We start from the raw sequence: 115,343 nt of genomic DNA on the forward strand, positions 1-115,343 counted from the left end.
CCACGTCACGACCTCCGCGCCACCGTGCACCGTGCTGCCGTGGCGCAGCAGCTGGGCGATCGACAGCGGACCGTCTTGCATCGTGCTCAACATGAATCGCTCCTCAATTCCGGTGTTCGCGGTCCATTGTGACCTGCCCCACAGAATTGGGTGCGACCGAGGTCCGCCCGGCACGCATCGCGACGGCCGGCCCTCGGCGCGCCACCTGGACTCCGATACCGCGCTGGCATACCTGTAGGCGATGGACTTCATCCAGGAGCGGTTCATCGACCCGGCCAGCAGCGTGCTGTACACGTACGTCCTGATCTACCTGCTGGTCGGCGCCGGGCTGTATTTCACGATCCGCACCCGCGGAGTCCAGTTCCGCAAGTTCGGGGCCATGATCCGGCAACTGGGGGCCGCACGCGGCGACGCCGAGGGCGGGATCTCGTCGTTCCAGGCGTTCTGCGTCGGCCTGGCGTCCCGGGTCGGGACGGGCAACATCGCCGGGGTGGCGATCGCCCTGACCCTCGGCGGTCCGGGCTCGATCTTCTGGGTGTGGTGTGTCGCGCTGGTCGGGATGGCCACCGCGATGGTCGAGGCAACCCTGGCGCAGATGTTCAAGGTGCGCGGACCGGACGGTGCGTTCCGCGGCGGGCCCGCCTACTACATCCAGCGTGGGCTCGGCTCCCACGCGGGCGGAGTGCTGTTCGCGGTGCTGCTCGTCGGAACCTTCGGGATCGCGTTCAACATGGTGCAGGCCAACACGATCGCCGACGTGCTGGCACAGGCGCACACCGTCGACCAGAAGTGGACCGCAGTCGTGCTGATGATCCTCGCGGCACCGGTCCTGTTCGGTGGCATCCGGCGCGTCGCCCGGGTCGCGGAGGTGGTTCTGCCGATCATGGCCGCTGCCTACGCCCTGCTGGCGATGGTGATCATCGTCATGAACATCACCCGCGTCCCCGAGGTCGTCGGCATGATCGTCGGCGGCGCTTTCGGTATCGGCGAGGCGGCCGCGGGCATCGCCGGCGGTGTCACGGCGGCGCTGCTCAACGGCGTCAAACGCGGGCTGTTCTCGAACGAGGCCGGCATGGGCAGCGCCCCGAACACGGCCGCGACCGCGACCGTGTCGCACCCGGTGAAACAGGGGTTCGTCCAGTCGCTCGGGGTGTTCGTCGACACGATGGTGGTGTGCACGGCGACGGCGATGATCATCCTGATGGCGGGTCCGGACGTGTACGACCCCGGTGCCACCTCCTCGGCGGTCGGTGCGTCGTTGACGCAGGCCGCCGTCGAGCACGAGCTGGGCTCGTGGTCGGTGTGGCTGATGACGGTGCTGGTGTTCGTGTTCGCGTTCTCCTCGGTGCTCGGCAACTACTCGTATGCCGAGGTGAACATGACGTTCCTCGGCGCTCGGCCGGGCGCCCTGACGGTGTTCCGTGTCGTTGTCCTCGCGTCGGTCGGGATCGGTTCCGTGCTGGCCCTGTCCGCGGTGTGGGCTCTCGCGGACGTCGCGATGGCACTGATGGCGATCACCAACCTGGTGGCGATCGTGCTGCTCGGCCGCTGGGCGTTCGGAGCGCTACGCGACTACGAGCGGCAGCGGCAGGCCGGGCGCGACCCCGTGTTCACGGACCGGGACAACCCCGACCTCCCGGGCGAGCTCGCGGACTCGGTGTGGCACCGTCCCGGGTCGGTCGCGGCCGCCGGCCGAGACCGACCCGCGGGGTGACGCCGGTCAGGGGCTCTCGTGCGCCGTCGTCGGCACCGCTCTCGCGTTCGCGGAGACGAGCGTGCGCGGGCTGAAGCTGCCCTGATCCTGCGGCCGCCGAACGTGACGAGATCCAACCAAACCCGGTCCAATCCTCGATTGCGTTGGCATAGAGACGATTCCGAGCCGTCGAACCCAAGACCCACTCACCGATCGTTGCGCACCTCGCACACGGATGGTGTTCACCGCGTGCCTCGACCGCCTGAGTTGCCCTGGCGGAGCGGCTCACCGAGAGGATCGCCGTAAAGGCCCGCGACAGGATCCGCCGGGGCGGCCAGATGGGTCGGAGCACGCACCCGATTGGCAATGGGTGCGCGCCCCGACCCTGGCTCGTACGCATTCTCTCAGCCGGTCACCGCTGCCGGCGAACAACAGTGGCGACCGACCGAGAGAATCCGTGTCTACCGGCCGTGTTACGCGGCCGAGGCTGCGCCCGCGAGCGCCAGCAGGCCGACGGCTGCGCCGATGCCGGCGACGACTCCCCCGATTCCGCCGATCCACCCGGCTGCGCTGCCCATCGTCTCGAGGTCTGCGGCTGACGATCCCATTGTGTAACTCCTTGGATTTGTTGGTGATTCACTGCTCTGCATGCGGTTGTGGAGGTGAAGCTGTCGACTCCTGGCAGGCTCCTTCCGTTGGGCCCAAATCGCCGGTCTGCTCGGCGAAGGCGGGCGGGCGTGGCGGCGGGTGGCGCTCGCGCCCTTCCGCCACGTCGCGGACAGGTCGTCGAATCCGGGTCAGGTGAGTGCCTCGAGCTCGGTGACCTGCTCGGCCTTCCGCGGAAGCGCGAGCGCGGCAGCGGCTGCGATTGCCGCGGCACCGGCAGCGATCAGGAATCCGATCGTCATGCCCTCGTCCGTGTAGAACGCCGCCCCCTCGACAACGGTGGCGATGCGAGAGTTGAGCACCGAGAACGCGATGACGGGCAGTACAGCCGGCAGGACGTTCTGCGCGACCGAGGTGACCGCGCCTGTGGTGGCCTGCAACGCCTGCGGAACCGCGGCGAGCAGCAGGTTGGGTGCGGACGCGTAGCCGATTCCGCCCCCGAGGCCGACCAGGGCGGAGAAGATGATCACCTGTGGCTTGGACTCGTGGCTGAACGCAGTCAGCGCACAGGCAACGGCCATGATGACCAGACCGGTGATCATCAGTGCGCGAGGTCCGATTCGAGCGACCAGGGCGCCAACCAGAAATCCTCCCGCGACCGTGGCGGCACCGAGGGGTGCCTGGAAGATGGCGAAACCTTCCGCGCTCACGCCGAACCCGTAGCCGAGTCCGAGGATTGCCGGTGTCATGCACATGAACGGCAGCAGGATCGTGAACACCGCACTGACCGCGTAGCAGAGGCCACTGACCAGCGAGGTCATGGCGACCGGCCGGTTGGCAACGATCCGGAGGTCGATCAACGGTTCACGGATGACACGAGCCGACACCACCCAGGCTGCGAACAGCGCGGTCCCACCGATCAGGTAAGCAAGGGTGCTCGGTGCGGTCCAGCCCCAGTCGGGTCCGAAGCTCACGCCGATCAGCACTCCGGCGATGCCGGCTCCGAGGAGGACCGCGCCGACGAGGTCGATCTTCGACCGCAGCCTGACCGGCGACTCGTCGGTCGTCATGAAGATCAGCGGCCCGAGAACGCCGAGGCAGATCAGGGTGAACCAGAACACGCTGCGGAACCCGAAGTTGTCGATCAGCCACCCGGTGAGGAACGGTGCCGGGATCGCAACCAGGCCCATGCCGCTGATCGCGATGCTCACCGACATCGCGACGGTTCGCGGGGGAAACACGTCACGGATGAGCGTGTAGACCAGGAACAGGCACGGCCCGAGCATGCCGGTCAGGGCGCGGCCGACGACGAGGACGCCGAAGCTGGGTGCGACGGCCGATGTCAACGCGCCGACAGCGGACAGTGCGACGCACACCATCAGCAGCCTTCTCTTGCCGTGGGTGTCCGCGAGCTTGCCGACGAGCGGAGAGGCCACGGCCCCGAGCAGAAGGAACGCGGTGAGCAGCCACGCGCCCTGGGTGGTCTGATAGTGCGCCGAGATCTGGGGTAGGGCGATCGAGATCATCATGTAGCTGATCGAGAGAAGCTCGAGCAGTAGTGCCATGGAGATCAGGGAGCAGGTCACCTGAAGCGTCCACACCCTGCCGGGAGGGTCGTCCTGGTGATCCGGTGCGGGGACAGTCGAGTCGAAAGTGATCTGAGATGTGTCCATACGAGGTCCTTCCGGGAAGGAGTCAGACCAGCTGCCTGCCTGGATCCAGGGGCATGCTCAGGGAGTGTGACGATCGTGGCGAGAGCCAGGAGAGTGTTCGCGGCCAACGGATTCGGTGCCGGAATCGACGGGAACGCTAGGTCGGACGGGTCCACGACGGACGCCCTGCTCCCGTTGAGTGGGACACTATTCGACGAGCCGGCGATCGGCGATGCCGACACTCGGACATCTCCGACATTCTCTCTCGATCAACTGCAGGACAAGACATTCCGACCCGAGCCCGTGCGGGCGAGGGCGGCGAGCGGACGGCTCCGGTCGACGAACCCATCCGTGTGGAGACATGACTCGACGGGCGGATGCGCGGCATACGCCGCGCATCCGCCCGTGCCGTGAGGACTCAGTGACGGATGTGCCGTGCTTCGACGCCGGCGATGAAGCTGTCGAGTGCCATGACGAAGGTGTGCGGACCCAGGCCTTGGTGCAGGTCCGACAAGAACCTCACCGCCCGTCCGTGTTCGTCCTTGGAGAGCCGACGTTCGACATCGCTGCCCATCTGGCGTCGCCATTCGCCGAGGCCGATACCGGATTTGAGTTCGTCCCCGGGGTTGTCGATTGCGAGCGCCGCCATGCCGAGAGTCAGCCCGGCGACCCCGAAAATCGTTGCATAACAAACGTTTCGATCGAGACCGGCCTGTTCGTACCGTTCGAGCATCGTCTCCAACTGCTCGAGGGAGGCCATGTCCACGCGACGGCGCGGGGTGGACCACACGACGATCAACCAGGGGTGTCGCACGAACGCGTCCCAGTCGCCGAGCGCCATCATCTTCGTCAACTCCTGCCAGGAGTACTTCGGATCGTTCGGCAAGGGATGACGGCCGGTGATGGTGTCCACCATGGCGACGATGAGATCGTCGCGGTCGGCGACGTGCTTGTAGGACGACATGGTGCCCACCCCGAGCGCGGCGGCCACTCGCCTCATCGTGACGGCCTCCAGGCCCTCATCGTCGGCAATGGCAATGCCCGCCTGCGCAATTCGGTCTCGAGACAATGGTTTCTTCATGGGCTGAGTGCAACTTTCTCGCGCGGTGGTGACAGACCCAGAATAGTGGGGTACAGTGTACCCCACTGACAGTGATCAGCGGCACATCACGCCCCATGTAGTGCCCTGGGCCACATTCGTTGTGGCTGCCGCCTCGGGACGCGCGCCCCGACCGGCGGACATCGCCCTGCCCGGGTTTCGCTCACTGTTCCTGGTACTCCACAACTTTCACCGAACGCCGTCACACACTTCACACCAGAACGAGGTGCCTCACCATGAAGCTCGTCATCCTCAGCGCCGGTTCGATCGCCAGTGGCGTGGCCAGGATCCTGGCCCCCACCGGGTGCTACGACGAACTTGTCATCGCCGACATCGACATCGACAAGGCCAGTGCTGTCGCCGAGGAGTTGGGCGGAAAGGCACAGCGGTTCGACGCGTCCGACCCGGCCAGCATCAAGGCCGTGATCACCGGCGCCGACGTCGTGTTCAACGCGGTCGGCCCGTTCTTCAAGTTCGGCATGCCCATCATCCGTGCCGCCATCGAATGTGGTGTCAACTACGTCGACGTCTGCGACGAGTTCGACGTCGCGGAACAGATCGTCCGAGAAGCAGGACTCGACGAGGCCGCGAAGGCCGCCGGCGTGGCAGTCGTGTTCGGCATGGGCTTCGCGCCGGGTGTCACGAGCCTGCTCGGTCGATGGGCGGCAGACCAACTGGACACGGCCCGCAGCATCGACGTGATGATGGCGATCCCGTACATGGTCAACATGGGCGCGACGATCAACGAGCACATGCTGCACTCGATGTCCGGCAACGTCCGGCAGTTCCTGGACGGGGAGGTGCGGTCCGTTCCCGCCTGGGCCGATCCGAAACCCTTCACCCTCCAGGAACCCTTCGGTGTCCGTCACGCCGGATACATGGGGCATCCCGAGGGGATCACGCTCGGCCGCTACGTCCCCGGGCTCCGCAACGCCACCGTCCGTTTCACCTGGTTCGAAGAAGCCGGCAACGACCTGTGGAAGTCGTTCGAGACGCTCGGGCTGACGAATCCCGAGAAGCTCGACGGGCTGCCGATGTCGCCCCGCGAGTTCCTCGCCCGGTACATGGCCACCGAAGCAGGAGAACGTGCGCTCGCCGTGAACCCGGAGGCCCTCCCGGGCACCGCGATGCAGATCGTCGCCGAGGGCGAACTCGACGGCGAGCCGACCCAGGTCATCTTCGAGGCCCACGTGATCTACAGCGAGGACGGCAACGGCGAGGACCCGACCCCCCGGGCGGCGGCGGCCGCGGTACGCGAGATGCTCCAAGGACGAATCACGGCCCGCGGAGTCTTCTCCCCGGAAGCCTGCATCGATCCCGAACCCTTCGTGCTCGGCGTCCTCGAGTCGGCGGGGGTCACGCTGACCAAGCGCGTCGTGACCCTGACCGACGTCCTCTGAGCCGAATCCCCCCAGAGCCGTTGGTGGGCATCACGACCGGTCGACGCCCACCGGCAACCCCCACCCTTGACACACCTCACGAAAGGTCCATCGCGGTGACAACCACCCCCGATGTCCTCGCCCCGGCCACGCTCGGGCCCATCACACTGCGCAACCGCATCATCAAGTCCGCGACGTTCGAAGGCAAGACACCGGACGCGCTGGTCACCGACGAGCTGATCGAGTTCCACCGCAGGCCCGCAGCCGGTGGCGTCGGAATGTCCACCGTCGCCTACTGCGCAGTCGCGCCGGAGGGACGCACCGAGCACGGACAGCTGTGGATGCGGCCGGAGGTGCTGCCCGGTCTGCGTCGACTCACCGATGCGATCCACGCCGAGGGTGCTGCTGCGTCCGCGCAACTCGGACACGCCGGGCCCGTCGCAAACCAGAAGTCGACGGGATTCCCGGCGTTGGCGCCGTCACGCTCGTTCAATCCGTTGAGCATGAAGATGATCCGATCGGCCTCGGCCGACGACATCGCCCGGATCACGGCGGCACACGGCACCGCCGCGAAGCTCGCCGTGGAGGCCGGATTCGACGCCGTGGAGATCCACTTCGGGCACAACTACTTCGCGAGCTCGTTCCTGAGCCCGAAGCTCAACAGGCGCACGGACCAGTTCGGGGGTTCGCTGGCGAACCGCGCGCGGGTGGTGCTCGACACCGCACGCACCGTCCGCAAGGCCGTCGGCGACAAGGTCGCAATCCTCGCCAAACTCAACATGGACGACGGCGTCCCCGGCGGGTTCTGGATCGACGAGGCGATCCAGGTGGCACAGTGGCTCGAGGCCGACAGCGGTCTCGACGCGCTCGAGCTGACGATGGGCAGTTCGCTGCTCAACCCGATGTACCTGTTCAAGGGCGACGCGCCGGTCCGCGAGTTCGCCGCGGCAATGCCCCAGCCGGTCCGCCTCGGTGTCCAGCTGGTCGGCAAGCAGATGCTGCACGCCTACCCGTATCAGGATCTGTTCATGCTCGAGCAGGCCCGTCAGATCCGGGCGGCGGTGAAGATGCCGCTGGTACTGCTCGGCGGCGTCACCGACAAGGCCGGCATGGACACCGCGATGGCGGAGGGATTCGAATTCGTCGCGATGGCCCGGGCGCTGCTCCGCGAACCCGACCTGATCAACCGGATCGCCGAGGACGAGCGCACGAAGTCGCTGTGCATCCACTGCAACAAGTGCATGCCGACGATCTTCTCCGGGGCCCGCTGCGTCCTGGTGGAACGCGCCTACTCGTAAGGGTGCCTGGAACACCGACAGCCCGTCACCCGCACCGGCGTCGTGCCACGGGATTCCAGACCGTAGGCGGGGCCGCACGAACGACGCGTGGGCGCCCGTCTCAACCCGATTGCCCGAAAAGAGGAGTCTTCGTATGCAAGTGGAACGCGAGTTCGATGTCATCGTGGTCGGGGCCGGTCCCCTCGGGGCGGCCACCGCCAGGCACCTGACCGAAGCCGGTGCGGACGTCCTCGTCCTCGGTCCCGACGAACCCACTCGGTTCGACAACCACGAGGGTGTCTGGGCCGGCCACTACGACCAGGGCCGCATGGGGCACGTACTCGAGGTTCCGCTCGTGGCCTCGCTGCTCGCCAACCGCTCGATACGCCGCTTCCCCACGCTGCACGAGGTCACCGGAATCGACTTCGCCCGTCCCACCCATTCGCTGGCGGTCATGCCCGAGGTGATCACCGATCCCGCTCAGGCCGAGTGGTTCGACCGGGATCGGTTGGCAGGCAACGCCGAGGACCTCGGGGTGCGAGCCCAGCGGCTGGACGCGGAGGGCCTGCGCGAACACTACCCGCACCTGAGCTTCGAACCCGGCCATGTCGGGGTGGTGCAGCCCGAGGCGTACATCATCAATCCACGAGAGTTGTTGCGGGCGTTGCTCACCGTGGCCACGCGGGGCGGGGCAACCCTCGTACGCGACGAGGTCACCGAGATCCGGGACGAGCCCGGTGGCCATCGGGTCACCGCACGCTCCGGCCGGTCCTGGCACACTCGGTCCGTCGTCGTCGCGACGGGTGCGGCCACCAATGCCAGCGGACTGCTGTCGCGCCCACTCGCGATGGACACACTCGGCGCCACCGTCGTGCTCGTCGAGGCCCCGGCACCCGACACGGTCGACTTCCCGGCCACGATGTATCTCAAGATCCGCGACGGCCACACCCTGTTCGGTGGAGTGGTCATGCCTCCGGTTCGCTATCCCGACGGACGCTGGTACTTCAAATGCGCGGGCAACAGCCTGCTGGACCATCCCCTGGACACCGCGGACGACATCGCTCGATGGGTGCGAACCGGCGGCAGCCAGAAGGACATCGACGAGGCCCTCGCCGTTCTGTCGGACCTGCTACCCGGACAAGAATTCGGTGCGGCCCACACGCGGCCCTGTCTGGTCTCGGCCAACCACACCGGCCATCCGTACATCGACCGGGTCGGCGACAACCTCGTCGTCGCGGTCGACGGGGATCGCGGCGTCATGGCTGCCGACGAGATCGGGCGCCTGGCCGCCGAACTCGCTGCGACCGGACGGTGGTCCGACAGCATCCCGCACGACCTCGTGCAGGCACGATGGGAAACACCGGTCGGCGCGGTCTGACCCCGAACAGGACCGCCGAATCCGCGACATCCCATCGCTGGTGTCCGCGACATGGAGCCGATTCGATGCGGTGCTCGGCACCGAAGTCTCTCCGGCCGGCGTGCGGGACAGTCCGCCGCCACAGCCTGACACCGGATCAGGCGCGCAGGTCATCCCTTTCGAGATCCTGGTGGGGGGTCCGGAAGGGGTGACCTGCGTTTTGCTGTTCACCAGCAGGTCACTGCGTCGAGCCCCCGCGACGCGAGTTCCCGAACAGGTGGAGCGCGCCCTCGCTCGTGGCCGCGTAGAAGATCGGCAGACACACGAACACGGCCAACGCGATCGCCGGGTACACCAGCGCACCGACCACACCGGCGGAGAGGTAGCCGACGATGCCGATGATCGAACGCCAGCGGTCTGCCGCGAACGTCCCGGGATCGATGTCCGCCTCGACGAGCCGGTCACGGCCTCGGTGAACCGTGGTGTAGAGCAGTAGCCAGGCCGCGCACATCGCGGCCGCGATACCCGCGTACAGGGCAACCGCGGTGCGGGCATCGGCGCTGTTCACGCCGTCGATGAGGGCGTGGGACAGTACCGCCGTGGGGAACGGGATCAACGCCGTGGTGAACAGCAGAGTGAGGTTGGCGAAATGCAACCCACGGTCGACATGCCGTATCCGGGTGAAGGCGGTGTGGTGGTTGAGCCAGATCACCGCCGTGTAGAGGAACGAGGCGAAGAACCCGGCATACGCCGGCCACTGCCGCGCCAGTTCGGACAGCAGCTGACCTTCGCGATGATCGGGGACCTTCAGGTCGAACACGAGGAGTGTCACGGCGACGGCGAAGACGCCGTCGCTGAAGGCTTCCACCCGACCGGTTTCCGACAGATTCACGGGGTGATCGTACGAGCTGATTGCGTGGCCCTCGTGTGTGTGGGCGCGATGGCCGACGATGTGCGCGACTTGCGGCTGCGCTGATCACGACCGCCCGTAGGCCCGCCGCGCGTTGCCGGACCCGATCAGCCCGGCGATCCGGTCGGCGTCGCCGAGAGACCAGGAGCCGTCCTCGATTCCGGCGTCGAGGACCTCGGCGAGGGCGCGGCGGAACCATGCGGCAGCGATCTGGAACAGTTCGGGAATCCCGTACCCGTCGGTGGAGAACAGCACCGAACCGAACGGAGCCAGTTCGAGCAACTCGGCCAGGACCCGGCCGCCGCGACCTCCGACGTTCTGCACCGCGAGTCCGACGTCGACGAAGACGTGGTCGAACACCTGCGCCAGGTACCCCGCGTGCCGATGGAACGGATACGTGTGCAGCAGCATGACCGGCACGTCGAGTCCCGTCGTCGCCCGCAGCAGCGGGGTGAGCAGCAGCGGATCGCACCGCGTCAGCTCGGCGTCGACGTCGCCGTATCCGGTGTGGAACTGGATCGGCAGACCCAGGTCGACGGCAGTCCAGACCAGGAAGCGCGTCAGCGTCTCGTCGGCGAGGCGCCGCGGCGCCCCACGCTCGATCGCGGCCGCCCACCGTCCCGCCGCGGCCGTGACCTCGGCCGCGGCCGGACGCTCGGGTGCGAGGGCGAGGCCGACCCGGTAGGCCGCGATCGACTTGAACGCGACCGCGTCGGTGGCGGCGCGCGCGAGACGGTCGCGGCAGGTGGCGGCGAACTCGGCGGCGGCCGACCCCGTGATTTCCTGCTCGGCCACCGATTCGAGCCGGACGACCTCGCGGGCGGAGGCGTCCGCGAATCCGGCCAGTTCGTCCGGCGAGGTCAGGGTTTCGGCCGAATATCCTGTGTCGACGAAGAATTCGACGATTCCGGTGTCGCGCAGCAGTCGTCGAGCCACCTCCCGCGGCCCCAGTGCGGCGCGGCGGGCCAGGTAGTCGTCCGGTGCCGCACCGGACCGGGAGGTCGAGCAGCGGCGCACACAGCCGGCGGACCGCGACACCGACACGGGTGTCGAACAGGGTGCCGTGCCACGGTCCGGGCGCGTCGGCCTCGCAGAGCAGCGACTCGAACCCGGCGCGGTCGAGGCCGTCCCGCACGACACCGTGACAGTGATGGTCGACCAGATCGATGCCGGCCACCGTCTCCGCGAGCCGAGGGACCATCCCCGCATTCTGCGCCCCGAAGCGGGCGGTGTCAGGCGTACTGCTTGGCGAGCGGGGACGGGAACCGGGGCAGCACCCTGGTGCCACCCAGCCACTCGGACAACGCGGCCGCCTCCGCGTCGAGGGCACGCCGGGCGTCGGCACCGGGGTCCTCGAGCAGGTGCACCACGACCTGCCCGTCCTCGTCCTGCCACCAGCCGCCGACGATGCGCCCGTCCCACCACGCGGTGGGGCCGGCGTTGCCGTTGCTGTCGAACAGCAGTTCCTTGTGCGGACCGAGGAACCAGCCCCGCTCCCGCCATCCCATCGTCGTCGGGTCCAGGGCCGGCAACAGCGCGGCCCATGGCGCCACCGGGTCCACGGTGTCCTGGTCGTCGGCGAGGAGGTATCCGGTGGCCCCGTCCAGGTCCACCTCCACGACGTCCAACGCGGACAGCGCCCGCCGCACGGTCGTCAGCGTCGAACCCATCCACCACGTGATGTCCGCCTCGGTGCCCGGTCCGAATGCGCGCAGCCATTCGGCGACGAGCCAGGCCGCTCCCTCGTCGGCCTTCACCTGCTCGATCGGGGCACCCAGCCAGTTCTCCGTTGTGGCCCACCGATTCCGGGACGCACGCCACGGTCCGTCGTTGGTGGCGCGGACGATGCGACCGGACGCGGACAGGACGGTGAGGACCCTGGGGCCGATCGACACCGGTCCGCCCCAGCTCTTGCCCTCACCGTGGGTGACGGCCCCGGCGAGCAGCGGGAGGGCGTCACGCAGCTCGGTGAACGACGCGGGCTCGCCGCCCGCGAGGGTGTCGACGACCGCGTCGCCGGCGGCACGGAGCCAGGCCTCGCCGTCGGTGAACAGACCCGCCTTCTCCACGTCGCGGATCAGCCGACGACGCTCGGTGTCGGCCACCCGGTTGCTCGCGCCGGCCTGGACGAACGGCAGGGCCTCGCGGGGGAACACGAACAGGGTGCGCCGCATCGCCAGGTGCTTGACCAGCGACCGCTCGTCGTACAGGTCCCGGTCCAGGTCGGCAACGGTCATGCCGTCGACCCGCGCCCGGGCCGACAGGTAGATCGTCGCCGGGTCGGTTCCGTGCAGGCACACCAGGCTGCGTGCCGCGTCGGTCACTGTTGTGGCGCGGGCATCCACCGCGAGGCGGTGGCGGCGGGCCAGTCGGGCGCGGCGTTCGGCGTCGTCCACCGGCCGTGAGCGAGAGGAGGGCACCCGCCCATTGTGCCGGGCCACGCTTCCTGCCGCGGACTCGGCGGCCGAACTCGGGATTCGGGCGGTGGCCGCCGCGCACCGTGGGACCGGCGGGAGTGGGTGCGTCGGCGTTGTCGGGCGGGGTGGGTCAGGTGCGCAGCGTTCTGCTGTCACCCCGGAATTCGGCGACGAGCCGGCCGCCGCACCTCACCGTCACGTCATAGATCCCGTTGCGCCCGAACCGAGCCCGCTCGACGGCCTCGGCGATCAGCACGTCGCCGAGATTCGTGGGTCGCAGGTAACGGATGTCGGCACGGGCACCGACCGCGGACTCGTCGTATCCGTTGCACGCCAGCGCGAACGCGGTGTCGGCGAGGGTGAACACGAGGCCGCCGTGGGTGATCCCGTGCCCGTTCACCATCCACTCGCGTACCTCCATCGCGGCGACCGCACGCCCCGGCGCGAGGTCGCGGATCTCGATGCCCATCGCCCGCGACGCGGTGTCGGCCTCGAACATCTCCCGCGCGATCCGGCACTCGGACGCCGCCGTCGCGCTGTCGCGGGCGCCCTGGTCGCTCCGTGCGAACGTCACGAGCAGCTCCCGACGGACTGCTCCTCCTGCGTGAACATCGTGACGCCACCGGTGGCGAAGTTGCGCACGTCCCTCCCCGCCGCCGTCATCTCCGTCGACGCCAGCCCCGCACTCATGGTGGCCGCGTCGGGAAACTCGAGCCGGGCCACCATGTGGTACCGGGGCTCGCCGCCGCCGAGGGCCGCGCACCGGCCCCACGTGAGCCGGGACAGGCCGGGGACGGCCCGCGCCAACGGGAGGTGCACGTCGCGGTAGTACGCCTCGAACGCGTCCGGGTCCTCGGGCCGGCCGTAACAGACCACGACCACGGCGGTCATCGCGCCGCTCCCGTCTCGGCGTCGCCCTTGGCGACGAGGGTGAGCACGTCGTACGTCGCGACCGCGGCACCGTTCTGGTTCGTCACGACGGCGTCCCAGCGGACCTCCCCGTAGTCGGCGCTGCTGCGCGGGGTGATCTGCTTGGCGGTGAGCGTGACGGTGAGGCTGTCGTCGGCCTTGACCGGGGTGAGGAACCGCAGGCCGTCGACGCCGAAGTTCGCGAGCACCGGACCCGGGTTCGGTTCGACGAACAGTCCGGCCGCGAGCGAGACGACCAGGTAGCCGTGCGCGACGATGCCACCGAACAGCGGGTTGGCGGCGGCCGCCTCGGGGTCGGTGTGGGCGTAGAAGGTGTCGCCGGTGAACTCGGCGAAGTGGTCGATGTCGGCGCGGGTGACCTGTCGCGGACCGCCGACGACGGTGTCACCGATCCGCAGTTGCGCGAGGTTCTTCCGGAATGGGTGGACGCCGTCGTCGAAGCGCTGCGCACCGGCGACCCACCGGTTGCCGATCGCGGTGAGGACGTCGGGGGTGCCCTGGATCGCGGTCCGCTGCATGTGGTGCAGGACGCCGCGGATGCCGCCGAGCTCCTCGCCGCCGCCGGCCCGGCCGGGACCGCCGTGCACGAGCACCGGGAGCGGGGATCCGTGTCCGGTCGACTCCTTCGCGTCCTCCCGGTCGAGGACGAGGATCCGGCCGTGGAACGGGGCGACACCGAGCACGATCTTCCGGGCGAGACCCGGGTCGCGGGTGACCAGCGAGGCGACCAGGCTGCCCTTGCCGCGGGCGACGAGCTCGATCACCTCGTCGGTGGAGTCGTAGCCGATCACGGTGCTGACCGGACCGAACGCCTCGATCTCGTGGGGCTCGACGGCGTCCTTGTCGTCGCAGCGCAGCAGGATCGGCGGCAGGAAGGCGCCGGTCCGACGGTCCGCGCCGACCACCTCGAAGTCGTCCGGGTCGCCGACCACGATGCGGGCCGACTTCTGCAGGCCGCGCAGGGACTTGAGGACCTCGTCACGCTGTTCGAGGCTCGCGAGAGCACCCATCGTGACGCCCTCGGCGGCGGGATCACCGACGACGACCCGGCCCAGCCGCTCCCCCACCGCGGCGACGACGTCGTCGACGAGCGCGGTGGGCACGAAGGCGCGCCGGATCGCGGTGCACTTCTGGCCCGCCTTCACGGTCATCTCGGCGACGAGTTGCTTGACGTAGAGGTCGAATTCGTCGGTGCCGGGCACCGCGTCGACGCCGAGGATCGAGGCGTTGAGCGAGTCGGCCTCGGCGGTGAAGTGCACGCCCGCACCGACGACGTTCGGGTGCGCGCGGAGGGTGGCGGCGGTGTCCGCGGATCCGGTGAACGCCACCGAGTCCTGGCCGCCGAGGTGGTCGAGCAGCCCGCGGGCGCTACCGCACAGCAGCTGCACCGAACCCTCGGGCAGCAGACCCGACTCGATGATCCGGCGGAACACCAGTTCGGTGAGGTACGCGGTCTGGCTGGCCGGCTTCACGATGCTCGGGACACCGGCGATGAACGCCGGCGCCAGCTTCTCCAGGAAGCCCCACACCGGGAAGTTGAACGCGTTGATCTGGACGGCGACGCCACGCCGCGACGTGTACAGGTGCTGACCGAGGAAGGTGCCCTTCTTCCCCAGCACCTCCGGTTCGCCGTCGAGGTGGACGGTGTCGTTGGGCAGCTCGCGCCGGGCCTTGCTCGCGTAGCTGAGCAGAGTGCCGATGCCGCCGTCGATGTCGACGGCCGAGTCCCGGGTCGTGGCGCCGGTCGCGGTCGACAGCGCGTAGAACTCGGCCTTGCCGGCCATCAGCGTCAACGCCACCGCCTTCAGCGCCAGGGCCCGTTCGTGGAAGGTGAGCTCGGCGAGCGCGGGCCCCCCGACCTCGCGGGCGTGGGTGACCATCTCGGCGAGATCGAGCCCGGTCGAGGAGATCCGGGCGACCTCGTGGCCGTCCGTCGCCGAGAGCAGCGGGGTGCCCTGATCGGGCGCGCTGTACCAGCGTCCGGCGACGTAGCTTTCCAACAACTTGCTCACGACGACTCCAATTCACCGTACGTTCGGTCGGTAATTAGCATCGTCACGTCACCGGGAGGATGTCAAGGGTCGGCGGCCCTCAGCCCTCCCGGCGGAGTCCGTCGAAGGTCAGCTCGACCACCGCGTCCGCGAGCTCGCGAACCGACTCGCCGGAACGCGGGCGGTACCACTCGATCAGCGAGTTGACCATGCCGAACACCAGCCGGCTCGTCAGCGCGGGGTCGATGCCGGGCCGCAGGTCACCCTCCTTCGCGGCCTCCACCACGAGCATGCTGACGAAGTCGTCGAACTCGCGCCTGCGCGCCAACGCGGCCCGCTCGACCTTGGTGTTCCCGCGGACCCGGAGCAGGAGGGTGACGTACGGGAGCTCGGCGACCAGCACCTCGACGCTGCGCCGCACCAGGTACTCGAGCCGTTCGAGGTAGGGACCACTGGTCGCCCCGGCCTCCGTGGTGACCGCGAACAGCGCGTTCAGGGCACGGGCGAGGGCCAGGTCCAGCAGCTCCTCCTTGCCCGAGACATGGTGGTAGATGGACGACTTGGTGATCCCGAGCTTCTGCGCGAGCGCTTCCATGCTGGTGCCGTCGTAACCCCGCTCGTTGAACACCTTCACCGCAACGGCGAGGAGGGAGTCGAGGTCGTATCCGGGCCGGCCCGGCTGCCCGGTCCGCCGCGGTGCACGTGCTGTCGTCATGCCACACATCCTCCCAGCCCCGGCCCGCGGTGTCCCCGATCCCACACCCATCCTTGCCAACCGACCGAAGGTTCGGTAATTATTGAGGCAATTCAGGTGCCGCCGCTTCCGGGGCGGCGACCATGACGGCCGGTGGAGTGTGCGCACGCGCTGGGCGCGCCGGCGGGGACGGCCGCACACTGGTACCGAGACGAGGAACGAAGCGACCATGAGCACGATCCGCATCGACGACCGCGACGACCGGATGATCGTCACCCTCGATCGGCAGGCGCAACGCAACGCGATCAACGCGGCGATGATCGCCGAACTGCACGAGGTGTGCACGGTGCTCGAGCGCACGCCGAAGCCGCTGCTGCTGACCGGCGCGGGTGACCACTTCGCCGGCGGAGCCGACATCGCGGAACTGCGCGACCGCGGACGCGACGAGGCCTTCGCCGGCATCAACCGCACGCTCTTCGACCGGATCGGCCGGCTGCCGATGCCCACCGTCGCCGCGGTCAGCGGCTACGCGCTCGGTGGCGGAGCCGAACTGTCCTACGCGTGCGACATCCGGATCGCGACCGAGACCGCGGTCTTCGGCAACCCGGAACCCGGCCTGGGGATCATGGCCGCGGCCGGCGCCAGCTATCGACTGCCCGAACTCGTCGGGAAGTCCGTCGCGAAACAGGTGTTGCTCGCCGGACGGAACCTCGACGCCGAGGCCGCGCTGCGGACCGGTCTCGTCATGGACGTGGTGCCCGCCGGGGCACACGTCGACGCCGCCCACACGGTGATCGACCGCATCGGCCGTTCCTCGCCGCTCGCCCTGCGCCTGACCAAGGTGATCGTCGACGCACCGGGCACACACCCGTTCGCGGACGACATCGCCCAGGCGGTGCTGTTCGAGAGCAGCGACAAGCACGCCCGGATGACCGCGTTCCTCGACAGAACATGACACACACGAGACGACGGAGACACCCATGACCCAGCCAGATCCCTCCCGGACCGTCCCCGACGCGGCCGTGCCCGCACGTGTCGGGGTCGTCGGCGGCGGCCGCATGGGCGCCGGGATCGCCCAGGTCTTCGCGACCCTCGGCTCCGCCGTCACCATCGCCGAGACCGGGGACCGGCAGGCGGCCCTGACCCGGGTGTCCGACGGCCTCGCGCGCGCCCACGAACGCGGCAGTCTGGGCGGCGCCGACCCGGCGGCCGTTCTCGGCCGGGTGTCGACGGTCGCCGCCCCGGACGAGCTGCCTGCCGCGCTGGACCTCGTCGTCGAGGCCGTCCCCGAGTTCGTGGACCTCAAGCTCGCCGTCCTGACCTCGGTGGAGAAGACCGTCGACGCCGGCACCGTGATCGCGAGCAACACCAGCTCGATCTCGATTGCCGAACTCGGTGCGGCACTGAACGATCCGACCCGACTGATCGGCATGCACTTCTTCAACCCGGTACCCGCGTCCGCACTCGTCGAGATCGTCCGGGCGCCGGCCACCGCCGCCGCGGTGCTCGACCGGGTGCGCGGCTGGGTGGCGGGCCTCGGCAAGACCGAGGTGCTCGTCAACGACTCCCCCGGTTTCGCGACCAGCCGGCTCGGCGTGTGCCTGGGGCTCGAGGCGATCCGGATGCTCGAGGAGGGTGTCGCCGACGCCGAGTCCATCGATCGCGCCATGGAGCTGGGCTACCGGCACCCGATGGGCCCGCTGCGTTCCACGGACCTGGTCGGACTCGACGTCCGGCTGGCGATCGCCGAACACCTCGAGCGCACACTCGGGCCGCGATTCGCGCCGCCCGCTCTGCTCCGCGAGAAGGTCGCCCGCGGCGAACTCGGCCGCAAGACCGGCCGCGGGTTCTTCGACTGGACATAGGAGGACGGACACGTGAACAGCACCGACACAACCGATTCCACCGTCACCGTGACCGTGGACGCGGGGTTGGCGACGATCACCCTGCACCGCGTCGGCGCCTCGAACGCGCTCGACGTCGCCACCAAGACCGCACTCCGCGGCGCCGTCCTGGCGGTCGCCGCCGACGACGCGGTGCGCGCGGTGCTCCTCGCGGCCGACGGCCGGCACTTCTGCGTCGGCCAGGACCTCGACGAGCACGTCGCCGGGCTCGACGCCGACCCGGCGCACGCGATGGACACCGTTCGCCTGCACTACAACCCGCTGATCGAGGCGCTGGCCGCGGTCCGGGTGCCGGTGGTGGTCGCGATCAACGGGGCGTGCGTCGGCGCCGGTCTCGGCCTCGCGCTGGCCGGCGACATCCGGGTCGCCGGTGAGAGCGCGACGTTCGCCACCGCGTTCGCCGGCATCGCTCTGGCCGCCGACTCGGGACTGAGCCACACCCTGGTGCGGGCACTGGGCGCGAGCCGCGCCGCCGGGCTGCTGATGCTCGGTGACCGGTTCACCGCGGCGCAGGCACTCGACTGGGGCCTCGTCCACCGGGTCGTGCCCGACGCCGATCTCGCCGAGGCGGCCCGCACCGTGGCGCGTCGCCTCGCGGACGGCCCGACTGCCGCCTACACCCAGGTCAAGGCGCTGGTGTCGGCGTCGGCACCGGGGCTCACGGACGCGCTGGAGCGCGAGCAGCGGGCGCAGGAGGCCCTGGGCGCGACCGCCGATCACCGGAACGCGGTCGACGCGTTCCTCGCCAAGCGCCGGCCGGTGTTCCAGGGCCACTGACCCGTCCCGACGCCCGCCCTTGTGCGGGGCGTCACACCGATGCATACTAATACCGACCGAATATTCGGTAATTGAGGCAGGACAGATGACCGCATCACCCACCGTCGCCGAGCCGGAGCGCTCCTTCGAGGCGGCGATCGCCGCCGACCAGCGGATCGAGCCACGCGACTGGATGCCCGACGGCTACCGCAGGACCCTGATCCGGCAGATCGCCCAGCACGCGCACTCCGAGATCATCGGCATGCAGCCCGAGGGGAACTGGCTGACCCGCTCCCCGTCGCTGCGCCGCAAGGCCATCCTGATGGCGAAGGTGCAGGACGAGGCCGGTCACGGCCTGTACCTGTACTCGGCCACCGAGACGCTCGGCGCCGACCGCGCCGAGCTCACCGGCATGCTCATCGAGGGCAGGCAGAAGTACTCGTCGATCTTCAACTACCCCACCCTCACCTACGCCGACGTCGGCGTCATCGGCTGGCTCGTCGACGGCGCCGCGATCTGCAATCAGGTGCCGCTGTGCCGCAGCTCCTACGGTCCCTACGCGCGGGCGATGATCCGGGTCTGCAAGGAGGAGTCGTTCCACCAGCGGCAGGGATTCGAGCTGCTCGCGACGATGATGCGCGGCACCGCCGAACAGCGGAAGATGGTGCAGGAGGCCGTGAACCGCTGGTGGTGGCCCGCTCTGATGATGTTCGGGCCCCCGGACGACCGGTCCCCCAACTCGGCGCAGTCGATGGCCTGGCGGATCAAGAGGCACACGAATGACGAACTGCGGCAACGGTTCGTCGACATGTCCGTCCCGCAGGCCGAGGCGCTCGGCGTCACGTTCCCGGACCCCGACCTGACGTGGAACGCCGAGCGCGGATCCTACGACTTCGGCGATCCCGACTGGAGCGAGTTCATGCAGGTCATCGGCGGCAACGGCGCCTGCAACGTGGAGCGCATCGCGAACCGCCGGGCCGCCCACGAGAACGGAGCCTGGGTGCGCGAGGCCGCGACGGCCTTCGCCCGCAGGGAGAGCACGAAGGAGAACGCGTGATGAGCGCAGACGAGACCCGCGCCGGCAAGATCCGGGCGGAGTGGCCGCTCTACGAGGTGTTCCTGCGCGGCAAGCGCGGCCTCAACCACGTACACGTCGGGTCGCTGCACGCCGCGGACGGCGAGATGGCCCTGCGACACGCCCGCGACGTGTACACGCGCCGCAACGAGGGCGTGAGCATCTGGGTGGTGCCCTCCGCCTCGATCATCGCGTCCAGCCCGTCGGAGAAGGACCCGTTCTTCGCGCCGAGCGGCGACAAGGTGTACCGCCACCCCACGTTCTACGAGATCCCCGACAACGTTCCCCACATGTGAGGCACCGACGATGATCGACCACGACAACGCCTACGAGGGCCTCGTCGACGAGGACAGCCACGGCCAGTGGGCCTTCGGCACGAGCTTCGACGACCCGCTGGCCGGCGTCGACACCACCGTGCCCGAGGACGTCGACCTCGCGGCGCTGGCCGCGTACTGCCTGATGCTCGGCGACGACTCCCTCGTCAGCGCGCAGCGGCTCACCGAATGGTGCACGCGGGCACCGGAACTCGAGGAGGAGGTCGCGCTCGCCAACATCGGTCTCGACCTGCTGGGACAGGCCCGGCTGTTGCTGGCCCGCGCGGCCGCCGCCGACCCGGCGGTCGTGCCGCACATCTCGGACACCTCGCCGATTCCGGCCGAGGACGCGCTCGCGTTCTTCCGGGACCAGGACGGCTTCCGCAACGTGCGCCTCGCCGAACTCGACAACGGCGACTTCGCGCGCACCGTGGTCCGGCTGCTGGTGTTCGCGACCTGGCGACTGGCGATCTTCGACCGACTGCGCACCTCCCGCGACCCGGTGCTGGCCGCGGTCGCGGTCAAGGGGGTCAAGGAACTCACGTACCACCGCGACTACGCCGCGCGCTGGGTGGTGACCCTCGGCTACGGCACACCGGAGTCGCGGGCCCGCACCGAGGCCGCGCTCACCCAGGTGTGGCCGTTCGTCGACGAGCTGTTCGCACCGACGGCCGAGGAACTGACCCTCGCCGCGTCCGGGGTCGCGGTGGACCCGCGGGACGTTCGAGGCGAGTTCGACGCGGTCCTGCAGCAGGTGCTGCACGCGGCGGAGCTGACCGCGCCGACGGGCCGCACCGTCGGCACCGTCGGCGGCCGAGCCGGGCGCCAGGGCCTGCACACCGAGGCGCTGGGCCTGCTGCTCGCCGAGATGCAGTCCGTGGCGCGGGCCCACCCGGAAGGAGTGTGGTGACGTGTCCACCATCGACGTCGACACGGGCACGGTGACCCGCGCACGCCGCCTCGCGGAGTCCGTCCCCGACCCCGAGATGCCGATGCTCACGCTCGCGGACCTCGGGGTGCTCCGCGAGGTCACCGCGACCGGCGAAGCGGTGGTCGTGACCCTGACCCCGACCTACTCCGGCTGCCCCGCGATGGCGACCATGCGCGACGACGTCGAGCATCGTCTCCGCGACGCCGGATTCACGAACGTCGACGTGCGAACCACGCTGTCACCGCCGTGGAGCTCGGACTGGATCACCGCGGACGGTCTGCGCAAGCTGCGCGAGCACGGCTACTCGACCCCGGGGCCGGCGCCGCGTCGCACCGCGGGGCCGATCCCGCTGACCCTGACCGCGCGGCCCCGGGCGATCACCTGCCCGGTGTGCCGCTCGACGAACACCCGACTCGACGCCGAGTTCGGAGCGACGCTGTGCAAGGCCCTGTACCGGTGCCTGGACTGCCTCGAACCCTTCGATCACGTGAAGGAAATCTGATCATGACCTCCGCCGTCACCGCCCGCTCCCGGACCGCCGCACGCAGCAGGGCGTTCCACACCCTGACCGTCGCGGACGTCGAGACCCTGTGTGACGACGCCGTCGCCGTCACCTTCGAGGTGCCCGACGACCTCACCGACGAGTTCGACTTCGGCCCCGGCCAGTCGCTGACACTGCGGCGCACGGTCGACGGCGTCGAACACCGGCGGACCTACTCGATCTGCGCGCCGGCGGGCGACGCACCGCGGGTCGGGGTGCGGCTGGTCTCGGACGGCCTGTTCTCCACGTGGCTGGTGCGTCAGGTGCGCCGCGGGGACCGGATCGACGTGCAGGGTCCGAGCGGCACCTTCGTCGCCGACCCGGCGGCCGGCGGCCGCCATGTGCTCGTCGCCGCCGGCTCCGGCATCACCCCGGTGCTCTCCATCGCCTCCTCGATGCTCGCGAACCCGGACGCGGAAGTCGTTCTGCTCTACGGCAACCGGCGGACCCGGTCGGTGATGTTCGCCGAGGAGATCGCGGACCTCAAGGACCGGTACGGGGCGCGGTTCGAGGTGCTGCACGTGCTCTCCCGCGAGCCTCGCGAGGTGGAACTCTTCAGCGGTCGCCTCGACGCGCAGCGCCTGCGGACGATCTTCGAGTCGGTGCTGCCGTACCGGGAGGTCGATCACTTCTGGCTGTGCGGCCCGTACGGGATGGTCACCGACGCCGAGACCGTGCTCGGCGATCTCGGCGTCGACAGGAGCCGGATCCACCACGAACTGTTCTTCGTCGACGACGTCCCGCCGCCGTTGGAGACGCACCGCGAACCGGGGATCGCAGGCCCGAGCAGCGAGGTCACCGTGATCCTGGACGGCCGATCCACCACCGCGACGCTCCCCCGCGACGAGACGATCCTCGACGCCGCCGAGAAGTACCGCTCCGACCTGCCGTTCGCGTGCAAGGGCGGAGTGTGCGGAACCTGCCGCGCGCAGGTCACGTGCGGCGACGTCGACATGCGCCGCAACTACGCGCTCGAGGACGACGAGGTCGCCGCCGGATTCGTGCTCACCTGCCAGACGTATCCGGTCGGTGACGCCGTCACCGTCGACTTCGATGCCTGACCATCCTCACGAGCCCTCGGGAGACCACATGACCGCGACCGCCACACCGAAGCAGGACATCGAATTCGCCAGTCGGGACCGGATTTCCGCGCTGCAGCTGGAGCGCCTGCGCTGGTCCCTCACCCACGCCTTCGAGAACGTCCCGCACTACCGGCAGGCGTTCGACGCGGCCGGGGTGCACCCGACCGACCTGAAGGACCTGTCGGATCTGGCGAAGTTCCCGTTCACGGCGAAGGCGGACCTGCGGGCGAACTACCCGTTCGGGATGTTCGCCGTTCCGCAGGAGCGGGTGTCGCGGATCCACGCCTCGTCCGGCACCACCGGGCGACCGACCGTCGTCGGGTACACCGCACGCGACCTCGACAACTGGGCCGATCTGGTGGCTCGCAGCCTGCGTGCCGGTGGCGTCAAGCCCACCGACAAGGTGCACGTCGCCTACGGCTACGGGTTGTTCACCGGCGGGCTCGGGGCACACTACGGCGCGGAACGGCTGGGCTGCACCGTGATCCCGATGTCCGGCGGCATGACCGAACGGCAGGTCCAGCTGATCCAGGACTTCCGGCCTGACGCGATCATGGTCACGCCGTCGTACATGCTCACGCTCGTGGACGCGATGGTCGCCCGCGGCATCGACCCGGCGAGCACGTCGCTGCGCACCGGCGTCTTCGGCGCCGAACCGTGGACCGAGGAGATGCGGTCCGAGCTCGAGCGGCGACTGGACATGGACGCCGTCGACATCTACGGGCTGTCCGAGGTGATGGGCCCCGGCGTCGCGATGGAGTGCGTCGAAACCAAGGACGGCCTGCACATCTGGGAAGACCACTTCTATCCGGAGGTCATCGACCCGGTCACCGGTGAGGTGCTGCCCGACGGCGAGGAGGGCGAGCTCGTCTTCACCTCGCTGACCAAGGAGGCGATGCCGGTCGTCCGCTACCGGACCCGGGACCTGACCCGCCTGCTGCCCGGCACCGCCCGCACGATGCGCCGGATGCAGAAGGTCACCGGCCGCACCGACGACATGATCATCCTTCGCGGGGTCAACCTGTTCCCCACCCAGATCGAGGAGCTGATCCTCACGATCCCGGCGCTGGCGCCCCAGTTCCAGTGCGTCCTCGATCGGCCCGACCGGATGGACCGGCTCACGGTCCGGGTCGAAGCCCGCCCGGACGCCGACGCCGACTCCCGGGGCCGTGCCGCGGCCGATCTGACGAAGGCCGTGAAGAACCGGATCGGCGTCAGCGTCGTCGTGGACGTGACCGATCCCGCCGCACTGGAACGCTCGATCGGCAAGGCGCGCAGGCTGATCGACAACCGCGGCTGATCGCCCGGCCCGCGGCGTGTCATCCGGCTCGTCACGAACGACGGACCTGCCGCGTTCGGATTCCGCAGCACTGGGACGGCGTCGCCCGGTCGATCCCGGGACAGCCGGTGCCCGGCACACCACGGGTGTCTCACCCGGCCCGGGCAACCGCACAGCGAGTGCGCGACCGGCATGATGCGATCGCGCACTCGCGCCGTCGGCGTGTTAGCGTCGTGGCGATCGTGACCTGTCGGCAGGAGGTGAGACCCGTGAACGCAGTATCCGCACTGGGTGCTCCCCTGCAATCCACGATCGCGCGACTGAACTAGTCGCCACCGGGAGCGCCCACCAGGCAATCCGCGAAAGGCGACTCCCATGGACACAACACCTTCTTCAAGTCTGCCTGTCACCTCGACGACGGTCTCCGACCAGGATCAGCCCCAGGTCGACGCCACAAAGCGGGTGCGCGCCGCGGATGAGCGAGCGCTGGTTCTCGGTGGCGGCGGATCGACAGGCAATGCGTGGCTGATCGGCGTCATCGCCGGCCTGTTCGACGCCGGGCTGGACGTGACCACAGCCGACCTGACCGTCGGGACGTCCGCCGGTTCCACGGCAGCGGCCCAGCTGGCCGGCGCGACGCCGACCGAACTGCTTGCCGCCATCCTCGCCGCGGCGCCCCCACAACGGACCGGTCCGGTCGGATCCGACGCCGGACGGGCTCCGATCACGGCGGCTGCGGACCACATGGAGAGAACGAGCACGATCATCGCCGCCGCCGAGGATGCGGCGGACATGCGCCGCAGAATCGGCGCGGCGGCACTCGACACGGATGCGGCGTCGGACGGCTCCCGGCACACGCGGTGGCGCGCGACCGTCGCCGCGCGGCTGCCCAGTCAGCACTGGCCGCGACGAGCGGTGCTCGTCACGGCGGTCGATGCCCGGACGGGTGAACCGGTCGTGTTCGACCGTCACACCGGAGTCGACCTGGTGGACGCCGTCGCCGCCAGCTGTTCCAGTGGCGTCGCCTACAGGATCGGGGACAACCGATACATCGACGGCGGCTACCGACGCAACGAGAATGCCGATCTGGCAGCCGGATACGGGCGGGTGCTGGTGCTGTCACCGTTCGCCGGCAGATCGCGGCATCCGCTGGACTGGGGCATGCAGCTCGCGGCGCAGGTCGACGAGCTACGAGCCCGCGGCAGCAGAGTCGAAACGATCTTCCCGGACAGCGACTCCGAGCACATGTTCGGCGCCAATGCGATGGATCTGTCGCTGCGTCCACCTGCTGCTCGAGCCGGTTACAACCAGGGCAGAGTTCTCGCCGAGCCGCTCACCGAATTCTGGCGCTGACGCCCACGGAACCGGTCGACTCGACAGTCCCCGGCCTGCATCGCATCAGTCGAGACCCGTCACCGCCGCGCGCACCCGCAGGTCCCGGGCCAGGTGGTCGCGCTGTTCGACGACCAGCCGGCGCAGCGCCGCCGGCGCATCGCCCTGCGCGGCGAGCCAGTCGTCGACGGCGTCCAGGGAGTCGGACGCCGGGAAGAGGCCGACGACGATTCGTCTCGCGATCTCGATGCTGCGCCGCGCCCAGACCTCGGCGATCGAGGCGAAGTAGGCGTCGTCGTGGCGAGCGAGGAGGTCGCGGCGCTCGCCGGCCCGGAAGCCCCCGATCGTCGCGTCGAGGTGGTCGTTGGTCAGGGTCGTGTCGGTCAGCGCGGACACCCATGCGGCCGCCTTCACGTCGGGGTCCGGCCGGGCGGTCAGGGCGCGCAGGTGGGCGGTGCGGCCGGACGCGGTGCCGTCGCCGGCCAGTTCGGCGTCCAGGTCCCCGGCGTCGGCGTGTCCGGTGGCGGCGAGCGCCGTCCACAGCAACCAGCGCAGGTCGGGGTCGAGCGTCAGTCCGTCCGGTGCGGCCGTGTCACCGTCGAGGATTCCCCGGACGTCGGCGGCGAACCGGTCGTCGACGGTGGCGGCCGCGGCGACCGCGCGGACCCACACCAACTGCGCCCCGGATCCCGGTTCGGCGGACCACAGTGCCGCCCAGCAGGATTCGAGCCACTCCCCGCGCCAGAGGTCCCGGTCCCCGTCGGGCAGGTAGTGCCCGACCGCGAACGCGGCATTGGTGGTCGCCGCGGTGAGCAGGGCGATGTTCGACTCGGCCGGCGCGAACGCACGCACGACACCGAGATAGCGACGCGGGTCGAGCTCACCGTCGCGGGTTGCGTTCCACAGCGCCGACCAGATCAGGCCGCGGGCCAGCGGATCCACCACCCGATCCAACGACCGTTCCACCGTGGCCAGCGATTCGGCGTCGAGCCGCACCTTCGCGTAGGTCAGGTCGCCGTCGTTGAGCAGCCGCAGCGGCGCGTCCGGCAGCGCGACCGGGGTGTGCGCCTCGACCAGGTCGACCTCCACACGGTCCCGCCGGACCAGGTCACCGTTCTCGTCGAAGTCGTAGAGACCGACCGCCAGCCGGTGCGGACGCGGATCGGTCTGCACGATCACCACCCCGTCGGGTCCGGGCTCGACCGACAGCGTGGACACCCCGGTGGTCTGCAGCCACGCCCGCGCCCACCCGTCCAGGTCACGCCCGGACGATGCGGAGAGTTCGGCCAGCAGATCCGCGAGAGTGGTGTTGCCGTAGGCGTGTTCGCGGAAGTAGCGGCGCGCGCCCGCGAAGAACGCGTCCCGCCCGACGTACGCGACGAGCTGTTTGAGCACGCTGGCGCCCTTGGCGTAGGTGATGCCGTCGAAGTTCAGCTTCGCCGTCTCGAGGTCGACGATGTCCGCGACGATCGGGTGCGTGGTGGGCAACTGATCCTGCGAATACGCCCACGCCTTACGCCGATTCGCGAACGCCACCCACGCGTCGGACCACTCGGTGGCCTCGGCGCTCGCGAGCGCACCCATGTAGTCGGCGAAGGACTCCTTGAGCCACAGGTCGTCCCACCACACCATCGTCACCAGGTCGCCGAACCACATGTGCGCCATCTCGTGCAGGATCGTGTTGGCGCGCCCCTCGTACTGCGCGGCGGTCGCGGCACCGCGGAACACGTAGGCCTCCGTGAACGTCACGCAGCCGGGGTTCTCCATCGCGCCCAGGTTGTATTCGGGCACGAACACCTGGTCGTACTTGCCCCACGGGTACGGATGGTCGAAGTGCTCGGCGAAGAAGTCCAGTCCCTGCCGGGTGACCTCGAGGATCGTGTCGGCGTCCAGGTACGGCGCGAGCGACGCCCGGCACAGCACTCCGAGCGGGACCGTGAGATCGTCTCTGCTCCATTCGGATTCCACACGGTGGTACGGCCCGGCGACGATCGCGGTGATGTAGGTGGAGATCGGGAGGGTGGGCGAGAACTCCACCCTCCGCCGGTCTCCGTTCTCCACCCGGGCCGCGACGGGCCGGTTCGAGACCACTTCCCAGCCGGTCGGTGCGGTCACCGCGAACGTGAACGGCGCCTTCATGTCCGGCTGCTCGAAGCACGCGAACACCCTCCGGGCGTCGGCCGGCTCGTACTGGGTGTACAGGTAGGTCTGCCCGTCGACGGGGTCGACGAAGCGGTGCAGCCCCTCCCCCGAGCGACTGTAGGCACCGGTGGCACGGACGACGACGGTGTTCGACCCGGCCAACCCCTGCAGTGTGATCCGCGCGCCGTCGTACTCGACGTCGACCGCGGTTCCGTTGACGGTGACCGACTCGACCGACGCACCCACGAAGTCGAGCCACGTCTCCCCGGCCGTGGCGTCGAACTCCATGGCCGTGGTGGTCGCGAAGCCCGGGTTCGCGGGGTTCGGCGCATCGCCGAGGTCCAGCTCGACACGGTAGGCGCGGACGGTGACCGCCGCGGCACGGGCGGCGGTCTCGGCACGGGTCAGGTTTGCGGTGCTCACCGCGTCGATCCTGCCAGTGCCGACGCGCCGGACAGCTCCGGACAACTCCACAGACCGCGGGAAACCACCGTCCACCCGGGTTTCACCCGCGAAGGGCGAGCCGTCGAGGATCCCCGTCGCGGTGAGGCAACAGTCACAGCCGAGCCATATACCCCCATGGGTATTATTGCGGGGACCACCCGATCGAGAGGACCCACCATGTGCCAGCCCACTCCCTGTACCCGCTGCGGCAAGACCACCTGGGCCGGGTGCGGCAACCACGTCGACGACGTCATGCGTCACGTCCCCGTCGCCCAGCGCTGCACCTGCGAGCGCCCCGCCGCGGGCGGGTTCCTGCGGTCGCTGCTGCGCCGCTGACCCACGGCGTTCCCCCCTTTCGGGGGAGGCCCGGTGCGTCCGTGTCGTCGTAGCATCGACGAAGGGGCGAGCGACCGAGGAAGAGGTGCGTCATGGACCACGCTGTCAGGACCGACACCGACGCCGAGGCCGGCATCGGCACCATCGTCCTGAACCGTCCGAAGCAGCGAAACCCGCTGTCCACCAGCGTGATGCAGGAGGTCACGGCGGCACTGCGCGAGCTGTCCGCGGACACCGCGGTACGCGCGGTCGTGATCGCCGCCGACGGCCCGGTGTTCTCCGCCGGACACGACCTGTCCGAGATGGTCGACCGCACCCTCGACGAGGAACGGGCGATCTTCGACGTGTGCGTCGAGATGATGGAGACCGTCCAGCAGATCCCGCAGCCGGTGATCGCGGCCGTCCAGGGTCCCGCGATCGCGGCCGGCTGCCAGCTCGCGGCGTCGTGCGACCTGGTGGTCGCGTCGGAGAACGCCGTGTTCGGGACACCCGGCGTGCGGATCGGGCTGTTCTGCTCGACACCGATGGTGGCGTTGAGTCGCTCGGTGGGGCGCAAGCGGGCGATGCAGATGCTGCTGACCGGCGAGACGATCGACGCGCACACCGCCGCCGACTGGGGCCTGGTGAACCTCGTCGTCGCAGCGGACGACCTCGACGCGCAGGTGCGCGCCCTGATCGCGAAGATCGTCGGAGCGAGCCCCCTGACGCTGCAGATCGGCAAGCAGGCGTTCTACCGGCAGATCGACCTCCCGCAGGACGGCGCGTACACCGCGATGGCCGAGACGATGGCCACCAACGCGGTCACCTGCGACGCACAGGAGGGCATGGCGGCGTTCCTGGAGAAACGGACACCGGTGTGGCGCGGCAAGTGACCGGGCCGCGCGACCGCGACACGCGGGAACGTCGGTACCGCGATTCACGGCTACGGCAGTTCTAGCCTGTGGTTCTGGCCCCCGGTAACCGGAGAGAGAGGCTCACCATGGCACTGCCCACCCTGACCCCCGAACAGCGCGCAGCGGCCCTCGAGAAGGCGGCCGCGTCCCGCAAGGCCCGTTCTGCGCTCCGCGAGGAGCTGAAATCCGGCAAAGTGAGCCTCGTGGACGTCCTCGACAAGGCGGACACGGACGAGCTCGTCGGCAAGACCAAGGTGCTGTACCTGCTCGAGTCGCTGCCGAAGGTCGGCAAGGTCAAGGCCCGCGAGCTGGCCGAATCGGTCGGCATCGCCGAGACCCGCCGCGTTTCCGGGCTCGGCGCCCGGCAGCGCGCGGACCTGCTGGCCAAACTGGCCTGATCGGACCACGCGTCGGGCCCGGCATCCACCCGGATGCCGGGCCCGCGTGCACTCGAGGCACGTTTCGGCGGACCGCACATTGCGGCCCCCACCGTGTCGCTAGTATGCCCGATCATGTGGGTGAACAACTCTGGCCGGAAAGTCCGATTCCGGAAGCCGGGCAAACGATTTGGGACCGCGACGGCAGTCGGGCTCGCGGCCGTCGGCCTGCTCGCCGGATGCGGCTCGTCGGCCTCGGATTCGGACTCACCCGACAAGGGTTATCTGCGCGAGGTCGCCGTCGCGGCCGTTCCCTTCGACAGCGATGCGGTGGCAGTGAGCGTGGGTCACAGCATGTGCGACGCCATCGAACGCGCGGTCCAGAGCGGACGGAGCGTGGCCGACGCGAAGACGATCGCCAAGCACCAGTCCGGCAGCTCGGGCACCTACAGCGAGTATCAGACCACGACGATCGTGGTCGCCGCGGTGGCGTCCTACTGCCCGGAGTACACGAGCGCCAAGTGAGCTCCGGCGTCGTCGCCCGGTACGGGTCACCCGGGTCGTGCCGACAAGGTCACGTGGCACCGGCCGAGTCGATCGGTCTACCGTCCGGCGCAGGTGCCCATCGCATCACCGCGTCTCGGCGACGGCCGCGCGCACGCCCGGCGCGACCTCCTCGCCGAAGATCCGCAGCGTGGTCGGATCGTCCGACGCCAGGATGTAGGTGCCGAATCCGAGCTCGAGGGTCATCTCGGTGAGTCGCTCGACCCACCGCCGTGGCGGCCCGGACAGCAGGCCGTTGCCGGCGTCGTCGAATCGGCCGCCGATGTTGAGCAGGCGACGGATGTCGGCGGGGCGGCGCCCGGCCTCCTCGGCCGCGGCGTCGAGAATCTCGTTGGCGCGCACGATGCCGCGCATGTCGGAGAGGTACGCCAGCGACGGCAGCCACCCGTCGGCCTTCCGCCCGATCAGCCGCAGCATCCGCGGCTTGTACGCCCCGATCCAGATGCCGATGTCGTGGGCGGGAGCCGGACCGCGTTTGGCACCGGAGACGCGGTAGTACGCGCCGTCGACCTGCAGCCGCTCCCGGGTGCCGGTGTCCCAGATCCCGCGGATGACATCGATCGCCTCACCGAGCGCGTCGACGGACTGTCCCGGACTGAGCCGGCGACCACCCATCGCCGCGATGGCGTCCCAGAATCCGCCTGCCCCGATGCCCAGTTCGAACCGTCCGCCGGATAACAGGTCGAGGCTCGCGGCGGCCCGCGCGATCACCGCCGGTGGCCGCAGCGGCAGGTTGAGCACGTTCGCCGACAGGTGGACACGCTCGGTCCTGGCCGCCGCGTAGCTCAGCAACGTCCAGGTGTCGAGGAATGCGGGCTGGTACGGGTGGTCCTGGAACGTCACCAGGTCCAGTCCGGCGGCCTCGGACGCCTCCGCGAGTGCGACCGCCCGCTGCGGATCGGCGCTGCTGGGCGTGACGAACGAGCCGAATGTCAGGCGGTGACCGTGGTCGGGCATGTCGCGGACCCCCGTCCGTCGTGACACTCAGCGGGCCGCGGTGCGGGTGCGCCCTCGCGGCACCCGCACCGCCCTTCCGCTCCCACGGTAGTCGGGGTCAGCGGTCCGCGTCGGTGTAGCGGATGACACCGCGGATGTTGCGTCCCTCCAGCATGTCCCGGTAGCCGTCGTTGATCTGCTCGAGCCGGTACTGCCGGGTGACCATGTCGTCGAGGTTGAGTTTGCCGGCCTTGTACAGGGACAGCAGGAGGGGGATGTCGTAGTGCGGGTTGGACCCGCCGAAGATGCTGCCCTGCAGATTCTTCTGCAGCAGGGTCAGCATCGACAGGTTCAGCGTGACCTTGTTCTCGACCAGGCTCCCCATCGCGGTCAGCACCACGGTGCCGGCCTTCGACGTGATCCCCATCCACAGGTCGACGTCCTCGCCGTGCACCTCGCCGACGGTGACGATCGTCTTCTTCGCCATTCCGGCGGCCGTGATCTCGGCGATCGGGCCTGCCGCCTCCTCGACGCTGGCGAAGGTGTGGGTGGCGCCGAACTTCAACGCCTGTTCGCGCTTCCACTCGACCGGGTCGATCGCGAAGATGAAGCGGGCACCGGAGTTGGCGGCGCCCTGCAAGGCCGAGATGCCCACCCCGCCGAGTCCGACGATCGCGACGTCCTCACCGGGCCGGATCTGCGCGGTGTGCGTGGCCGAGCCGTAACCGGTGGTCACACCGCAACCGACGAGGCACGCGACCTCGAACGGGATCGACGGGTCGATCTTGACCACCGAACTCTGGTGCACCACCAGGTACGGCGAGAACGTGCCGAGCAGGGTCATCGGGTAGACGTTCTGTCCCCGTGCCTGGACGCGGAAGGAGCCGTCGCTGACCGAGGCGCCTCCCAGCAGGTACATGCCGAGGTCGCAGAGGTTGCGCAGACCGGCCTGACAGGACGGGCACTTGCCGCAGGACGGGATGAACGAGAGCACCACGTGGTCGCCGACCGCGACATCCTCGACGCCCTCACCGACCTCGGTGACGATGCCGGCGCCCTCGTGACCGCCCAGGACCGGAAACCCGGCCATCGGAATGCCGCCGGTGACCAGATGGTGGTCGGAGTGGCACATGCCCGACGCTTCCATCTGTACCTTGACCTCGCCCTTGCGCGGGTCGCCGATCTCGATCTCCTCGATCGACCACGGCTGATTGAAATCCCAGATCAACGCGCCCTTGGTCTTCATTGCGCACCTGCTCTCGTCGTCGACAGTCGGGAAGGCCAGACTAGACATGCATTCGGACGAGTGTCCGGTGTTTGCCGAGGCCGGGAGTCATGTGGCGCACGGCGGGTCGCGCGAATCGCGGCACCCGGGGCGGCCCGCCCGGTGGGCGCCGCGGTCCTCACGGCCGGTGCGGCAGGTCGGCTATCCCGCGGCCTTCGCCGCCGCCGTCGGCGTCGGGGTGGGGGCCACGGTCGTCGTGGGCGTGCTCTGACCCGACACGTCCTTCGGCGGTGCCGACGCGGCCTCCACGTCCTTCGTGGTCGCCGCCCCCGCGGTCGTCGCGGTGGCGGACTCCGGGCTCGTCGGGGACGTGCCGATCCCGTCGGTCGCGGTCGCGCTGCCCGCCGTCGTGGTCGCGGGGGCGGTCGTCTTCTCGACGTCGTCCGTCGCGGAATCGGTTGTCGCCGACGTGGTCGCGGTCGCGGAGGTCGTGGTGGATTCGGTCGTCGTGGTCGTCGTGGTCGTCGTGGTCGTGGTCGTGGTGGCCGGCGCGGGCGTGGTCGCGCTCGGCTTCGCGGGGGTCACGACCGGCTTGCCCTCCTGCGCCTGCTGCGCCAGCTGGGTCAGCCACTGCGCGGCGTATTCCGCCGAGGTGAGGGGCTTGCCGTCGCCGGGGCTGGTGTCGCGCCAGTAGTCGAAGTGGTGCCCGGTGTCCGGGCCGAGGGTCAGCTGGTACGGGTCGCTCATCACGACCGGAATGGTGTTCTGGTTGGTGACGATCAGCCCGATGATCTCGTTGAACACCTTCTTCGGCAGGTACGCCAGCGGCGACATCTCGTCCGCCGAAATGGACTGTGCCGGAAGAGGCGTCGTGACGGCCTGGCCCGGCTTGTACGCCGGATCCGACACTGTCAGCAGCACGTCGAGGAACGTCTGGTCGCTCTGCATCCAGTCCGGCTGCGACCGGATCAGCCGGAAGGCCTCGTATCCGACGCGGCCGAGGACCACCGCGACGTCCTGACCGGCGGCCGGGGTGAATCCGTCGCGCTGGAGCGCATCGACGTTCAGCTGGCGGCCGACGTTGATCGCGAGCTGCAGCAGCGAGATGTTCTTCGGCGCCGAGCAGGTCAGGTCGCCGTCCGAGCAGAACGACGCGACCCTGCCGGCGAGTGCACCGAAGTCGGCTCCCCCGGTGCCGGTCACCGCGCCCGCCCCGGGGGTGGCCGTGGTGCCGGTCTGGTACGGGCGGTCGAACCCGTCCGGGTTGCTGAACGGGTCCGTGGCGCCCGGGAACGGGCCCTGGCCGGCGGCGCGGCCCGCGTCCGCGAAGATCACGACCCCGACGACGTTCGCCGGGTCCACGATCCCGTAGCCGTTGCCACCGTCCTGGTGCCCGATGTCCATCGCGACACGGCGGGCGACGTCGGCACCCTCGCTGTACCCGACGACGGAGAACCGGGTGTTCGGGCACGACTGCCGGATCTGCCGCATCACGGATTCGGTGTTGGCGACGCCGGTGTCGACCGCGGTCTCGTAGCTGTCCATGTTCGCGGGGTAGGCGATGTACACGGCGGCGTAGGCGTTGGGGTCGAGCGGGGTGTTGACGGCGTTGGGCGCGTTGACGACCTGGTCGATCCAGGGGCTGCTGTAGTCCCCGGACAGCGCGGCGGGCAGCGCGTTGCCGTTCGCGTCGACGAGCATCTTCGTGGTTCCGGCGACCGGGGTGTCGCTCCGGCCCGCGATGGAGACGGTGACCATGTCGTGGCACTCGGTGACCGACGAGGTGAGCTGGGTGTCGATCGGGGACGGTGGGGGCACGAACGCGAACCACGCGGTCGTGGCGGCCGCGACGCCCAGCGCCGCCGGTGCCGCCATCGCCGAGGCGATGCGGTGTCGTGCGACGAATCCCCGAAGTCCCATGACCGCTCCCCAATCGCTGGCTGTCGGACGACGCGCGGACGGCCCCCCGTGCCGTGCGTTGACGTCACGTCATGGGAGGTGTCGCGACGTTGCGATCCAGCGTTACACGGCGGGCGCGTCGACGCCGGGCGAGACAAGCGGATTCCGCATCGTTCCCACACCCTCGATCCAGCTGACGAGCGTGTCGCCGGGGCTGAGGAACTGCTGCGGGGTACGGGCCATGCCCACCCCGTCGGGGGTGCCGGTGAAGACGACGTCGCCGGGCAGCAGCGGGCACACCGACGACAGGTGGGCGATCAGAGCGGGGATCGGGAAGATCATCGCGGACGTGCGGCCCCGCTGCAGCACGTCGCCGCCGGCGAGGGAGCAGCCGATCTCGAGATCGTCGCGGTTCGGCAGTTCGTCGACGGTCACCAGTTCCGGACCCATCGGCGCGAACCCGCGGTACGACTTGGCGAGGGAGAACTGCGGCGCGGCTCCCTGGAGCTGCAGGGTGCGCTCGGAAATGTCCTGGCCGACGGTCACACCGGCGACGTGATCCCACGCCCGGTCCGCGACGACGCGGTCGCAGCGCGTGCCGATGACGACGACCAGTTCGACCTCCCAGTCCACCGTCGCCGTCGGCAGGACGATCGGCTGCTCGGGCCCGCTGATCGCGGTCGGGAACTTGGTGAACACGGCGGGGACCGGCGGCACCGCGATGCGGGACTCGGCGGCGTGGTCGGCGTAGTTGAGGCCGATTGCGAACACCTGCCGGGGACGCGGGACGGGCGCACCCCACACCGTCCGTGCGGTCACCTCGATCCGGGGACGTCCCGCGGAGTCGAGCGCGGCGGCCCATTCGGTGAACGCCGCCCACTCGTCGTAGACGGCCTGGGCGTCCGGCCCGAAGCGGCCGCCGCTCGCGGTCTCGACGTCGATGTGGCCTCCGTCGACGGCCAGTGCCAGTCGTCCGTCGATGTTCGCGACCCGCATGACGTGTCTCCTGGTGGCTCGGGGATCGGTATGCGCCGCCTGGCGCCGACCCATCGTGCACCCGAAACTGTCGACAAAGCAAGAAATTGTCGATATTTCTTGAGAATGGCGAGCAGACGGTAGGGTCGAGGGATGGGAACCGCCACTCCGACGACCCGTGCCGGCGCCGTGTACGAGCAGATCCGCGACGAGATCCTGCGCGGCGCGTTGCAGCCCGGGCAGCGGCTGCGGTTCGCCGATCTCACCGGGCGGTACGCGGTGAGCCAGTCGGTGGTGCGGGAGGCGCTGACCCGGCTGGCCGAACAGGGCCTGGCCGTCGCCCTGCCGCAGCAGGGTTTTCGCGTGGTGACACTGTCGCTGAGGGATCTCGACGACCTCACCGAGACCCGCCGCGAGATCGAGTCACTGACGTTCCGTCTCGCGGTCCGGCGCGGCGACGTGCACTGGGAGTCGGCAGTCGTGGCCGCTCACCACGTGCTGGCGTCGACCGCGGCGACCACCGCGGACGGGGCCGCGAACGCGGACTGGTTCGACACCCACGAACGATTCCACCAGGCCCTGCTCGCCGGGTGCGGCAACGACCGCCTCCTCGACGTCGCCCTGTCGCTCCGCGACGCCGCCGCCCTGTACCGGCACTGGTCCGGGCACCATGATCCCGCTCGCGACGTCGCCGCCGAGCACCGCGCGATCCTCGACGCCGCCCTCGCCCGCGATGCGGATCTCGCCGCACGCCTGCTGAGCGACCACATCGATCGAACCTCGGCCGCCCTGCGACCGGTCGCGGACGGTCACCCCTGATCCGGGCGGCCGTACCTGTTTCATCAAACCGAATTCCGGTGCGGTGACGCTTGATCGATCCGACACGCGAGGACGGACGCCGTCACGGTGTCCATTGCTGTCCGCCGCACGAAACCAGGCCCGACCGTCACCCGCTCCCGGTGACCGACTGGCCGCCGAGCACGGCGACCGGCATCGGGGTCGGCCACTCGCGCGGCCATTGGACTAACCGCGCAGCGCTCGGATCACGGCCGCGGTCGTGTCGGCGATCACCTGGTTGTTCCGCGGCGCATCCTCCCGGTTCGACAGGCTGTCGGTGAGAACTGCGAGCACAAGCGGCCTGCCGGCCGGATCCCACACCACCCCGACGTCGTTGACGGTTCCGAACCGCCCCGCGCCGGTCTTGTCGGCAGCCGTCCAGCCCGTCGGCAGGCCCGCGCGGATTCGCTTGTCGGAGGTGGTGCTGGCGCGCAGCCAGTCGACCAGCTGTGCTCGCTCGGCTGGTGCCAGCGCATCCCCGATGAGAAGCGCGCGGTATCCGTCCGCCAGTTCGCGCGTCGTCGAGGTGTCCCGGGGATCGCCGCGGAGCGCGGCATTGAGCTCGGGCTCCCAGCGATCGAGCCGCGTACTGTCGTCCCCGATGTCGCGCGCCAGCGCCGTGACTGCGGCCGGACCTCCGATCCGCTCGAGGAGTTGGTTGCCCGCGGTGTTGTCGCTGCGGGTCAGTGCGGCTTCGGCGAGTTGGCGGACGGTCATCGAGGTGCCGACTGCCGCCGAGGTCACGGGCGAATCCTCCACCAGATCAACGGGTTCGATCGCGATCGACTCCTCGAGGGAGGCGGTTCCCGCAGCGGTTCGGCGCAGCACCTCTGCGGTCGCGTAGGTCTTGAAGGTCGAGCACATGGCGAAGGGTTCGTCGGCCCGGTGATGGAATGTCTTGCCGCTGCTCGGATCGATCGCGGTGACGCCGATTCACGTTCCGTGACGCACTTCGAGCCCGGCGATGTCCGCAGCGAGTGAGTCGGATCGCATTGCTGTGGCAGGTGTTTCGAGTGCAGCTGGGTCCGCGGTTGCGGCGCAGCCCCCCACCAGCGCGGGCAGGGCGAGCCCCAGCAGACAGATGCGACGGAGGGACAGCGTGCGGGTCCGACGGTTTCGGTTTCCGGTCATGGCACACACCATGGGACTCGGATCCGCCGGACGCAAAGAGCATCCCGGCCCGGAGCCGAGTCGCTTCCGCTATCGCCGCTGGTCGACGACTGGTTGTGTGCGATGGAACTGGCCTCGCCCCGGTGGCAGCGGGGCGCTCGCTGGTTAGATGACCCCATGGATCTGCTCCGGCACCTACGCTTCTTTGTCGCAGTGGCTGAGGAAGGACATTTCGGGAACGCCTCCACACGACTCGGGATGACGCAACCACCGTTGTCACAGGGCATGCGGCGACTGGAGCAGAGGCTGGGGACCGAACTGGTACACCGCACTGCGCGCGGCGTCTCTCTCACCGACGCTGGACGCCAATTGCTTCCGCGCGCAAGGCTTCTCGTTGCCGACGCCACCCGATTCGAGGACGAGGCGCGGCGCATCGCGGGCGGCGACGACGCGGCGGTGCGGTGGGGAGTGCCGCACGCGGTTCGCGACGAACTCGTGGTCCAGTGCATCGGTGCGCTCCGCAACGCCGGCCGAGCCCGGGTGGTCACCACGACCTCGAGCACAGCTGAACTGGTGGACGGTGTCCGCACCGGCGCCCTCGACCTCGCCGTGGTCGAACATCCCGCCGTGCTCACCGGTCTGGACTGCGGACCGGTGCTCAAGCTCCGACGGTGGGTCGTGGTGCCGGAGGACCATCCGGCCGCGACAGCGGGGAAGGTCCAGGCCCGAATACTGCAGGGTCTTGCCCTGTCCACCACACCGCGATCGGACAACCCGCCGGCCCACGACCTGTTCGTCGACCTGTGGCGCGCTCGCGGTCTCGATCCCGACGTCGTCGTCTCGACCTGCCCGAGAGACCTCCTCGCGCAGGTCGCCGCCGGTACGTGCTTCGGGGTGACCACTGCGCCGCCGACACCGATGCCGGGCGTGGCCTGGCTCGACATGCTGCGCGACGATCTCGCGCTGCGCCTGCGGATCACATGGCGATCGGGTACCGACGTCGGAACGAGCGCCCATGCGCTCGATCGGGTACTGATCAGGACGGGCCGATGAACTTACCCACCGTTCAGCGGATCCACGATGTCTTCGCCGACGCCGGATGCACCGGCCGGCTGCACGCCAGGCGCGTCTGCGGCCCCGATCCGGGCCCCGAAATCTGCGTCGGCGCAGACGATCTCGTCGTGACGGCATCGGTGTACAAACTTCCCCTGCTGGTTGCACTGTGCCGACGCTTCGACAGCGGGACACTCGCACCGACGACGTCCGTGCGCGTCAACCCGGCGGACTGCACTCCCGGACCCACCGGCGTGTCGCTTTTTCGGGACCCAGTGGTGATGAGCTGGCGAGACCTGGCCCTGTCGATGATGACCGTCTCCGACAACGCCGCCGCCGACCTCATCCTCGGCCAGGTGGGACTCGCCGGCGTCGATCAGGCGCTCACCGAGCTCGGGCTGGTGCACACCCGGGTCGTCGGCGGCACCGCGGACGTGCACCGCGCCCTCCTCGTCGACGCCCGTGCCCACACGACCGCCGAGGCCTTCGCGGCGCTGGCCGACAACGACGAGGCATGGACGGTATCGGCCTACGACCCCGCGTACACGAGTGCCACCACGCCCCGCGACATGACGTCGCTCCTCGACGCGATCTGGACCGGCCGCGCCGTGTCACCGGCGCAGACCGAGTTCATCACCGAGGTGATGACGGCCCAGGTCTGGCCACACCGGATCAGGTCCGGGTTCCCGTACACCGGTGTGACGGTCGCCGGGAAAACCGGAACAATCGGCGCGATCCGGAATGAAGTCGCCGTCGTGAGCTTCCCTGGCGAGATCCCGATCGCCGTGGCGGTGTTCACGCAAGCTGCCCGCGCCGATCCGGTTCTCCCGGTCGTGGATCACGCCATCGGGCGGGCCGCGCAGATCGCGGTGACCGAACTCCGGTCCGGCCGTCTCGACTGATCGGCGCCGTGGATCGCCCTCCGGTGCGGCCGCACGTGATGGTCCGGCAGTTCGAGACGGCATCATGGCCGCCGGTGATGCGGGCGACTGCACTCAGCCACACCCAGCGTGCCCGACCTCACCGCCCGAATACACTCCGGGGAGGCGTCTCCGCACCGGCACTGCGGCCACCTGAGGTTGGCCACGTTGTTGTTCGTGAACGTCCCCGTCGAGGTGGACGACAGGAGCAGAAGCAGGAGTGGCTGCCGTGAATGGCCGCCGGAAGGGCCGTCGGCTGCTTCGGGCTGACCGAGCCGGATTTCGGCTCCAACCCGGCCGGCATGCGCACCAGCGCCCGGCGCGACGGCGACGACTGGATCCTCAACTGCACCAAGATGTGGATCACCAACGGTTCGATCGCCGACGCGGCAGTGGTGTGGGCCCAGACCGACGGCGGCATACGCGGTTTCGTCGTCCCGGCCGACACCCCCGGTTTCTCCGCGCCCGAGATCGAACGGAAGATGTCGCTGCGCGCGTCGGTCACCTCGGAGCTGGTGCTCGACGACGTCCGCCTTCCGGCCTCGGCAGTGCTGCCGAACGCGAAGGGGCTGCGTGGCCCGCTCACCGCCCTGTCCGAGGCGCGATTCGGAATCGCGTTCGGTGCGATCGGCGCCGCCCGGGACTGCCTGGAGACCGCGATCGAGTACGCGCAGTCCCGAGCGGTGTTCGACAAGCCGTTGTCGGCGTACCAGCTGACCCAGGCGAAGATCGCCGACATGGCGGTCGAGCTGGGCAAGGGACACCTCCTCGCCTACCACCTCGGCAGGATCACGGACCGTGGCGAGATCACCCCGGAGCAGATCAGCACCGGCAAGCTCAACAACGTGCGCGAGGCCATCGCCATCGCTCGGGAATGCCGAACGATCCTGGGCGCCAACGGCATCACCCTCGAGTACCCGGTCATCCGGCACGCCAACAACCTCGAATCCGTTCTCACCTACGAGGGAACCTCCGAGATGCACCAGCTGACCATCGGCAAGGCGCTGACCGGTCAGGCAGCGTTTCGCTGAACGCGTGCCACGACCGAACCGATTGCGGACCACCCGGGCGACGCCGTGTCGGCCCCCGGAACCGGGCATTCTCGCGGTCGTCCCCCTCCACCCATTTACTTGAAGTCGACGTCAATATAAAGTCGGGTTGTCCGGCGTGACCGCCTCGCCGATCGGCGAACGGCTCGCGCCGCCGACGGCATCCGGCGTCCCGGCGCCGGAAGTGCCGTGGGCCGCCTGGTCTTCGCCCTACCGCATCACGCGACACCATTGCGCACAGCGCAGACACGAAACGGAGTTCCCATGAGGGAAGCAGTCATCGTCTCGACCGCCCGCACGCCGATCGGCAAGGCGTATCGGGGTGCGTTCAACGACACCCAGGGTCAGGAGCTGGCCGGGCATGCGATCCGGCATGCCGTGGCACGGGCCGGGCTCGAGGGCGGCGAGGTCGAGGACGTGATCCTCGGCGCCTCGCTGCAGCAGGGCTCGACCGGGTCGAACGTGGCGCGGCAGTCGCTGCTGCGCGCGGGGTTGCCGGACACGGTGTCCGGGATGAGTGTGGACCGGCAGTGCGCGTCGGGGTTGATGGCGATCGCGACCGCCGCCAAGCAGATCGTCCACGACGGGATGCAGATCACCGTCGGTGGTGGCGTGGAGTCGATCTCGCTGGTGCAGAACGATCACATGAACACTCATCGTGCCGCCGACCCCTGGCTGGTGGAGCACGTGCCGGCGATCTACATGCCGATGCTGCACACCGCGGAGGTCGTCGCCGAGCGCTACCACGTCAGCCGCGAACGTCAGGACGAGCTGGCCCTGCTGTCGCAGCAGCGCACCGCCGCCGCGCAGGCCGCGGGTCGGTTCGACGACGAGATCGTGCCGCTGACCGCGACCATGAAGGTCGTCGACAAGGCCACCGGCGAGGTCTCCGAGCAGCAGGTCACCCTCACCCGGGACGAGGGCAACCGACCGACCACGACGCTGGAGTCCCTCGCCGGCCTGAAGGCGGTGCTGCCGGACGGGCAGGTCACCGCGCACTCTACGGTCACCGCAGGCAACGCCTCGCAGCTCTCCGACGGCGCGTCGGCGTCGGTCCTGATGGAAGCGGGAGAGGCGTCCAGCCGCGGCCTGACCCCGCTCGGCACCTACCGCGGCATCGCGGTGGCCGGCTGCCCGCCCGAGGAGATGGGCATCGGACCGGTGTTCGCGATCCCGAAGCTTCTCAAGGAGCACGGCCTGACCGTCGACGACATCGGACTGTGGGAGCTCAACGAGGCGTTCGCATCGCAGGCGGTCTATTGCCGCGACGAGCTCGGCATCGACCCGGACCGGTTCAACGTCAACGGCGGCGGCATCTCCGTCGGCCACCCCTACGGGATGACCGGCGCTCGCCTGGTCGGTCACTCCCTGATCGAGGGGCGTCGGCGTGGGGTGCGCTACGTCGTCGTCACGATGTGCATCGGCGGCGGCATGGGCGCCGCCGGACTGTTCGAGGTCGCGCTGTGAGCAGCCTGTTCGACGTCGCGGGCAAGAACGTCGTCGTCACCGGCGGCACCCGCGGCATCGGGATGATGATCGCGAAGGGCTTCGCCGAAGCCGGTGCGCGGGTGATCATCTCATCCCGCAAGCCCGACGCCTGCGAGTCCGCGGCCGCGGAACTGTCCGGGTTCGGCGACGTCGTCGCGCACCCGGCGGACCTGAGCACCGTGGAGGGTGTCGCGGACCTCGCCGGGTTCGTGGCCGGGACGTTCGACCGAGTGGACGTGCTGGTCAACAACGCCGGCGCCACCTGGGGTGCACCGGTCGACGAGTTCCCGGCCTCCGGGTTCGACAAGATCATGAACGTCAACGTCAAGTCGGTGTTCCTGCTGACGCAGCGGCTGTTGCCGCAGCTGCGGGCGGCGGCGACCGTCGACGACCCGGCACGGGTGATCAACATCGGGTCGATCAACGGGCTGGTGGTCTCGGACACCGACAACTTCTCGTACGGGGCGTCGAAGGCGGCGGTGCACATGCTGACCCGCAAGCTGGCCGCGACGCTGGCGGGGGAGTACATCACCGTCAACGCCGTTGCGCCGGGACCGTTCCCGACGAAGATGATGGCCTTCGCCCTCGACGACCCCGAGCTGAAGTCGGCGGTGGAGGGCAACGTCCCGCTCGGCCGGGTCGGCACCGAGCAGGACATCGCGGGCACGGCGATCTTCCTGTCGTCGCGGGCGGGTTCCTACCTGACCGGCACCGTGATCCCGGTGGACGGCGGCATCAGCGGCACCCGCTGAATTCGACTGCGAACAGGGCATATTCGGTCCGGTGGTCGGGCTCGCGGCGCGAGCCCGACCACCGGATTCAGGGAGGCGACACCGCGGCACGCCTCCACGAGAGCCTCGACCTCGCCCAGCCGGCGCCGGACGTGTTCGGATCGAGGCCGATCCCGACCGAGTTCCGCGCACCTTCGGCGGACAGGTCGCCGGGCAGGCCGGGTCGGTCAGGGCTCGAGCACGTAGCGACCGCGTGTCCCGCCCTTGGCCATCGCCCGGTGGGCGTCAGCGGCCTGGACCAACGGCACCACCGCATGCACTCGGGTCGGCAACCGGCCGTCCGCGGCGCGGGCCAGCAGCTGCCCCAATCGAGGACCGTCCGACTGCGTCACCAGCGCATTCACCGTGATCCCCCGCTCGGCCGAGGGCACCAGGTTGGGCCGGACGCCGACGAAGGCTCCGCCGTCGCGGACCGGGGCCAGGCCCCACACCTGCTGCGACGTGGTGTCGACGACCGCGTCCCAGCCCGGCTCGGCTTCCGTGACGAAGTCGGCGCCGAGACCACGGACGAACTGCTCGTCCGCGGCTCGGGCCAGGCCGGTGACCTGCCAGCCGCGGTCGGGTGCGAGCGAGGTCACGTCGGCCCCGATCGCGCCGGCCGCACCGATCACCAGCAACCGGTTGCCGTCGGCGGTCGCGTCGCCGAGCAGATCGACGATCTGCGCGGCACCCAAGCCGTTGAGCGGCACCGTCGATGCCGCGACCAGGTCGAGCCCGTCGGGCACCACGGCGAGATCGGCGGCGGGCACGACGAGTTGTTCGGCATAGGTGCCGAAGTCGCGGTCGAAACCGAGGACGACACCGGCAACCCGAGTGCCGACGGCCAGGTCCACGCCCGGACCGGCGGCGAGCACGGTGCCGGCGAAGTCCCAGCCCAGGCCGGTGTGAGTGGGCTGGTCGATCATGCCGAGCTCGTGGAAGAGACCACCCACGACCCCGAGGTCGGTCGGGTTGACCGGCGCGGCCGCGACCGCGACCGCGACCTCGCCGGGGCCGGGCTCGGTGCGGGGGACATCGACGATCTCGATCGAGTCGGGTCCGCCCGGAGTGCGGACGACGGCGGCCCGGAAGGTCGGTGTGCTCATGTTTCGCTCCTCAGTCAGTTCGGTTCTGATGGGCTCGAGACTGCTCCCGGGGTTTTGGAAGGCACTTGGAGCCGAATTGGAACGCTGGAAGCGGCGCGCCGAGGAACCCGACGCCGACCTGGCGTCAGCGTTGCCGTGGGGGCGAAACATGGACGCCGAGAGCACGATCGGCGTGTGCTCGGGCGGCGGCGGACCAGTGGGGGGCGTTCCACTGGTCGGCGATGACGGCGGCCCGGGCGAAGTGGGCGGCGGCCTCGTCGTCGCGGCCGAGGAGGAGGGCGAGATCGCCGAGCGTGTGGGCGACCGGGCGCACGGCCAACGACACACTCTCCGCGCCGGCCGGGGGGCCGTCTCGGTGCGGGAGCAGGTCCACGTAGATCTGCTCGGCAGCGTCGCGGTCGTTCGAGGCGACGACCGCCATTGCGCGCAGGCTCGTCAGGAAGGTGAAGAAGAAGTCGGGCCGGATCGGGCTCGGTGACGTGCGGACCCGGCGTGCCTCGTCGCTGCGGCCGGCGGCATGGAGGGCGAGCGTGAGCAGGTCGGCGACCATCGGGCCGAGCGTCTCGTGGAACGCACGGACGTCGTCCAGGTGATCGCCGAGCGTGCCGTTGTTGAGCCAGGTCGCCGCCAGCGCGAGGCGGAGGAAGCCCGCGGCGTGCACCGATCCGGCGCGTTCCATGCGCTCGGTGGCCTCGGCGTAGAGGCGCTCGGCCTCGGCGAACCGGCCCTCGACGAGAACCAGAGTCGCCAGCGCGATCTCGGCGGCGCCGGTCGCCTCCGGCATCCGGTAGGTGCGGGCGAGGTCGAGCGCCTCCCCCGTCACGCGGCGCATGGTCGCCGGGTCGTTGGCCGCGGCGGCGTTCGCGGCCTGGTTGAGGAGCCCTGTCACGCGGTAGACGGGCAGGTCGTGCTCGACGCCGATCTCCACCAGCTCACGGGAGTACTCCGCTCGCCCGGAGTCGCGGGCGAGGACCAGCAGCGCCGCGGCCCGGAGGCGGGGATCGGCGGCCAGGTCGAGCGCTTCCCGCGCCGCCGCCATGACGGTCGGATCGTTCTCGCCCACCAGCTCGTGGGCGTACGCGATGAGGAGGTGGGACCGCACGTCGGGGGCGAGACCGGTCCGCTCGAGCAGGCGGCTGAGGCGGTCGACGATGGGACGGTCGACCGTGCCGTAGGTGCGGGCCTGCCAGGGCGTGGGCTCGGTCCAGGCGGTGAACGCGGCGATCATCAGGTCGTCGCGGCCGATCGACTCGGCGTACTCCACGGCCTGCTCGCGCGTGTCCCGGGCCGCGGCGAAGGCCCCGGCCCTGACCTGCGCGCGCAGCAGCCTGCCGAGCAGGTCGACGCGCTCGTCCGGGTCACTGGAGTTGGTGACGGCGTCGGTGAGGAGCGCGGCCGCCACGTCGTGGGCGTAGCGCGCCTCGGCCAGCTCCGCGGCCCGCACGCAATAGCCGACGGCCTTCGGTGATCCCGCTCGCGCATGGTGATGGGCGAGGGCCGCGAGGTCGTCAGTGCCCTCCAGTGCCGCGGCGATCCGGGCGTGCATCCTGGTGGTCCGCACCCGGCTGACATCGGTCATCAGCGTGTCCCGGACCAGCGTGTGAACGAAGCGGACGCGCCCGGGCGCGGGCTCGTCGAGCAACCCGGCGATGACACCCGCGTCCAGCGCGTCCAGCACGCCGTCCTCGTCGGTGTCGGCGGCCTTCACGAGCACGTCCACCGAGCTTTCCCTGCCGGCCACGGCCGCCAGCCGCAGGACGGACACGCCGCTCTCGGGCAGCCTCGCGAACCGGCGCCGCAACACGTCCCGTACGCCCTCGGGGACCTCGGAGAGCGCGATCAGCGCGCCCTCGCCGCCCAGCAACCGCGCGGTCTCCCGCACATAGAAGGGGTTGCCGCCGGTCCGCTCGGCGATCCCGTCCACGGTCGCGTCGTCGGCCTCGCACTCCGCGCGGACGAGCTCCGCGACGGCGGTGCCGTCGAGTCCGGGCAGGTCCAGCCGGAGGGGCGCGGTGCGGGCGAGGGACGCGAGCGTCGCGGTGAGACGCTCGCTCTCGTCCGCGCGGTACGCCGCGACGACCAAGATCGGGGCCCGCACGTCGATGCCGCCGCCGAGCAGCTCCAGTGTGGCGGCGTCCGCCCAGTGCAGGTCGTCCAGGACGACAACGATCGGACGGTCGGCGGCGGCCGCCGAGAGCCAGGTCCACACGGCCCGCCGCAGCCGGAACCGCCCGGCCGCCGCGTCACCGTTCACCGGCGCGGAGTCGCGGAGCAGCGGTGCCAGGTCGTCGGCGAACTCCCCCACGGGAACACTCGTGGCCACCGTCCGCAGGACCTCGACCCACGCCCACGCGGGCGGCGCGCTGTCCACGTCGGGGCAGCGCCCGGCGGCGACGAGCCACCCGTCCTGCCCGAGCCGCGCACCGAGCTGCTCGAGCAGCGTCGACTTGCCGAGCCCCGCCTCCCCGGTGACGAGCGCGACGCGCGCCCCACCGGCGCCGGCCTCCCGCGCTGCCGCCAGCAGCGCCAACAGCTCGCCGTCCCGGCCCACGAACGTTGGCGTGCCGGGCTCGCCGTTCGGAGGCGGCGGCGCGGTCGCCCGGGACCGGGGTGCCTCGGCACCGAGCGGGGGAACGGCCGCCTGAAGGACCTCCGTGCGTTGGGTGAGAATCGCCTCTTCCAGAGCCACCAGGTCCGGGCCCGGGTCGAGGCCGAGCTCGTCGGCGAAGGTGGCGCGGGCGCGGCGGAGCGTGGCCAGAGCGTCGGCCTGGCGGCCGCTGCTCCACAGCGCGAGGGCGTGCAAGCGCCAGCCCTGCTCGCGCAGGGGATCGTCGCGCGTGAGGCTCTCCGCATCGGACACCACCGTCGCGGGGTGGCCGAGCCGCAGTCCCGCCGCGATGTGCAGTTCACGGGCGACCAGGCGCAGCTCGCCCAGCCGGGCGGTCTCGGCGACGACCCACGGCTCGTCGGCGACCTCGGCGAACGCCGGTCCCCGCCACAGCGCCAGCGCCTCGTCCAGCCGGACACGAGCCTCACGGGGATCGGCGAGCGTGTGGGCCTCGTCGAGCAGCTCCTCGAAGCGCCATGCGTCCACCGCCTCCGGCGGCAGCCGCAATGCGTAGCCGGGCGACGCGCTCACCAGCAGGCGAGCCGGAGTCCGTGGCGGGCGACCGGGTTCCAGCAGGCGGCGCAGATTGGACACGTACGACTGCAACGACGCCAGCGCGCGCGACGGCGCTTCGCCGCGCCACAGGTCCTCGACCAGCCGGTCGACCGGCACGACCTGACCGCGCGCGGCCACCAGCAGGGCCAGCACGCCGCGCTGTCGCGGTCCGCCGAGCGGAATGGGGTCACCGCCGGCCTCAGCCGCGAACGAGCCCAACACCCGGATCAAGACCATGACGTGGCACATCGTACGCACGACTCGGCGTCAGCCGTTCCAAGTCGGCTCCCAGTGTCTTCCAAACGCCCGGGAGCAGGCTCGAGCACATCGAACAAAACCGTTGAAGGGCAGGAACAAATGAGCGTCAACACCGAGGACATGGAGATCGTCCACCGCGCCTTCCGCCGCGAGTCACGGCTGCTGATGCAGCTCGTCGCGGCGGTCGCCCCGGGTGACACCGCGCGCGCAGCGGTGATCGCCGACCACTTCCGCGACTACCGGCTCGGACTGAAGAACCACCACGAGGGCGAGGACGAGCTGCTGTGGCCACCGCTGCTGTCGCGGGTCGATCTGGAGGCGGACATCGTCCTGCGGATGGAGGCCCAGCATGACCGTGTCGCAGCCACTCTGACCAATCTGGACGCTGCGGTCCCGGCGTGGGAGGCGACGGCCGGCGCCGGCGAGCGCGACGCCCTCGTGGCGGCGCTCGCCGATCACCGCGCCGTTCTGCTCGAACACCTCGACGACGAGGAGTCGACACTTCTTCCGCTCGCGGCCGAGTACGTCACCGAAAAGGAATGGGCCTCCCTGGGCGAGCATCTGGTGGCCAACACGCCGAAGCTCACCCTGCTCACGCTCTTCGGTCTCGTCCTGGAAGACGCGAACCCGGCCGAGCGAGCAACCCTCCTGTCCGCCCTCCCCGCGCCGGTCCGCGGCATCTGGCACGTCATCGGCCGCCCCCGCTACGCCCGTCACATCCGCCGCGTCCGCGCGGTCCGACCCTGACCCTGCCCATCCCGCACGAGGTCGACCACGGCGCGACCCTGGTGAACATCGAACTGGCCTGGTCCCGACCTTGGCCACCAACGCCGTGATCGCCTGGACCGCAACGGATCAAGGTCTCGAGGCCGAGCAGACGCGCCGGACGGGGCTGCGTGCTCACGCCCCGACCGGCCCTCCCGAGATCCTTCATCCGCACGGTCGCTCTGCGGACCGGCCTGCGGTCGCCACCCGACGGAATCCCTCCGACCACGAACTGAGGAGAACAATCATGACGAGATATCGCTTGACCACCCTGCTGGCAGTGATCTCCGCGGCCGCACCGTTGTACTTCGGGCTGAGCTTCCTGTTCAATCCCGTCGGCGCCCCCCAGGGCTTCGGCATCGAGCCTTGGCCGACCGGCAACGCGGACGGCTACTTCGTCGTCAAGGGCGTGCGCGACATCGCGGCCGCGGCCGTCATGTTCCTCCTGCTCGGCCTCGGCCGGCGTCGTGTCCTCGGCTGGGTCGTGCTGATCAACGCCGTGATTCCGACCGGCGACGCACTGGCGGTGGTGTCGCACGGCGGCACCACGGCCAGGGCGCTGACCGTGCACGGCTCGGCATTGGCGTTCGTCCTGCTGACCGCCGCACTCCTGCTGACAGAGCGGCCGCGGGCCGCGGAACCCGCCGCCACCGGTGACCGGTCCCGGAGCTGACGCCCGGGTTGATCGAGTAGTGGTCGCCGTTCCCGAAAACCGGTGCCTACCAGCCAACTACGCCATATCGGCCCGCTGGTCGGCGAATGTCACGGCGACCCCGACAGGGTCCGACGATGCTGGAATTGCGGGCCCTGTCCCCGATCGACGACTATCTGCTCGGCGACGACATCGTGCAGACGGACGACCCGCAGGTGCGGGCCGCGGCTGATCTCCTGCTGGGCCGGTCGGTCGGTCGATCGGACTACGCCCGTACCGCCTTCGAGTTCGTGCGGGACACGGTCGCGCACTCGTGGGACGCCGACGACCCCCGGGTGACGGTGACGGCCCGCGAGGTACTCGAGAACCGGTGGGGTTGTGCTACGCCAAGTCCCATCTGCTGGCGGCGCTGCTGCGGATCGGGGGCATCCCGACCGCGTTGTGCTACCAGTGGCTCGTCGACGACGACTACTTCATGCTGCACGGGCTCGTCGCCGTACATCTCGACGGGGCCTGGCACCGACTCGACGCCCGCGGCAACAAGGAGGGTGTGGACGCGCGGTTCGACCTCGGGGTCGAGCGCCTGGCGTGGCCCGTCCGCCCGGAACCGGGCGAACGCGACTTCCCGACCCTGCACGTGTTCCCACCCCGGCAGCTGGTCCGCGCGCTGCGCTCCGTCGACGACATCCGGTCCCTGACGACGAGCGGCCCGGGCATCCTGCCGGACCGCGAATCCTCCCACCCGCAGCGCCGACCCTCGGCGCGGGAGCGCAACCCGACGGCGCATCACCCGGCACCGACACCCTTGTGCTGCGGGTCGAGTTCGCGGTGATCGCGCGCGCCGAGGCCGAGACCACCGGTCCGTCATGCGGTGGGATCGAGGATCAGCTTTCCGGAGTTCCTCCGTTGCTCGATCTTCTCGTGCGCGAGGTGTGCCTGGCCGAGTGGAATCACCGAGTCGATCAGAGGCACGAGGGTCCCGGCCGCGGCCCGGTCGAGGATCTCGGCTCTGGCGTCCGCGACGCGGCCCAGCCAGGCCGGGCCGCCGCACCCGACCAGCGTCAGCCCCCGCAGCACCAAGTCCTGGGACGTGAGGGCGGCGGGTCGACCACTCAGCATCCCGTAGAACAGCATTCGGCCGGTCAGCGGAGTCATCGCATCGAGAAGACCGGCTGCCGACTCGCCACCGATCGACTCGAACACGACGTCGAGCGTCGTGTCACCGAGAGTGTCGCGCACCGCGTCCTGCCATCCCGGGACCGAGTGCACGGACACGTCGTCCGCCCCGAGCGATCGTGCCCGCTCGCATTTCTCGTCGGTGCCCGCGGTCGCGATGACCCGCGCGGCGCCGAACTCTCTTGCCATCTGGGTGAGGTACGCCCCGACGCCGGTCGACGCCGCTTCGACGAGGACCGTCTCGTGTCCGCGCATCGCGGCGGTGCGCAGCAGGGTGAGCGCAACCGAACCGGGTACGGCGACGGCGACGGCGTCGTGCAGTGACAGATCATCCGGAACGGCGACCGCCGCGGCCGCGGCGGCGACCACCTGTTCGGCGTAGGCGCCGGTGCCGTCGGTTGCCGCGACGACCCGGGCACCGATCAGGCCCGGGTCGACCCCCGGGCCGACACCGGTCACCGTTCCAGCCACTTCGCCGCCGAAGACGGCGGGAAGAGCGGCTGGAGAGGCGAAAACACCTGAGCGGACCTGTGTTTCGGCGAAATGCACCCCGATCGCGCCTGCCTCGATCAGCACCTGGCCGGCGGCTGGTGTCGGGGCCGGCATGTCCCGTTCGACGAGAACCTCCGGCCCGCCGGCCGACGTCATCACGATTGCCTTCATCGATCCTCCATAATTTGACCACCAGTCCAGTTGAGGAATGTCGACGACGATATTGACCGTGGGTCAAGTTGTCAATGGAGGTACACGTGGGAAACGAGCCGAAGCGGGAGCGCCGCGACGCCGCCCGCAATCGTCGGGCGATTCTCGATGCCACAGATGCACTGCTCGCCGAATTCGGCGCCGACAACGTCTCGATCGAGCAGGTTGCCGCTGCCGCCGGAGTGAGCAAGGGGACCGTTTTCCATCGCTTCGGCAGCAAGGCGGGCCTGATGAGAGCGCTCGTGGTCGAGCGCGCTCACGCGCTGCGCGATGCGGTCGTCGGCGGCCCGCCGCCTCTGGGCCCCGGCGCGCCGGCCGCCGAGCGACTGCTCGCGTACTTCGACGAGATGTTCCGGTTGGTGGTCGACAACGTCGAACTGATGATCGCGTACGACAAGGCGACCGACGATCCGCACACCGAGGCCATCCACGCGTTCTGGTACGGGCACATCGCATCACTGCTGGCCGAGATTCGACCCGACTCGGACGCCGAGGTGCTGGCCAGGGTTCTGCTCAGCACCCTGAACGGCGACCTGGTCCTCCACCACATCCGCACCGGCCAGACCGAACGTCTCGCGGGGGCGATCCACGGCCTGGTCGAATCCGTCGCGACGAGACCCGACTGAGTGGAACACTGTCGAGACACATTGAGGATCAGCGGGACTCGCCGCCGATTGTCGACACCCCCGACTGCGAGGAGGACGCGTGCGGTTCGCGCTGGGCGACCTGTTGGCTGACGTGCCTGCCGAGCAGGTCGACGAGGCTCGGCGTTTCTACGCCTCGAGGCCGGCCGGGCGTGGCCCCAGCACCGCCGAGGAGTTGCGGGAAGTGCGGGCGAGCAGGCCCGCTCCCCCGCTCGCCGATCCACCGGCGATCGACGAGATCGTCGAAGCCGCGGGAGTGCGGGTGCCGGTCAGGATCTTCACTCCCCCCGGCAACCGGGCACGGGGCGTCCATCTCGACATTCACGGCGGCGGCTTCTACATGGACTCCGCGGCGCGCGACGACGTGCGGAACCGCCGGCTCGCAGATGCTCTCGACATCGCCGTCGTCAGCGTCGACTACCGGCTGGCACCCGAACACCCGTGGCCGGCCGCCCCCGACGACTGTGAAGCGGCGGCACTCTGGCTCGTCGAGCACGCCGAGGCCCGCTTCGGATCCTCCCGTCTGGCGATCGGCGGCCGGTCGGCGGGAGCGACGCTCGCTGTGACGACCCTGCTCCGGCTGAGGGACAGAGGAGCGGTCGACGGGTTCACCGGCGCCGCACTCCAATTCGGCACCTACGACCTCAGCGCGCAGACTCCGGCCGGACGTCGGATCGCCGACGAGTACTTCATCCAGGCCTACGTCGGCCACGTGGACGACCGCACCGCACCGGACATCTCTCCGCTCTACGGCGACCTCCACGGCCTTCCCCCGGCGCTGCTGGTCGTCGGGAGCACGGACGTGTTGCTGGAGGACAACCTCGCGATGGCAGGTCGTCTCGCGGCCGCAGGCAACGACGTCGAGCTGCGGGTCTACCCCGAGTCCCCCCACGGGTTCACCGGCCACCCCACCGCGATGGCCGGGACCGCCCTCGCCGGCCTCCATTCGTGGCTGCTCGACCGGGTCGCCCGACCGCAGTAGCACCCGACGGCGATCAACGTCGGGCGCCGCCGTGAACGACATCCGCGGACGCGGATTGCATGTCCACTTTCGTGCCGGACAGCAGCGGCCACCGACCGGCGTGTCCCACCGACACCACCTCGAAACCGAGTGGTGTCGGTGGGTCCTGCGACACTCACGCCCCGAACGCGGAAACCGAACCACGGGTCAATTGCGACCCTCCGAATCGGGCATAATGCCCATCGGACCCACCCGAGACCAGGAGCGCCCCGGTGATCAGCGAGCTGCGAAACGAGTTCCACGGCCTTCCGGTCGTGGAGTTCCCCATCGACACTGCCCCCGCCCCCGTGCAGGGCCCGGTCGCGTGGCGGATCTCCGTCCCCACGTACGACGCGCCCATGGAGTGGCCGGAGGCGTTCGAGAAGTTCCGTGCCGCGGTCGATCCGGCGAGCGTGCAGGCGATCGTCGTCGGTGGCTGGTCCGAGCCGTACGACACCAGCTCGGCCGACATCGTTGCGGCGCTCACCGCCGCCGCCGGCGAACTCTCCGCGTTGCGGTCCCTGTTCATCGGGGACATGACTTTCGAGGACTGCGAGATCTCATGGATCGTGCAGTCGGACGTCACGGGCCTGCTGTCGGCGTTTCCGCAGCTGACGCACCTGGGGGTGCGCGGCGGCACCCAACTGGCACTGCACCCGGTCCGGCACGAGAACCTGCGCAGCCTGGTGATCGAGTCGGGCGGCCTGCCCGCCGACGTGGTCCGGGCGGTGGCCGCGTCGGATCTGCCCGGCCTGACCGATCTGGAATTATGGTTGGGCACAGAGGAATACGGCGGCGATTCGTCCGCCGAGGACCTCGCTCCGATTCTGTCCGGCGAGAAGTTCCCGCGGTTGACCCGGCTCGCGCTGTCGAACAGTGACCACCAGGACGCGATCGCCGCCGCGGTGGCGGCCGCGCCGATCGTCCCGCAGCTGCACACCCTGGATCTGTCCAAGGGCGTGCTGCTGGACACGGGCGCCGAGGCGCTGCTCGCCGGGCAGTCGCTCACCCACCTCGAATCGCTCGACCTGCACCACAACTACCTCAGCGACGGCATGCGCGAACGCATGCGCGCGGCACTCGAACCGTCCGGTGTGCGACTGGATCTCGAGGCCGGGAACGCCGACGAGGACGAGTACGACGGCACCGTCTACCGGTCGGTCGCGGTCGGCGAATGACACGTCCTCGACTCGCGGTCGTGGGCAACCCGGAGAATCGCCGCGTCACGATGCTGCTGGACGCCGCGGCCCGGCGCGGCGTGCCCACCCCGCGGGTGGTGCCCTGGCGTGAGGTGCTCATCGCTGGTGGGGCTCGATTCGATCCCGACGAGTTGGTGCGCCTCGACTCGCCCGGCGAAGACCCCGACGTCGACGCCCTGCTGCGCGGTCCCGGCGACCCGACACGCATCGCGGACGGCCCTCGGTGGTACGCGTCCCTGCTAGACGCGGTCGGAACGTTGCGCGGCGGGCGACGACTGACCGACGCCGAGGATCTGTCCGTGCTGTTCGACAAGCGGCGGTGCCATGCGACGCTCGCGAACGGTGGTGTGCCGGTGCCGGTCTCCCCCACCTCGGGTGCCGACGCGCCGGCGCCGCGGAACTGGCCGGAGGTGCGCGAGTTGGCCGCGGCCGCCGGGCTGCGCCGGTTCTTCGTCAAACCCGCGCACGGATCGTCCGCGGCCGGTGTGGTCGCGGTGGAGACCGCCCCGAGCGGACGGGTGCAGGCCCGCAGCAGCACGGAGGTCGCGGCGGACGGTGTCCACAACTCCCTGCGCGTGCGCCGACTCACAGGTGAAGCCGAAGTGGGCGCCCTGATTGACGCGCTGGCCGGCGAACTGCTGCACATCGAGGCGTGGCTGCCGAAACCCTCGTCGCGGGGCCGCACCGCCGACCTGCGGGTGGTGGTGATCGCCGGGCGGGCGACCCACGCGGTACTCCGCACCAGCTGCCACCCGATGACCAACCTGCATCTGGGCGGGCAGCGCGGCGACCTGGACATCGCACGGGCAGGATTCGACTCCGCGGGCTACGGCTGGGACCGGGCGCTCGCCGTCGCCGAACGGGCCGCCGCGCGTTTTCCGCGCACCCTGTGCGTCGGCGTGGACCTGCTGCCCGCCGCGAACTGGCGCGGTGCCGCGGTGGGTGAGGTGAACGCCTTCGGCGATCTGCTCCCGGGCCTGACCGGGCTCCCGGGTCGCGCCGACGGGCTCGACACGTACGGGGCGCAGCTGGCTGCGGTGACGGGGTGGGCCGATGATGCAGCAGCCTGACGAGACGATCGCCACACGTCCGGACTCCAACTCCACTGCGGCACAGCCGGACATGACGGCCGTCGTCGGCTCCGACGACATCCTGTTGATCACGCTGGACACCCTCCGCTACGACGTGGCCTGCGAGCTGGCGGCCGCCGGTCGGATCCCGAACCTGGCGCGGCACCTGCCCGGCGGCCGGTGGGAGGAACGCCACGCCCCCGGCAGCTTCACCTACGCCTCGCACCAGGCGATGTTCGCCGGGTTCCTCCCCACTCCGGTCGGGCAGGGGCCGCACCCGCGGCTGTTCGCGGCCGAGTTCGGCGGGAGCGAGTCCACCGCGGCCGGCACCTTCGTCTTCGCGGAGTCGAACCTGGTCGACGGTCTCGCCGCCGCCGGCTACCGCACGGTGTGTATCGGTGGTGTCGGGTTCTTCAACCGCCGGGGTGCGCTGGGTTCGGTGCTGCCCGACCTGTTCGACGAGGCGCACTGGTCGCCCGAACTCGGGGTGACCTCGCCCACCTCGTTCGAGGCGCAGGTGGACCTGGCCGCACGAGTCGTGGGCGGGCTCCCGGCCGAGCGCCGCCTGTTCCTGTTCGTCAACGTATCCGCTCTGCACCAACCGAATTGGTTCTTCGCCGAGGGAGCCACCGCGGATCACGGGGACACCCGGGCGACGCACGCGGCCGCGCTGGAGTACGTGGATCGGCACATCGGGCGGCTGTTCGCCGCCGTGTCGAGCCGGCGCCGCTGCTTCGCGATCGTGTGCTCGGACCACGGCACCACGTACGGCGAGGACGGATACACGGGGCACCGTCTGGGCCACCCGGCGGTGTGGACGGTGCCGTACGCCCATTTCTTCCTGCCGGGGCCGCGATGACCGCCACCGACCTGCCGATGCCGATACCGCCGGGTGCGGTGCCACCGGAATACGTGCCGCCGTACCAGAACTACGTGTACGCGTACCCGCACAAGACGGCGTACCGGCCGCTCCGGCCGCGTCCCGCGTTGACCGAATTGTGGGCGGACGAACCTCAGGACGCGCTGTCGCTGTACCTGCACGTCCCGTTCTGCGAGGTGCGCTGCGGTTTCTGCAACCTCTTCACCCGGGTCGGCGCACCGGACGAGCTGACCACCCGGTACCTCGACGCCCTCGAGCGGCAGGCGGACGCGGCGCGAGAGGCCCTGGCACCGTCGGCGCGCTTCGCGACGGCGGCGTTCGGCGGGGGAACCCCCACCTACCTGACCGCGGGGGAACTGGACCGGCTGTGCGACATCGCCGAAGACGGCATGGGTGCCGACCTGCGGGCGATCCCCCTGTCTGTGGAGGCGTCGCCGTCGACGGCCACCGCCGACCGGCTCGCGGTGCTCGCCGAGCGCGGCGTCACCCGGCTCAGCCTCGGGGTGCAGAGCTTCGACGACACCGAGGCCCGGGCAGCCGTCCGGCCGCAACGGCGCGCGGACGTCGAGGCCGCCCTGCAGCGTGTGCGGGACGCGGCGATCGCAGTCCTGAACATCGATCTGATCTACGGGATCGACGGCCAGACACCGGATTCCTGGGCCGCCTCCCTCGACGCAGCGCTCGCCTGGCGTCCCGAGGAGCTGTACCTGTACCCGCTGTACGTGCGGCCGCTGACGGGGCTGGCCCGCCGCGGCGGCGGGCCCGATCCGGAGTGGGACGCCCACCGGCTGGACCTCTACCGCCGCGGACGCGATCACCTGCTCGCGGCGGGTTACGTCCAGGAGTCGATGCGCATGTTCCGCCGCGCCGAGGCACCCGACCTCGGCCCGAACGACTACGCCTGCCAGACCGACGGCATGATCGGGCTCGGTTGTGGCGCACGGTCGTACACCCGAAAGCTGCACTACTCGTTCGACTATGCGGTCGGTGCGCACGAGGTGCGCGCCATCATCGACGACTACGTGGCGGGCACCGCCCGGGACTTCCGCCGCGCCGTCGTGGGCCACGCGATGAGCGAGGACGAGACCCGTCGCCGGCACCTGCTGCAGTCGGTGCTGCAGGCGTCGGGAATGCCGTTGTCGGACTACCGTTCCCGATTCGGGTCCGATCCATACGAGCATTTCGGCGCGGAGCTGGATCGGTGGTCCGAGCGCGGATGGCTCCACGCCGACGGCGGACGGCTGCGGCTGACCGCCCTGGGTCTGGCGTACTCCGACGCCCTCGGACCGGAGCTGTTCTCCCCGGCGGTGCGGACCGCGATGGCCGAGTACGAGGGCCGCTGACGGTGCTGACCATCCTGTACCGCGGTCCGCTGGCCTCGTGCGACTACGACTGCCCGTACTGCCCGTTCGCGAAGCGCCGGGACACCCCCGAGCAGCTGCGCGCCGACCGCGCGGCGCTGGAGCGCTTCTGCGCGTGGGTGGCAGGCCAGGATCGGGATCTGTCGATCCTGTTCACCCCGTGGGGCGAGGGCCTGGTCCGCTCCTGGTACCGGCGGGCCCTGGTGGACCTGTCCCGGCTGCCTCGGGTGCGCCGGGTGGCGATCCAGACCAACCTGAGCTGCCGCACCGGCTGGCTCGCCGACGCCGACCGCGACAGGGTCGCGCTGTGGTGCACGTACCACCCCGGCCAGACGCCCCACGACCGGTTCCTGACCAAGACCACCGAGCTGACCGCGCTCGGAGTGCGGTTCAGTGTGGGTGTCGTCGGACTGCCGGAGCATCTGGAGGCCGCCCGTCGGCTGCGCGCCGAGCTTCCCGATTCGGTGTACCTGTGGGTCAACGCCGCCGACGGCCACGAGTACACCGACGCCGGCGCGGCCGCCTGGACTGCGATCGACCCGCTCTTCGAATACAGCCGGCATCCGCACCGGACGCGGGGTCGCGCGTGCCGAACCGGCGACACGGTGGTGTCCGTCGACGGGGCCGGCACCGTCCGGCGCTGCCATTTCGTTCCCGAGGAGCTGGGGAACCTGTACGACGACTCCTACCGAAAGGCGTTGCGGCCGAGCTCCTGCCCGTTGGACCTGTGCGACTGCCACATCGGGTACGTACACGCCGAGCAGCTGCCGCTGTACGACGTCTTCGCCGGCGGTGTGCTGGAACGGATCCCGGCTGAGCCGATATGGCTGCCGCTCCCCACGCGGCGATAGCGTCGGGCCGCCGTCGGGGCCAACGCCGACCCCACATCATCGGGGCCCTCCCCCCGATCGGTGATGTTCCTCCGTACACGTGCAGGTGATGGCGCGCCAACCGTCCGAGCCCCGCCGCCGGGCAGAACGTCCGGCGTTGCCGGCCGGGACCACGAGTTCGGTACCGTTCTGTGTCGACCCGCGACCGCGTGTCGTTCGAGCGGATCCGCGCATCCGAACTGGGAGGTTCCCGTGGCTGGTGGTCTCGTCGCCCTGTTGGACGACGTCGCAGCGATCGCGAAAGTGGCCGCGGCGTCCATCGACGACGTCGGAGCGGCGGCCGGTAAGGCCAGCGTCAAGGCGGCGGGGGTGGTTGTCGACGACACCGCCGTCACACCCCGCTACGTGCAGGGCTTCTCACCCCAACGCGAACTTCCCATCATCCGCAAGATCGCGATCGGGTCGATCCGCAACAAGCTCCTGATCATCCTGCCGGTGGCCATGATCCTGAGCCAGTTCCTGCCACAGGCGCTGCCGTACCTGCTGATCGCCGGTGGCATGTTCCTGTGCTACGAGGGCGCCGAGAAGGTCTACGAGGCCCTCACCGGCGGTCATCACGAGGACGAGGGCACGACCGAGGCGCAGGGCGGGGCCGAGCACGAGAAGACGATGGTCCGCGGCGCGATCCGCACCGACCTGATCCTGTCGGCGGAGATCATGGTGATCGCGCTGTCGTCCGTCGAGGACGAACCGTTCCTCACCCGACTGCTGGTGCTCATCGTCGTCGCGATCCTCATCACCATCCTGGTGTACGGCGTGGTCGCCCTGATCGTGAAGATGGACGACATGGGCCTGGCGCTCGCGGGGCGCAAGTCGTCGTTCAGTCAGCGGATCGGCCGCGGCCTCGTGACCGCGATGCCGAAGGTGATGTCCGTGCTCACCGTGGTCGGGATCGCCGCGATGCTCTGGGTCGGCGGCCACATCCTGATCGTCAACGTCGGCGAGGCGGGATTCCACTGGCCGGCCGATCGCCTCCACGACCTCGAACACTGGTTCGGCGAACTCGTGCACGGCGGCTTCGGCGGCGTTCTGTCCTGGACCGCGGGGACCCTGGCGTCCGCCCTCGTCGGGCTGGTCGTCGGCGCGCTCGTCGTCCTCATCGTGCACCTGATCCCGATGCGGAAGAAGGCCGACGCGGCGCACTGACGGGTCCGGCCCCGGCCTACCTGCGAGACCCGACGCCTGCTACATCGTGATGAGCACGGTGGTGTTCGTCGGCGCCAGCACCATCTGGACGCCCGCGCCGGCCAACCTGTCGGAATCGATTTCCGGCAGCCCGGCCGCGCAGGCCGCTGGTGACGGTGCCGTCCTTCTCGGGACCGCGTGCCTGCGGGCCACCGCGCTGTTCTGGAAGCTCGTCGGCGCCCGCCGGGCCCGTAGGTCCTTGGCCACGTGTGCGCTCCGTGCGGCCCGCACCTCTCCGAACGACGTCGTCGAGCGTCACCCCCACTGACCGCGCACGCGCGCCGGCACGAAGCCGCCTCCGCCCAGCAGATCTCGTTGAACGATGGAGCGTTGCGGGTCGGAGCGACGCTCGGCCGGATCGCCGGTGTCGACGAGAGTTTCGCACCCACCACCACCTCACGCACACGGTGGGCGTGGGTGTTGCGCAATGGTCGGCGCGGTCACTCCACCGAGATGCCCATGCGGGTGAGCATGTCCCGAGGGTCGGAGGGCGGGTCGAGTTCCAGGAGTTGCCGTCCACGGTGACGAGCCGCTGCGATGCACATCTCGTCGTCCGAGTGGATCCAGAATTCTCCCCGGGCGATCTGCTCGATCATGTGCTCCGCCGCGACGAGCGGGTCGAGTCCCTTCTCGGCGTTGTCCCGTTGCATCGCAGCGAACACCGCGTTGGCGGTGGCGTTGGCGGTCGGCGCCTCACGCTGCGCCGACCGGAAGATCTCGCTGCGAATCGAATGCGGGATGACGGCACTGACCTGGATGGGTGCATTGACGATCGACAGGTCCTGGTGCAGGCACTCGGTCATCGCGAGTACCGCGTGCTTGCTGACGATGTACGGCGACTGCACGGCAACGGAGTTCAGGCCGCCCACCGACGACAGGTTCGCGATGCACGACGGCGTCCCCGCCGCGATCATCCGCGGGACGAAGGACCGCAGGCAGTAGAAGACGCCGTCGACGTTGATCTGCATCAACCGGCGCCAACGCTCCCGGTCGATCTCCCACATCAGCCCTGCCGTCTCCACACCCGCGTTGTTGACGAGCAGTTCGACGCTGCCGTGGCGGTCGAACACGGCCGCCGCCATGGCCTCGACGGACTCCGGGTCGGCGACGTCGACGGTGTGCGGTTCGGCGCGACCTCCGCCCGCCACGATGTCGTCCGCCACCGTCCGTGCCCGCTCGGTGTCGACGTCCGCGACCACGACGGTCATGCCGAGGGTCGCGAGATGCCGTGCGAGGCCCTCGCCGATCCCGGCGGCCGCTCCCGTCACCACCGCGACGCCGTGCGAGAACCGTTCCCGCGCCGCACCCACCTGCACCGTCACGCCTCCAATCCGTCCGCGGCGATGTTCGGGTTCGCCCACGCCGGCGGCTCGAGGCGCGGAAGTTCACGCCCGCCGTCCAGGCTCGTCACCGCGATGCCCTGCGACCACGGGAAGTGCAGGCTGAACGCGACCAGTCCGGTGCGCTCGGTCGCGGGCAGGGTGCACATCTCCAGCACGGTCTGCGCGAGGTACTCCACCGGTTCGGCCTCGTAGCCCTCCGGCAGCAGCGCCGCCGCACCGGGCGTCATGATCGCCGTCGACGGCCCGACCACGTTGACGGCGATGTTGTCGCCCTCGACCTCCGCCGCCAGTCCCTGCGTGAACCGGTGCAGCGCCGCCTTCGCCGCCGCGTAGATCACGTCACCGGACGTCTTGTTGTACTCGCGGAACGGCCGGATCGGCGGGAGTCCGGTGGAGGAGCCGATGTTCACGATCCAGCCGCCACCCGCCTTGCGCATACCGGGAATCACCGCCTGCGACAACAGGAACGGAACCTTCAGGTAGTGCTCGAGGGTGCGGTCGAAGGTGCCCTCCTCCATCGACTCGATCGAGGAGTAGTCCGCGAAGCCGGCATTGTTGACGAGGATGTCGACGCCCCCGACGGCGTCGACGGCGGCATCGACGAGACCGGCGCGCTGCACCGGGTCCTCCAGGTCCGCCGCGATCGCCACGGCCCGGCCCCCGGCCCGCTCGATCAACTCCACCGTCTCGTCCAGCGTGCCCTCGAGCACGTGCTCACGTCCGTCCCGAACCGACCTCGACGGCGACGTCGAGCGCGCGGTGACGACCACCGCGGCCCCCTCGGCGGCCAGGCGCTGCGCGATCGCACGCCCGATCCCCCGACTGCTTCCCGTCACCAGGGCGGTGCGCCCGGCCAATCGCTGTGTCATGTCGTTCCCTGTCGTATCTGCATGTGCGGCATACGCACCCGAGTTGTTGTCGTCCTGTCGTGGCATGCGCGCGCGAACCCTCGGCGCGCCCGACTCGTCGGGGCGGGTCGGATGCCACAGCTCCTGCCTCACACCCCCGGGTCAGCGACAGCTGCGGGAGGCTGAGGAATCCCGCTCACGCTAAGTCGCCCGTCCCACCGACCGACGACCCTCTCCCGGTGTGCGGGAAATCACGCCCTGCCGTCCACCGTGCGCGGCCGCGTCCCACCCGGCAGGCCACCGCCGACGTGGGACCGCCGAATCGAACAATGCGGAATCGCAGCGCGAATCGGCTGCCGACGAGGGAAACCGCGATCAACAAGCATCGGCCGCGGTGCCGGTGGGGGCCGTGCTCGTCACTCCCGTTCGGCGTCCTGCGCGGCGACCCAGGCCGCGATCTGCGTGCGGGAGGTGAAGCCGAGTTTCGTGAGGACCTTCTCCACGTGTCCCTCGGCGGTGCGTTGCGCGATCACCAGGTGCTGCGCGATCGCCTTGTTGGTCAGCCCCTGAGCGACGAGGTCGGCGACCTGACGCTCCCGCCGGGTCAGTCGCGTGGCCGAATCGCGCGCTCCGGGCGCGGACGCGGTGTCGCGCAGGGCGTAGGCGACCGCCGCATCGACACCGAGGCCCCGCCCGCGCCCGAATGCGGTCTCGTAGGCTCGTGAACCCAGGGCATCGGTGGACTCACGCACGACGCGATCGTGGTGACCGAACAGGTCGCGGATCACGATCGTGGGGCTGCCCGCGGCCTCACCCACCGCGGCCGAGGCGCCCATCAGGGCGGCGGCTCGCTCCGGGTCGCCCGCCAGCCAGCCCAGGACCTCGAGGCACATCGCGGTACCGAGCGGATCGTCGACCATGCGGGTGAGCCGCAGCGCCTCCTCGATCAGGCGGGTAGCCCGTCCGGAATCACCCCGCTCCCACACCGCAATCCCGAGCATGCACAGCGAGTAGGCCCGGTACATGGACTCGCCGTGCGCCTCGGTGAGCGCGATCACCTCCTTGTGGCTGGCGATCGCACGATCGGAGTCCCCGCTCAGCCCGCACACCATGGCGAGCCCGACCAGCGCCCCGACCCGGGCCGGCAGGGCACCGTCGGATCCCACCGTGATCAGCGCCGACTCGAAGCACGCGGTCGCGCGGGCGAAGTCCCCGGAGAAGGTGGCGACGTATCCGGTCGCGGAGGCGAGGTTCGCCAACGTCGTGGCGTCCTCGACGGAGCCCGCAATGCCTTGGGCAGCATCCATGAACGCCTGCGCCGCAACGACATCGCCCTGCATCGAGGCAATCATGCTGGCGCCGGTCAGCGCCGAGAGCCTAGCCACCGACGCAGATCCGTCGGCACCTGTCAGCGCCCGCTCGATCCAGTACCGGCCCTCGCTGTACAGCCCGCGCGACACCCAGTAGGGGAAGAGCGAACCGGCCATCCGCAGCGCGGCACCGTCCTCGCCCGGCTCGGTGACACTGAACTCGAGTGCCCCACGCAGATCGGCCCGGTCGCGGTCGAACCGGGCGATCCACTCGAGCTGCTGGGGGCCGATCCACGCGGCCTCGGCCTGCAACGCCAGCGCCTCGTACCAGTCCCGGTGCCGCCGCCGCAGCAGCCCGGACTCGCCGGAAGCATCCAGCTTCTCGAGCCCGTACTCTCGGATCGTGTCGAGCATCCGGTACCGGACGACCGGACCGTCCTCCCGGGACAGGATCGACTTCTCGACCAGGGATCCGACGATCTCGGGCACCCGCTCCGCCGGCACACTTCCCGCGCAGATTCCGGTGACGGCATCCGACTCGACACCGCCCGAGAACACCGCCAGCCGCCGCCACAGTTCCTGCTCGTGCGGCGTGCACAGCTCGTAGCTCCAGTCGACGCACCATTTCAGAGTCTGGTGTCGAGGCGGCACGCCCCGGTACGCGGCCGTCAGGAGCTCGTACCGGTTCGTCAGGAGCTGCAGAATCTGCACCGGCGCCAGCATGCGGACCCGGGCGGCGGCGAGCTCGATCGCCAGCGGCAGCCCGTCGAGTCGTCGACAGATCTCCGCGACCGCGTCCTGGTTGTCCTCGGTCAGACCGAATCCGGGAACGGCGTCGCGCGCACGGTCCGTGAACAGGGTGACGGCCTCGCATCGACTCAGCCCCCGCGACGACGAGCCGGGATCCGGGACGGTCAACGGCGGCACCCGGACCGTCACTTCCCCGTTGACCCCCAACGGCTCCCGGCTGGTCGCGAGGATCCGCGTCCCGGGGCACGACCGGAGCAGCTCGGTCGCGAACTCGGCGACCGGCGTCACCAGGTGCTCGCAGTTGTCCAGGACGATGAGCACGTGCCGGTCGGCCAAGAACTCGACAAGCAAGGGAAGCGGCGGGCGCGCCACCCGCTCCCTCAGCCCGAGTGCGGCCGTGACGGTCTCCGCCAACAGGCTCGGCTCGGAGAGTTCACCGAGTTCGACCAGCCACACCCCGTCGGCGAAGATTCCCTGTGCGTCCTCGCCCACGCGAAGCGCCAGCCGGGTCTTGCCGACGCCACCGGGCCCGGTCACCGTGACGAGACGGGAATCGGAGAGCAGCCGACGGACCTCCGCCAGTTCATGTCGTCGGCCGACGAAGTTGGTGAGTTGGTGCGGGAGGTTACCCACTCGCTCGCACGTCACCGAAGACATCGTCGACGTCCCTTTCGTCAGATCGGCGGCGCCGACGTTGCGGCCACCCGAGGCACTGAAAGCAGTAAGGGTATCGCTCGCCGAGCTCGGTGTGGGCGAACCGCACGCAGATCGGCTCCCGTACCTCCGCTTCGGTCCGTCGATGTCGGCGACGACCACGCGTGTCGCCGGCGTGCGACGAGCTGCACTGCCCGACCGCCAAGCCATCGAACTGGCACACGACCAACGAGATCGGGATCCGGTCGACTGTCGACAAGCTCGGGTCCGGCAGCCCGCGACTGCGCGCCACGGCTATCGAGCAGGCATCCCCATTGCCGTCTCGCACGCTGTTCGACGCTGCGAAGAGAGTCGAGACGAGTCGATGCGCGGTCACGGTGGCAGTGACCTTCTCGATGCCGGTCGCGACGGCTGCACGTAACGGACGGGCCTGAGTGGCGAGGTGTGCGGGGCCGTCGGAGCGTCCGCGACAGCTCCGGCGGCGCCTCGCGTCGGGCCACGCATCACACGACGACGGTCCAGTGCGTGCCCGATGGTCTTCGACCCCTCACGTATGTAGCACTCGTACAGCGCACAAGTCAGCCGCCCGATCGGATATGTCCCGAAATGCACGGTCGACGTGTTGCATACAACACAACGATCCGAGCCGATTCGAGTATCGATCACCGCCCCCGCGGCACATGGTTGACGATTCGACACCGGGCGCCGAAGTCAGCGCCACCCCTCTGACATGCGAACTTGCGTGTGCCGCCCAGTCACGGGACAGCCGCCGAGGCATGCCGCCGACCAGCACGCAGGCGAAAGGACCGCATACGCCAACCAAGCAACTTCTTGGTTGGATACTCGCCAGTCACATTGGGGCGCAAATACTCTGACGCCCGCGTCGTTGTCGCCCCTCCGCGCAACGGCGAAGGCCCGCCGGCCCAACCCCCCAGGGACGGCGGGCCGCCCCGTGCAACAGGACCCCCACACCGTGTCGGGGAAACGCACACCGAGGAGAACCGATGAGGATTCCGCTGTGGATCGGCGGCCCCGCGGTGATCGCGCTGTCCGCAGTCGACGCCGTACTCGAGATCCAGATCCGGGCAGTGCGGACACTCGCCCGCGCGGCGTCCAGCGGCATGGGCACCGAAGTCGCGGTGTAGGTGGCCGAGTTCACGGCCCCCACCGACGACGCCCCAGGGCCGACACCTACCGCGGATCACCCGGTAGCCCCCGACGCCTCGTAACAGCATGCGGCACATCCGGTCTGGAGGTTCAGCCGGTCCGACAGCCACTGGAGGGCGTTGCGGCGCATCGGCGACGGACCCCCGCACCGAAGTCGCACCGCCGGACGGTGCAGTCCACGTCGAGACCGCAGTGGTCGGGGTCATCGGGCGGCGCGCCGAGAACGTATCCGCCACCGCCGCATGGGATCACGTCGCCGGTCTGACCGGGAACGTCATCGCGAAGGTGGGTGAGGACTCGGTCCCGGTCGCCTGTGTCAACGGTCGATCCGATCCCACACGGCGACAAGCGGCTGGTCGGTGGGCTTGTCAACACCGCTCCGCGAGCGCCACCGCGCGCGCGAGTGTGGCCCTCGCATAACGCCGCCACAGCGGGGCGGCCACGAGCCGAACGACCAGCCCGCGGCCGGGTCCGGGGTGAAAGGTGTAGGTCCAGTGGACGAGACAGTGGGGCCCGTCCGGTGTGAAGGTCCACTGACCGGACACCTTCTCGACGATGTGCCGCAACGGCCCGGTGAAATCGGTGATCTCGTAACCGAACGTGTGGGGTGGGTCGTACGCGGTCAGGCGCTCGGTGGCCGTGGAACCGTCCGACAGCTGTGGACGCCGTTGGCGACCGACCGTATCCCACGGCCCGGTCTGACCGGACACCCCGACCACCGCCGGCAGCGGTCCCATGCCGGTGAAGATCTGGGTGAGGTCGATCGGCGCGATCACCGCGAACGCATGGTCCGGCGGCGCGCAGCACCGGGACTGCACCGCAACGGGTACCTGCTGGCTGCTCATGTTCGGACATGATTCCCGGCCGAAGGTTCGGGCACAACGTCGAGCCCGACGACGTCCGCCCGGGTTCCATGCATGCAGCTCGTTGATCCAGCGGCGCGTTCCGCTGGTCGCGACAAATCGACAGTGCTACCCGCGCGCCATGTCGACGAATCTCGAGTAGTGCAGCTGGTGCGCAACGGTGATCGTGGCGGTGGGTCCGCCGCGGTGCTTGCCGAGGATGATGTCGGCCTCGCCGCCGCGGGGGTCGTCGCGTTCGAACGCGTCGGGCCGGTGCAGGAGCATGACCATGTCGGCGTCCTGCTCGAGCGAGCCGGACTCGCGGAGGTCGGAGACCTGCGGCCGCTTGTCGGTGCGCTGCTCGGGGCCACGGTTGAGCTGACAGATCGCGACCACCGGCACCTCGAGCTCCTTCGCCAGCAGCTTCAGGCTCCGGGAGAACTCGGAGACCTCCTGCTGCCGGGACTCGACCTTCTTGCCGGACGTCATCAGCTGGAGGTAGTCGAGAACGATCAGCTTGATGTCGTGCTTCTGCTTGAGGCGCCGCGCTTTTGCACGAATCTCCATCATCGTCAGGTTCGGGGAGTCGTCGATGAACAGCGGGGCCTCGCTGATCTCGCTCATCCGCCGCGCCAGCCGCGTCCAGTCGTCGTCGGTCATCTTGCCGGAGCGCATGTCCGACAGCTTGATCTTCGCCTCCGCCGACAGCAGACGCATCACGATCTCGGTCTTGCTCATTTCGAGCGAGAACACGACGCTGGCCAGGCCGTGCTTGATCGAGCACGACCGCATGAAATCCATTCCAATGGTCGACTTGCCGACACCGGGGCGGGCCGCGACGATGATCATCTGCCCGGGGTGCAGGCCGTTGGTGATCTCGTCGAGCTCGCTGAAGCCGGTGGGGACGCCGAGGGAGATGCCGCCCCGGCTGGCGATCGAGTCGATCTCGTCCATCGTGGGCTGCAGCAGCTCCTCGAGGACGACGAAGTCCTCGACAGTGCGCCGCTCGGTGACCTCGTACACCTCGGCCTGCGCGCGGTCGACGACCTCCGCCACGTCCTGGCCCTCGGCGCCGGCGTAGCCGAACTGGACGATGCGGGTACCGGCCTCGACGAGGCGCCGCAGGATCGCCTTCTCCGCGACGATCTCCGCGTAGTAGCCGGCGTTCGCGGCGGTGGGGACGGTCTGCGTCAGCGTCACCAGGTACGGGGCGCCGCCGACTCGGCGCAGCTCGCCCTTGCGCTCGAGCTCCGCGGCGACGGTGACCGGGTCGGCGGGCTCACCGCGCGAGTACAGGTCCAGGATCGCGTCGTAGACGCTCTGGTGGGCGGGACGGTAGAAGTCGCCGGGCCGCAGCTTCTCGAGCACGTCCGCGATCGCGTCCTTGCTCAGGAGCATGCCACCGAGCACGGACTGCTCGGCGGTCATGTCCTGCGGGGGCTGGCGTCCGAAGTCCTCGCGCGGCGGCTCATCCGGTTCCGGGTAGTCCGAGTGCCCACGATCGTCGACAACCGCCACGAAAACCGTCCTCTCCCGCAAGGGCGCGTCCACCCACGGCACACGCGCGCGCGGTGGACACGATACGAAATGTGTACGCGTCCCCACCGACAAGGTCCGCCGAAATGCCGGCTGGTCGGGGTCGTGGCGGCGCGCCCGCGACGACGTTAGGCACACGCGCCGCCCGGTTCAACACCGGTTGTGTACACAGCTGTGGATGAATTGTGGAATCCCCAGAACGGAGTTGTTCACGACCTGGGGACAACCTGGGGACAACGAAGATCACACATCCCAACAGCGCAGGTCAACGCACAAATTTTCGTTCACACAGCTGTGAGTGAAAATAGGTGCGGCGTGTCGTCGCAGTTGGGGAGCCGGGCGTGTTGCGCATGTCACGTCGATTCGCAACGTGAAATGGCACACAGTGACAGATAACAATTCTGTCACGACAGTTTGGCCTGCATCACAAGTGGCGGCGCGTCGCGGTTTCGCGTGAAACACAAAGTACAGGGCCCCGCAGACCGGAGTCTGCGGGGCCCTGCTCGAACGGGTGTCGGACTAGCCGGCGACCACGTTCAGGTGGAACTTGGCGGTCACGTCGGGGTGCAGGTTGATCAGCACCAGGTGCTTGCCGGTGGCCTTGATGTGGGCCTTCGGCAGCTCGACGATCCGCTTGTCGACCACGGGGCCACCCGCGGCCTTGATGGCGCCGGCAACGTCGGCGGCCGTGACCGAACCGAACAGCTTGCCCGAGTCGCCGGCCGTCTTGACGGTCAGCGAGATGCCCTCGATGCCCTCGATCGCGGCCTTGAGCTCCTTGGCGTGGTCCAGGCCGCGCACCGCGCGGGCCTCCTGGGCACGACGGATGCCCTCGACCTGCTTCTGGGCGCCACGGGTGGCGACGATCGCCAGGCCGCGGGGCAGCAGGTAGTTGCGGCCGTAGCCGTCCTTGACCTCCACGGTGTCGCCGGGCGCACCGAGGTTGTCCACGTCAGCGGTGAGGATCAGCTTCATGTCTTCCCTCCCTTTCCTTAGCGAGCCGTAGAGACGTAAGGAAGCAGCGCAACCTCACGCGAGTTCTTCACGGCAACCGCGACGTCCCGCTGGTGCTGGACGCAGTTGCCCGTGACACGGCGCGCGCGGATCTTGCCGCGGTCGCTGACGTACTTACGCAGCAGCGTCGTGTCCTTGTAGTCGATCTGCACGTTCTTTTCCTTGCAGAAGGTGCAGACCTTCTTCTTCATCACCTTGTCGCGCAGCGGCGGCTTCGGCATTGTCCTTCTCCGTACTTCTCAATGTTCGTTCGCGTCCGATCCCAGGGGGATCAGAACGGCGGTTCGTCGTTTCCACCGCCACCGAAGGAACCGGACGCCTGCGGGGCGCTGCCCCACGGGTCGTCGGCCGGACCGGCCGCCGGGCGTCCACCGCCCGAGCCGCCCGAGGAACCGAACCCGCCCCCGCCGCCTCCGCCGCGGTTGGCCTTGTTCACCTTGGCCGTGGCGTAGCGGAGCGAGGGGCCGATCTCGTCGACCTCGAGCTCCACGACAGTGCGCTTCTCGCCCTCACGGGTCTCGTAGGACCGCTGCTTGAGCCGGCCCTGCACAATCACCCGCGAACCGCGAGTCAGCGATTCCGCGACGTTCTCCGCTGCCTCACGCCAGATGTTGCAGCGGAGGAACAGCGCTTCGCCGTCCTTCCACTCGTTGCTCTGGCGGTCGAACGTGCGGGGCGTGGACGCGACGGTGAAGTTCGCGACCGCGGCACCCGCCGGGGTGAAGCGGAGCTCGGGATCGGCCGTCAGGTTCCCGACGACGGTGATCACGGTGTCGCCTGCCATGTGGTTCCTCCTGCAGTGTGTGGAATCCAGTTGCCCCGAGCCTAGGGCGTCACTACGACACCCGTCGCGGCTCGACGCGGACAGGGATCACTTGTTGTGGCGCAGAACCTTGGTGCGGAGCACCGACTCGTTCAGGCCGAGCTGGCGATCCAGCTCGTTCACGGTGGCCGGGGTGGCCTTGATGTCGATCACCGCGTAGATGCCTTCGCTGTGCTTGGCGATCTCGTAGGCGAGACGACGCTTACCCCAGACGTCGACGTTGTCGACGGAGCCGCCATCCTGGCGAACAACATTGAGGAACGTATCCAGCGACGGGGCGACGGTGCGCTCGTCCAGGCTGGGGTCGAGAATGACCATCAGTTCGTAATGACGCATAAGACCTCATCACCTCCTATGGACTGTGAAACGGTCACGGACGATCCGTGACAGGAGGGTCGTTGCGTCAGCAACCTTTGCAGGGTACATGAGGGGCTCCTGACCTGCGAAATCGCACCCCCGGCCGCGACACCCCTAGGGTGGGGCGCATGCGGACACCGGCGCGCGCGAGCACCGTCACGACCGTCGTCGTGACCCTGGTGTGCGGCCTGACGCTGGCCCTGGCCTATCTGAACAAGGCGCGCTGCGCGGGCGCCCCGTTCGACGGACTGGGACGCAGCCTGGTCTTCGACCGGATCAAGGACTCGTCCGTCTGCTACTCCGACATCCAGTTCCTGTGGATCGGCCGCGAGATCGACAATCACGTCTTCCCGTACCTGACCGGCGGCATCACCGACGCCGGCACCCTGGTCGGCGGCACCGTCGAGTACCCGGTGCTCAGTGGCCTGCTGATGTGGCTCGGCGGGATCGGGTCGCACACCGACGCCGCCTTCCTGATGCACTCCGCGCTGATCCTGACGCCGTTCGCGCTGGCGACCGCGTGGATGCTCGGCCGGCTCGCGGGCTGGCCGGCGTTGCTGTGGTCGGCGGGGCCGCCGCTGGTGCTCTACGCCTTCCACAACTGGGAACTCCCCGTGGTGGCCGCGGCGACCGCGGCGATCTTCGTCGTCGCCCGCTTCGACCGGGTGCCGCTGCGGGCGCGGGGGATCGCGGCCGCGGTGCTGCTGGCGGTCGGGGTGTGCCTGAAGGTCTATCCGGGGGCGTTCGTGCTTCCGTTGGCCGCCTACGTGTTCACCGGCGGGCTCGGCGGGCGCGAACTGCCGCCGACGGTCTCGGGGCGCTACGACCCCAAGGGCGCGGTGGCGGTCGCCGCGGCCGCGGTGGCCACGACGGTCGCGATCAACCTGCCGTTCGCGGTGCTCGGGTGGCGGGGCTGGCTCGCCTCGTTCGAGTTCCAGTCCGACCGGGAGGCGGACATCACGACGAACTCCGTGTGGTTCTGGGGAGTTCGCCCGTGGTTCACGTCGGTCGACGGCCCGCACAGCGACTACGCCCGGTTCGTCTCGGTCGCCTCGCCGCTGTTGATCGTGGCCGCGTTCACGCTCGCGCTGTGGTGGGGGTGGCGACGCTACCGGCGCGAGGGCACCTACCCGTGGCTGCCGGTCTGCGCGGCGATGCTGTGCGGATTCCTGTTGCTGCACAAGGTGCATTCGCCGCAGTACACGCTGTGGCTGATCCCGTTCTTCGTGCTGCTCCGGGTGCCGTGGACGCTGATCGGCGGCTACCTGCTCGCCGATCTGTCGATGGGTGTCGGGGTGTTCCGCTACTTCGCCGCACTCGGCGCCGGCTCCGACGCGTCCACCGAGAAACTGTTCGTCGAGTTCGGCGTGTGGGGCCGCGCCGCCCTGCTCGTCGTGTTCTTCGTCCTGTTCCTCCGATCCGACCGGAGGGGCGCCTCCCCGATCGCGACCACCGAGACGCCACCCGTCGCGATCACCGAAGCGAGCAGCCGATGACCGGACCCTGGTGCGACACACCGAGTCCGGAGAAAGGCACGTCCGCCTCGAACCGTTGACGCCGCAGCACGCGGCGTCGTCGCGGCGGGGAGGCGACGACCATCTCCTGCTCACGAGCGCCGTCCCGCGGCGCGACACCTCGGTGGAGCTGTCGGCCCATCGAGTCGGCCGAAGATCGAGCCACGGCTCGGCACTGCCCCGGTCGGTGCTTCGCGAACTGCGCGGCGGTGTCGACGACGTCGCAATGGTCTGACCGGCACGGTCCCCGCCCCGTTTCCCGAATGGCCCACTCACTCGGTTCAACTGAATGAACGGGCCATTCGGGAAGGCGGGGGTTGGGTCAGAACGGGAGCAGGTGGTGCTTGCGGGGGTTCTTGTAGATCTTCTTGTCCCGGAGCAGCGTCAGGGCCTTGCGGATCTCGAGGCGGGTGGCCGACGGGTCGATGACGGCGTCGATGTAGCCGCGCTCGGCCGCGATGTACGGGGTCGCGACGTGCTCGTTGTAGAAGTTGATGAGCTGCGCACGCACCGCAGCGGCGTTGTCGCCTGCGGCCTCGATCTGGCGGCGGCCGATGATGTTGACGGCGCCCTCGGCGCCCATCACGGCGATGCGCGCGGTCGGCCACGCGAAGTTGACGTCGGCGCCGAGCTGCTTGGAGCCCATCACCGCGTACCCGCCGCCGTACGACTTGCGGACCACGACGGTGACCTTCGGGACGGTCGCCTCGACGTACGAGAACAGGAAGCGGCCGCCGCGCTTGATCACGCCGACCTTCTCCTGATCCACGCCGACGAGGAAGCCGGGGGTGTCGACGACGAACACCAGCGGGATGTCGTACGCGTTGCAGACGCGCACGAAGTGCGCGGCCTTGTCCGACGCGTCGGCGTCGAGCGCACCCGACAGGTACAGCGGCTGGTTCGCGACCACACCGACCGGGCGACCGTCGACGCGGGCGTAGCCGGTGATGATGTTCTGCGCCGTCTCGCCGCGGACCTCGAGGAAGTCGCCGTCGTCGAAGATCTTGAGCAGGATGTCGTGCATGTCGTAGCCGGCGTTGTCGGCATCCGGCATGAACGTGTCGAGCGAGAGGTCGTCCTCGGTGATCTCCGGTTCCAGACCCGGGTTGATGATCGGCGGCTTCTCGGTGCAGCTGGACGGCATGTAGCTCAAATATTCACGCGCCCATGCGAACGCGGCCTTCTCGTCGGCCGCCACGTGGTGCACGTTGCCGTACCTGGCCTGGTTCCGGGCGCCACCGAGTTCGTCGAGGCTGACCTCCTCGCCGGTCACCGACTTGATGACGTCGGGGCCGGTGACGAACATGTACGACTCTTCGGTGGCGATCACGACGTCGGTGTTGATCGGCGCGTACACCGCGCCACCGGCGCACTTGCCCAGGATGATCGAGATCTGCGGGCACATCCCCGACAGCGGCTCCTGGCGCCGGCCCATCTCGGCGTACCACGCCAGTGAGGTCACGGCGTCCTGGATGCGTGCGCCCGCGGACTCGTTGATGCCGACGACGGGGCACCCGATCTTGATCGCGAAGTCCATGATCGCGGCGACCTTGCGGCCGAACATCTCGCCGGCGGCGCCGCCGAACACCGTCTGGTCGTGCGCGAACACCGCGACGGGACGACCGTCGACGAGACCGTGGCCGGTGACGACGCCGTCGCCGTACGGGTTCGACGGGTCACCGGGCTGCCGGGCGAGTTGCCCGGTCTCGACGAAGGTGCCGGGGTCGAGCAGCATGTCGATGCGCTCGCGCGGCGTCGGCAGGCCCTTCTCCTTGCGCCGGGCGATGGCCTTCGGCGCCCCCGGCGCCTTCGACTGCTCGAGCTTCTCGCGCAGTTCGGCGAGCTTCTCGGCGGTGGTGGTGCTCACTCAGTTACTCCGGTTCTCGGATTCGATTGCGGCCAGCCTCGTGGTCAGATCGGCCCCGACCTTGGCGATGTACGGTTCGTCGACGATCTGGATGTGATCGCCGCCGACGTGGATGATCTCCAGGTTCTTGGCGACCTTGCCCCAGCCGCCGTCGGCGGTCCGCGTCCCGAACGCCGGTTCCAGGGCGATGGCGTCGTCGTGGTAGCGGTCGGCCATGTACAGCACGACGTCGCCGTCGTAGGTCTCGGGCCGGACGGTCTGCAGTGCCCGGTTGTCCAGCCACGAGGTGCGCTGGTGCTCGATGATCCCGCCCGGGATCTTCGCGCCGCTCACCTTGAGCAGGTCCATCAGGAGCTCGATCTGCTCCTCGTCGGACTCGGCGGCGGCGAGCAGGTCGTACGGCAACGGCGCGTCGACGTTGTACGTCTTCTTCGCGAACGCCGCGTACCGCTGCCAGCGCTTGCGGATCTCCTCGGGCGTGTCCTCGACCTCCTCGCCCGCCATCACGGTGTCGATCAGGCCGACGATGCGCACGTCCTTGCCGCGCTCGCGCAGCATCCGGCCCACCGCGTAGGACAGGGCTCCGCCGAGCGACCAGCCGTAGAGCACGTACGGTCCGTCGCCCTGGATCCCCTCGAGCAGCGGCAGGTACTCGCGGGCCCGCACCTCGAGCGGCCCCTCTGTGCGTTCGAGGCCGTACATCGGGGTGCCCTCGGGCAGCCGGCGCAGCAGCGGCTCGTAGGCGACCGTGGACCCGCCGGCCGGATGGAACACGAAAACCGGTACGGCAGTGGAACCTTCGGGACGAGCACGCAGGACGCGCACGAGGCCCTCGATCTTGCCCTCGTCCTCGAGGTGCGGGCGCACCTTTTCCGCGAGCTGCTCGACGGTCTCGCAGTCCAGGACGTCGTCGAAGCTCACGTCGCCGCCCGCGCGTTCGGTGAGGCGGGCCGCCAGCTTCTCGGCGGTGTCGTCGTCGAGCACCGGGAGGATGTTGAAGATGCCCTTCGCGGACTTGCCGGTCACCACCGCCCAGGTCGCGAACGTGAGCCGCTCGGCGGCGTCACGCGGCGGGACGTTGACCCCTCCGTCGGACGCGTCGCTCTCGGCCTCCGCGATGATCTGCTCGGCCTCCGCGACGGGACTCGTCGTCTCGTCCGCGAGCCCGGAATCAAGTGCGGCGGAAGCATTCTCGGCGTCCTTCTCGGCCTGCTGCTGCGCGGCGAGAGCCGCCACCTCCTCGCGGTTGTCGACCGCGTACCGGAGGTACTTCGCGACGTCGTGCAGGCTCGCGTCCTTGACCGCGGACAGCTGCAGCTGCGGGATGTCGAACTCGTACTCGACGCGGTTCTTGATCCGCACCGCCATCAGCGAGTCGAGTCCCAGTTCGATCAGCGGGATCTCGCCGGGCAGGTCCTCGACCGCGTAGCCCATCGACTCGGCGACGATCAGTGCGAGACGGTCCTCCAGCGCCTGGCTGCCGTTCGGATCCCATCTGTCGCCGAAGGATTCGACGACCTCGGGCAGCTCCTCCATCGGCGAGCTCGACCGCGCGGCGGGCGCGGCGAGGACCGGCTCCGGCAGCGCCTCACCGGAGGAGACGACCGCGTCGAGCAGCAGCGTGAAGTCCGCACCGCTCTTCGCGTGCACCTGCACCGAGCCGCCACCCGGGTGCGGGTTGAGGGTGGTCGTCAGGGTGCCGGACGTCGGCACCTCACCGCGGGCGATCGCGGCGGTCAGCGTCACGTCCGAGAGCACCTGGGCCGCAGCGGAAGTCGCGAGCTCGTTCAGGTCGGTGACGGCCGATGCCGCGACCTCCCAGACGTGCCGGCCGTCCGGCAGCGACACGTGCGCACCCGGGGCCCGGGTGGCGCCGCCGGCGCTGACCTGGGTGTCGAGCCAGTACTCCTTGCGCAGGAACGCGGTCCGCGGCGGGTTCGCGTACCCGCCGGCAGGCAGCAGCGACGCCAGGTCGACCGGCTGTCCGTGCACGTACAGCTGGGCGAGCGCGGTGAGGACGCCGACCTCCTCGTCCTCCTTGCGCTTGAGCGTCGGGATCAGCTGGGCGTCGTGGACACCTGCGTCGAAGACGGTGGCGGCCACCGACATCAGCGTCGCCGGGTTCGGGGCCAGCTCGACGAACGTGGTGTACCCGGCGTCGGCCGCCATCCGCACCGCGTTCGTGAAGTACACGCTGTGCCGCATCCCCTTGGTCCAGTACTCGACCGGGTGGATCGGGGCGTGGCCGGCGCGGTAGAGGGTCTCCTTGTCGACCGACGAGAACAACCCGACCGTCAGCGGGTGCGGCTCGATCCCGGCCAGTTCCGCGGCGAGCTCGCCGAGGATCGGATCGACCTGCGAGGTGTGGCTGGCGCCCTTGGTCTGCAGGATCCGGCCGAGCTTCTCCTCCGCCTCGGCGCGGGCGACGATCGCCTCGACCTCGGGCTGCGGGCCGCCGATGACGGTGTGGGTCGGCGCCGCGTAGACGCAGACCTCGAGGTGCGGGAAGTCGCCGAGCACGGCCTCGATCTCGGCGGCGCTGTACTCGACGAGCGCCATCAGCCGGATGTCGTCGCCGGACAGCGTCGATTCGGCCTCGCCCATCAGCCGCGACCGCGCGGTGATGACACGGACCGCGTCCTCGAGGGACAGACCACCGGTGACGTACGCCGCCGCGGCCTCGCCCATCGAGTGTCCGACGGCGGCTTCCGGCTCGGCACCGTGGTGCCGCAGCACGGCCGCCAGGCCGATCTGGATCGTGAAGATGCCGACCTGGGACGTCTCGACGTCGTAGTCGACCGCGTCGTCCAGGAACTTGTCCGCCATCTTGTAGCCGGACTCGAACTCGATCAGCTCGTCGACCGCGTCGACGGCGGCGCGGAACACGGGGTTGTTCAGGTACAGCTGCTTGGCCATCTTGCGGTGCTGCGACCCGAATCCGGAGAACACCCACACCGGGCCCTTGCCTGCCGGGGCATCGGCGGAGAACACGCCCTGCCCGGGCTTGCCCGCCGCGACCGCGCGCAGTCCGGCGATGGCCTCGGCGTGCGTGCGGGCGAGCACGACGGCGCGGGAGCGGCCGTGGTTGCGCCGGGCGAGGGTGCGGGCCAGGTCCTCGAGCGACGTGGTGCTGCCGACCTCCGTCTCGAGCCAGTCGGCGAGGTCCGCTGCGGCCCGGCGGCGCCGAGACGGCATCGCCGCCGACACCGGCAGCAGCACCGGCAGCGGCTCGTCGCGCTGCGGCTCCGGCGCGACGAGCGGCTCGACGCCCATCGACTCGGCCGCGTCGGCGAGGACGCCGGCGGCCTCCGCTTCGACGTCGAGCTGCTCCGCTGCCTGGTCGCGCTCGTCACCCTGATCGGGGTGCGAATCACCCACCGGCGCGTACTCGCGCACCACGACGTGCGCGTTGGTGCCGCCGAATCCGAAGCCGGAGACGCCGGCCACCGCGCGACCGGTGTAGCGCGGCCAGTCGGTGGCCTCCGGGACGACCCGCAGCCCGGTGCCGTCGAAGTCGATGTACGGGTTCGGGCCGGCGTAGTTCAGCGACGGCGGGAGTTTGTCCTCCTGCATCGCCAGGACGACCTTGATCAGGCCGGCGGCGCCGGCCGCGGACTCGAGGTGACCGAAGTTCGTCTTCGCGCTGCCGAGCAGCACCGGCTTGTCGGCCTCGCGGCCGCGACCGACGACGCGGCCGAGGGCATCGGCCTCGATCGGGTCGCCGAGGATCGTGCCGGTGCCGTGCGCCTCGATGTAGTCGACACCGGACGGCACGATGCCCGCGTCGCGGTACGCGCTGCGCAGCACGTCCGCCTGCGCGTCGGGGTTTGGCGCGGCCAGGCCGTTGGAGCGCCCGTCCTGGTTGACGGCCGACCCGGCGATGACCGCGAGAATGGTGTCGCCGTCGCGTTCGGCGTCCTCGAGCCGCTTGAGGACGACCAGGCCGCCGCCCTCGGACCGGACGATGCCGTTCGCGTCAGAGGAGAACGCCTTGATCTTGCCGTCCGCGGTCAGGACGCCGGTCTCGTCGAAGCCGAGGGTCGCGGCAGGCGCGACCAGCATGTTGACGCCGCCGGCCAGGGCGAGGTCGGACTCGCCGGTGCGCAGCGACCGGACCGCCTGGTGCACCGCCACCAGCGACGACGAGCAGGCGGTGTCCATCGCGACGGACGGTCCGCGGAAGTCGTAGAAGTAGGACACCCGGTTCGCGACGATCGCGGTGGAGGTGCCGGTGATCGCGTACGGGTGCGCGTGCACCGGGTCGCTGACCGCGAGCAGCTGGTAGTCGTTGGTCGAGGTGCCGATGAACACGCCGACCTGCTCACCCTTGAGACCGTTGGCCGGGATACGGGCGTGCTCGAGCGCCTCCCAGGTCAGCTCCAGCGCGAGCCGCTGCTGCGGGTCGACGTTGCGGACCTCGAGCGGCGACATCGCGAAGAACTCGGCGTCGAAGCCCTTCACGTCACCGAGGTAGCCGCCCTTGGTGTTGGCCTTGGCGATCGCGTCCGCGATCTGCGGGTCGGCCATGAACTCGGACCAGCGGCCCTCGGGCAGGTCGGTGACCGCGTCCCGGCCCTCGATCAGCAGCCGCCACATCTCCTCCGGGGTGTGGCCGGTGCCGGGGAAGCGGGACGCCAGACCCACGATCGCGACGTCGTGCGACTGCGACGTGTCGCGGGCCGCGTAGAACGCGGCGTCGTCGGCCGCGGCCGGAACCTCCGGCTCGCCCTCGACGATGCGGGTGGCCAGCGAGGCGATGGTCGGGTGCTGGTAGGCGACCGTCGCGGTCAGCGTGACGCCGACCAGCTCCTCGATCTCGCCGGACAGGGCGACGGCGTCGCGGGAGGACAGCCCGAACTCCTCCATCGGGCGGTCGTCCGTAATCAGTTCGATCGGCTGCCCGGTGGCCTCGGCAATCCAGTTGCGCAGCCATTCGCGCAGCTGCGCGACCGTCATCTCTGTCTCAGCCATCAGTGCACCACGCTACTCGTCGTCGGAGGTCTCGTCTTGGACGCTGTCGCCGAACTCAGACGCTGTCCGGGAACGCGGTCTGCTGATGGCCGCCACGCAGAGTGCCCTCGATGTAGGCGGCCTTGCAGGCGCGACGCGCGATCTTGCCGCTGGAGGTACGCGGGATCGAGCCCGCAGGCACCAGCAGGATGTCCCGGGCGGTGACGCCGTGCCGGGTCGAGATCGCCGCGCGGACCGCGTCCGCGATCGGCTGCGGGTCGGCCTTGCCGGCACCTGGAGCGCGCTCGCCGACGACGACGAGCTGCTCGGAGCCGTCCTCCGGGTCGTAGGTCAACCCGGCCGCACCGGCCTCGAAGACCTCCTGGGGCAGCTGGTTGGCCGGCACCGCGAACGCGGCGACGAAACCGGGCCGCAGCGCGGCGCTGGCCTCCTGCGCGGAGTACTCGAGGTCCTGCGGGTAGTGGTTGCGGCCGTCGACGATGACGAGGTCCTTGACGCGTCCGGTGATGTAGAGCTCGCCGTCCACGTACACGCCGTAGTCGCCGGTCCGCATCCAGTTCGCGTCGGCGGCGGTGCCCTCGGCCTTGCTGTCCTCGGGCAGGCGCACGGTGAGCTTGTTCTGGAAGGTCTGCTCGGTCTCGTCGGCCCGACCCCAGTAACCCTGACCCATGTTGTTGCCGTGCAGCCAGATCTCGCCGACGTGCTCGTCGAGGACCTCGGCGCCGGTCTCCGGGTCGACGATCGCCGCCCACTGGCTGCGGGCGACGTGCCCGCAGGACACCTGCGCGATCGCACCCGGCGCGTCCGGGGCGACCGTGACCATCCGGCCCTGGTTCAGCTGGTCGCGGTCCACGTGGATGACCCGCGCCTCGTCGGCCTGGTCGGTGGTCGAGACGAACAGCGTGGCCTCGGCCATGCCGTAGGACGGCTTGATCGCGGTCTTCGGCAACCCGTACGGCGCGAACGCCTCGTTGAACTTGCGCATCGAGGAGGTGGTGACCGGCTCGCTGCCGTTGATCAGGCCGATCACGTTGGACAGGTCCAGGGTGTCGCCCGACTTCGGCAGACCGCGCGCGGCGGCGTGCTCGAACGCGAAGTTCGGTGCCGCGGCGAACGTGCCGGCCCCGTCCGAGACGGCGGCGAGCTCCTTGATCCAGCGGTAGGGCCGCTGGACGAACGCGCGGGGGCTCATGATCGTGATGTACTTGCCGCCCAGCGCGGGCAGGATCACCGTGAGCAGGCCCATGTCGTGGAACAACGGCAGCCAGGTGACACCGCGCGAGTCGGTGGTCAGCCCGATCGCGTCGACCATCTGCAGGGCGTTCGTGCACACCGCGCGGTGGGTGATCTCGACACCCGCGGGCACCCGGGTCGAACCCGAGGTGTACTGCAGGTACGCGATCGCGTCGAGGTCCGGCGCCGGGTCAACCCAGGTCTCGCCGACGCTGTCGGGAATGGCGTCGACCGCGATGATCCGGGGACGCTGCGCGGCCGGGAGCGAACGGAACAGCTGCCGGACGCCGGCGGCCGACTCGGTCGCGGTCAGGATCGCGGCCGGCTCGCAGTCGCCGAGGACCGCGTGCAGGCGGTCGGTGTGGCCCGGCTCGTCCGGATCGAACAGCGGCACGGCGATGGTGCCCGCGTGGATCGCGGCGAAGAACGAGATGACGTAGTCGAGGCCCTGCGGGGCGAGCACCGCGACCCGGTCCCCCGGTTTGGTGACCTGCTGCAGACGCGCGGCGACGGCACGCAGACGGACACCGAAGGTGTTCCACGTCAGCTCGTGCACCTCGCCGTCGCGCTCGCGGGAGTAGTCGATGTATCGGTATGCCAGCTCGTCGGCGTTCTCCCGAGTGTGCTGCTCGACGTAGTCGACGAGAGTGCTGCCGGGCCTCAGCGTGATGTGGCCGGTCTCGTCGACGTAGTCATCGAAGTTCTTCATACCTTCTCCTCCAAGGCAAGCCCGTGATGCCAGGATCGCGCACCGTCGGGCTTCGTCCCCTGCGGCAGCGAGGGATCATGCAAACAATGTCTAGTAGCAATAGTGAGGTCTCGTCTTGGTAACGGACCCCTTCGCACCCCAAACCAACAGAATGTTACAGACACTCGTCCGCTCATTCGCCCGCGAGCTGGGCGACGACCGGCGCGAACGCTTCCATCTGGGTCGGAAAGATGCCGACATAGGACATCGAAGTTCGGGCGCGAACGTTACGGATCTGATCGGCGATCTCCTCGTAGGTGCCGATCGCCAGGTAGGGCGACCTGAGGATGTCCTCCACGGTCGGAGTGACGTCCAGCTCGATGTTCGGGGGATACCCGTTGAGCAGTGCGGCGACCGCCATCTCCGCCATGGCCTCCCGGTCCTCGGTCGGCATGATGGTGGTGATGGTCCAGTTCAGCTCGATGTCGCCGAACCGGTCACCGGCCGCCTCCCGGATCCGCTCGACCCGCGCTGCGGTCGCCTCCATCGTGATCCCGGAGAACAGCATCCGTCCGTCCTTGCTGGTGGGCGGGGCGACGGAGATGATGTCCGCGTACTTGGCGGCCAGGGCGAGCATCTTCGGTCCGCCGCCGCCGACCGCGATCGGCGGCCGCGGGCCCTGTCGGGGACGGGGACTGCCCTTGAGTCCCGCGATCCGGTAGTACTGGCCCTCGAAGTTGCACTCCTGACCGCGCAACAGCGTGTCCAGGATCTGCAGGGTCTCCTCGAGCTTGGCGATCCGGACGGCCGGGCGGTCGTACTCGATGCCGGCCTTGTCGAACTCTTCCTTCATCCACCCGGCGCCGATGCCCAGTTCCAGTCGGCCCCCGGACAGCACGTCGATGGTGGCGGCGTCCTTCGCCAGGATCGCCGGATGCCGAAAACCGTTGGCCAGCACCGCCGTCCCGAGTCGGATCTTCTCGGTGGCGACGGCGAGGGCACCCAGCGCGGCGATCGGGCCGACTTGGTTGCCCAGGTGGTCGGGAATCATGAAGGTGTCGTACCCGAGTTCCTCGGCCTTCTGGGCCAGCTTGACGAAACGCCGGGCACCGCCCTCGTCGGCGTTGCCCTCGCCACCAGCTGCGAACCGGAACTTGCGCGGCGCGGCGGCGTCGGCGGCGGAACTCATCGAATCATTTCTCCTGAACCTGGGCAGTGCAGTACAGCAAGTGGCCGGGTGGTCACTCTATCGGGTGCGCGTGACCACCCCCTATTCATGCACAGGGAGTCCCCTACTCGTGTGCAGGGGTTGGCGCGGCCCGAACCTTGTCGGCGGCCCAGTTTGTCATCCACTGGGTCGCTGTGGTGCCGTTTTCATCGACCCGGAAGGTGTTGTACAGCGCATGCACAGGGTTGTTGACGTACTCGGTGAGCCGGGCGGCGCTGGCCATCAGGTTCCCCGGCCGCAACGCGCCCGTCGGCGCGTCACAGATTCCGTCCGACGGGGCACAGATCTGTACCGCTCGGTCGGCGAGCGACCCGAACCCTCCGGGCCGCGCCCCCGTCATCGTGATACCCGGCAGCTTCAGCCCGGCCAGCGCGACCTCCGCCCCGACCCCGGACACCGGCGGGCCGATCGTCGGCGCGGCCGCCGGGTCGCGGCGGCCGTCCGCGATCACGCCGACACCGAGCACGCGGTCGGCCGGGACGGGCCCGGTCCCGGCGCCGATGCTCGCGGCGATGTCACCGGCGATCACCGCCCCCTGTGAGAACCCCGTCAGCACGAACGTCGTCAGCGGGCACTGGGCGTGCATCGACGACATCACCTCGGTCGCCTTCGCGGTGCCCTCCGACCGGCTCTTGTTGTACGACTGCTGACCGTCCGGCGGGAACGCCACCGGGTTCGAGAACTGCGCGACGTAGGGCACCGTGTACACCTGCGCACGCTGCGGACCGAACTCGGCCTGCAGCGGCCTCGTGACGTTGAGCATCAGCGAGTTCGGGTTCGCCGTCGGGTTGAACGGGTCGTCGGTCGCACTCGACTCCCAGGTGCCGGGAATCGCGATCACCTGCACGTCGGGGCAGCTCGCGGGCTGCGCGGCCGGCGGCGTCGGAGGCGGCGGGGTGGGCGGAGGCGGGACCAGCCGGCCCGCGAGCAGGTACCAGAGCGCCAGCGCGACCAGCGCGACCAGCAGCGCGACGATCAGGACGATCAGCGTCCGCAGCAGGCGACGCCCGCGGGCCTTGCGCGCAGCCATCGGTTACCTGCAGTAGGTCTTCGACGCGGCGTCGATGTACACCTGTGCGGACTTCGCGGCGTCCTCGGGCGACGGCGTCGCCCCGGTCAGACCCGCCTCGACCCCGGCCATGCCGGTCACGTACGCGAGGATCTCCTCGTTCGCGACGTTGCTCGCCTTCGCGGCGCAGATGTAGTTCGCGGTCGAGATCGCGATGTCGCCGCTGTCGGCCGGAGTGACGCCGCCCTTCTTCAGAGCCTCCAGGTACGCCCGCCCGCGGTCGTCGAGGGCCGGTGCCTCGGTCGGACCGGGGAAGCCGCTCGGGACCGCCTGCGGGGTCTCCGGCGGCGCGGTCGCCGCGACCGACGGGGTCGTGTACGCCGGGACCTCGATGCCGGTCGCGAGCGGCGGCACCGTGGGCGAACCCGAACCGGCCGCGGTGGTGAGCGTCGGGGTGCTCGACGCCGTCGAGTCGTCGCTACCGCAGCCGGCGAGGACGCCGAGCGAGACGGCCGCGAACGCGCCGGCGGCCAACGCCCGGACGAGCGGGGTACGGGGAGAGAGCATGTACGTCACAGTCCTCTTCGGTGATCGGCGGTGCCTGCCGCCACGACTGGGTGATCGCTGTCGAGGGTACCGACGCCCGGCGGGCCGGGTCCGCACCGCGAACCCGGCCCGCCGCGACGATCCCGCTGGTGGGCGCTAGTGAATCTGAGCGTTTCCACCGATCAGCGTGATGTTGCCGAACTGGAAGTCCTGCTGGGTTCCGCCCGGAATGGGACGTTCGTCACCGACCGGGTACCCGAGGCGTCCACCCTCGTAGCCCTGGCTGCCCCACGCGTCGAAGATCGGGCCGTTCTTGATCGACCAGGCACCGCTGAGCGGGCTCCAGTAGATGTTGCCGTTCTGGAACACGCTGAAGCGGCCACCGTCGCGGATCGGCCCCTGCTCACTGGCCTTCGGGAAGCCGAGCCAGCTGTTCTCGTAGCCCATCTGCCCGTACTTCTGCATGATCAGGCCCTGCACCGAGTTCGCTCCGGTGGTCGGGCTCCAGTACATGGCACCGATCTCGAAGCCCTGCACGGCGCCGTCCTTGGTCGGCGTGTTGATCTCGTCGCCGACCGGGTAGCCGAGGGGCCCGGTCTCCCAGCCCTGGCGTGCCCACTCGTCGCGGATCGCGCCGCGCACGGCGTGCGCACCGGACTGCGGGGTCCAGTAGATCGAGCCGGCCTGGAAGTGGTTGAACCGGCCGCGACCGTCGGGCGTGCCGAGCTCGCTGGTGACGGGCAGGCCGAGCGGACCCGCGGGGCCACCCATCGCCTGGTACTCGCCGCCGATCATGCCGGTCAGCACCTGCGTGCCGGTCGCGCCCGAGTTGAAGATCCGGCCGTTGCGGAAGTCCTGGGCGACGCCGCCGGCGACGGGGTACTCACCGGTGACGCACCCGCCGAGCCACGGGTTCGCGTTCGCGACCGGCGCGATCGCACCGCCGACCCCGCAGGCCGGCGCGGCGGTCTCGACACCGAGAGCGTTGGCGACCTGCGGCCACGCCTGGTGCATCTCGAACTGCCAGTACGGCCAGGAGTGCGTGCCGGACGGCCGGTAGTTGACCTGCGCCGGAATGCCGAGCTTGTTCAGCTTCGTCGCGAACGACTGCGACGTCAGCCGCGACAGGATCTCGAGGCCCATGCCGGCGTAGTTGGTCGAGACGCCGGGAATGCCGGACACCTGGTCGTACGGGCCGGCCATGCCGCTGCCGCTGGAGATGTACAGGCTGGTCCCCTTGAGGTTCTCGGCCTGGATGTACGGGTCGTGGGCGGCCCAGAGCGGGTTGCTCGGCGGACCCCACATCTTGCTGACGTTGTAGCCACCGGCGTCCTGCATCGCGTACTGCAGCGCCTGCGGCATGCCGAGCGACGTGGTGCTCAGGTAACCGGAGAACGAGCCCGCGAACTTGAAGAAGCCGGGATTGCGGGCGGCGAGGAACATCGCCGAGGTGCCGCCCATCGACAGGCCGATCACACCGCGCGTGTCGGTCGTGCGCAGGCTGTTCTGCAGCACCGGCGGCAGTTCCTTCGTCAGGAACGTCTCGAGCTGGTAGAGCTTGCCGTTGTCCGGCTCGAGCCAGTCGGAGTAGAAGCTGGACTGGCCGCCGACCGGCAGGATCACGTTGACGTTCTTGTCCGCGTAGAAGTTCGCGGCGTCGGTCTCGATCGTCCAGCCGCTCTCGTCGTCACGCGCCCGCAGGCCGTCGAGCATGTACAGCGCCGGGAACCGCGCGTCGGGCTTGGCGTTCCAGTCCCGCGCCAGCATGACCTGGACCTGGAACGGCGCACCCATCGCCGGCGAGTCGACCCAGAGCGCGACACGGCGGTCGGTGATCCACTGCACCTTCGAGACACCCGGGATCGACCGGTTCGGGGCCGCCGCCGACCGCGCGGAGATCACGGCCGGAGCCGCCGCAGGCGGGGGCGGCGCCACCGTGGTCGTCGTGGTGGCGCTCGTGGTGGTGGTCGGCGCAACGGTGGTGGTCGTGGTCGGCGCCGCCGACTTCGTCGTCGTGGTCGCGGCCGCGGCCGGCTTCTTGGTGACCGGGGCCAGCGTCTCGTTGGCGGTCGTCGTCGGCGCGGTCGTGGTGGTGGCGCTCGTGGTGGTCGTCGGCTCGGCGGACGCCGCGGCGACGGTCGTCAGCCCTGCGGCGGTCGGCAGGACGAGTGCGGCCGCCACCAGTGCCAGTGCGCGGCCGCGTCGGCCACCGCGGGTGCTCCCCCCGAGGCCCAGACCAAACTTCCTCGATGCTGGTCGCATGTGACGGTGACTCTCTTTCTGGTGTCCGGCCGGTTCTCGCGGGACCCGGCTGCTGTCGGCAGTCCCCGACTCCGCGCTGTGACGCCTGAGCGCTCGTGATTCTCATTTGTACACGTCGGTCAGATGAGACGCCTGTGACGCGCTGCGGCACGCGGCGATTTGTTACCTCTGCTTGCTTCGAACGAGCGATGCCGCCCCACGCCGCCGGCTGGGCGGGTGGGACGGCATCGTCGTCATGCGGTGGTCAATCCGGTCACCAGGCGTTCAGGGTGTCCAGGATCTGATTGCGGGCCTTGAACAGCTCCGCCGACCAGTACGGCCACGAGTGGGTGCCGTTGGACGGGAAGTCGAACGTCGCCGGGATGCCCAGGGAGGCCATCCGCACCTGGAAGGCGCGGGTGTTCACCAGGGACAGCGCCTCGAGGCCCATCGCGTTACCGGTGTTGTAGTAGTCGATCGGCGCGCGCGGGTGGTCGTACTCGCCGGGCAGACCGCTGGCCGCCGAGATGTACATCGACAGGCCCTTGAGCTGCGGCGCGAAGACGAACGGGTCGTTGCGCAGCCACGCCTTGCTCCACGGCGGACCCCACATCGAGTCGACGTTGAAGCGGCCGGCATCGAGCATCGCGACGCGGATCGCCTCACGCATGCCCGGCGCCGAGATGTTCAGGTACCCCGACAGCGAGCCGGCGAACTTGAACTGGTCGCGGTGGTAGGCCGCCAGCGTCAGCGCCGCCGAGCCACCCATCGAGAGACCGAGCACACCGTTGTTGCTCCGCGAGACGCCGCGGGTCGCCAGGTAGTCCGGGAGCTCCTCGGTCAGGAAGCTCTCCCACTTGTAGGTGAGCTTCTGGCCGTTGAAGTTCGACGGCGCCATCCAGTCGCTGTAGAAGGAGGACTGGCCGCCGACCGGCATCACGAGGGTGACGTTGTCGTTCGCGTACTGCTCGAGCGCGTTGGTCTCGAACGACCAGGCGTTGCGGTCGTCACGTGCGCGGAGGCCGTCGAGCAGGTACAGCGCCGCGTCGCCGCCACGCTTGGCCCACTGGATCTGGACCTTGATCGGACCCATCGAGGAGGGGACCATCACCTCTTCGTAGCCACCCGACGGCGCACGATGCGTGATCGGCGCGGCGCCGGCGGCAGCGGCACCCGCAATACCTGCGGTGACGGGCAGCACGAGCGCTGCGGCCGAGAGGCCGAGGAGACGTCGCTTGAGGTTGGCGATCCTCGGTCTGCCTAGACGCATGAATATTGCTCTCTTTCTGTCCTGCGGTGCCCGCCGAAGCGGCCCGGAAGTCTGGCACTAGGCCACGGCTCTGCCGACCCCGCGCACGCGGGAGCGGCAGTGGAACGAATCAAGGTCACACTGCGCTCGCAGGACTGTATGCGAACGCGTGTGGCCTGACAACCGGTGCCCCGGCCCCCGATCGTGCTGATGCGAGGCTCGACTGCCGAGGCGAACACGTAGTGTTAATCGCTGTCAGGCAACGAGCGTTACACGTTCGTGATGTTTGTGCCATGTGAGCTGCGCTACCGCGGCCGTTCCGGCGGCATCTCGAGCCCGCATCGCTGGATCTCGTAGGCCGGCACCCGGTCGATCCGGTACCCGGCGTAATGGAACGCGCGCTTGAGGTTGCGGATGAACAGCGGCCGCGTCAGCTCGCCCCGCGACGAGGCCAGCAACTCCTGGGTATCCGGGCAACCCAGCGCCACCTGCGCCTGCTCGACCCAGTTCTCGTCGAGATACCAGGGCAGCCACGGGTGCCGGTCGACCATGCCGGTGTCGGCCACCACCCAGTCCGGATAGAGGGCCTTGTCGTGCCCGATCCGGCCGTCCCCGAGCCGTTCGGTGTGCGCGGCGAGCGGGTAGGCCAGGCCCATCTGGTCGACGACCTTCACGTCGAGGCCGACGTTCATGCTGGTCATGCCGAGATTCAGGAAGTACACGGTGTGCCCGGCGCCGCCCTCGGGGATCGGCGCCGGCGGCGGCACCAGGTCCCAGTAGGTGTAGTAGGCCGCGGGCAGCAACAGCCCACCGTCCGGGGTGTTCGCGATCGTCTCGACCATCGCGCGCATCCGCGGGTAGTCGAGGTAGTCCTCGGCACGGATCGGATGAGCGTGGCCGGTGTTGAGGACGTAGAAGTTGCGTTCGTCGACGATGCCCGACTTGCCGACGACCGTGCCGTTCGGCATGCCCTGCGCGGTCGACGCCAGGACCGCCCAGACGATCGTCGCCAGCCAGGCCAGCGAACCGGCGGCGAACATCGCGGTTGCGGGTGTGCGGCCCCACTCGTCGCGGCGCGGTACCCGGACCGGCAGCACAGCGATCGGCAGGATCAGACAGAACAGGACCGGAAGCAGCACCCGGCCGTGCATGAAGTCGCCACCCACGCGGACCGAGTAGATCCCGAGCAGGACACCGGTTCCGAGGAACAACAACACCACCGCGGCCGGGCTGTGCAGCCGTGCGGCGCCGGTGGCGCCGGCCCGGTCACCGGGCAGCCCGATGCCGCTGCGCCGGTACGCGAGCCAGCCCACGTACCCGCCGACGACCACCAGCGGCAGCCACAGCCAGTAGGGGCCGACCAGGTTCCACAGGTAGGTCAGGCCCTGCGACCACTTGGCACCACCGGCGTCCTTGGACACCGCGGTGTTGGGGTAGGGCAGCCCGTAGTAGCCCATCCGCCAGATCTGGTAGCCGACCGGGACCGCACCCGCGACCGCGACGATCGCCACCCGCAGTCGCCAGGAGCCCGGTGACAGGAAGATCAGCAGCAGCACCAGGGCCGCGAGCACGACCATCTCGGGGCGGACGAGCGGGCCGAGTCCGGCGATGAACGCCAGCACGAGCACCCGGGAGGTCGACGGCGTCCGCTGCGCCCACTGCACCAGCAGCAGCCACAGCAGCGCGATCCAGAAGATGACCAGGCAGCTCTCCAGGCCGGAGGTGGCGAAGTCGCGGGCCGGGGGGACCGCGATGTAGGCGAGCGCGCCCGCGGGCAGCAGCAGCGTGCCGGCCGTGCCGGCCCGGTCGCCGCCGCGCCACAGGGTGCCGGCGCCGAGCATCGCGAGCACGATCGCCGCGACGGAGAGCACCAGCGCCACCGTCAGCACGACGTATTCGAGGCGGATGTGGGTCAGCCAGCCGAAGGCGTAGATCAGGTAGGTCCACAGGGTGCTGGTGTTCGCCTCGACGCGTTCGCCCGCGTTGAACACCGGCCCGTTGCCGGCGAGCAGGTTGCGGACCGTGCGCAGCACGATCAGGCCGTCGTCGGCGATCCAACGGCGCTGCCAGGCCCCCCACAGGAACAGGGCGGCGGTGAGCACGACACCGCCGAGGTACACCAGCCGCGCGACCGGCGCCGGGACGGTCTCCGTCGGCGCCGGCGCGGGCGCGACGGTGTCCTCGGCGGGGGTCGTGTCAGGCGATGTAGACAGCGACACCCACAACTCCGATCCACGCGATCGCGAGGAGTTGGAGCACGCGGTCCCCCAGCGCGATCTCTTCCGGCTCCCCCGCCTCGCCGCCGTCGACGTCCACCGCGTAGCGCAGGATCGCGATCGTGAACGGAATCATCGAGATCGCGAACCAGTTCGACCCGGTGGCCTGGTCGCGCTCGAACGCCCAGAGTCCGTAACAGATCACGACGGCCGTCGCGGACAGGGTCCACACGAACCGCAGGTAGGTGGCCGTGTAGTACTCCAGCGCCTTGCGGATCTTCGCGCCCGTCGACTCGGCGATCTTCAGCTCGGCGTAGCGCTTGCCCGCCGCCATGAACAGCGAGCCGAACGCCATGATCAGCAGGAACCACTGCGACAGCGGGATGTCGGCGGCGACACCACCGGCGATCGCACGCAGCAGGAAGCCGGACGAGACGATGCAGATGTCGAGCACGGCCTGATGCTTGAGCCCGAAGCAGTACGCCAGCTGGATGCCGATGTAGACGGCCATCACGAGCGCGAGCTGCCAGTTCGCGACGAACGAGAGGCCGATCGAGCCGACGAGCAGCACGAGGGCCATCCCGTAGGCGAGGTTCACCGGCAGCACGCCGGCGGCGATCGGCCGGAACCGCTTGGTCGGATGCGCGCGGTCGGCCTCGACGTCCATCGCGTCGTTGACGAGGTAGATGCCGGAGGCGGCCATGCAGAACACCACGAAGGCGAGGCCGACGGGCAGCAGGACGTCGACCTCGGTGACGGAGCCCGCGGCGAGCGGGGCGGCGAGCACCAGGACGTTCTTGACCCACTGCCGCGGGCGGACGGCCTTTACGATGCCCTCGGCCAGGTTCCTCGGCGGCGCCGAGACGATCGTCGCTTCCTCGCTCATGCTTCTCCAAACTTCCGTTCGACACGCAGCACCACTGCGGCCGAGGCGGCTCCCAGGGCGGATCCGGCGAGCACGTCGGTCGGGTAGTGGACACCCAGGACGAGCCGCGAGAGCAGCATCGGGGGCACCAACATCGCGGGCAAGGGTAGCCCGGTCAGGCGACCGAGCAGCACCGCGGCTGCCGTAGTCGACGTCGCGTGCGAGGACGGGAAGCTCAGTTTGCTCGGCGTCGACACGTTGACCTGCACCGAGGGGTCGTTCGGGCGGGGACGTCGCACGACGCGCTTGATGACGATCGACGCGGCGTGCGCGCCGACGGCGCCGACCGCGACACCGGCCCACTGGCGGCGGCGGGGACGGTCCAGTGCGGCCCCGACCCCGGCGACGGCGACCCAGCCGAGGGCGTGCTCGCCGAAGTGCGACATGCCGCGGGCGGCCTTGACCACCCCGGGGTTCGCACCGATCGTGGACTGGACCCGGTTGAGGATCCCGACCTCAGATGCCGAAGACACGCTCCCACCTCTCCTTGCTGGTCAGCGCCGGCACCGCGGCGGCGTACTCGCGTTTGAGGTCGGGGAACCGCCGGGCCAGCTCGCGGCGCAGCCGCATCGCCTCCTTCAGCAGCGCCCACGCCTGCCGGGGGTCGCGCTTGCGATAGACGACGCCGCGGCCGTCCGCGGTGGTCACGGTGACCCCGTCCACCTGGGAGAGCAGGAACCAGCGCGCGTCCAGCGTCGGGACGTTCAGCTGCGGCCGCTCGTGGTGCTCGTCCTTCGCGGGGGTGACGTTGTGCACCAAGCCCTTTCCGAGGCGCACCACCTTGGCGAGGGGCCCACGGGGCTCGCCGACCGCACCGACCCCGGCGCCGGACGGCAGCGGCAACTCGGTGGAGGACCGGAGCACCACCGCGTCCGGGTACTCCCGGCGCATCGCGTGGACCTCGCCGAGCGCGGTCGGCAGCAGGTCGAAGATGTGCTCGGGGCCGCCGAGGAAGTCGCGGATCGCCTGGTTCTGGATCGCGACGGTGGAGTACTCGAGGCACAGCAGGTGCTTGAGCGTCGCCTTGACTGTGTTGACGACCATGCCGCGACCGTTTCCGGGCATGTGCAGCGACGCCACGACGAGCCGGTTGCGCAGGTGGAAGTAGGCCTGCCAGTCGATCGCATCGTCCTTGTCGGACCAGGCCATGTGCCAGATCGCGGCGCCGGGCATGGTCACCGTCGGGTAGCCGGCGGCGCGGGCCCGCAGGCCGTACTCGGCGTCGTCCCACTTGATGAACAGCGGTAGCGGCTGGCCGATCTCCTCCGCGACGACGCGCGGGATCATGCACATCCACCAGCCGTTGAAGTCGACGTCGATGCGCCGGTGCAGCAGCTTCGAGTTCTCCCGGTCGCTGAGCGGGTACTTGGAGAAGTCGTGGTCGTACTCGACGTTCGGGGCGGCGGACCACATGAAGATCGACCGGTCGACGACCTCGCCCATCGTGTGCAGGTGACTGCGTTCCTGCAGGTTGAGCATCTGCCCGCCGACCAGCATCGGGGTCTTCGCGAACCGGGACATCGCCAGCGCCCGCAGGATCGAGTCGGGCTCGATCTCGATGTCGTCGTCCATGAACAGGATGTGTTCGCAGTCGGTGGTCTTCAGCGCCTCGTACATGACCCGGCTGTAGCCGCCGGAACCGCCGAGGTTGGCCTGGTCGTGGATCGCGAGCCGGTCCCCCAGCACGGCGGCGGCCTCGGCGAAGCCGGGCTCGTCGCGGACCTTGCGGGTGCCCTGGTCCGGGATGACGACGGCGTCGATCACGCCGAGCACCAGCGGGTCCGAGCCGAGCGCGGTCAGCGCCTTGACACAGTCGGTGGGCCGGTTGAAGGTCGGGATGCCGACCGCGACGCGTCCGGAGCCCGGCGCCTCGACCGGGGCGTACCAGCCGGCGGACTCGAGCACGACCTCGGTGTCGGTGGTGACGTCGAACCAGATCCAGCCGCCGTCCTCGAACGGCGCCAGTTCGACCTCGAACTCGATGGCGGCGTCGCCGTCCTCGAACTCCTTGCCCTCCACATGGATTCGCGACGAGTCCGCCTTGGAGCGGTACACGTCGACGCGGCCGTGCCCGGACAGCTCCAGCCGCAGCACCACCGACGTCAGGACGGTCCAGCGCCGCCAGTAGCTCGCCGGGAACGCGTTGAAGTAGCTGCACATCGACACCTCGGACTCGGCGCCGAGGGCCAGGGAGGTGCGCGAGAGGGCATGGGCGCGCCGGGCGTTGGTCGGCGACTCCTCCAGGTACAGCGTGCGCACGTCCAGTGGCTCGCCGGCCCGCGGCAGGATCACCCGCTGCAGCAGCGCCCTGCCCCGCGACTCGGGCGCGACGGCGGTGTCGTCCGCCTCGAGCAGGTGGCGGGCGCTCATGCGCCGTTCCCGCCGAGCGGGGCACCGGCATCGAAGTGGGGAACCAGCTGGTTGTCGAACATGCTCAGCGCACTCGCGATCGCCATGTGCATGTCGAGGTACTGGTAGGTGCCGAGACGGCCGCCGAAGAGCACCTTCGCGCTCTCGGTCTCGGCCTTCGCGCGCGCCCGGTACGCCTCGAGCTTGGTCCGGTCGTCGGGGGTGTTGATCGGGTAGTACGGCTCGTCGGTGGACTCCGCGAACCGGGAGAACTCCCGCATGATCACCGTCTTGTCCGACGGGTACTCGCGCTCCGGGTGGAAGTGCCGGAACTCGTGGATGCGGGTGTACGGGACGTCCGCGTCGTTGTAGTTCATCACCGGGGTGCCCTGGAAGTCACCGGTCGGGAGCACCTCGGTCTCGAAGTCGAGGGTGCGCCAGCCGAGCTCGCCGTCGGCGTAGTCGAAGTACCGGTCCAGGGGGCCGGTGTAGACGACCGGGGCGTCCGGGCTGGCGGCGCGCAGCTCGCCCCGGACGTCGAACCAGTCCGTGTTCAGACGGACCTCGATCTTCGGGTCCTTGGCCATGTTCTCGAGCCAGGCGGTGTAACCGTCGACGGGCAGGCCCTCGTAGGTGTCGTTGAAGTAGCGGTTGTCGAACGTGTAGCGCACCGGGAGGCGGGTGATGTTGCCTGCGGGCAGGTTCTTCGGGTCGGTCTGCCACTGCTTGGCCGTGTAGTCGCGGACGAACGCCTCGTAGAGGGGGCGGCCGATCAGGGAGATCGCCTTCTCCTCGAGGTTGGCCGCGTCCTTGGTGTCGATCTCGGCGGACTGCTCGGCGATCAGCGCACGCGCCTCGTCGGGCGTGAAGTACCGGCCGAAGAACTGGGAGACCAGGCCCAGGCCCATCGGGAACTGGTAGGACTGGCCGTTGTGCATCGCGAACACGCGGTGCTGGTAGCCGGTGAACTCGGTGAACTGGGTGACGTAGTCCCAGACCCGCTTGTTCGAGGTGTGGAACAGGTGGGCGCCGTACTGGTGGACCTCGATCCCGGTCTCGGGCTCGGCCTCCGAGTACGCGTTGCCGCCGATGTGGTGGCGCCGGTCGAGCACGAGCACCCGCTTGCCCAGCTGGGTGGCCGCGCGCTCGGCGACCGTCAGTCCGAAGAATCCGGATCCGACGATGATCAGGTCGTACTGGCCGGGGGTCACAGAGCCTGGGGATACGGAGGTCACGGGCAACCAGGGTATCGGAACCGGGTGGCCGCGCCGTTCGTGCGTGGTGTGGGGTGTTCGGTCCCACACCACAGGCACCGGCACGACCCGGCCTACCGCAGGTAGGCACGAAGGGCATTCCGGACGAACTCGGCGCCGGCCCGCCCGCCGTAGTTGGCGGCGAACCGCTCGTCCTGCACGTACATGTCCGCGAGGCCGAGCACGTACTCGCGGGCGGGCTCGCCGCCGGCGCCGGGGGCGCCGGGGGTGCCGGGCACCGAGGACAACCACTCGACGTGCCGGCGGGCCAGGTCCCGGGCCGCCGGGCCGTCGGGGGCGACCCCGGAGGCCGCGGCCGCGGTCCAGTCGGCGCCGAGCCGGGCGGTGCGCGCACGCCAGTCGCCGCGTTCGCCGTCGGACATCGACGTCCACCAGCGATCACTGCGGGCGTACGCCTCCGTGCCCCAGCGCCGCTCGACCTCCTCCTTGTGTTCGGTGTGGTCGAATCCGTCGAACACGTCGTTCGCCATCAGTGGTTCTCCGTTCTGTGTCTTCTGCAGGGTCGTGCGGACGGACGCGATCTGCCGGCCGAGACGGTCCCGCTCGCGTTCGAGCAGATCGAGATGGGTACGCAGGGCCGCGACGGTGTCGCGCTGGCCGTCGAGGACGTCGGCGATCGCGGCCAGTCCGAGTCCCAGGTCCCGCAGCAGCAGGATCCGCTGCAGCCGGACGAGGGCGTCCTCGTCGTAGTAGCGGTAGCCGTTCGCGCCGATCCGGCTCGGCTCCAGCAGGCCGCGGTCGCCGTAGTGGCGCAGGGTGCGGCTCGTGACACCGGCCACACGGGCCAGGTCCTGGATCGACCATTCGTTCATGACAACGAGCCTGCAGGTTGACGTTGCGTCAATGTCAAGGGCGGGCCGCGCCTGGTTCGGTCAGGCTTGCATTCCTGGTGGACCACGGCGCCCGGCGTTAGCGTCTGCGTCATGGGATCGGTCCAGGAGCAACCCGGTACGTCACACGACCAGGAACCGCACGCGCAGGGGCTGTACTCGAAACTGAACTGGCTGCGGGCCGGGGTGCTCGGCGCCAACGACGGGATCGTCTCGACGGCCGGCCTGGTGGTCGGTGTCGCGGCCGCGACGGTCGACCGCGGCCCGATCCTGACCGCCGGGATCGCCGGGCTCGCGGCGGGCGCGGTGTCGATGGCCCTCGGCGAGTACGTGTCGGTGAGCACGCAGCGCGACACCGAGAAGGCGCTGCTGGCGAAGGAACGGGCCGAGCTACGGGAGATCCCGGACGCGGAACTCCAGGAGCTGGTGGACATCTACCAGAAGAAGGGGCTGTCCCCCTCGACCGCCCGCACGGTGGCCGAGGAGCTGACCGCGCACGACGCGTTCGCCGCCCACGCGGAGGCCGAGCTCGGCATCGACCCCCACGACCTGACCAACCCGTGGCAGGCGGCCGGGTCGTCGGCGGTGTCGTTCACGATCGGCGCGCTGCTGCCGCTGATCGCGATCCTCGCGACGCCGGCGACGGCCCGGATCCCGGTCACGTTCGTCACGGTCCTCGTCGCGTTGGCGCTGACGGGCAGCATCAGCGCCCGGCTCGGTGGCTCGAACCGCGGCCGCGCCGTCGTGCGCGTGGTGCTCGGCGGCGCCCTCGCGATGGCGGTGACCTACGGGCTCGGTCAGGCGTTCGGCACGATCGCCTGACGGCTCCGGAATCGACCCGGAGCCACGGCCGGTCGCGAACGGCGGCGCGGAACGTGCGCGCGTCACGCCCTCCCCGCGTCGCCGGCGCCCGCACCGCGACGGGTCTCCGGCGGGCCCACGAGCGCACCCGGTACCAGTACCGGCACCACGAACCGCTCGACGGTGTCGCGCTCGTCGGCGTCGTCGGCGCCGGGGACCGTCAGCAGCGAGACGATCACCCGCACCACCCAGCGCGCCTGCCCCGACGACTGCGCCGGGTCACCGCCGGCCGCGTCGGCCAGGAACGTCGCACCGAGGACCTCGATCACCTCGGACGTGCCGGCCAGTTCGGACGCTATGCCCGCGTCGCCGACTCCGAACCACACTGCGAGAGTCGGGGTTTCGCGCACCCGGCGCACCGAGGCCAGGATCGCCTCGGTGATCCGCTGCGCCGGGTCGGCGATCGCCGCGACCTCCGCGGCCACTCGTTCCCCGAGCCGCAACGCCTCCCGGTGCACGAACGCCCGGTGCAGGGCACGGCGGCTGTCGAAGTAGCGGTAGAGGGTGGCGCGGGAACATCCGGCCGCCTTCGCGATCTCGCCCATCCCGGTGGTCGCGACCCCGCGCTCGACGAACAGGTCCGCGGCCGCGTCGAGGATCTTCTCGGCCGCGGCCTCGGACTTCTCGTCCCGCAACCAGGTCACGAACGCACCCGGAACGGGACGTGCGTCGGCCTGCGGACGTAGTTGCCGGGGGCATAGGTGATGCCGTCGACGTCCACCTCGAAGTCGGGGCAGCGGGCGAGCAGTTCCTCGAGCGCGACCCGGGCCTGCATGCGGGCGGCCGCGGCCCCGAGACAGTGGTGGCTGCCGTGACTGAAGGTCATGATCTGGCGCGGCGAGCGCAGCACGTTCAACTCCTCCGCGTCGTCACCGAAGAACCTCTGGTCCCGGTTCGCGGATCCGTAGACCAGCAACGTCTTTCGACCCGCCGGGATCGTGACCCCCTCGATCGTGACGTCCCGGGTGGTGGTGCGGGCCAGGCCCTGGACCGGCGAGGTCAGCCGCAGCAGTTCCTCGACCGCGTCGGGGATCCGGGACGGGTCCTCGAGCAGCAGCGCCCGCTGGTCACGATGCAGGGTGAGCAGGGCGGACGACCCGCCGAGCATGCCGGTGGTCGTGTCGTTTCCGCCGGTGACCATCGTGAACGCGAAGCCGAGGATCGACAGCATGCCGGAGATGTCGCCGTCGGCACCCATCCCGGCCGCCACCAGGTGCGAGATGGTGTCGTCGCCGAGCTCGCCGGTCGCGGACTCGGCGTGCCTGCGGGCGATCAGCTCGCCGAAGTACCCCATCAGTTCGCCGACCGCGTTGGCCGCCTCGAGCGGGTCGCCGCTGGCGTTGGCCGCGACGATCGCCTCGGTCCAGCCGTCGAACCGGCCGCGGTCCTCCTCCGGGACCCCGAGATAGTGCGCGACGACCATGCTCGGCAGCGGCTTGAACAGCTCGGTGACAATGTCGCCCTCGCCCACCGACCGCAATCCCTCGATGCGCTCGACGACGAACTCGCGCACCGCCGGCTCGACCGCCTCGACCTGGCGCGGCGTGAACCCACGGGCGACGAGCTTGCGGAAGTCGGTGTGCTGCGGCGGGTCCTGCATCACCAGCGGCGGGTTGTCGCGCAGCCCGATCTTTTCGAGTTCCCCGTAGCTGGTGGTCAGCCCGTCGGCGGACGAGAAGGTCTCGTGGTCGCGCGCGGCGGCGAACACGTCGGCGTGCCGGGTGAGCACCCAGTAGTCGTCCTGCGGCGCATGGTCGGGGACCACGTGGTGCACCGGTTCGTGGTCCCGCAGGGCCCGGTACATGCCGAACGGGTCACGCCAGGTCTCCCCCGACGGCGGAACGTAGGCCACCTTGTCGGACATTGTCGTCGTCATGTGTCGAGATTGAGACAGATTCAAACATCTGTCAACACCCGGGCGCGTCGCGGACCGAATGCCGTCCCGGCGCCCCGCGGCGCACGTCACGACCCCACCGCGGGAGACGTTTGCGCCGCCACGCACGCGGGCATCACGAGCGACATGAAGGGTGATGTGGAGCTCGCGGACGTCCTCGCCGCGATCGAACGGCGCCTGACGGCGATGCCGGACGGCGATGCCGCCCGGGCCGCCGTGCTGCGGGACAGGGACCGTGCATCGCTGTACCGGGCTGCCGTCGACGCCGGTCGGGGGGAACTGATCCGCGACGACCTCTACGACGATCTCGTGGCTCGGTACTCGTGACCCCGACGGTCGACGGGCCGACCCTCCCCCGGGTACGGATCCGGCGCCGCCACGGCTGTGCCATGGATGCGCCCTGTCGAGGTGATGGAAAGTCGATCTTGGACTCTATTGAAAGCGTGAAAGCGGCGGGCATCGTGAGGTCGTCAACAGGCGAGCGATCTCAGGGTGGAGAAGCGGCGTGGTCACGGGCGACGAAACACATCTCCGGCAGGCGATCTCGCTCGCCGAACGCGCCGGCGACGGCGGCAACCGACCGTTCGGCGCCGTCATCGTCACCGCCGAGGGAGCCACGATCGCCGAGGGCGGCAACGAGGCGAACAGCACCGGCGTCGTCACGGCCCACGCCGAACTCGTCGCGATCACGGCCGCGATCGAGGCCGGACACGGAGCCGAACTCGCCGGCGCGACCATCCATGCCAGCGGCGAACCCTGTCCCATGTGCAGCGCGGCCGTCGTCTGGGCCGGGATCCCCCGCATCGTTTTCGCCGCCGCCGAGCCGGAATTCACCGCCGTCATCGGTGGCCACCCACGATTCACCCTGCGCTGCGCCGAGGTCGTCGCTGCCGGCGACGCGGCGGTCACCGTCTCGGGCCCGCACCTGGGCGACGAGGCACTCGCGCCGTTCCGCCGCCACGCCGCCGCGGGTCGATGAGACCGATGCCGCGCACGGTCCACGGACCGCGCCCCACGCCCGATCCGGAACACGCGTGACGTGCGGGCACGCGGGAAGGGAATTCCCATGCAGCAGAACGGCTCACCGGCGGTCTCGGTGCCCGATGCCCTGCTCGACGTCGTTCTGCCCGACGGGCGGCGGGTGGACCTGACCCTGCGGACGGCCGGATCGCCTCGGTCGACGATCGCCGACCGGACTCCGCGCCGGCTCCGGGACTCCACGACAACGCGCTGCACTTCGGTGGGGCGCTGGTCCTCCCGGCGTTCGTCGACGGTCACTGCCACCTGGACAAGACGTTCCTGGGTGCGCCGTGGCAGCCGAACCACCCCGAACGGCTACTGGTGCTGCACGCCGGCCGGGTGGTCGCCCCGGCCGCATGAGTGCCCGCCGCCGGGGACGTTCTCGCTGCGCGACGTGACGGACCCGGCCCACCGCCGGGTGGGCCGGGTGCGTCACGAGTCGACCGTCAGCCGGCGCTGCCGGTGCCGGGCAGTTCGGAGAGCACGACGCTGGCGTCGATGACCTGAGCACCGAGGCCCGGGGTCCAGACGATCGCCCCGCCCTCGAACATCCGGAACTTGCCGACCTCGTCGGGCATCGACATCTCGGGCCCGATCGGCTTGCCCAGAACGCCTGTGGCACCGCCGATCTCGGCGTACTTCCGTTCGATCTCGGTGGGCGCGACGGGCTGCTCGCCGGGGGCCGGCTCGGCACGCAGGTCCGGCGCGGGCGCCGGGCTCGGCCCGCCCCCGGGCACCAGGCCCTCGGTGACCGTGAACCAGTCCGACTTGATGCCGAGCTTGGTGCGCGCCTCCATTCCGGACACCCGCGCCGTGCCGCCGGTCCCGGTGACCTCGAGCTCGGTGACGCGGCCGCCGTCGACACCGAGGTTGTTGCGGCCGACGACCGCGATCGACCGCAGCTCGCCCACGCCGAACGCCTTCGCGATGTCGCCGGCGGTCAGCGTCTGCGTCCAGTCGTGTGTCGGGGACAGCGCGTCTCCGAGGTCCTCGACGGCCGGGAAGACCCCACCGGAGGTGTATCCGCCTGTGGACGAGGAGAATTCGGCCGCCACCGGCTTGCCGTCCTTCGTCACGACCTTCCCGGCCGTGGTCCGGACCGCCTCGGTGGTGCGAGGATCCTCCCGGCTCGCGCCGGCGTACACCTGACAGTCCTGGGTGTCGCAGGTCTCCGCGTAGGGATAGCGGTGCTCGGCGGCCGCGTAGGACCGCGCCGCGATCGCCTGGGCGCGCAGCGCCTCCTTGCCGCCGCTGTCGGCCCAGTCGGCCTTCGCCTCGACCGGCACCACACCGAGCAGGTAGTCCTCGATGTCGAGGTGGTTCAGCACCCGGGGTGCGGTGCCCTCGAGCGCGACACCGAGCGATCCGCGGAACGCGCCGCCCCCGCAGAGTTTCAGAAGCTGATCGACCGGCCGGTCCGTGGCGAGGTCGATCGGGTCGACCCACGGGTGGTCGGTCGCAGCCTGCCAGAGCACCTCGCCGTCGCACCCCTTGGTCACGACCACGCCGGCGCCGCCGCCCGGGGTCGCGGTCAGGTGCACGGCCTCACCCGGTCCGACGTCGCGGCCCGCGACACGGGCACCGGCGTCCGAGACGACGTTCAGCCCCTTGCCGTCGAGACCGACGAGCCGGACGCCGAGGCGCTTGCCGGTGACCTCGCCGAGGTCGGTGCCGCCGTAGTAGTGGGCGACGATGCGCTCGGCGGACCATCCCTCGTTCTTGGCGTACCCGTAGGCGCCCCACTGGCCCATCCCCCGGCCGTGTCCGTGACCGTGCCCGGAGAGGGTGAACGGGGCGTCCGAGGCGACGACCGGGGCGACGGCGGACTCGCCGGCGTCGATCGCCGCGACACCGACCGCCACCCCGACCAGCAGGACCGGCGCGACCCCCAGTGCGATTGCACGCCGGGTCGGGGACATGCGTCCACCACGGTCGGTACGGCCTCGCTCGAATGGTGTGCGACGGAGTTTCGCCATGTCCGGTCTCCTCGTCGACGGCAGTCTTCGCACGGATTCCGGCCACGTTCGGGGCCGGTGTCCGAGCCTCGCGCAAAGTCTCAATCTAAAGTTGAGGCTTAGGCAATGTGTGGCTAGTGTTGCAAGAGTGTCCGGCGTTAGCAACATCTGACACATTGGCACCACTTGTAACAATTTGGGCAGGGCGCACGGCGTCCGGACAGCCAGCGCACCACGTACGTCCATGAGCAACCGAGGGAGCCGTCTTGCCGCACCGTCGACCGAAGCCGTCGATCGTCCTGGGGACGGTCGCCGCCGTGGCCATCGCCACCCCGTTCGCAGTCTGGGGCGTCACCAGCACCGCCGGAGTCCGCTCGACAGCCGAGTCGTCCCCGGTCGCGATCCCCACCGGGATCGCCGAGATCGCGCTCGCCCAGGTCCCCGACATCGTGATCCCGGTCAAGGAACTGACCGGCCTCGACCTGCCGGACCTGCGCCTGTCGGATCTGAAGAAGCTGCCGCTACCGACGGAGATCCCCGTCCCGCAAGGACTTCCGCTGCCCGAGGGCATCACCCTCCCGGACACGATCAAGCTGCCGACCGAACTGCTGCCGTCGCCACCGTCGGACGTGGCACAGCCGGTCGCCCCGACCGCGCCGGCACCGACGCCCGAGCAGGAGCTGGGCACGGTGGTCAAGGAGATCACCCGGGACACCCCGTTCAGCATGGTCGCGTTGACGTCCGAGGTCGGTGCGACCGCGGCGAAGGTCCGCGCCAAGCTGGCCGACGGATCGTGGGGCCCGTGGTTCGCCACCGAGCAGACCGACTCCCGCAAGAACGACCGGACCACCGGCGGCAAGACCGGCACCGAACCGGTGTACGTCGGGAACACGACCGCGGTACAGGTTCTGGTGACCCAGGCCGCCCAGGCGTTCGCCGGCCTGCCCGCGAGCGGCGCCGCGGATCCCGCACCGGCCCTGCCGAACGTGCTGACGCCGACCGATCCGGCGAAGGCGCCGATCCCGTTCGCCCCCGCCGCCGTCAGCAGCCCGCTGCGCGGTCAGGACCCGGCGAAGCAGCTCGCGGACGCGGTCAGCGCAGTGCTGATCGCACCCGGATCCGGGAACGTCGACGCCTCACTGTCCGACATCGCGGCCCCGATCGGCGGCACGGGACCGAAGGTCATCACCCGCGCCCAGTGGGGTGCCGACGAGTCGCTGCGCTGCGAGGAGCCGACCTACGACGACTCGCTCGGCGGCGCGACGGTGCACCACACCGCCGGCAGCAACGACTACACCCGCGCCGAGTCCGCGGAGATCGTCCGCTCGATCTACGCCTACCACGCGCAGACGCTGGGCTGGTGCGACATCGGCTACAACGCCCTGGTCGACCGCTACGGCCAGATCTTCGAGGGACGCGCAGGCGGCCTGGACCGCAACGTGCAGGGCGCGCACGCGGGTGGCTTCAACGAGAACACCTTCGGTATCGCGATGATGGGCGACTTCTCGACCGCGACGCCGCCGCAGCCGGCGATCGACGCGGTCGGCAGGTTCCTCGGCTGGCGTCTGGCCAAGGCCGGACTCGATCCGACCGGGCGCACCACGATGTGGTCGGAGGGCACCGAGTTCACCCCGTACGCACAGGGCGAGGCCGTCGACCTGCCGATCATCTTCGCGCACCGCGACGTCGGCAACACGAGCTGCCCGGGTGACGCGGCGTACGCGCGGATGGGCGAGATCCGGGCGATCGCGAAGGCGAACTACGGCGGCGGGTCGCTCGGGTCCGGGATGCTCGCGGCGGCTCCGGCGAAACCGGACGCACCGGCTCCCCCGGCCGCCGGAGCGGGCGTGCTCCCGGACAGCGGCTCGACGAGTTCGGTGGCCGCGCTGGTCGACCAGATCCTGAAGATCACCGACCAGTCCCCGATCGCGCAGAAGTGGATCGCCGAGGGCGGCGACACCGGCCGGCTCGGCGCGGCCCTGACCGGCCTGCTGCCGGCGAAGGCGGGCAACACGCTGGCCAAGTTCGCCCACGGCGCGATCGCCACGTCCCCGAACGGCGGCGTGTGGACGGTGCTCGGCAAGATCTACGAGGCCTGGCAGCAGAGCGGAATGGACACCGGTTCGCTCGGCCTGCCGATCGGCGACGAATACTCGGTGCCGGACGGCAAGCGCGCCGACTTCGAACAGGGGTCGTTGATCTTCAACGAGGTCACCGGCGTGGTGACCACGGTGCTCAAGGCGTACACCGACGCCTACGCGAAGGCGTACGAGAACCCGCCCGCGGACGTCTCGGCGCCCGTCGCCCCCGGCAACCCGGCGCCCGCCGACCCGCAGGCACCCGCATCGGCACCCGCGGAGGCTCCCGTTCCGGCGCCCGCCCCGGCCGGCTGACCGACCGGCAACGACGGTGGGTGCCCTCCGGATGGAGGGCACCCACCGTCGTTCACGCCGCGCTCAGTTCCACCAGCGTTCGAGGATCCGGGCGACACCGTCGTCGGTGTTGGACGCGGTGACCTCGTCCGCAGCCGCGATCGCGGCGTCGTGCGCGTTGGCGACCGCGACACCGTGCCGGGCCATCGTGAGCATCGGGACGTCGTTCGGCATGTCGCCGAACGCGAGGATCGCCGAGTCGGTGATCCCGAGGTGCTCGGCGAGCACCGCCAGCCCCGATGCCTTCGTCACCCCCGGTGCCGAGACCTCGACCAGCCCGTTGTTCGTCGAGTAGGTGAGGTCGACCTTGTCGCCGACGAGCGGCGCGAGCCGGTCGATCATGTGGGAGCTCGCGATGCCGGGCAACCGGATCAGCAGCTTGACCGCGGGGTGTGCGAGCACGTCGTCCGCGGACACCTCGGTGTTGTCCGGGTTCAGCCACGCGTGCTGGTAGCCGGGCGAGCTGACGAACTGCGCGGTCGCGGCGTCGTGGGCGCTGGCGCCGACCCGTTCCGCGGCGAGCCCGACACCGGGCAGCGCGGACTCGGCCAGGTCGGCGACCCAGGTGAGGGTGTCGATGGACAGGGTCTCCGCGCGCAGCACCCGGTCGGCGTCGCTGTCGTAGATGACGGCCCCGTTCGCGCACACGGCCAGCGGCGCGTACCCGAGGCCGTCGACGACCGGCCCGATCCACCGCGGCGGGCGGCCGGTGGCGAGGACGAACGGGACCCCGTCCGCGATCGCGGCGTGGACGGCGGTGCGGGTGCGGTTGCTGATCCGTTCGTCGTCGTCGATGAGGGTGCCGTCGACGTCGCTGGCGATCAGTTCGGGTTTGACGTGGCGGTGATCCTGCACTGCACCCATCTTGCCGCACCCGGCGAGGCGGCGCCCGCGGGCACCGGGGTCAGTGGGCGCGCGTGAACACGTCGTCGAGTGTCACCATCGACAACCCGCGCTGCCGGATGACGTCCGCCAGCTGCGGGTACACGTGTGTCACCGGCGGATGGTTCGCGTGCCCGATCACCAGAGCCTGCGGGGTGAAGTACTTGCGGGCGCATTCGAGCAGGTAGTCCTCGGTGATGAGCGTCGAATCCGACAGCGACCCGTACCACAGTGTCGGCACGGTGTAGCCGAGATCCGCGGCAGCGGCGTCGACCGCCGCGTTGTGAAACCCGTACGGCGGGCGGAAGTACGGAGTGCCGTCGACGCCGTAGTGGTTCGTCAGGAAGTCGCGGGTGCGCCGCAACTGGTCGGCGACCCGGGACGCGGACAGCTTGGTCAGGTCCGGGTGGTCCCAGGTGTGGTTCGCCAACTGGATCTGACCGGAGTCGACCAGGGGCCGCAGCGCGTCGCGGTGCACGGTCCATGCGTCGTAGACGGCGGTGACGAAGAACGTGAACCGAGCGCCGGTGTCGCGCGCGAACTGGATGTAGGCGCCGACGACGGCGGGGTCGGTGCCGTCGTCCACCGTCAGCGCCAGGTTCGTGCCCGACCCCGGCAGCGCGGTCAGCGTCCCGGGCGGCACGGGCACCCGCCGCGCCTGCGGGAGCGCCACTCCCAACGGGGGCGGCGCGGGCACCGGGGGCGTCACCGCGGACGGGTCGGGCACCGCGCGTCCGGCCACCGAGGCCTCGGACGGGGCACACCCCGCCGCGAGCAAGGCCCCGGCCGCCAAGCCCGTGAGGAACTGCCGTCTGCGCATCACCACGCGGCCAGTGTGACGCACCCTCGAACGGACCGCACGGTCGGCGTCCCCGAACCATGTCGTGAATTACGTTGCGATTCAGAACTATTCGGATGTTCGCGACAAAGCACGCTCGAGCGCGTCGGTCGCCGGAGTGGTCACCTTCGGGGGGCGGTTCGACATCATGTCGAACACCGCCTTCGGCCGCGCCAGCCACTCGCGGGCGGTGTTGCGGGCAACGGTGACGGTGCGGCAGTCGCAGTCCCCGCGGACCCCGTCCGCGTCGATACCGGCGTGCCGGCACAGCGCGACGGCCCGGGTCACGTGCGGGTCCTGGCTGACGATCAGCGCCCGTCGCACCCCGAACGTCTGCGCCGCACGGACACAGGTGTCGTAGGTGTCGAGTCCGTGGTCGTCACCGACGATCAGCTCACGCGCGACACCCTTGCCCACCAGGTACTCGGTCATCGCCGCGATCTCGTTGCCGGACGTGCCGTTGGCGTCCCCGGACACCAGCACCGCACGGGCCTTGCCGTCGCGCAGCAGCGCAGCCCCGACGTCGAGACGGCCCGCCAGGAACGACATCGGTCTGCCGTCCTGCACCTTCGCCCCGAGCACGATCACGACCGGGGCCTCCGGGGCCTCGGCGAGGTCGTGGACGCGCCCCGCGGCGGCAGAGGCGACCACCGCCATCGCCCCGACCGCCACCAGTGCACCCGCGGTGACGACACCGGCGCCCGCGAGCAGCAGCAGCCGCCGACCCGATCGGGTCACCTCAGGCGCCGTCCCCGGCGGCCGCGGCCCGGCGGGCGGCCTTGGCCTGCGCCTCCTCGGCGTCCAACCGGTTGGCCTGCTCGAGTGTCGGCGCGCCGCCGCCGAGCCGGGCGGGCACCCAGAAGGCGCCGGCGGGGTGCTCGTAGCCCTCCTGCAGCGAGTGCAGCATCGTCTCCATCGTCGTGTGCACCGTCGCGGTCAGCTCGTCCGCGGGCTCGACCGCCGCGATCGGCGCCCCGACGGCAATGGAGATCGGAGTGTTGGTGCGCCCCAAGCGTTTCGGGTACCCCTTCGTCCACACCCGCTGCGAACCCCAGATCACCATCGGGATGATCGGCACCCCGGCCTCGATCGCCATCCGCGCCGCGCCCGACTTGAACGCCTTGAGCTCGAAGCTGCGGCTGATCGTCGCCTCCGGGAACACCCCGACCAGCTCGCCGCCGCGCAGCGCGTCGACCGCGGCCCGGTACGAATCGGCGCCCGCCGACCGGTCCACCGGGATGTGCCGCATCGTCCGCATCATCGGGCCGGAGATCTTGTTGTCGAAGACCTCCTTCTTCGCCATGAACCGCACGTAGCGCTTCACGTCCCGCACCGGGATGCCCGCATAGGTGAAGTCCATGTAGCCGGTGTGGTTGATCGCGATCACCGCACCACCCGACGCGGGAAGGTGCTCGGACCCGCTGATGGTGAACTTCAGCCCTTCGGCGAAGAACAGCGTGCGGGCGACACCGATGATCGTTCTGTAGAAGGGTTCCACGGCGGCCAGCCTAGTGTGCGCGTGCCCACACCGCCTGCGCGCGAGTTCTCGCCCGGTCCGCGCGACCCCCTACCCTGGTAGGCGTCGCACACCCGAGGAGGCAGTCGAAGTGCAGGTCACGAGCGTCGGACACGCCGGATTCCACATTCAGACCGAGGCGGGGTCGATCCTCTGCGACCCGTGGGTGAACCCGGCCTACTTCGCGTCGTGGTTCCCGTTCCCCGACAACACGGGCCTGGACTGGGACGCTCTCGGTGACGTCGACTACCTGTACGTCTCGCACCTGCACAAGGACCACTTCGACCCCGAGACGCTGACCAAGCACGTCAACAAGGACGCGACGGTGCTGCTGCCGGACTACCCGGTGCCGGACCTGCGGCGCGAACTCGAGAAGCTCGGCTTCTCGAAGTTCTTCGAGACGCAGGACTCGGTCAGGCACACCGTGACCGGCCCCAAGGGCGACCTGGACGTCATGATCATCGCGCTGCGCGCCCCCGCGGACGGCCCGATCGGCGACTCCGGTCTCGTCGTCTCCGACGGGGAGACCACCTGCTTCAACATGAACGACGCCCGCCCGGTCGACATGGACGTGCTGCACGAGGCGTTCGGCAAGGTCGACATCCACCTGCTGCAGTACTCGGGCGCCATCTGGTACCCGATGGTCTACGACATCCCGGCCGGCACCAAGCGCAACTTCGGCAAGCAGAAGCGTCAGCGCGGCATGGACCGCTGCCGCAGCTACATCGACCAGGTCGACGCCACCTGGGTGGTGCCGTCCGCGGGCCCGCCGGTGTTCCTCGACGACGCGCTGCGCGACCTCAACGACGATCACGGCGACGAGGGCAACATCTTCCCGGACCAGATCGTCTTCCTCGAGCAGATGCGGATCCACGGCAACGACGGCGGACTGCTGATGATCCCCGGTTCGACGGTGGACGTCCACGGCGAGAAGGCGACGCTGACGCACCCGATCCCGGACGCCGACGTGGAGCGGATCTTCTCGGACAAGGCCGCCTACATCGAGGACATGGCACAGCGGATGGCGCCCGTCATCGCCGCGGAGAAGGCGACGTGGGCGCCGGCGGAGGGCGAGCCGCTGCTCGGACCGCTCCGGGCGAAGTTCGAGCCGATCATGGCCCAGTCCGATCTGATCTGCGACGGCATCGGCTACCCGGTCGGTCTGGTGATGGGTGACGAGACCGTCGTCCTGGACTTCCCGAACCGCACCGTGCGGGAGCCGATCGAGGGAGACGGCAAGTACCGCTACGGTTTCCGCATCGCACCGGAACTGGTGCGCACGGTGCTGCGGGACGACGAACCGGACTGGGTGAACACCATCTTCCTGTCCACCCGATTCCAGGCGTGGCGGGTCGGCGGCTACAACGAATTCCTCTACACGTTCTTCAAGTGTCTGACCGACGAGCGCATCGCCTACGCCGACGGCTGGTTCGCGGAGGCGCACGACGACTCGGCCTCGATCGAGGTGGGCGGCTACGAGATCCAGCGCCGCTGCCCGCACCTGAAGGCCGACCTGTCGAAGTTCGGTGTCGTCGACGGCACCACCCTGACCTGCAACCTGCACGGCTGGCAGTGGGATCTCGAGTCCGGCCGCTGCAAGACGTCGAAGGGCCACGAACTCCGCACCACGAAGATCTGAGGCACCTCCCCGAAGGTTCGTCGCGGTCGGGCTCGACGAGGGCTCCGGGTGTGGCCGTCGTCTCACCGAGCGGGACGGGCCGCCACGAGCCGGTCCGTTTCTGGCTCACTGGGCCGACCAGGACGACGGCCGACCGGGAGGGGACGACACGATGACCACCGTGACGAATGATGGCGACGAGATTCGCGAGATCGACGGCGGAGCGGTTCCGCAGCGGTTCGCGCGCGGCTGGCACTGCATCGGCCTGTCCCGAGACTTCAACGACGGAAACCCGCACCCCGTCAACGCCTTCGGAACCAAGCTCGTCGTCTTCGCCGACAGCGAGGGCAAGCTGAACGTCCTGGACGCGTACTGCCGGCACATGGGCGGCGACCTCAGCCAGGGCACCGTCAAGGGCGATTCGGTCGCCTGCCCGTTCCACGACTGGCGCTGGGGCGGCAACGGCAAGTGCACCGGCATCCCGTACGCCCGCCGCGTCCCGCCGCTGGCCCGCACCCGCACCTGGCCGGTCCTCGACCAGGACGGCCTGCTGTTCGTCTACCACGACCCGGAGGGCAACCCGCCGCCGGCCGAGGTGACACCGCCGCGCATCCCCGGTGCGCTGGCCGACGACTGGACCGACTGGAAGGGTTTCAAGCAGACCGTCGTCCACACCAACGTGCGGGAACTGATCGACAACAACGTCGACATGGCGCACTTCTTCTACGTGCACGGTTCGTTCCCGACGTTCTTCCGCAACGTCTTCGAGGGGCACGTCGCCGCGCAGTACATGAACGGTGTTGCGCGCGACGACATCCGGCCGCCCGCCAGGCCCGGCGAACCGCGTGTGCTCGGCAACTCGTCCGCCGCCGCGTACTACGGCCCGGCGTTCATGATCGACGAGTTGACCTACCACTACGACGGTTTCGACACCGAAGCCGTCCTGCTCAACTGCCACTACCCGATCGACGCGGACACCTTCGTCCTCACCTACGGCGTGATCGTGAGGTACTCCGAGCACCTCGACCCCGGGGCCGCCGCGAAGCTGGCCGACGGCATGAGCACCTTCATCAACAAGGGCTTCGAGCAGGACGTGGAGATCTGGCGCACCAAGACGCGGATCGACAACCCGCTGCTGTGCGAGGAGGACGGCCCGGTCTACCAGCTGCGCCGCTGGTACCAGCAGTTCTACGTCGACGCCGCCGACGTCACCCCCGACATGACCGACCGGTTCGAGTTCGAACTCGACACCACCAAGCCGGTCGCGTCGTGGCAGCGGGAGGTCGAGGAGAACCTCGCCCGCCGCTCCGCCCGGCAGGGCTGAGCGGGACGATTCGAGAAGTGCGGCCGGGCGCCCACCGGCCGGCAGTGCGCCGGACGGACGTGCTGCGCCCCCGCTGATCCCCCCGGGCCTTCCGGAACGGCCCGTTCACTCGGTTCGACCGAATGAACGGGTCATTCGGGAAGGGGCGGTAGCGTCGGACGGCATGACCGACGACCCGATCGATCCGCGACTGCAGGAGATCGCGCAGCGCGTGTTCGACGCCGCCCGCGCGGGCGACGCCGACACCCTCACCGCCTATCTGGACGCCGGTGTCCCGGTGAACCTCACCAACGGCTCCGGCGACACCCTCGTCATGCTCGCCGCCTACCACGGGCACGCCCCCGCGGTACAGGTGCTGATCGACCGCGGCGCCGACGTGGACCGGCTCAACAACCGCGGCCAGTCCCCGGTCGCCGGAGCGATCTTCAAGGGCGAGGAGGACGTGGTGCGGGTGCTGGCCGCGGCCGGTGCCGACCCCCGAGCCGGGCATCCGACCGCCGTCGACGCCGCCGGACTGTTCGGCCGGGAGGACTATCTCGCGTTGTGGGACGGGACGACGACCCGGTAGCCGGCGGCCACACGGGAGGACGCGCCTACCCCATCGCACCGCGGGTCGGCGTCCCGGCGTCGCACCCGATCCTTCGGAGGCGGGCCTGGCGTGAGGACGGCAGAGGCGGGCGACTCACGGGGCGCGCAGCACGTCCGTCCCGACGAACGGCTGCAGGGCCACGGGCACGGTCACGGAGCCGTCGGCCTGCTGGTGGTTCTCGAGGATCGCGACGATCCAGCGGGTGGTGGCGAGGGTGCCGTTGAGCGTCGCGGCGATCTGCGGCTTGCCGTTCTCGTCGCGGTACCGGACACCGAGGCGGCGGGCCTGGAAGGTGGTGCAGTTCGACGTCGACGACAGCTCGCGGTACCGCTGCTGCGTCGGCACCCACGCCTCGCAGTCGAACTTGCGGGCCGCCGACGAGCCGAGGTCGCCACCGGCGACGTCGATGACGCGGTACGGCACCTCGATCGCGGCGAGCATCTCCCGCTCCCACGCGAGCAGACGCCGGTGTTCGGCGTCGGCGTCCTCGGGCTTGCAGTAGGTGAACATCTCGACCTTGTCGAACTGGTGCACGCGGATGATGCCGCGGGTGTCCTTGCCGTGGCTGCCTGCCTCGCGCCGGAAGCACGACGACCAGCCCGCGTACCGCTTCGGCCCGGCGCTCAGGTCCAGGATCTCGCCGGAGTGGTACCCGGCGAGGGGGACCTCCGACGTGCCGACCAGGTACAGGTCGTCCTGCTCGAGGTGGTACACCTCCTCCGAGTGCTGGCCGAGGAACCCGGTGCCCTGCATGATCTCCGGCCGCACCAGCACCGGCGGGATCATCAGGGTGAACCCGTTCGCGGTGGCCTTCTGCGCGGCCAGCTGCAGCAGACCGAGCTGCAGCAGCGCACCGAACCCGGTCAGGAAGTAGAAGCGGGCGCCCGACACCTTCGCGCCGCGTTCCATGTCGATCAGGCCCAGCGCCTCGCTGAGCTCGAGGTGGTCCCTCGGCTCGAAGTCGAACGTCGGCAGTTCCCCGACGGTGTCGAGGGTGATGAAGTCGTCCTCGCCGCCGGCCGGGGCGCCGTCCTGGACGATGTTCGAGATCGCGCGCTGCGCCGCCTCGAGCGCCGCGTCGGCCTCGTGCTGCGCCGCCTCGGCATCCTTGACCCGCTGCGCCAGCTCCTTGGCACCGGCGAGCAGCGCGGGCCGCTCCTCCGGGGACGCCTGCCCTACCTTCTTGCCGAGCGTCTTCTGCTCGGCCCGCAGGTTGTCGCCGGCCAACACCGCGGCGCGGCGTGCCTCGTCGGCGGCGAGCAGGGAGTCGACCAGCGCGGGATCCTCGCCCCGCATGCGCTGCGACTGGCGGACGGCGTCGGGGTTTTCCCGCAGGAACTTGAGGTCAATCACGACCAAAACCCTACTTGGTCGGCATTCGGACGGGGCCCGCGGCGCGACTCGAGGCCGGACCCGAGCACGTCGGTTTCGGTGTGTCGGCGGCCGCGCCGGGTGTGACAGGCATGATGGAGGGCGATGTCCGACGAACACAACGCAGCCAGCGACGACATGCCGACCGACCCCGCGGACGCCCCGCACGGCGGCCGGGACGACGACGCGGCCACCGGTGGGTGGTCCGCGGCGCAGCGCTGGACCGGTGGTCGGCACCTGTCCGCGACGACGACGCGGCGCGGCCTCGTCGCGGTGGCGCTGGGCGCGGTGATCGCGGCGATCGCGACCGTCGTCATCTCCGGCGGGTTCCAGGGCGGCGACGAGCTGACCACCCACCCGAACACCGGTGGACCGCTCGCGACCGGGGCGGTGGCCGGCAAGGCGTTCGGGACCGCGGCCACCGGCGACTGCCTGACCTGGAGCGAAGCGGACGCCAGCGACCTCGCGAAGGTGAACTGCTCCGACAAGCACCTGTTCGAAGTGGCCTCCGAGGTGGATCTGAGCGTGTTCCCGGGCGCCGAGTTCGGCCCGGGGTCGCGGTTCCCGAGCGTGCTGCGGTTCTCCCAGCTGCGCGACGAACACTGCACCCCGGCGGTCACCGAGTATCTCGGCGCGCACTACGACCCGCACGGCAAGTTCAGCGTCGGCCTGATCAACCCGGGTGAGGCGGGCTGGGCCGCCGGCGAGCGGACCATCCGGTGCGGCCTGCAGCGGTCGAGCACCACCGGTTCGATACTCGCGGTCGCCGGGCCGGTGCAGGGACAGGACCAGTCGAAGGTGTGGGACGCCGGGACCTGCATCGGCATCAACCAGAACGTTCCGTCCGACCCGGTGGACTGCTCCCAGGCCCACGCCTTCGAGGTGGTGTCGGTGGTGGACCTCGGCGCCAAGTTCCCCGGCGGCTTCCCGGCGGTCGCCGACCAGGACAAGTACCTGGAGGAGACGTGCACCCAGGCGGCGAACGAGTACCTCGGCTCGCCGGACGCGCTGCGGAACAAGACCCTGACCCTGTTCTGGGACAACCTCGACCTGAGCAGCTGGCTCGCCGGCAGCCGCAAGGTGAACTGCTCGGTCGGCAAGGAACTCGACGGCGGGGGCTTCGCCCCGATCGTGAACTCCGCGAAGGGCGACATCCTGATCAACGGCGCACCGCCGGTGGCCCCGCCGCCGCTCCCGGAGGGCCGGTCACTGCCGACGCCGCTGCCCGGCGCCGCCCCGCTGGGGAACTGATGGCGGTGCACATGTCCGAGGCCCGGTTCGACGAACTGGTCTCCGAGGCCCTCGACCTGATCCCGCCGGAGCTGGCGCGCGCGATCGACAACGTCGTCGTGCTCGTCGACGACCGCGACCCCGACGACCCGGGCCTGCTCGGGCTGTACCACGGCATCGCGCTGACCGAACGCGACAGCCACTACGGCGGCTCCCTGCCCGACACCATCACGATCTACCGCGACGCGATCCTCGACATCTGTGCCGACGAGCAGCAGGTGGTCGACGAGGTGGCGATCACCGTGATCCACGAGGTCGCGCACTACTTCGGCATCGAAGAGGACCGCCTGCACGAGCTCGGCTGGGGCTGACCCCGCCCACTACGCCCGCGCAGCGCGCCGCAGGGCGCGAATCAGCGGCCGTTTGTCGGACGCGCGCGTGCACAGGTCGACGTGACAGGGATCGATGTCGGCGATGTCGACGTACACGACGCCGGTGTGCTGATACCGATTCGCGACCGATTCCGCGGTGATCATGACGTTGCCCCCGAGGGCGACACCGTTGACCGCCTCTTCCATGGTCGCGGCCCAGCAGCCGTACTCGACCGGCTTCCCGCCGGCCCTCGGGTCGACCACCCAGTACCTCGTCCAGCTACGGCTGACGCCGAGCGCGCCCACCATCGGATACCCGTCGAGATCCGCCAGTGTCAGTCTTTCCTTTTCTGCCAGTGCCGAACTGGCCGGTACGGCGGCGACCCGCTTCTCGGTGTGAACGGTGACGACGTCGATGCTCTCCGCGTCCTCGTACGGCGGACGGGCGAGCGAGGCATCGATGTCACCGTCGATCAGCCGACCTATCTGGTCACCCCAGTTCAGTTGCACGAAAGACAGTGACACCGAGGGATTCTCGTCCCGAAATCTCGCAATGAAGCCGTCGTTCCGACTCGTCGGATACCCGTTGATGAAACCGATCCGCAGGGCCCGACTCTCGGCGCTCTCCCCGAGGGCCAGGCGCGATGCGGCGAGCGCGGCCGCCGCGTGCACCATGAAGTCGCTGCCCCGCTCGGTCAGCCGCACCGGTTTGGTTCCCCGCTCGACCAGCTTGTACCCGACGGCGGCCTCGAGGCGCTGGATCTGCTGCGTCATCGCCGGCGGCGTGACGAACAGTCGCTCCGCGGCGCGGGCGAAGCTCCCCTCCTCGACGAGGACCTGGAGGGAGTTCACCAGGCCCAGATTCAGGAAATCGGTCACGTCGGGTATCCCGTCATCGAGCACGCTCAGGCCGCCACCGGCACACGTTAAGCAACTGCTTAAGTGCGTGCCGTGGATCTCAATTTACCGACCGTGCAATGGGTGTCAAGGTTGGGTTGATCCGATCGGAAGCCAAGCGGCAGAACGACGTCGAGCCCCATGACCTGGTTCCGCCCTGATCTGACAGGAAGACATGACTCCCACATCGACAACACCACGGAAATCCGTGGTCACCGGCGCGGCATCGGGTATCGGATACGCGATCGCGGAGCGTCTCATCGCCGCCGGAGGCTCCGTCGTCGCCTTCGATCTCGATTCCCGCGGCCTCGACACCGCTGCCGAGCGGTTCGGCGACGCCTTCATCCCCCACCACGGCAGCGTCACCGACACCCGGGACGTCCAGGCGGCGGTCACGCTTGCCGAGTCCGCGATGGGCGGTGTCGACGGCCTGTTCAACGTGGCCGGCGGGCTCCGGCCCGCGCCCGTCACCGACCTGACGGAGGACGACTGGGACTTCACGATCGACCTCGTCCTGCGCAGCGTGTACCTGTGCACGAAGTACGTGGCGCAGAGCATGATTCGTGCGGGGAGCGGGGGCGCGATCGTCAACGTCGCCTCGGTGAACGCCCACCTGCCGCTGTTCGGCGGCAGCGCCTACGCCGCAGGCAAGTCCGGTGCGGACATGTTCGGCAAGAACGCGGCGCTCGAACTCGCCCGCCACGGCATCAGGGTCAACACCGTCCTCCCGGGACTGGTGGAGACGCCGATGGCCGGGTTCATCCTCGAGAACGAGGGGATCATGAACGAGTTCTACGCCAACGCGGTGTTGAAGCGCCCCGCACAACCAGACGAACTGGCCGCGCCCGCAGTGTTTCTCGCGAGCAGCGACGCCAGCTACATCACCGGATCGAGCCTCGTCGTCGACGGCGGCTACGAGATCGGCAGCTACCCGGACCTCAGCAAGCACCTGTGAAGGAGAAGTAGACATGACCACCGTCCACGAGTCCCAGGCGACGCCCCGCACGACCTACGAGCACCAGCTCGTCCACATGATGGACGACATCGACACGCTGATCGAATCGCTGACCGATCCCGTCCACCGACAGATCCTCGTGAACTACCGCAGGCACGGACTCCTCGAGGTCGCCGGCCGCTACGACGAACTGCTCGCCCCGAACATGACCGTCGCGAGGCCCCACTACCGCATCTTCGAGGGCGGTCAGGGTGTGATCCTGGACGGAATGAGCCAGGTGCGCGACTTCTACCGGACGTTGGCCGACTTGGACATGCTGGTGATGTGGACCGGCAAGCAGAAGATGGCCGTGTCCGACTGGGGCTTCGCCGGCGAGGCCGAGTTCAGCCAGTTCGTTCCCGGAAAGATGTTGGGTGACAACGTCTTCAGCTCGATCGACGAGAACGGACCGGTGAGCTCGGAGTACGACGGCGACGCGTACTACCTCGTCCGCCGCACCCTCGCGTTCGTCTGGCCGTACGACGAGAACGTCCGGATGATCGGCGAACACGTCTACGAGGACGCGGCCTCGAAGGTCGTCACCAAGGTTCGCAAGGAGGACGTCATCACCGGGGCGCGTGCCGCCGAACTGCTCGCACCGATCATCGACAAGTACGGACGCCTCGACTAGGACCCCGTACCGGTGCGTCCCCCGGCCCGCGGCGGCGGGACGCACCGGTCGGGTCCGGCGGAACCGTCCGGACATCTGCTGCGTCGAACGTGGGTGACGGATCCACCCGACGCCACCAGGAGGCCGATCATGACCGGACACGTGTTCGTCTCGCCCGACGCCCTGACCGCCGCGGCCGCCGATCTCGAGACCCTCGCGCATCGGCTGCAGGCCACCGTCGACTCGAACGCGCCCGCGCTGTACATGGCGCCGGCGGGCACCGAGGAGGTGTCCGTGACCGCCGCGGCGTACTTCAACTCGGTGGCGGACAGCTTCCTGCCCGTCGCGGCGACCGGCATCGCGGAGCTGCGGGCCGCGGCGGCGACGCTGCGCCGACAGGCCGCCGACTACGCCGACCTGGACGACGCGTTCGGGTCCTCCCTCGCGGCGGGTGGGTGACCGCAGCCCCCTCGACAGCAGGCCGGATTCGACAGGAGGAGTACGCCATGACCGTGGGCTTCACGGGCGTCGTCTGGTTCCCCCGGGGCGCCGCCGGGAACTCGACCGCGTTGAACGCGGGTGTCGGGCCCGTCGGGTTCCAGACCGCGGGCGCCGCCTGGGGTGCGGTGGCCGCCGGGCTGGCCGACGCGACCGCGACGGTCGCACGGGTGATCGCGACCCTCGAAGCGGGCTGGGAGGGGCTCGCCTCCGATGCGGCACTGACGAAACTGACGCCGTTCCGGGCGTGGACGGAGGAGGCGGCGGCGCTCGCGGCCACCACCGCCGCCAAGGCCGGCGCCGAGGCCGGCGCGCACACCGTCGCGCGGGCGGCGATGCCGAGCGCGGCCGAGATCGCCGCCGTCAAGGCCGCCACGGTGGCGGCACACACGATCGGTGGCTCGCTGGCCGGCGCGGGGGCGGTCGCGGAGGCCGCGGACCGGGCGTTGGACGTGCGAGCGGCCCTGGTGATGGAGGCGTACGAGGCGGCGTCGACGAGCGTGACGCTGCCGGAGCGGTTCACTCCCCCGCCCCCGCTGGTCAACGGCACCAGCGGGGCACCGTCCGACGCTCCGACGGCTGTCCCGCAGCCCACCCGGCCCTCCGACCCCCTGGTCAACCCGGCATCGACGCAGGCCGCCGTCGGGGCGGCGATCGCGCAGGCACGGAACCCGGCGGTGGTCTCGGTCGCCTCACAGGCCGGGGCCATCGCGGGCTCGGGTCTGAACGCGGCCGCCGGGGTGGCGGTGCCCCTCGCGTCGGTCACGGTGTCGGCGGCGGGCACCGCCGCGCTCGGGGTGCCGGACACCCACGCCGCCCGGCAGGTCGACGGCAGCAGCACCCGGCGCCGGGGCGGTGCGGTCGGGGTCGCCGGCGGCGCCGGGCTCGGGGCGGCCGCGTCCGGCGGGGTGGCCGGAGCCGCACGCGTCACCCTGCCGGAGGGCTGGAGCGGCACCTCGCGCGGCGACGGCGCAGCGCCGCCCGGCCGAGACGCCGTGACTGCCGGCGAGGCGCACGACGCCGACCCGGTCCGGGTCGATCCGGCCACGGCGCAGCGGACCCCGCTCGCCCCGACGATGGGTGGCGGCCGCGGACCCGGCGGCGGCGAGGAGGAACACCGCACCCCCGACCATCTGAAGTCCTTCGAACACTTCGAGGACGGCCGCGTCGTGATCCCGTCGGTGATCGGCGCCGAGCCGGCGGACCGGTGACCGCCACCTCGCCCGGGGCCCGTGCGGTCACAGTGAGCCATGACGAGCTGGAGCTGCTGGGTCATGTGCTGTCGATCGACGAGTTGCCGGTGGTGCTCGCCGCGACGCCCCGGTTCGACTCGGTGAGCGACCGGGAGGCCGCGTTCGCGAGGGCGCACGC

General features: G+C 70.0%; 102 protein-coding genes and 1 pseudogene (1 of these 103 running past the window's edge). 52 read left to right on the forward strand and 51 right to left on the reverse strand.

What is annotated here, in order from left to right:
- Positions 1–241: 241 nt before the first annotated feature.
- On the forward strand, positions 242–1,714 hold the full coding sequence (locus ABD951_RS18290; protein WP_345348087.1) for an alanine/glycine:cation symporter family protein: 1,473 nt from the start codon (positions 242–244) through the stop codon (positions 1,712–1,714).
- 452 nt (positions 1,715–2,166) lie between these two features.
- On the opposite strand, the gene ABD951_RS18295 is transcribed toward ABD951_RS18290, so the two are convergent.
- The 3 genes from ABD951_RS18295 to ABD951_RS18305 form a co-directional block, all read right to left on the reverse strand.
- Positions 2,167–2,301 (reverse strand): hypothetical protein, encoded by a 135-nt coding sequence (locus ABD951_RS18295; protein WP_345348090.1) that lies wholly within the window; start codon positions 2,299–2,301, stop codon positions 2,167–2,169.
- Between the two features lie 189 nt (positions 2,302–2,490).
- A complete protein-coding gene (locus ABD951_RS18300) occupies positions 2,491–3,864 on the reverse strand; it encodes an MFS transporter (RefSeq protein WP_345348990.1) in 1,374 nt (457 codons plus the stop codon).
- Positions 3,865–4,369: 505 nt separating this feature from the next.
- Complete coding sequence (locus tag ABD951_RS18305) at positions 4,370–5,032, reverse strand: TetR/AcrR family transcriptional regulator (protein ID WP_345348093.1); 663 nt, start codon at positions 5,030–5,032, stop codon at positions 4,370–4,372.
- 254 nt (positions 5,033–5,286) lie between these two features.
- Between ABD951_RS18305 and ABD951_RS18310 the strand changes: the two genes are divergently transcribed.
- From ABD951_RS18310 to ABD951_RS18320, 3 genes are all read left to right on the forward strand, one after another.
- Positions 5,287–6,450: a saccharopine dehydrogenase family protein gene (locus tag ABD951_RS18310; protein WP_345348096.1), complete on the forward strand. Its 1,164-nt coding sequence runs from the start codon at positions 5,287–5,289 to the stop codon at positions 6,448–6,450.
- 95 nt (positions 6,451–6,545) lie between these two features.
- Entirely contained in the window at positions 6,546–7,727 is a 1,182-nt protein-coding gene (locus ABD951_RS18315) for an NADH:flavin oxidoreductase (RefSeq protein WP_345348100.1), read from the forward strand.
- 133 nt (positions 7,728–7,860) lie between these two features.
- Complete coding sequence (locus tag ABD951_RS18320; RefSeq protein ID WP_345348103.1) at positions 7,861–9,084, forward strand: NAD(P)/FAD-dependent oxidoreductase; 1,224 nt, start codon at positions 7,861–7,863, stop codon at positions 9,082–9,084.
- Positions 9,085–9,301: 217 nt separating this feature from the next.
- On the opposite strand, the gene ABD951_RS18325 is transcribed toward ABD951_RS18320, so the two are convergent.
- From ABD951_RS18325 to ABD951_RS18355, 7 genes are all read right to left on the reverse strand, one after another.
- Positions 9,302–9,955, reverse strand: a complete 654-nt coding sequence (locus ABD951_RS18325) for a TMEM175 family protein (protein ID WP_345348106.1) — start codon at positions 9,953–9,955, stop codon at positions 9,302–9,304.
- 84 nt (positions 9,956–10,039) lie between these two features.
- Positions 10,040–11,011 (reverse strand): amidohydrolase family protein, encoded by a 972-nt coding sequence (locus ABD951_RS18330; protein ID WP_345348109.1) that lies wholly within the window; start codon positions 11,009–11,011, stop codon positions 10,040–10,042.
- Between the two features lie 194 nt (positions 11,012–11,205).
- Positions 11,206–12,393: a winged helix DNA-binding domain-containing protein gene (locus ABD951_RS18335; protein WP_345348112.1), complete on the reverse strand. Its 1,188-nt coding sequence runs from the start codon at positions 12,391–12,393 to the stop codon at positions 11,206–11,208.
- 127 nt (positions 12,394–12,520) lie between these two features.
- Positions 12,521–12,889, reverse strand: a complete 369-nt coding sequence (paaI, locus tag ABD951_RS18340) for a hydroxyphenylacetyl-CoA thioesterase PaaI (protein WP_345348994.1) — start codon at positions 12,887–12,889, stop codon at positions 12,521–12,523.
- Between the two features lie 71 nt (positions 12,890–12,960).
- Positions 12,961–13,281 (reverse strand): EthD family reductase, encoded by a 321-nt coding sequence (locus ABD951_RS18345; protein WP_345348115.1) that lies wholly within the window; start codon positions 13,279–13,281, stop codon positions 12,961–12,963.
- Positions 13,278–15,332, reverse strand: a complete 2,055-nt coding sequence (gene paaZ, locus ABD951_RS18350; RefSeq protein WP_345348118.1) for a phenylacetic acid degradation bifunctional protein PaaZ — start codon at positions 15,330–15,332, stop codon at positions 13,278–13,280. The genes ABD951_RS18345 and paaZ overlap by 4 nt, the downstream gene beginning before the upstream one ends.
- Positions 15,333–15,411: 79 nt before the next feature.
- Positions 15,412–16,026 carry a TetR/AcrR family transcriptional regulator gene (locus ABD951_RS18355; RefSeq protein ID WP_345348121.1) on the reverse strand — a complete coding sequence of 205 codons (615 nt, stop codon included), beginning with the start codon at positions 16,024–16,026 and terminating at the stop codon, positions 15,412–15,414.
- A gap of 208 nt (positions 16,027–16,234) precedes the next feature.
- Between ABD951_RS18355 and ABD951_RS18360 the strand changes: the two genes are divergently transcribed.
- The 10 genes from ABD951_RS18360 to ABD951_RS18405 all read left to right on the forward strand — a co-directional run bounded on the left by ABD951_RS18360 (position 16,235) and on the right by ABD951_RS18405 (position 25,240).
- Positions 16,235–16,960 carry an enoyl-CoA hydratase/isomerase family protein gene (locus tag ABD951_RS18360; RefSeq protein ID WP_345348124.1) on the forward strand — a complete coding sequence of 242 codons (726 nt, stop codon included), beginning with the start codon at positions 16,235–16,237 and terminating at the stop codon, positions 16,958–16,960.
- A gap of 25 nt (positions 16,961–16,985) precedes the next feature.
- On the forward strand, positions 16,986–17,870 hold the full coding sequence (locus tag ABD951_RS18365; RefSeq protein ID WP_345348127.1) for a 3-hydroxyacyl-CoA dehydrogenase family protein: 885 nt from the start codon (positions 16,986–16,988) through the stop codon (positions 17,868–17,870).
- 12 nt (positions 17,871–17,882) lie between these two features.
- Positions 17,883–18,686, forward strand: a complete 804-nt coding sequence (locus tag ABD951_RS18370; protein WP_345348130.1) for an enoyl-CoA hydratase/isomerase family protein — start codon at positions 17,883–17,885, stop codon at positions 18,684–18,686.
- A gap of 85 nt (positions 18,687–18,771) precedes the next feature.
- Positions 18,772–19,722 carry a 1,2-phenylacetyl-CoA epoxidase subunit PaaA gene (gene paaA, locus ABD951_RS18375; RefSeq protein WP_345348133.1) on the forward strand — a complete coding sequence of 317 codons (951 nt, stop codon included), beginning with the start codon at positions 18,772–18,774 and terminating at the stop codon, positions 19,720–19,722.
- Positions 19,722–20,036: a 1,2-phenylacetyl-CoA epoxidase subunit PaaB gene (paaB, locus tag ABD951_RS18380; protein ID WP_345348136.1), complete on the forward strand. Its 315-nt coding sequence runs from the start codon at positions 19,722–19,724 to the stop codon at positions 20,034–20,036. The genes paaA and paaB overlap by 1 nt, the downstream gene beginning before the upstream one ends.
- Positions 20,037–20,046: 10 nt before the next feature.
- A complete protein-coding gene (gene paaC / locus ABD951_RS18385) occupies positions 20,047–20,964 on the forward strand; it encodes a 1,2-phenylacetyl-CoA epoxidase subunit PaaC (protein ID WP_345348139.1) in 918 nt (305 codons plus the stop codon).
- Between the two features lie 10 nt (positions 20,965–20,974).
- On the forward strand, positions 20,975–21,487 hold the full coding sequence (gene paaD / locus ABD951_RS18390) for a 1,2-phenylacetyl-CoA epoxidase subunit PaaD (protein WP_425569895.1): 513 nt from the start codon (positions 20,975–20,977) through the stop codon (positions 21,485–21,487).
- Positions 21,488–21,489: 2 nt separating this feature from the next.
- Positions 21,490–22,587: a 1,2-phenylacetyl-CoA epoxidase subunit PaaE gene (gene paaE / locus ABD951_RS18395; RefSeq protein ID WP_345348145.1), complete on the forward strand. Its 1,098-nt coding sequence runs from the start codon at positions 21,490–21,492 to the stop codon at positions 22,585–22,587.
- A gap of 28 nt (positions 22,588–22,615) precedes the next feature.
- Positions 22,616–23,908, forward strand: coding sequence for a phenylacetate--CoA ligase PaaK (gene paaK, locus ABD951_RS18400; RefSeq protein WP_345348148.1), 1,293 nt, complete (start codon positions 22,616–22,618; stop codon positions 23,906–23,908).
- Positions 23,909–24,262: 354 nt separating this feature from the next.
- Positions 24,263–25,240 carry a patatin-like phospholipase family protein gene (locus ABD951_RS18405; RefSeq protein ID WP_345348151.1) on the forward strand — a complete coding sequence of 326 codons (978 nt, stop codon included), beginning with the start codon at positions 24,263–24,265 and terminating at the stop codon, positions 25,238–25,240.
- A 45-nt stretch (positions 25,241–25,285) separates the two neighbouring features.
- Here the strand turns inward: ABD951_RS18405 and pepN are convergent, their stop codons facing one another.
- Positions 25,286–27,784 carry an aminopeptidase N gene (gene pepN, locus ABD951_RS18410; protein WP_345348154.1) on the reverse strand — a complete coding sequence of 833 codons (2,499 nt, stop codon included), beginning with the start codon at positions 27,782–27,784 and terminating at the stop codon, positions 25,286–25,288.
- A 198-nt stretch (positions 27,785–27,982) separates the two neighbouring features.
- Here pepN and ABD951_RS18415 point away from each other — a divergent pair, with 198 nt between their 5' ends.
- From ABD951_RS18415 to ABD951_RS18430, 4 genes are all read left to right on the forward strand, one after another.
- Complete coding sequence (locus ABD951_RS18415) at positions 27,983–28,141, forward strand: hypothetical protein (protein WP_345348157.1); 159 nt, start codon at positions 27,983–27,985, stop codon at positions 28,139–28,141.
- Positions 28,142–28,233: 92 nt separating this feature from the next.
- A complete protein-coding gene (locus tag ABD951_RS18420; protein ID WP_345348160.1) occupies positions 28,234–29,013 on the forward strand; it encodes an enoyl-CoA hydratase in 780 nt (259 codons plus the stop codon).
- Between the two features lie 107 nt (positions 29,014–29,120).
- On the forward strand, positions 29,121–29,432 hold the full coding sequence (gene mihF / locus ABD951_RS18425) for an integration host factor, actinobacterial type (protein WP_345348163.1): 312 nt from the start codon (positions 29,121–29,123) through the stop codon (positions 29,430–29,432).
- Positions 29,433–29,546: 114 nt separating this feature from the next.
- A complete protein-coding gene (locus ABD951_RS18430) occupies positions 29,547–29,936 on the forward strand; it encodes a DUF732 domain-containing protein (RefSeq protein WP_345348166.1) in 390 nt (129 codons plus the stop codon).
- Between the two features lie 105 nt (positions 29,937–30,041).
- Here the strand turns inward: ABD951_RS18430 and ABD951_RS18435 are convergent, their stop codons facing one another.
- The 4 genes from ABD951_RS18435 to ABD951_RS18450 all read right to left on the reverse strand — a co-directional run bounded on the left by ABD951_RS18435 (position 30,042) and on the right by ABD951_RS18450 (position 35,031).
- Positions 30,042–30,932, reverse strand: coding sequence for an LLM class flavin-dependent oxidoreductase (locus tag ABD951_RS18435; RefSeq protein WP_345348169.1), 891 nt, complete (start codon positions 30,930–30,932; stop codon positions 30,042–30,044).
- 97 nt (positions 30,933–31,029) lie between these two features.
- The gene (locus ABD951_RS18440; RefSeq protein ID WP_345348172.1) at positions 31,030–32,157 is read right to left on the reverse strand and encodes an NDMA-dependent alcohol dehydrogenase; all 1,128 of its coding nucleotides are present in this window, start codon (positions 32,155–32,157) and stop codon (positions 31,030–31,032) included.
- Between the two features lie 180 nt (positions 32,158–32,337).
- On the reverse strand, positions 32,338–34,056 hold the full coding sequence (locus tag ABD951_RS18445; protein WP_345348175.1) for a cutinase family protein: 1,719 nt from the start codon (positions 34,054–34,056) through the stop codon (positions 32,338–32,340).
- Between the two features lie 102 nt (positions 34,057–34,158).
- Positions 34,159–35,031: a fumarylacetoacetate hydrolase family protein gene (locus ABD951_RS18450; protein ID WP_345348178.1), complete on the reverse strand. Its 873-nt coding sequence runs from the start codon at positions 35,029–35,031 to the stop codon at positions 34,159–34,161.
- Between the two features lie 132 nt (positions 35,032–35,163).
- Between ABD951_RS18450 and ABD951_RS18455 the strand changes: the two genes are divergently transcribed.
- Complete coding sequence (locus ABD951_RS18455) at positions 35,164–35,829, forward strand: GntR family transcriptional regulator (RefSeq protein WP_345348181.1); 666 nt, start codon at positions 35,164–35,166, stop codon at positions 35,827–35,829.
- Positions 35,830–36,033: 204 nt separating this feature from the next.
- Here the strand turns inward: ABD951_RS18455 and bla are convergent, their stop codons facing one another.
- Positions 36,034–36,780, reverse strand: a complete 747-nt coding sequence (gene bla / locus ABD951_RS18460; protein WP_345348997.1) for a class A beta-lactamase — start codon at positions 36,778–36,780, stop codon at positions 36,034–36,036.
- Positions 36,781–37,134: 354 nt separating this feature from the next.
- On the opposite strand from bla, the gene ABD951_RS18465 reads away from it, so the two are divergent.
- The 5 genes and pseudogenes from ABD951_RS18465 (at position 37,135) to ABD951_RS18485 (ending at position 42,219) form a co-directional block, all read left to right on the forward strand.
- Entirely contained in the window at positions 37,135–38,010 is an 876-nt protein-coding gene (locus ABD951_RS18465; RefSeq protein WP_345348184.1) for a LysR family transcriptional regulator, read from the forward strand.
- The gene (locus ABD951_RS18470) at positions 38,007–38,912 is read left to right on the forward strand and encodes a serine hydrolase (protein WP_345348186.1); all 906 of its coding nucleotides are present in this window, start codon (positions 38,007–38,009) and stop codon (positions 38,910–38,912) included. Before ABD951_RS18465 ends, ABD951_RS18470 begins: the two co-directional genes overlap by 4 nt.
- Before the next feature lie 215 nt (positions 38,913–39,127).
- Positions 39,128–39,961, forward strand: a pseudogene (locus ABD951_RS18475) (acyl-CoA dehydrogenase family protein); the annotation flags it as partial.
- 282 nt (positions 39,962–40,243) lie between these two features.
- Entirely contained in the window at positions 40,244–41,446 is a 1,203-nt protein-coding gene (locus ABD951_RS18480) for an acetyl-CoA C-acyltransferase (protein WP_345348187.1), read from the forward strand.
- Positions 41,443–42,219, forward strand: coding sequence for an SDR family oxidoreductase (locus ABD951_RS18485; RefSeq protein WP_345348189.1), 777 nt, complete (start codon positions 41,443–41,445; stop codon positions 42,217–42,219). The genes ABD951_RS18480 and ABD951_RS18485 overlap by 4 nt, the downstream gene beginning before the upstream one ends.
- A 206-nt stretch (positions 42,220–42,425) precedes the next feature.
- On the opposite strand, the gene ABD951_RS18490 is transcribed toward ABD951_RS18485, so the two are convergent.
- Entirely contained in the window at positions 42,426–43,343 is a 918-nt protein-coding gene (locus tag ABD951_RS18490) for an NADP-dependent oxidoreductase (protein ID WP_345348191.1), read from the reverse strand.
- A 124-nt stretch (positions 43,344–43,467) separates the two neighbouring features.
- Positions 43,468–46,743, reverse strand: a complete 3,276-nt coding sequence (locus ABD951_RS18495; RefSeq protein ID WP_345348193.1) for an ATP-binding protein — start codon at positions 46,741–46,743, stop codon at positions 43,468–43,470.
- Between the two features lie 120 nt (positions 46,744–46,863).
- Between ABD951_RS18495 and ABD951_RS18500 the strand changes: the two genes are divergently transcribed.
- The 3 genes from ABD951_RS18500 (at position 46,864) to ABD951_RS18510 (ending at position 49,013) form a co-directional block, all read left to right on the forward strand.
- Positions 46,864–47,511, forward strand: coding sequence for a hemerythrin domain-containing protein (locus tag ABD951_RS18500; protein WP_345348195.1), 648 nt, complete (start codon positions 46,864–46,866; stop codon positions 47,509–47,511).
- A gap of 265 nt (positions 47,512–47,776) precedes the next feature.
- Positions 47,777–48,202, forward strand: coding sequence for a DUF4267 domain-containing protein (locus ABD951_RS18505; protein ID WP_345348197.1), 426 nt, complete (start codon positions 47,777–47,779; stop codon positions 48,200–48,202).
- 292 nt (positions 48,203–48,494) lie between these two features.
- Entirely contained in the window at positions 48,495–49,013 is a 519-nt protein-coding gene (locus ABD951_RS18510) for a transglutaminase domain-containing protein (RefSeq protein WP_486374951.1), read from the forward strand.
- A 32-nt stretch (positions 49,014–49,045) separates the two neighbouring features.
- Here the strand turns inward: ABD951_RS18510 and ABD951_RS18515 are convergent, their stop codons facing one another.
- Complete coding sequence (locus ABD951_RS18515; protein WP_345348202.1) at positions 49,046–50,020, reverse strand: quinone oxidoreductase family protein; 975 nt, start codon at positions 50,018–50,020, stop codon at positions 49,046–49,048.
- A gap of 86 nt (positions 50,021–50,106) precedes the next feature.
- Here ABD951_RS18515 and ABD951_RS18520 point away from each other — a divergent pair, with 86 nt between their 5' ends.
- From ABD951_RS18520 to ABD951_RS18560, 9 genes are all read left to right on the forward strand, one after another.
- Positions 50,107–50,685: a TetR/AcrR family transcriptional regulator gene (locus tag ABD951_RS18520; protein WP_345348205.1), complete on the forward strand. Its 579-nt coding sequence runs from the start codon at positions 50,107–50,109 to the stop codon at positions 50,683–50,685.
- A 79-nt stretch (positions 50,686–50,764) separates the two neighbouring features.
- Entirely contained in the window at positions 50,765–51,685 is a 921-nt protein-coding gene (locus tag ABD951_RS18525; RefSeq protein WP_345348208.1) for an alpha/beta hydrolase, read from the forward strand.
- Positions 51,686–51,936: 251 nt separating this feature from the next.
- On the forward strand, positions 51,937–52,881 hold the full coding sequence (locus ABD951_RS18530) for an STM4015 family protein (protein ID WP_345348211.1): 945 nt from the start codon (positions 51,937–51,939) through the stop codon (positions 52,879–52,881).
- Complete coding sequence (locus ABD951_RS18535) at positions 52,878–53,972, forward strand: STM4014 family protein (protein WP_345348214.1); 1,095 nt, start codon at positions 52,878–52,880, stop codon at positions 53,970–53,972. The genes ABD951_RS18530 and ABD951_RS18535 overlap by 4 nt, the downstream gene beginning before the upstream one ends.
- A complete protein-coding gene (locus ABD951_RS18540; protein WP_345348217.1) occupies positions 53,956–54,831 on the forward strand; it encodes an STM4013/SEN3800 family hydrolase in 876 nt (291 codons plus the stop codon). The genes ABD951_RS18535 and ABD951_RS18540 overlap by 17 nt, the downstream gene beginning before the upstream one ends.
- Complete coding sequence (locus tag ABD951_RS18545; protein ID WP_345348220.1) at positions 54,828–56,195, forward strand: STM4012 family radical SAM protein; 1,368 nt, start codon at positions 54,828–54,830, stop codon at positions 56,193–56,195. Before ABD951_RS18540 ends, ABD951_RS18545 begins: the two co-directional genes overlap by 4 nt.
- Positions 56,196–56,197: 2 nt before the next feature.
- A complete protein-coding gene (locus ABD951_RS18550) occupies positions 56,198–57,064 on the forward strand; it encodes an STM4011 family radical SAM protein (protein ID WP_345348223.1) in 867 nt (288 codons plus the stop codon).
- Between the two features lie 231 nt (positions 57,065–57,295).
- A complete protein-coding gene (locus tag ABD951_RS18555) occupies positions 57,296–58,249 on the forward strand; it encodes a DUF808 domain-containing protein (protein ID WP_345348226.1) in 954 nt (317 codons plus the stop codon).
- A 49-nt stretch (positions 58,250–58,298) separates the two neighbouring features.
- Positions 58,299–58,556, forward strand: coding sequence for a hypothetical protein (locus ABD951_RS18560; protein WP_345348229.1), 258 nt, complete (start codon positions 58,299–58,301; stop codon positions 58,554–58,556).
- A 172-nt stretch (positions 58,557–58,728) separates the two neighbouring features.
- Here ABD951_RS18560 and ABD951_RS18565 read toward each other — a convergent pair whose 3' ends face one another.
- The 3 genes from ABD951_RS18565 to ABD951_RS18575 form a co-directional block, all read right to left on the reverse strand.
- Positions 58,729–59,610: an SDR family NAD(P)-dependent oxidoreductase gene (locus tag ABD951_RS18565; protein ID WP_345348232.1), complete on the reverse strand. Its 882-nt coding sequence runs from the start codon at positions 59,608–59,610 to the stop codon at positions 58,729–58,731.
- Complete coding sequence (locus ABD951_RS18570; protein ID WP_345348235.1) at positions 59,607–60,500, reverse strand: SDR family NAD(P)-dependent oxidoreductase; 894 nt, start codon at positions 60,498–60,500, stop codon at positions 59,607–59,609. Before ABD951_RS18570 ends, ABD951_RS18565 begins: the two co-directional genes overlap by 4 nt.
- A 395-nt stretch (positions 60,501–60,895) precedes the next feature.
- Positions 60,896–63,172 carry an ATP-binding protein gene (locus ABD951_RS18575; RefSeq protein ID WP_345348238.1) on the reverse strand — a complete coding sequence of 759 codons (2,277 nt, stop codon included), beginning with the start codon at positions 63,170–63,172 and terminating at the stop codon, positions 60,896–60,898.
- 1,025 nt (positions 63,173–64,197) lie between these two features.
- Here ABD951_RS18575 and ABD951_RS18580 point away from each other — a divergent pair.
- The gene (locus ABD951_RS18580) at positions 64,198–64,338 is read left to right on the forward strand and encodes a hypothetical protein (protein WP_345348241.1); all 141 of its coding nucleotides are present in this window, start codon (positions 64,198–64,200) and stop codon (positions 64,336–64,338) included.
- 390 nt (positions 64,339–64,728) lie between these two features.
- Here the strand turns inward: ABD951_RS18580 and ABD951_RS18585 are convergent, their stop codons facing one another.
- The 6 genes from ABD951_RS18585 to rpsF all read right to left on the reverse strand — a co-directional run bounded on the left by ABD951_RS18585 (position 64,729) and on the right by rpsF (position 68,911).
- Entirely contained in the window at positions 64,729–65,205 is a 477-nt protein-coding gene (locus ABD951_RS18585) for an SRPBCC family protein (protein ID WP_345348243.1), read from the reverse strand.
- A 126-nt stretch (positions 65,206–65,331) separates the two neighbouring features.
- A complete protein-coding gene (dnaB, locus tag ABD951_RS18590) occupies positions 65,332–66,720 on the reverse strand; it encodes a replicative DNA helicase (protein WP_345348246.1) in 1,389 nt (462 codons plus the stop codon).
- Positions 66,721–67,257: 537 nt separating this feature from the next.
- Positions 67,258–67,713, reverse strand: coding sequence for a 50S ribosomal protein L9 (rplI, locus tag ABD951_RS18595; protein ID WP_345348249.1), 456 nt, complete (start codon positions 67,711–67,713; stop codon positions 67,258–67,260).
- Between the two features lie 17 nt (positions 67,714–67,730).
- Positions 67,731–67,973: a 30S ribosomal protein S18 gene (rpsR, locus tag ABD951_RS18600; RefSeq protein ID WP_007537290.1), complete on the reverse strand. Its 243-nt coding sequence runs from the start codon at positions 67,971–67,973 to the stop codon at positions 67,731–67,733.
- Positions 67,974–68,023: 50 nt separating this feature from the next.
- On the reverse strand, positions 68,024–68,536 hold the full coding sequence (locus ABD951_RS18605) for a single-stranded DNA-binding protein (RefSeq protein ID WP_345348257.1): 513 nt from the start codon (positions 68,534–68,536) through the stop codon (positions 68,024–68,026).
- 87 nt (positions 68,537–68,623) lie between these two features.
- Positions 68,624–68,911, reverse strand: coding sequence for a 30S ribosomal protein S6 (gene rpsF / locus ABD951_RS18610; RefSeq protein ID WP_345348260.1), 288 nt, complete (start codon positions 68,909–68,911; stop codon positions 68,624–68,626).
- Between the two features lie 149 nt (positions 68,912–69,060).
- Here rpsF and ABD951_RS18615 point away from each other — a divergent pair, with 149 nt between their 5' ends.
- Positions 69,061–70,428, forward strand: a complete 1,368-nt coding sequence (locus ABD951_RS18615; protein ID WP_345348263.1) for a glycosyltransferase family 87 protein — start codon at positions 69,061–69,063, stop codon at positions 70,426–70,428.
- 340 nt (positions 70,429–70,768) lie between these two features.
- Here ABD951_RS18615 and ABD951_RS18620 read toward each other — a convergent pair whose 3' ends face one another.
- The 14 genes from ABD951_RS18620 to ABD951_RS18685 form a co-directional block, all read right to left on the reverse strand.
- Positions 70,769–72,313: an acyl-CoA carboxylase subunit beta gene (locus tag ABD951_RS18620; protein ID WP_345348266.1), complete on the reverse strand. Its 1,545-nt coding sequence runs from the start codon at positions 72,311–72,313 to the stop codon at positions 70,769–70,771.
- On the reverse strand, positions 72,314–77,269 hold the full coding sequence (pks13, locus tag ABD951_RS18625; protein ID WP_345349000.1) for a polyketide synthase Pks13: 4,956 nt from the start codon (positions 77,267–77,269) through the stop codon (positions 72,314–72,316).
- A 70-nt stretch (positions 77,270–77,339) separates the two neighbouring features.
- Positions 77,340–79,226 (reverse strand): long-chain-fatty-acid--AMP ligase FadD32, encoded by a 1,887-nt coding sequence (gene fadD32, locus ABD951_RS18630; RefSeq protein ID WP_345348269.1) that lies wholly within the window; start codon positions 79,224–79,226, stop codon positions 77,340–77,342.
- A gap of 172 nt (positions 79,227–79,398) precedes the next feature.
- Complete coding sequence (locus ABD951_RS18635) at positions 79,399–80,394, reverse strand: LLM class F420-dependent oxidoreductase (protein WP_345348272.1); 996 nt, start codon at positions 80,392–80,394, stop codon at positions 79,399–79,401.
- A 103-nt stretch (positions 80,395–80,497) separates the two neighbouring features.
- Complete coding sequence (locus ABD951_RS18640; protein WP_345348275.1) at positions 80,498–81,463, reverse strand: cutinase family protein; 966 nt, start codon at positions 81,461–81,463, stop codon at positions 80,498–80,500.
- A 3-nt stretch (positions 81,464–81,466) separates the two neighbouring features.
- On the reverse strand, positions 81,467–82,009 hold the full coding sequence (locus tag ABD951_RS18645) for a DUF732 domain-containing protein (protein ID WP_345348278.1): 543 nt from the start codon (positions 82,007–82,009) through the stop codon (positions 81,467–81,469).
- 135 nt (positions 82,010–82,144) lie between these two features.
- Positions 82,145–84,169 (reverse strand): alpha/beta hydrolase-fold protein, encoded by a 2,025-nt coding sequence (locus ABD951_RS18650; RefSeq protein WP_345348281.1) that lies wholly within the window; start codon positions 84,167–84,169, stop codon positions 82,145–82,147.
- A 334-nt stretch (positions 84,170–84,503) separates the two neighbouring features.
- The gene (locus ABD951_RS18655) at positions 84,504–85,499 is read right to left on the reverse strand and encodes an alpha/beta hydrolase (RefSeq protein ID WP_345348284.1); all 996 of its coding nucleotides are present in this window, start codon (positions 85,497–85,499) and stop codon (positions 84,504–84,506) included.
- Between the two features lie 284 nt (positions 85,500–85,783).
- Positions 85,784–87,697: an arabinofuranosyltransferase AftB family protein gene (locus tag ABD951_RS18660; RefSeq protein WP_345348287.1), complete on the reverse strand. Its 1,914-nt coding sequence runs from the start codon at positions 87,695–87,697 to the stop codon at positions 85,784–85,786.
- Entirely contained in the window at positions 87,675–88,580 is a 906-nt protein-coding gene (locus tag ABD951_RS18665) for a decaprenyl-phosphate phosphoribosyltransferase (RefSeq protein WP_345348290.1), read from the reverse strand. Before ABD951_RS18665 ends, ABD951_RS18660 begins: the two co-directional genes overlap by 23 nt.
- Positions 88,577–89,092 (reverse strand): phosphatase PAP2 family protein, encoded by a 516-nt coding sequence (locus ABD951_RS18670; RefSeq protein ID WP_345348293.1) that lies wholly within the window; start codon positions 89,090–89,092, stop codon positions 88,577–88,579. The genes ABD951_RS18665 and ABD951_RS18670 overlap by 4 nt, the downstream gene beginning before the upstream one ends.
- Positions 89,076–90,989: a glycosyltransferase gene (locus ABD951_RS18675; protein WP_345348296.1), complete on the reverse strand. Its 1,914-nt coding sequence runs from the start codon at positions 90,987–90,989 to the stop codon at positions 89,076–89,078. The genes ABD951_RS18670 and ABD951_RS18675 overlap by 17 nt, the downstream gene beginning before the upstream one ends.
- Entirely contained in the window at positions 90,986–92,203 is a 1,218-nt protein-coding gene (gene glf, locus ABD951_RS18680) for a UDP-galactopyranose mutase (RefSeq protein ID WP_345348299.1), read from the reverse strand. Before glf ends, ABD951_RS18675 begins: the two co-directional genes overlap by 4 nt.
- A 92-nt stretch (positions 92,204–92,295) precedes the next feature.
- Positions 92,296–93,054, reverse strand: coding sequence for a MerR family transcriptional regulator (locus tag ABD951_RS18685; protein WP_345348302.1), 759 nt, complete (start codon positions 93,052–93,054; stop codon positions 92,296–92,298).
- A 111-nt stretch (positions 93,055–93,165) separates the two neighbouring features.
- On the opposite strand from ABD951_RS18685, the gene ABD951_RS18690 reads away from it, so the two are divergent.
- Entirely contained in the window at positions 93,166–93,894 is a 729-nt protein-coding gene (locus ABD951_RS18690; RefSeq protein ID WP_345348305.1) for a VIT1/CCC1 transporter family protein, read from the forward strand.
- A 62-nt stretch (positions 93,895–93,956) separates the two neighbouring features.
- On the opposite strand, the gene ABD951_RS18695 is transcribed toward ABD951_RS18690, so the two are convergent.
- Together ABD951_RS18695 and ABD951_RS18700 are read right to left on the reverse strand one after the other, a co-directional pair.
- Complete coding sequence (locus ABD951_RS18695; RefSeq protein WP_345348308.1) at positions 93,957–94,577, reverse strand: TetR/AcrR family transcriptional regulator; 621 nt, start codon at positions 94,575–94,577, stop codon at positions 93,957–93,959.
- Entirely contained in the window at positions 94,574–95,809 is a 1,236-nt protein-coding gene (locus tag ABD951_RS18700) for a cytochrome P450 (protein ID WP_345348311.1), read from the reverse strand. Before ABD951_RS18700 ends, ABD951_RS18695 begins: the two co-directional genes overlap by 4 nt.
- A gap of 144 nt (positions 95,810–95,953) precedes the next feature.
- Between ABD951_RS18700 and ABD951_RS18705 the strand changes: the two genes are divergently transcribed.
- Positions 95,954–96,154 (forward strand): hypothetical protein, encoded by a 201-nt coding sequence (locus tag ABD951_RS18705; protein WP_345348313.1) that lies wholly within the window; start codon positions 95,954–95,956, stop codon positions 96,152–96,154.
- 178 nt (positions 96,155–96,332) lie between these two features.
- Entirely contained in the window at positions 96,333–96,806 is a 474-nt protein-coding gene (locus ABD951_RS18710; protein ID WP_345348316.1) for a nucleoside deaminase, read from the forward strand.
- 487 nt (positions 96,807–97,293) lie between these two features.
- On the opposite strand, the gene ABD951_RS18715 is transcribed toward ABD951_RS18710, so the two are convergent.
- Positions 97,294–98,766, reverse strand: coding sequence for a SpoIID/LytB domain-containing protein (locus ABD951_RS18715; protein WP_345348319.1), 1,473 nt, complete (start codon positions 98,764–98,766; stop codon positions 97,294–97,296).
- Positions 98,767–99,068: 302 nt separating this feature from the next.
- Between ABD951_RS18715 and ABD951_RS18720 the strand changes: the two genes are divergently transcribed.
- Positions 99,069–101,195: an N-acetylmuramoyl-L-alanine amidase gene (locus tag ABD951_RS18720; RefSeq protein WP_345348322.1), complete on the forward strand. Its 2,127-nt coding sequence runs from the start codon at positions 99,069–99,071 to the stop codon at positions 101,193–101,195.
- Positions 101,196–101,258: 63 nt separating this feature from the next.
- Here the strand turns inward: ABD951_RS18720 and ABD951_RS18725 are convergent, their stop codons facing one another.
- The 4 genes from ABD951_RS18725 to ABD951_RS18740 form a co-directional block, all read right to left on the reverse strand.
- Positions 101,259–102,098: an HAD family hydrolase gene (locus tag ABD951_RS18725; RefSeq protein WP_345348325.1), complete on the reverse strand. Its 840-nt coding sequence runs from the start codon at positions 102,096–102,098 to the stop codon at positions 101,259–101,261.
- A 40-nt stretch (positions 102,099–102,138) separates the two neighbouring features.
- Positions 102,139–102,936 carry a polysaccharide deacetylase family protein gene (locus ABD951_RS18730; RefSeq protein ID WP_345349003.1) on the reverse strand — a complete coding sequence of 266 codons (798 nt, stop codon included), beginning with the start codon at positions 102,934–102,936 and terminating at the stop codon, positions 102,139–102,141.
- 87 nt (positions 102,937–103,023) lie between these two features.
- The gene (locus tag ABD951_RS18735; RefSeq protein WP_345348328.1) at positions 103,024–103,692 is read right to left on the reverse strand and encodes a SanA/YdcF family protein; all 669 of its coding nucleotides are present in this window, start codon (positions 103,690–103,692) and stop codon (positions 103,024–103,026) included.
- A 1-nt stretch (position 103,693) separates the two neighbouring features.
- Positions 103,694–104,452 (reverse strand): lysophospholipid acyltransferase family protein, encoded by a 759-nt coding sequence (locus ABD951_RS18740; RefSeq protein ID WP_345348331.1) that lies wholly within the window; start codon positions 104,450–104,452, stop codon positions 103,694–103,696.
- Positions 104,453–104,561: 109 nt separating this feature from the next.
- Here ABD951_RS18740 and ABD951_RS18745 point away from each other — a divergent pair, with 109 nt between their 5' ends.
- The 3 genes from ABD951_RS18745 to ABD951_RS18755 all read left to right on the forward strand — a co-directional run bounded on the left by ABD951_RS18745 (position 104,562) and on the right by ABD951_RS18755 (position 107,980).
- Positions 104,562–106,109: a Rieske 2Fe-2S domain-containing protein gene (locus tag ABD951_RS18745; RefSeq protein WP_345348334.1), complete on the forward strand. Its 1,548-nt coding sequence runs from the start codon at positions 104,562–104,564 to the stop codon at positions 106,107–106,109.
- Positions 106,110–106,260: 151 nt separating this feature from the next.
- On the forward strand, positions 106,261–107,412 hold the full coding sequence (locus ABD951_RS18750; protein ID WP_345348337.1) for a 3-ketosteroid-9-alpha-monooxygenase, oxygenase component: 1,152 nt from the start codon (positions 106,261–106,263) through the stop codon (positions 107,410–107,412).
- Between the two features lie 163 nt (positions 107,413–107,575).
- On the forward strand, positions 107,576–107,980 hold the full coding sequence (locus tag ABD951_RS18755) for an ankyrin repeat domain-containing protein (protein WP_345348340.1): 405 nt from the start codon (positions 107,576–107,578) through the stop codon (positions 107,978–107,980).
- A gap of 114 nt (positions 107,981–108,094) precedes the next feature.
- Here the strand turns inward: ABD951_RS18755 and serS are convergent, their stop codons facing one another.
- A complete protein-coding gene (serS, locus tag ABD951_RS18760) occupies positions 108,095–109,354 on the reverse strand; it encodes a serine--tRNA ligase (RefSeq protein WP_345348343.1) in 1,260 nt (419 codons plus the stop codon).
- Positions 109,355–109,477: 123 nt separating this feature from the next.
- Between serS and ABD951_RS18765 the strand changes: the two genes are divergently transcribed.
- Positions 109,478–110,623, forward strand: a complete 1,146-nt coding sequence (locus ABD951_RS18765) for a septum formation family protein (protein WP_345348346.1) — start codon at positions 109,478–109,480, stop codon at positions 110,621–110,623.
- The gene (locus ABD951_RS18770; protein WP_345348349.1) at positions 110,623–110,973 is read left to right on the forward strand and encodes a metallopeptidase family protein; all 351 of its coding nucleotides are present in this window, start codon (positions 110,623–110,625) and stop codon (positions 110,971–110,973) included. The genes ABD951_RS18765 and ABD951_RS18770 overlap by 1 nt, the downstream gene beginning before the upstream one ends.
- 9 nt (positions 110,974–110,982) lie before the next feature.
- Here the strand turns inward: ABD951_RS18770 and ABD951_RS18775 are convergent, their stop codons facing one another.
- Positions 110,983–111,852, reverse strand: a complete 870-nt coding sequence (locus ABD951_RS18775; RefSeq protein ID WP_345348352.1) for a LysR family transcriptional regulator — start codon at positions 111,850–111,852, stop codon at positions 110,983–110,985.
- 193 nt (positions 111,853–112,045) lie between these two features.
- On the opposite strand from ABD951_RS18775, the gene ABD951_RS18780 reads away from it, so the two are divergent.
- From ABD951_RS18780 to ABD951_RS18800, 5 genes are all read left to right on the forward strand, one after another.
- Positions 112,046–112,825, forward strand: coding sequence for an SDR family NAD(P)-dependent oxidoreductase (locus tag ABD951_RS18780; RefSeq protein WP_345348355.1), 780 nt, complete (start codon positions 112,046–112,048; stop codon positions 112,823–112,825).
- Positions 112,826–112,838: 13 nt separating this feature from the next.
- Complete coding sequence (locus tag ABD951_RS18785; RefSeq protein ID WP_345348358.1) at positions 112,839–113,495, forward strand: hypothetical protein; 657 nt, start codon at positions 112,839–112,841, stop codon at positions 113,493–113,495.
- 129 nt (positions 113,496–113,624) lie between these two features.
- A complete protein-coding gene (locus ABD951_RS18790) occupies positions 113,625–113,933 on the forward strand; it encodes a PE domain-containing protein (RefSeq protein WP_345348361.1) in 309 nt (102 codons plus the stop codon).
- Between the two features lie 47 nt (positions 113,934–113,980).
- Positions 113,981–115,183, forward strand: a complete 1,203-nt coding sequence (locus ABD951_RS18795; RefSeq protein ID WP_345348364.1) for a PPE domain-containing protein — start codon at positions 113,981–113,983, stop codon at positions 115,181–115,183.
- Positions 115,184–115,215: 32 nt separating this feature from the next.
- Positions 115,216–115,343: the start of an ESX secretion-associated protein EspG gene (locus ABD951_RS18800; RefSeq protein WP_345348367.1), read on the forward strand. Its footprint extends 643 nt past the window's final position; the window shows 128 of its 771 coding nt (coding positions 1–128); its start codon is at positions 115,216–115,218; the stop codon falls past the right edge of the window.

Source organism: Rhodococcus olei, assembly GCF_039540555.1.
Lineage (GTDB): Bacteria > Actinomycetota > Actinomycetes > Mycobacteriales > Mycobacteriaceae > Rhodococcus_G > Rhodococcus_G olei.

Bases quoted from the DNA above. Each gene is read 5' to 3' on its own strand.
- ABD951_RS18290 (WP_345348087.1), top strand. From the start codon at position 242: ATGGACTTCATCCAGGAGCGGTTCATCGACCCGGCCAGCAGCGTGCTG.
- ABD951_RS18295 (WP_345348090.1), bottom strand. From the start codon at position 2,301: ATGGGATCGTCAGCCGCAGACCTCGAGACGATGGGCAGCGCAGCCGGG.
- ABD951_RS18300 (WP_345348990.1), bottom strand. From the start codon at position 3,864: ATGGCACTACTGCTCGAGCTTCTCTCGATCAGCTACATGATGATCTCG.
- ABD951_RS18305 (WP_345348093.1), bottom strand. From the start codon at position 5,032: ATGAAGAAACCATTGTCTCGAGACCGAATTGCGCAGGCGGGCATTGCC.
- ABD951_RS18310 (WP_345348096.1), top strand. From the start codon at position 5,287: ATGAAGCTCGTCATCCTCAGCGCCGGTTCGATCGCCAGTGGCGTGGCC.
- ABD951_RS18320 (WP_345348103.1), top strand. From the start codon at position 7,861: ATGCAAGTGGAACGCGAGTTCGATGTCATCGTGGTCGGGGCCGGTCCC.
- paaI (WP_345348994.1), bottom strand. From the start codon at position 12,889: ATGTTCGAGGCCGACACCGCGTCGCGGGCGATGGGCATCGAGATCCGC.
- ABD951_RS18345 (WP_345348115.1), bottom strand. From the start codon at position 13,281: ATGACCGCCGTGGTCGTGGTCTGTTACGGCCGGCCCGAGGACCCGGAC.
- ABD951_RS18355 (WP_345348121.1), bottom strand. From the start codon at position 16,026: ATGACGACAGCACGTGCACCGCGGCGGACCGGGCAGCCGGGCCGGCCC.
- ABD951_RS18360 (WP_345348124.1), top strand. From the start codon at position 16,235: ATGAGCACGATCCGCATCGACGACCGCGACGACCGGATGATCGTCACC.
- ABD951_RS18365 (WP_345348127.1), top strand. From the start codon at position 16,986: ATGACCCAGCCAGATCCCTCCCGGACCGTCCCCGACGCGGCCGTGCCC.
- paaA (WP_345348133.1), top strand. From the start codon at position 18,772: ATGACCGCATCACCCACCGTCGCCGAGCCGGAGCGCTCCTTCGAGGCG.
- paaB (WP_345348136.1), top strand. From the start codon at position 19,722: ATGAGCGCAGACGAGACCCGCGCCGGCAAGATCCGGGCGGAGTGGCCG.
- paaC (WP_345348139.1), top strand. From the start codon at position 20,047: ATGATCGACCACGACAACGCCTACGAGGGCCTCGTCGACGAGGACAGC.
- paaE (WP_345348145.1), top strand. From the start codon at position 21,490: ATGACCTCCGCCGTCACCGCCCGCTCCCGGACCGCCGCACGCAGCAGG.
- paaK (WP_345348148.1), top strand. From the start codon at position 22,616: ATGACCGCGACCGCCACACCGAAGCAGGACATCGAATTCGCCAGTCGG.
- ABD951_RS18405 (WP_345348151.1), top strand. From the start codon at position 24,263: ATGGACACAACACCTTCTTCAAGTCTGCCTGTCACCTCGACGACGGTC.
- ABD951_RS18415 (WP_345348157.1), top strand. From the start codon at position 27,983: ATGTGCCAGCCCACTCCCTGTACCCGCTGCGGCAAGACCACCTGGGCC.
- ABD951_RS18420 (WP_345348160.1), top strand. From the start codon at position 28,234: ATGGACCACGCTGTCAGGACCGACACCGACGCCGAGGCCGGCATCGGC.
- mihF (WP_345348163.1), top strand. From the start codon at position 29,121: ATGGCACTGCCCACCCTGACCCCCGAACAGCGCGCAGCGGCCCTCGAG.
- ABD951_RS18430 (WP_345348166.1), top strand. From the start codon at position 29,547: ATGTGGGTGAACAACTCTGGCCGGAAAGTCCGATTCCGGAAGCCGGGC.
- ABD951_RS18435 (WP_345348169.1), bottom strand. From the start codon at position 30,932: ATGCCCGACCACGGTCACCGCCTGACATTCGGCTCGTTCGTCACGCCC.
- ABD951_RS18440 (WP_345348172.1), bottom strand. From the start codon at position 32,157: ATGAAGACCAAGGGCGCGTTGATCTGGGATTTCAATCAGCCGTGGTCG.
- ABD951_RS18445 (WP_345348175.1), bottom strand. From the start codon at position 34,056: ATGGGACTTCGGGGATTCGTCGCACGACACCGCATCGCCTCGGCGATG.
- ABD951_RS18450 (WP_345348178.1), bottom strand. From the start codon at position 35,031: ATGCGGGTCGCGAACATCGACGGACGACTGGCACTGGCCGTCGACGGA.
- ABD951_RS18455 (WP_345348181.1), top strand. From the start codon at position 35,164: ATGGGAACCGCCACTCCGACGACCCGTGCCGGCGCCGTGTACGAGCAG.
- ABD951_RS18465 (WP_345348184.1), top strand. From the start codon at position 37,135: ATGGATCTGCTCCGGCACCTACGCTTCTTTGTCGCAGTGGCTGAGGAA.
- ABD951_RS18470 (WP_345348186.1), top strand. From the start codon at position 38,007: ATGAACTTACCCACCGTTCAGCGGATCCACGATGTCTTCGCCGACGCC.
- ABD951_RS18480 (WP_345348187.1), top strand. From the start codon at position 40,244: ATGAGGGAAGCAGTCATCGTCTCGACCGCCCGCACGCCGATCGGCAAG.
- ABD951_RS18490 (WP_345348191.1), bottom strand. From the start codon at position 43,343: ATGAGCACACCGACCTTCCGGGCCGCCGTCGTCCGCACTCCGGGCGGA.
- ABD951_RS18495 (WP_345348193.1), bottom strand. From the start codon at position 46,743: ATGGTCTTGATCCGGGTGTTGGGCTCGTTCGCGGCTGAGGCCGGCGGT.
- ABD951_RS18500 (WP_345348195.1), top strand. From the start codon at position 46,864: ATGAGCGTCAACACCGAGGACATGGAGATCGTCCACCGCGCCTTCCGC.
- ABD951_RS18505 (WP_345348197.1), top strand. From the start codon at position 47,777: ATGACGAGATATCGCTTGACCACCCTGCTGGCAGTGATCTCCGCGGCC.
- ABD951_RS18515 (WP_345348202.1), bottom strand. From the start codon at position 50,020: ATGAAGGCAATCGTGATGACGTCGGCCGGCGGGCCGGAGGTTCTCGTC.
- ABD951_RS18535 (WP_345348214.1), top strand. From the start codon at position 52,878: ATGACACGTCCTCGACTCGCGGTCGTGGGCAACCCGGAGAATCGCCGC.
- ABD951_RS18540 (WP_345348217.1), top strand. From the start codon at position 53,956: ATGATGCAGCAGCCTGACGAGACGATCGCCACACGTCCGGACTCCAAC.
- ABD951_RS18545 (WP_345348220.1), top strand. From the start codon at position 54,828: ATGACCGCCACCGACCTGCCGATGCCGATACCGCCGGGTGCGGTGCCA.
- ABD951_RS18560 (WP_345348229.1), top strand. From the start codon at position 58,299: ATGAGCACGGTGGTGTTCGTCGGCGCCAGCACCATCTGGACGCCCGCG.
- ABD951_RS18570 (WP_345348235.1), bottom strand. From the start codon at position 60,500: ATGACACAGCGATTGGCCGGGCGCACCGCCCTGGTGACGGGAAGCAGT.
- ABD951_RS18580 (WP_345348241.1), top strand. From the start codon at position 64,198: ATGAGGATTCCGCTGTGGATCGGCGGCCCCGCGGTGATCGCGCTGTCC.
- ABD951_RS18585 (WP_345348243.1), bottom strand. From the start codon at position 65,205: ATGAGCAGCCAGCAGGTACCCGTTGCGGTGCAGTCCCGGTGCTGCGCG.
- rplI (WP_345348249.1), bottom strand. From the start codon at position 67,713: ATGAAGCTGATCCTCACCGCTGACGTGGACAACCTCGGTGCGCCCGGC.
- rpsR (WP_007537290.1), bottom strand. From the start codon at position 67,973: ATGCCGAAGCCGCCGCTGCGCGACAAGGTGATGAAGAAGAAGGTCTGC.
- ABD951_RS18605 (WP_345348257.1), bottom strand. From the start codon at position 68,536: ATGGCAGGCGACACCGTGATCACCGTCGTCGGGAACCTGACGGCCGAT.
- rpsF (WP_345348260.1), bottom strand. From the start codon at position 68,911: ATGCGTCATTACGAACTGATGGTCATTCTCGACCCCAGCCTGGACGAG.
- ABD951_RS18615 (WP_345348263.1), top strand. From the start codon at position 69,061: ATGCGGACACCGGCGCGCGCGAGCACCGTCACGACCGTCGTCGTGACC.
- pks13 (WP_345349000.1), bottom strand. From the start codon at position 77,269: ATGACGGTCGCGCAGCTGCGCGAATGGCTGCGCAACTGGATTGCCGAG.
- fadD32 (WP_345348269.1), bottom strand. From the start codon at position 79,226: ATGAAGAACTTCGATGACTACGTCGACGAGACCGGCCACATCACGCTG.
- ABD951_RS18635 (WP_345348272.1), bottom strand. From the start codon at position 80,394: ATGAGTTCCGCCGCCGACGCCGCCGCGCCGCGCAAGTTCCGGTTCGCA.
- ABD951_RS18640 (WP_345348275.1), bottom strand. From the start codon at position 81,463: ATGGCTGCGCGCAAGGCCCGCGGGCGTCGCCTGCTGCGGACGCTGATC.
- ABD951_RS18645 (WP_345348278.1), bottom strand. From the start codon at position 82,009: ATGCTCTCTCCCCGTACCCCGCTCGTCCGGGCGTTGGCCGCCGGCGCG.
- ABD951_RS18655 (WP_345348284.1), bottom strand. From the start codon at position 85,499: ATGCGTCTAGGCAGACCGAGGATCGCCAACCTCAAGCGACGTCTCCTC.
- ABD951_RS18665 (WP_345348290.1), bottom strand. From the start codon at position 88,580: ATGAGCGAGGAAGCGACGATCGTCTCGGCGCCGCCGAGGAACCTGGCC.
- ABD951_RS18675 (WP_345348296.1), bottom strand. From the start codon at position 90,989: ATGAGCGCCCGCCACCTGCTCGAGGCGGACGACACCGCCGTCGCGCCC.
- ABD951_RS18685 (WP_345348302.1), bottom strand. From the start codon at position 93,054: ATGAACGAATGGTCGATCCAGGACCTGGCCCGTGTGGCCGGTGTCACG.
- ABD951_RS18690 (WP_345348305.1), top strand. From the start codon at position 93,166: ATGGGATCGGTCCAGGAGCAACCCGGTACGTCACACGACCAGGAACCG.
- ABD951_RS18700 (WP_345348311.1), bottom strand. From the start codon at position 95,809: ATGACGACGACAATGTCCGACAAGGTGGCCTACGTTCCGCCGTCGGGG.
- ABD951_RS18705 (WP_345348313.1), top strand. From the start codon at position 95,954: ATGAAGGGTGATGTGGAGCTCGCGGACGTCCTCGCCGCGATCGAACGG.
- ABD951_RS18715 (WP_345348319.1), bottom strand. From the start codon at position 98,766: ATGTCCCCGACCCGGCGTGCAATCGCACTGGGGGTCGCGCCGGTCCTG.
- ABD951_RS18725 (WP_345348325.1), bottom strand. From the start codon at position 102,098: ATGGGTGCAGTGCAGGATCACCGCCACGTCAAACCCGAACTGATCGCC.
- ABD951_RS18730 (WP_345349003.1), bottom strand. From the start codon at position 102,936: ATGCGCAGACGGCAGTTCCTCACGGGCTTGGCGGCCGGGGCCTTGCTC.
- ABD951_RS18750 (WP_345348337.1), top strand. From the start codon at position 106,261: ATGACCACCGTGACGAATGATGGCGACGAGATTCGCGAGATCGACGGC.
- ABD951_RS18755 (WP_345348340.1), top strand. From the start codon at position 107,576: ATGACCGACGACCCGATCGATCCGCGACTGCAGGAGATCGCGCAGCGC.
- ABD951_RS18765 (WP_345348346.1), top strand. From the start codon at position 109,478: ATGTCCGACGAACACAACGCAGCCAGCGACGACATGCCGACCGACCCC.
- ABD951_RS18770 (WP_345348349.1), top strand. From the start codon at position 110,623: ATGGCGGTGCACATGTCCGAGGCCCGGTTCGACGAACTGGTCTCCGAG.
- ABD951_RS18780 (WP_345348355.1), top strand. From the start codon at position 112,046: ATGACTCCCACATCGACAACACCACGGAAATCCGTGGTCACCGGCGCG.
- ABD951_RS18785 (WP_345348358.1), top strand. From the start codon at position 112,839: ATGACCACCGTCCACGAGTCCCAGGCGACGCCCCGCACGACCTACGAG.
- ABD951_RS18790 (WP_345348361.1), top strand. From the start codon at position 113,625: ATGACCGGACACGTGTTCGTCTCGCCCGACGCCCTGACCGCCGCGGCC.
- ABD951_RS18795 (WP_345348364.1), top strand. From the start codon at position 113,981: ATGACCGTGGGCTTCACGGGCGTCGTCTGGTTCCCCCGGGGCGCCGCC.